The 99123-nt window shown below is 43.2% G+C and carries 85 protein-coding genes, 1 tRNA gene and 1 other RNA gene (1 of these 87 cut by a window edge); 58 read left to right on the top strand and 29 right to left on the bottom strand.

The genetic code is table 11. The features are described 5' to 3' along the window. The 3 genes from gshA to GQA99_RS09810 form a co-directional block, all read left to right on the top strand. Positions 1 to 1561, top strand: partial view of a glutamate--cysteine ligase gene (gene gshA / locus GQA99_RS09800; RefSeq protein ID WP_160053708.1) — the 3' portion only. The gene continues 65 nt to the left of window position 1, outside the view; the window shows 1561 of its 1626 coding nt (coding positions 66-1626); its start codon lies beyond the left edge, outside the window; it ends in the stop codon at positions 1559 to 1561. Positions 1562 to 1563: 2 nt separating this feature from the next. After that, complete coding sequence (locus GQA99_RS09805; RefSeq protein WP_170293526.1) at positions 1564 to 2010, top strand: hypothetical protein; 447 nt, start codon at positions 1564 to 1566, stop codon at positions 2008 to 2010. Positions 2011 to 2130: 120 nt separating this feature from the next. Continuing rightward, a complete protein-coding gene (locus tag GQA99_RS09810; protein WP_160053709.1) occupies positions 2131 to 2733 on the top strand; it encodes a transglycosylase SLT domain-containing protein in 603 nt (200 codons plus the stop codon). Between the two features lie 90 nt (positions 2734 to 2823). On the opposite strand, the gene purK is transcribed toward GQA99_RS09810, so the two are convergent. Beyond that, positions 2824 to 3906: a 5-(carboxyamino)imidazole ribonucleotide synthase gene (purK, locus tag GQA99_RS09815; RefSeq protein ID WP_160053710.1), complete on the bottom strand. Its 1083-nt coding sequence runs from the start codon at positions 3904 to 3906 to the stop codon at positions 2824 to 2826. Then, a complete protein-coding gene (gene purE / locus GQA99_RS09820) occupies positions 3906 to 4397 on the bottom strand; it encodes a 5-(carboxyamino)imidazole ribonucleotide mutase (RefSeq protein WP_160053711.1) in 492 nt (163 codons plus the stop codon). The genes purK and purE overlap by 1 nt, the downstream gene beginning before the upstream one ends. Positions 4398 to 4693: 296 nt before the next feature. Between purE and GQA99_RS09825 the strand changes: the two genes are divergently transcribed. From GQA99_RS09825 to GQA99_RS09840, 4 genes are all read left to right on the top strand, one after another. Next, positions 4694 to 6520, top strand: coding sequence for a vWA domain-containing protein (locus GQA99_RS09825; protein WP_160053712.1), 1827 nt, complete (start codon positions 4694 to 4696; stop codon positions 6518 to 6520). Positions 6521 to 6611: 91 nt separating this feature from the next. Continuing rightward, positions 6612 to 7157: a sigma-70 family RNA polymerase sigma factor gene (locus GQA99_RS09830; RefSeq protein ID WP_229785855.1), complete on the top strand. Its 546-nt coding sequence runs from the start codon at positions 6612 to 6614 to the stop codon at positions 7155 to 7157. Further along, on the top strand, positions 7157 to 8008 hold the full coding sequence (locus tag GQA99_RS09835; RefSeq protein ID WP_160053714.1) for a hypothetical protein: 852 nt from the start codon (positions 7157 to 7159) through the stop codon (positions 8006 to 8008). The genes GQA99_RS09830 and GQA99_RS09835 overlap by 1 nt, the downstream gene beginning before the upstream one ends. A gap of 159 nt (positions 8009 to 8167) precedes the next feature. Next, positions 8168 to 11452, top strand: coding sequence for a S41 family peptidase (locus tag GQA99_RS09840; protein WP_160053715.1), 3285 nt, complete (start codon positions 8168 to 8170; stop codon positions 11450 to 11452). A 171-nt stretch (positions 11453 to 11623) separates the two neighbouring features. Here GQA99_RS09840 and GQA99_RS09845 read toward each other — a convergent pair whose 3' ends face one another. Continuing rightward, positions 11624 to 12064: an OsmC family protein gene (locus GQA99_RS09845; protein WP_160053716.1), complete on the bottom strand. Its 441-nt coding sequence runs from the start codon at positions 12062 to 12064 to the stop codon at positions 11624 to 11626. Positions 12065 to 12785: 721 nt separating this feature from the next. On the opposite strand from GQA99_RS09845, the gene GQA99_RS09850 reads away from it, so the two are divergent. Next, the gene (locus tag GQA99_RS09850; RefSeq protein WP_160053717.1) at positions 12786 to 15740 is read left to right on the top strand and encodes a TonB-dependent receptor; all 2955 of its coding nucleotides are present in this window, start codon (positions 12786 to 12788) and stop codon (positions 15738 to 15740) included. Positions 15741 to 15824: 84 nt separating this feature from the next. After that, on the top strand, positions 15825 to 20162 hold the full coding sequence (gene pulA, locus GQA99_RS09855) for a pullulanase-type alpha-1,6-glucosidase (RefSeq protein WP_160053718.1): 4338 nt from the start codon (positions 15825 to 15827) through the stop codon (positions 20160 to 20162). 112 nt (positions 20163 to 20274) lie between these two features. On the opposite strand, the gene GQA99_RS09860 is transcribed toward pulA, so the two are convergent. Then, entirely contained in the window at positions 20275 to 20925 is a 651-nt protein-coding gene (locus GQA99_RS09860) for a DsbA family oxidoreductase (RefSeq protein ID WP_160053719.1), read from the bottom strand. Positions 20926 to 21342: 417 nt separating this feature from the next. Here GQA99_RS09860 and hpf point away from each other — a divergent pair, with 417 nt between their 5' ends. Continuing rightward, entirely contained in the window at positions 21343 to 21699 is a 357-nt protein-coding gene (gene hpf / locus GQA99_RS09865) for a ribosome hibernation-promoting factor, HPF/YfiA family (protein WP_160053720.1), read from the top strand. A gap of 64 nt (positions 21700 to 21763) precedes the next feature. Here the strand turns inward: hpf and GQA99_RS09870 are convergent, their stop codons facing one another. Continuing rightward, positions 21764 to 22489 carry a YebC/PmpR family DNA-binding transcriptional regulator gene (locus GQA99_RS09870; protein ID WP_160053721.1) on the bottom strand — a complete coding sequence of 242 codons (726 nt, stop codon included), beginning with the start codon at positions 22487 to 22489 and terminating at the stop codon, positions 21764 to 21766. Between the two features lie 688 nt (positions 22490 to 23177). On the opposite strand from GQA99_RS09870, the gene GQA99_RS09875 reads away from it, so the two are divergent. Continuing rightward, entirely contained in the window at positions 23178 to 23426 is a 249-nt protein-coding gene (locus GQA99_RS09875) for a TIGR02922 family protein (protein ID WP_160053722.1), read from the top strand. A 97-nt stretch (positions 23427 to 23523) separates the two neighbouring features. Here GQA99_RS09875 and GQA99_RS09880 read toward each other — a convergent pair whose 3' ends face one another. Continuing rightward, positions 23524 to 24108 (bottom strand): TetR/AcrR family transcriptional regulator, encoded by a 585-nt coding sequence (locus GQA99_RS09880; protein ID WP_160053723.1) that lies wholly within the window; start codon positions 24106 to 24108, stop codon positions 23524 to 23526. Between the two features lie 145 nt (positions 24109 to 24253). Here GQA99_RS09880 and GQA99_RS09885 point away from each other — a divergent pair, with 145 nt between their 5' ends. From GQA99_RS09885 to GQA99_RS09905, 5 genes are all read left to right on the top strand, one after another. Then, complete coding sequence (locus GQA99_RS09885) at positions 24254 to 25297, top strand: alkene reductase (protein ID WP_160053724.1); 1044 nt, start codon at positions 24254 to 24256, stop codon at positions 25295 to 25297. 230 nt (positions 25298 to 25527) lie between these two features. After that, on the top strand, positions 25528 to 26850 hold the full coding sequence (locus GQA99_RS09890; protein WP_160053725.1) for a protein kinase: 1323 nt from the start codon (positions 25528 to 25530) through the stop codon (positions 26848 to 26850). A 160-nt stretch (positions 26851 to 27010) separates the two neighbouring features. Continuing rightward, the gene (locus GQA99_RS09895) at positions 27011 to 27202 is read left to right on the top strand and encodes a ribbon-helix-helix protein (protein WP_011636565.1); all 192 of its coding nucleotides are present in this window, start codon (positions 27011 to 27013) and stop codon (positions 27200 to 27202) included. Between the two features lie 200 nt (positions 27203 to 27402). Then, a complete protein-coding gene (locus GQA99_RS09900) occupies positions 27403 to 27747 on the top strand; it encodes a zinc ribbon domain-containing protein YjdM (RefSeq protein WP_160053726.1) in 345 nt (114 codons plus the stop codon). Positions 27748 to 27971: 224 nt separating this feature from the next. Further along, the gene (locus GQA99_RS09905) at positions 27972 to 28478 is read left to right on the top strand and encodes a hypothetical protein (protein WP_160053727.1); all 507 of its coding nucleotides are present in this window, start codon (positions 27972 to 27974) and stop codon (positions 28476 to 28478) included. Positions 28479 to 29405: 927 nt separating this feature from the next. Here GQA99_RS09905 and ssrA read toward each other — a convergent pair. After that, positions 29406 to 29761, bottom strand: a transfer-messenger RNA (tmRNA) gene (ssrA, locus tag GQA99_RS09910). A 145-nt stretch (positions 29762 to 29906) separates the two neighbouring features. Then, a complete protein-coding gene (smpB, locus tag GQA99_RS09915; protein WP_160053728.1) occupies positions 29907 to 30395 on the bottom strand; it encodes an SsrA-binding protein SmpB in 489 nt (162 codons plus the stop codon). A 267-nt stretch (positions 30396 to 30662) separates the two neighbouring features. Between smpB and GQA99_RS09920 the strand changes: the two genes are divergently transcribed. Then, entirely contained in the window at positions 30663 to 31100 is a 438-nt protein-coding gene (locus tag GQA99_RS09920; protein ID WP_160053729.1) for an SRPBCC family protein, read from the top strand. Beyond that, positions 31090 to 31425, top strand: coding sequence for an RnfH family protein (locus GQA99_RS09925; protein ID WP_160053730.1), 336 nt, complete (start codon positions 31090 to 31092; stop codon positions 31423 to 31425). The genes GQA99_RS09920 and GQA99_RS09925 overlap by 11 nt, the downstream gene beginning before the upstream one ends. Positions 31426 to 31776: 351 nt before the next feature. Here the strand turns inward: GQA99_RS09925 and GQA99_RS09930 are convergent, their stop codons facing one another. After that, entirely contained in the window at positions 31777 to 32280 is a 504-nt protein-coding gene (locus tag GQA99_RS09930) for an outer membrane protein assembly factor BamE (RefSeq protein WP_160053731.1), read from the bottom strand. A gap of 563 nt (positions 32281 to 32843) precedes the next feature. On the opposite strand from GQA99_RS09930, the gene GQA99_RS09935 reads away from it, so the two are divergent. The 5 genes from GQA99_RS09935 (at position 32844) to GQA99_RS09955 (ending at position 40428) form a co-directional block, all read left to right on the top strand. Beyond that, complete coding sequence (locus GQA99_RS09935; protein ID WP_160053732.1) at positions 32844 to 33677, top strand: SAM-dependent methyltransferase; 834 nt, start codon at positions 32844 to 32846, stop codon at positions 33675 to 33677. A gap of 31 nt (positions 33678 to 33708) precedes the next feature. Further along, positions 33709 to 33915 (top strand): hypothetical protein, encoded by a 207-nt coding sequence (locus GQA99_RS09940; protein WP_160053733.1) that lies wholly within the window; start codon positions 33709 to 33711, stop codon positions 33913 to 33915. 47 nt (positions 33916 to 33962) lie between these two features. After that, positions 33963 to 35672 (top strand): GGDEF domain-containing protein, encoded by a 1710-nt coding sequence (locus GQA99_RS09945; RefSeq protein WP_160053734.1) that lies wholly within the window; start codon positions 33963 to 33965, stop codon positions 35670 to 35672. A gap of 1101 nt (positions 35673 to 36773) precedes the next feature. Continuing rightward, positions 36774 to 38423: a malate synthase A gene (gene aceB / locus GQA99_RS09950; RefSeq protein WP_160053735.1), complete on the top strand. Its 1650-nt coding sequence runs from the start codon at positions 36774 to 36776 to the stop codon at positions 38421 to 38423. A gap of 541 nt (positions 38424 to 38964) precedes the next feature. Next, positions 38965 to 40428, top strand: a complete 1464-nt coding sequence (locus GQA99_RS09955; RefSeq protein WP_373291418.1) for an HDOD domain-containing protein — start codon at positions 38965 to 38967, stop codon at positions 40426 to 40428. 71 nt (positions 40429 to 40499) lie between these two features. Here the strand turns inward: GQA99_RS09955 and GQA99_RS09960 are convergent, their stop codons facing one another. The 4 genes from GQA99_RS09960 to GQA99_RS09975 form a co-directional block, all read right to left on the bottom strand. Beyond that, entirely contained in the window at positions 40500 to 41105 is a 606-nt protein-coding gene (locus tag GQA99_RS09960) for a nuclear transport factor 2 family protein (RefSeq protein WP_160053736.1), read from the bottom strand. A 54-nt stretch (positions 41106 to 41159) separates the two neighbouring features. Next, the gene (locus GQA99_RS09965) at positions 41160 to 41984 is read right to left on the bottom strand and encodes a M90 family metallopeptidase (protein WP_160053737.1); all 825 of its coding nucleotides are present in this window, start codon (positions 41982 to 41984) and stop codon (positions 41160 to 41162) included. 268 nt (positions 41985 to 42252) lie between these two features. Then, positions 42253 to 42666, bottom strand: a complete 414-nt coding sequence (locus GQA99_RS09970) for a hypothetical protein (protein ID WP_160053738.1) — start codon at positions 42664 to 42666, stop codon at positions 42253 to 42255. Continuing rightward, positions 42626 to 43372 carry an AAA family ATPase gene (locus GQA99_RS09975; RefSeq protein ID WP_160053739.1) on the bottom strand — a complete coding sequence of 249 codons (747 nt, stop codon included), beginning with the start codon at positions 43370 to 43372 and terminating at the stop codon, positions 42626 to 42628. Before GQA99_RS09975 ends, GQA99_RS09970 begins: the two co-directional genes overlap by 41 nt. 449 nt (positions 43373 to 43821) lie before the next feature. On the opposite strand from GQA99_RS09975, the gene GQA99_RS09980 reads away from it, so the two are divergent. Next, positions 43822 to 44034: a DUF3820 family protein gene (locus tag GQA99_RS09980; RefSeq protein WP_041413444.1), complete on the top strand. Its 213-nt coding sequence runs from the start codon at positions 43822 to 43824 to the stop codon at positions 44032 to 44034. Between the two features lie 97 nt (positions 44035 to 44131). Here GQA99_RS09980 and GQA99_RS09985 read toward each other — a convergent pair whose 3' ends face one another. The 4 genes from GQA99_RS09985 to GQA99_RS10000 form a co-directional block, all read right to left on the bottom strand. After that, positions 44132 to 44638 (bottom strand): GNAT family N-acetyltransferase, encoded by a 507-nt coding sequence (locus GQA99_RS09985; protein WP_160053740.1) that lies wholly within the window; start codon positions 44636 to 44638, stop codon positions 44132 to 44134. 57 nt (positions 44639 to 44695) lie between these two features. Beyond that, the gene (locus GQA99_RS09990) at positions 44696 to 44998 is read right to left on the bottom strand and encodes an NrfJ (protein ID WP_160053741.1); all 303 of its coding nucleotides are present in this window, start codon (positions 44996 to 44998) and stop codon (positions 44696 to 44698) included. 169 nt (positions 44999 to 45167) lie between these two features. Beyond that, on the bottom strand, positions 45168 to 46904 hold the full coding sequence (locus GQA99_RS09995) for a bifunctional metallophosphatase/5'-nucleotidase (RefSeq protein WP_160053742.1): 1737 nt from the start codon (positions 46902 to 46904) through the stop codon (positions 45168 to 45170). A gap of 129 nt (positions 46905 to 47033) precedes the next feature. Continuing rightward, positions 47034 to 48092: a CNNM domain-containing protein gene (locus GQA99_RS10000; RefSeq protein WP_160053743.1), complete on the bottom strand. Its 1059-nt coding sequence runs from the start codon at positions 48090 to 48092 to the stop codon at positions 47034 to 47036. Between the two features lie 438 nt (positions 48093 to 48530). Here GQA99_RS10000 and rlmN point away from each other — a divergent pair, with 438 nt between their 5' ends. From rlmN to GQA99_RS10045, 9 genes are all read left to right on the top strand, one after another. Further along, positions 48531 to 49652: a dual-specificity RNA methyltransferase RlmN gene (gene rlmN / locus GQA99_RS10005; RefSeq protein WP_160053744.1), complete on the top strand. Its 1122-nt coding sequence runs from the start codon at positions 48531 to 48533 to the stop codon at positions 49650 to 49652. Positions 49653 to 49683: 31 nt separating this feature from the next. Beyond that, positions 49684 to 50469 carry a type IV pilus biogenesis/stability protein PilW gene (pilW, locus tag GQA99_RS10010; RefSeq protein WP_160053745.1) on the top strand — a complete coding sequence of 262 codons (786 nt, stop codon included), beginning with the start codon at positions 49684 to 49686 and terminating at the stop codon, positions 50467 to 50469. Continuing rightward, on the top strand, positions 50469 to 51509 hold the full coding sequence (locus GQA99_RS10015) for a RodZ domain-containing protein (protein WP_160053746.1): 1041 nt from the start codon (positions 50469 to 50471) through the stop codon (positions 51507 to 51509). Before pilW ends, GQA99_RS10015 begins: the two co-directional genes overlap by 1 nt. 34 nt (positions 51510 to 51543) lie before the next feature. Further along, positions 51544 to 52659 (top strand): flavodoxin-dependent (E)-4-hydroxy-3-methylbut-2-enyl-diphosphate synthase, encoded by a 1116-nt coding sequence (ispG, locus tag GQA99_RS10020; protein ID WP_160053747.1) that lies wholly within the window; start codon positions 51544 to 51546, stop codon positions 52657 to 52659. An 89-nt stretch (positions 52660 to 52748) separates the two neighbouring features. After that, positions 52749 to 54023, top strand: a complete 1275-nt coding sequence (gene hisS / locus GQA99_RS10025) for a histidine--tRNA ligase (protein WP_160053748.1) — start codon at positions 52749 to 52751, stop codon at positions 54021 to 54023. 14 nt (positions 54024 to 54037) lie between these two features. Continuing rightward, positions 54038 to 54658, top strand: a complete 621-nt coding sequence (locus GQA99_RS10030) for a tetratricopeptide repeat protein (protein WP_160053749.1) — start codon at positions 54038 to 54040, stop codon at positions 54656 to 54658. Positions 54659 to 54670: 12 nt separating this feature from the next. Then, positions 54671 to 55903 (top strand): outer membrane protein assembly factor BamB, encoded by a 1233-nt coding sequence (gene bamB, locus GQA99_RS10035; RefSeq protein WP_160053750.1) that lies wholly within the window; start codon positions 54671 to 54673, stop codon positions 55901 to 55903. A 103-nt stretch (positions 55904 to 56006) separates the two neighbouring features. Then, entirely contained in the window at positions 56007 to 57473 is a 1467-nt protein-coding gene (der, locus tag GQA99_RS10040; RefSeq protein WP_160053751.1) for a ribosome biogenesis GTPase Der, read from the top strand. Positions 57474 to 57545: 72 nt separating this feature from the next. Then, positions 57546 to 57752, top strand: a complete 207-nt coding sequence (locus GQA99_RS10045) for a DUF3565 domain-containing protein (RefSeq protein ID WP_160053752.1) — start codon at positions 57546 to 57548, stop codon at positions 57750 to 57752. Here the strand turns inward: GQA99_RS10045 and GQA99_RS10050 are convergent. Then, positions 57745 to 58149 (bottom strand): hypothetical protein, encoded by a 405-nt coding sequence (locus GQA99_RS10050; RefSeq protein ID WP_160053753.1) that lies wholly within the window; start codon positions 58147 to 58149, stop codon positions 57745 to 57747. The genes GQA99_RS10045 and GQA99_RS10050 overlap by 8 nt on opposite strands. A gap of 477 nt (positions 58150 to 58626) precedes the next feature. Here GQA99_RS10050 and GQA99_RS10055 point away from each other — a divergent pair, with 477 nt between their 5' ends. The 7 genes from GQA99_RS10055 (at position 58627) to GQA99_RS10085 (ending at position 64651) form a co-directional block, all read left to right on the top strand. After that, a complete protein-coding gene (locus tag GQA99_RS10055; RefSeq protein ID WP_160053754.1) occupies positions 58627 to 59193 on the top strand; it encodes a cytochrome b/b6 domain-containing protein in 567 nt (188 codons plus the stop codon). A 248-nt stretch (positions 59194 to 59441) separates the two neighbouring features. Further along, positions 59442 to 59945: a TlpA family protein disulfide reductase gene (locus GQA99_RS10060; RefSeq protein ID WP_160053755.1), complete on the top strand. Its 504-nt coding sequence runs from the start codon at positions 59442 to 59444 to the stop codon at positions 59943 to 59945. Positions 59946 to 59949: 4 nt separating this feature from the next. After that, entirely contained in the window at positions 59950 to 60186 is a 237-nt protein-coding gene (locus tag GQA99_RS10065) for a DUF4266 domain-containing protein (protein ID WP_160053756.1), read from the top strand. Further along, a complete protein-coding gene (locus GQA99_RS10070) occupies positions 60177 to 61472 on the top strand; it encodes a DUF3570 domain-containing protein (RefSeq protein WP_160053757.1) in 1296 nt (431 codons plus the stop codon). Before GQA99_RS10065 ends, GQA99_RS10070 begins: the two co-directional genes overlap by 10 nt. 78 nt (positions 61473 to 61550) lie before the next feature. Further along, positions 61551 to 62465 (top strand): FAD:protein FMN transferase, encoded by a 915-nt coding sequence (locus tag GQA99_RS10075; protein ID WP_373291417.1) that lies wholly within the window; start codon positions 61551 to 61553, stop codon positions 62463 to 62465. 5 nt (positions 62466 to 62470) lie between these two features. After that, positions 62471 to 63130: a response regulator gene (locus GQA99_RS10080; RefSeq protein ID WP_160053758.1), complete on the top strand. Its 660-nt coding sequence runs from the start codon at positions 62471 to 62473 to the stop codon at positions 63128 to 63130. Positions 63131 to 63262: 132 nt separating this feature from the next. Then, positions 63263 to 64651 carry an ATP-binding protein gene (locus tag GQA99_RS10085; RefSeq protein ID WP_160053759.1) on the top strand — a complete coding sequence of 463 codons (1389 nt, stop codon included), beginning with the start codon at positions 63263 to 63265 and terminating at the stop codon, positions 64649 to 64651. A gap of 78 nt (positions 64652 to 64729) precedes the next feature. On the opposite strand, the gene GQA99_RS10090 is transcribed toward GQA99_RS10085, so the two are convergent. The 4 genes from GQA99_RS10090 to GQA99_RS10105 all read right to left on the bottom strand — a co-directional run bounded on the left by GQA99_RS10090 (position 64730) and on the right by GQA99_RS10105 (position 68658). Beyond that, positions 64730 to 66184, bottom strand: coding sequence for a DUF3300 domain-containing protein (locus tag GQA99_RS10090; RefSeq protein ID WP_160053760.1), 1455 nt, complete (start codon positions 66182 to 66184; stop codon positions 64730 to 64732). A gap of 124 nt (positions 66185 to 66308) precedes the next feature. Then, entirely contained in the window at positions 66309 to 67637 is a 1329-nt protein-coding gene (locus GQA99_RS10095; RefSeq protein ID WP_160053761.1) for an ATP-binding protein, read from the bottom strand. After that, positions 67630 to 68313 (bottom strand): response regulator transcription factor, encoded by a 684-nt coding sequence (locus GQA99_RS10100; RefSeq protein WP_160053762.1) that lies wholly within the window; start codon positions 68311 to 68313, stop codon positions 67630 to 67632. The genes GQA99_RS10095 and GQA99_RS10100 overlap by 8 nt, the downstream gene beginning before the upstream one ends. 3 nt (positions 68314 to 68316) lie before the next feature. Then, positions 68317 to 68658: a PepSY domain-containing protein gene (locus tag GQA99_RS10105; protein ID WP_229785853.1), complete on the bottom strand. Its 342-nt coding sequence runs from the start codon at positions 68656 to 68658 to the stop codon at positions 68317 to 68319. A gap of 545 nt (positions 68659 to 69203) precedes the next feature. Here GQA99_RS10105 and GQA99_RS20655 point away from each other — a divergent pair. Together GQA99_RS20655 and GQA99_RS10115 are read left to right on the top strand one after the other, a co-directional pair. After that, complete coding sequence (locus GQA99_RS20655) at positions 69204 to 70079, top strand: choice-of-anchor H family protein (RefSeq protein ID WP_189386214.1); 876 nt, start codon at positions 69204 to 69206, stop codon at positions 70077 to 70079. Between the two features lie 93 nt (positions 70080 to 70172). Beyond that, positions 70173 to 70850 (top strand): YiaD family glycine zipper/OmpA-like lipoprotein, encoded by a 678-nt coding sequence (locus tag GQA99_RS10115; RefSeq protein ID WP_160053763.1) that lies wholly within the window; start codon positions 70173 to 70175, stop codon positions 70848 to 70850. A gap of 92 nt (positions 70851 to 70942) precedes the next feature. Here GQA99_RS10115 and xseA read toward each other — a convergent pair whose 3' ends face one another. Then, positions 70943 to 72283, bottom strand: a complete 1341-nt coding sequence (gene xseA / locus GQA99_RS10120) for an exodeoxyribonuclease VII large subunit (protein ID WP_160053764.1) — start codon at positions 72281 to 72283, stop codon at positions 70943 to 70945. A gap of 118 nt (positions 72284 to 72401) precedes the next feature. Between xseA and guaB the strand changes: the two genes are divergently transcribed. The 3 genes from guaB to tadA all read left to right on the top strand — a co-directional run bounded on the left by guaB (position 72402) and on the right by tadA (position 76269). After that, positions 72402 to 73868: an IMP dehydrogenase gene (gene guaB, locus GQA99_RS10125; RefSeq protein WP_160053765.1), complete on the top strand. Its 1467-nt coding sequence runs from the start codon at positions 72402 to 72404 to the stop codon at positions 73866 to 73868. A 92-nt stretch (positions 73869 to 73960) separates the two neighbouring features. Continuing rightward, on the top strand, positions 73961 to 75538 hold the full coding sequence (guaA, locus tag GQA99_RS10130; protein ID WP_160053766.1) for a glutamine-hydrolyzing GMP synthase: 1578 nt from the start codon (positions 73961 to 73963) through the stop codon (positions 75536 to 75538). Between the two features lie 203 nt (positions 75539 to 75741). Next, the gene (gene tadA, locus GQA99_RS10135; protein WP_373291422.1) at positions 75742 to 76269 is read left to right on the top strand and encodes a tRNA adenosine(34) deaminase TadA; all 528 of its coding nucleotides are present in this window, start codon (positions 75742 to 75744) and stop codon (positions 76267 to 76269) included. A 244-nt stretch (positions 76270 to 76513) separates the two neighbouring features. On the opposite strand, the gene mltF is transcribed toward tadA, so the two are convergent. Then, a complete protein-coding gene (gene mltF, locus GQA99_RS10140; RefSeq protein WP_160053767.1) occupies positions 76514 to 77947 on the bottom strand; it encodes a membrane-bound lytic murein transglycosylase MltF in 1434 nt (477 codons plus the stop codon). Between the two features lie 350 nt (positions 77948 to 78297). Between mltF and purL the strand changes: the two genes are divergently transcribed. From purL to cydX, 4 genes are all read left to right on the top strand, one after another. Then, positions 78298 to 82179: a phosphoribosylformylglycinamidine synthase gene (purL, locus tag GQA99_RS10145; RefSeq protein WP_160053788.1), complete on the top strand. Its 3882-nt coding sequence runs from the start codon at positions 78298 to 78300 to the stop codon at positions 82177 to 82179. A gap of 1222 nt (positions 82180 to 83401) precedes the next feature. Next, positions 83402 to 84958 carry a cytochrome ubiquinol oxidase subunit I gene (locus tag GQA99_RS10150; RefSeq protein ID WP_160053768.1) on the top strand — a complete coding sequence of 519 codons (1557 nt, stop codon included), beginning with the start codon at positions 83402 to 83404 and terminating at the stop codon, positions 84956 to 84958. A gap of 15 nt (positions 84959 to 84973) precedes the next feature. Beyond that, a complete protein-coding gene (cydB, locus tag GQA99_RS10155) occupies positions 84974 to 86113 on the top strand; it encodes a cytochrome d ubiquinol oxidase subunit II (RefSeq protein ID WP_160053769.1) in 1140 nt (379 codons plus the stop codon). 17 nt (positions 86114 to 86130) lie between these two features. Continuing rightward, positions 86131 to 86241 carry a cytochrome bd-I oxidase subunit CydX gene (cydX, locus tag GQA99_RS10160; protein WP_059747876.1) on the top strand — a complete coding sequence of 37 codons (111 nt, stop codon included), beginning with the start codon at positions 86131 to 86133 and terminating at the stop codon, positions 86239 to 86241. A 76-nt stretch (positions 86242 to 86317) separates the two neighbouring features. Here cydX and GQA99_RS10165 read toward each other — a convergent pair whose 3' ends face one another. Together GQA99_RS10165 and GQA99_RS10170 are read right to left on the bottom strand one after the other, a co-directional pair. After that, entirely contained in the window at positions 86318 to 89389 is a 3072-nt protein-coding gene (locus tag GQA99_RS10165) for an efflux RND transporter permease subunit (protein ID WP_160053770.1), read from the bottom strand. Continuing rightward, positions 89386 to 90507: an efflux RND transporter periplasmic adaptor subunit gene (locus GQA99_RS10170; RefSeq protein WP_160053771.1), complete on the bottom strand. Its 1122-nt coding sequence runs from the start codon at positions 90505 to 90507 to the stop codon at positions 89386 to 89388. Before GQA99_RS10170 ends, GQA99_RS10165 begins: the two co-directional genes overlap by 4 nt. Before the next feature lie 225 nt (positions 90508 to 90732). On the opposite strand from GQA99_RS10170, the gene GQA99_RS10175 reads away from it, so the two are divergent. Beyond that, positions 90733 to 91383 carry a TetR/AcrR family transcriptional regulator gene (locus GQA99_RS10175; RefSeq protein ID WP_160053772.1) on the top strand — a complete coding sequence of 217 codons (651 nt, stop codon included), beginning with the start codon at positions 90733 to 90735 and terminating at the stop codon, positions 91381 to 91383. A 78-nt stretch (positions 91384 to 91461) separates the two neighbouring features. Beyond that, positions 91462 to 92379 (top strand): TonB-dependent receptor, encoded by a 918-nt coding sequence (locus GQA99_RS10180; protein ID WP_160053773.1) that lies wholly within the window; start codon positions 91462 to 91464, stop codon positions 92377 to 92379. An 84-nt stretch (positions 92380 to 92463) separates the two neighbouring features. Here GQA99_RS10180 and GQA99_RS10185 read toward each other — a convergent pair whose 3' ends face one another. Further along, the gene (locus GQA99_RS10185) at positions 92464 to 92913 is read right to left on the bottom strand and encodes an LPP20 family lipoprotein (protein WP_160053774.1); all 450 of its coding nucleotides are present in this window, start codon (positions 92911 to 92913) and stop codon (positions 92464 to 92466) included. Continuing rightward, positions 92910 to 93620: a FlgO family outer membrane protein gene (locus tag GQA99_RS10190; protein WP_160053775.1), complete on the bottom strand. Its 711-nt coding sequence runs from the start codon at positions 93618 to 93620 to the stop codon at positions 92910 to 92912. The genes GQA99_RS10185 and GQA99_RS10190 overlap by 4 nt, the downstream gene beginning before the upstream one ends. Before the next feature lie 304 nt (positions 93621 to 93924). On the opposite strand from GQA99_RS10190, the gene GQA99_RS10195 reads away from it, so the two are divergent. The 7 genes from GQA99_RS10195 to GQA99_RS10225 all read left to right on the top strand — a co-directional run bounded on the left by GQA99_RS10195 (position 93925) and on the right by GQA99_RS10225 (position 98662). Then, complete coding sequence (locus tag GQA99_RS10195) at positions 93925 to 95130, top strand: flagellar assembly protein FlgT (RefSeq protein WP_160053776.1); 1206 nt, start codon at positions 93925 to 93927, stop codon at positions 95128 to 95130. A gap of 134 nt (positions 95131 to 95264) precedes the next feature. Continuing rightward, a tRNA-Arg gene (locus tag GQA99_RS10200) sits at positions 95265 to 95340 on the top strand. Between the two features lie 210 nt (positions 95341 to 95550). Further along, entirely contained in the window at positions 95551 to 96435 is an 885-nt protein-coding gene (locus GQA99_RS10205; RefSeq protein WP_160053777.1) for a hypothetical protein, read from the top strand. Between the two features lie 231 nt (positions 96436 to 96666). Continuing rightward, positions 96667 to 97827 (top strand): hypothetical protein, encoded by a 1161-nt coding sequence (locus GQA99_RS10210; RefSeq protein ID WP_160053778.1) that lies wholly within the window; start codon positions 96667 to 96669, stop codon positions 97825 to 97827. A 115-nt stretch (positions 97828 to 97942) separates the two neighbouring features. After that, a complete protein-coding gene (locus GQA99_RS10215; protein WP_160053779.1) occupies positions 97943 to 98128 on the top strand; it encodes a helix-turn-helix domain-containing protein in 186 nt (61 codons plus the stop codon). 37 nt (positions 98129 to 98165) lie between these two features. After that, the gene (locus GQA99_RS10220; protein ID WP_160053780.1) at positions 98166 to 98384 is read left to right on the top strand and encodes a hypothetical protein; all 219 of its coding nucleotides are present in this window, start codon (positions 98166 to 98168) and stop codon (positions 98382 to 98384) included. Beyond that, positions 98384 to 98662, top strand: coding sequence for a hypothetical protein (locus GQA99_RS10225; RefSeq protein ID WP_160053781.1), 279 nt, complete (start codon positions 98384 to 98386; stop codon positions 98660 to 98662). The genes GQA99_RS10220 and GQA99_RS10225 overlap by 1 nt, the downstream gene beginning before the upstream one ends. 344 nt (positions 98663 to 99006) lie before the next feature. On the opposite strand, the gene GQA99_RS10230 is transcribed toward GQA99_RS10225, so the two are convergent. Then, the coding region (locus GQA99_RS10230) for an IS3 family transposase (protein ID WP_133306622.1) at positions 99007 to 99123 on the bottom strand (117 nt) is incomplete at its 5' end.

The raw sequence follows: 99123 nt of genomic DNA on the forward strand, positions 1-99123 counted from the left end.
CATGTTGCGTGGTATTGAACGTGAAGCATTGCGTATTGATGAAAAAGGTCATTTAGCTCAAGACGAGCATCCAAAAGCGCTTGGTTCAGCATTGACCAACTCGCGGATCACCACAGATTACAGCGAAGCATTACTCGAATTTATTACTCCTGTAAGTAAAAGTATCGATGATTTACTGGAAGGGTTAACCCAAACTCACGCCTACAGCGTCCGTAATCTTAATGGTCAAAAATTGTGGCCAGTGAGCATGCCGTGTTATGTCGGAGACGTTGCTAATATTCCTGTTGCGCGTTATGGCACTTCCAATACTGGTAAGATGAAAACCTTATACCGCAAAGGCTTAACTCATCGATATGGCGCATTAATGCAAATTATTGCAGGTGTGCACTTTAACTTTTCGGTATCCAATGACTTATGGCAACGTTTGTATGATGACAAAATTGCTAACGGCAATGGCAGCGCGTGTTGCAGTAAAAGTATCACTTTTGATGATTTTGTTTCAGAGTCCTATTTTGGTCTTATCCGTAACTACCGCCGGTTAGTGTGGGTATTACCGTATTTATTTGGTTCATCGCCAGCGTTATGTAGCTCGTTTATTAAAGATCAAGATGTCGACTTTGAATTTGAAAAAACCGGAAAGGGCACCTTATATTTACCTTATGCAACCTCATTGCGCATGAGTGATTTAGGTTACACCAACAAAGAACAAGACACCTTAAATATTAGCTACAACTCATTGCCAGAATATCTCGAAGGTGTGGGCGCCGCGATTAAAATGCCATCGAAAAAGTTTGCCCAAATTGGGGTTAATGTTGATGGTGAATTCCGTCAACTGAACAGCAATATTTTGCAAATTGAAAACGAGTTTTATGCGCCAATTCGTGCCAAACGTGTCACCAAAAAAGGCGAAAAACCGTCGCAAGCTTTGGCGCGTGCGGGGGTTGAATACATCGAAGTGCGTGCATTAGATGTTAACCCGTTTAGCCCCGTTGGTATTGATGCCACACAAGTGCGCTTCCTCGACTTATTTTTATTACATTGTTTATTATCACCTTCACAAGACACTGATAGTGTTGGCGAAACTGAAATCGCGGCTAACTTAAAAGCGGTCGTGCTAGAAGGGCGCAAGCCAGGATTAATGTTGCAACGTAATGGCCAGGCAATGGGCTTAAATCCATGGATGCACGAGTTATTTGCTGAGCTATCAACCCTTGCTGTATTACTAGACGGCGATGATAGCCATGCTTATCAAACGGCGTTGAGCACATGGTCAGAAGCGATTGACGATCCAGATAAAACCTTATCGGGCCGTGTGATCAATGAAGTGGTCGTAAAAGGCACAGATCACAGTGTATGGGTGAAGCAACTTGCCGAAAACTATCATGAATTTTTAACCCATTATCCGTTAAGTGAAGCGACAGAAAAGGGCTATGTAGACGAAGCCAAAGCATCGTTAATTGAGCTGCAACATATTGAAGAACAACCACAAGATACCTTTAGTGAGTTTTTAAAACAGTATTTTAAAGATGTCGTGCCCACAGGCACGTTTGAGGCGAAGTAAACATGCACTGTCAGTCATCTTGGCGCCGCTTTGCATCACCTATTGCAATGTGTTTATCGATAGCCATATTGCAAGGGTGTGCATCCTCGCCAGATGACATCGCCGCATGTGGCACTGTGTCGAGCTACTTAGCGCCCGATAACAGCGCTCAGTTATACCGCGTTGTGGTGACACATCTTGATGGTGTGCCAGTCATTTCCAGACCAAACTATTCACTTTCTGTCGGTAAACACGAGTTTACCGTCGCTGAGTTGATTAACGCACCAGAGTTAAAAGTGTCTTTAGCGGCGCGTAAAGTGAAAGTATTGACTGTCGATGTGAGTGCCGATCAACGCTACCATATTGCCGCTCAATTTAATACCGACCGTATTTATATTGGTTCAAACCAGGGTTATTGGCAGCCAATTGTGTGGCAAACAGAATCACATGAGTGTGAAATTAAGCGCTAACCTGAATTGCATTAAGGGTTTATTGATGTAAAACTCACCAGCATCATCATAGGCTCAGGTTTTAACTTGAGTGTTATTTTTGCTAGCGTGAGCTGTTCATTCAGTGCAAATAGAGGTGTTATGAAGCGTTTTTTAGCTATTATTAGCTCAGTCGTATTACTGCAACTCTCAGGTTGTGCCACCTCACCTCCACAAGAACCAGACAACATTTGTTCCATCTTTAAAGAACACAGCTCCTGGTACGATGCTGCAGTTGATACCCGAGAAAAGTGGGGTGTGCCAGTGCATGTTCCATTAGCGATGATGTATCAAGAAAGTGGCTTTAGACATAATGCCGCGCCGCCAATGGAATACTTTTTAGGGTTCATTCCAACCGGTCGAGCGAGTGATGCCTATGGTTATGCTCAGGCTAAAAATATGACCTGGGACGACTACGTAAGAGAAACCGGTAACAGTTGGTCAAGTCGCAGTGATTTTGACGATGCCATGGATTTTATGGGCTGGTATATCTATAAAACCAATAAAGTGAATGGCGTGTCTAAATGGGATGCTAAGAATCAATATTTAAATTATCACGAAGGTTGGGGCGGTTATAAACGCGGCTCTTACAAAGCGAAAAAATGGTTGATCCCAGTGGCCAATAAAGTCGACCAACGCGCCAGACGTTACGCGGCTCAATACGGTCAATGCAAAGATGATTTAGACTCATCCTGGTGGTGGTAAATCACCCTAAACTTATTGAAATTAGCAGTCATAAAAAAGGAGCCTAGGCTCCTTTTTTCGTAAATTAGATTTCGTTGCTAATCAGATATATTAAGCAAACTCTGCCAAAATCCAATCTAAAGGAGCCTGATATTGCTGCGGCATCCAGCTTTTAAGTTGTTTAATGCTGTCATCTAACATGGCTTTATTGTGCACAGACAAGTTTAAGTGACCCACCTTGCGGCCGACTCGCACTTCTTTGTTGTACCAAAACAGTTCAGCATTTGGCAGGCTTAACCAACGATCGTCTTTATCGACACCGATTAAGTTCACCATCACACATTGAAAATTCACCTGCGGCTGATGCATTGGCAAATTACACAGTGCGCGTAAATGCAGTTCAAACTGATTGATATGGCAGCCTGCCTGGGTCCAATGGCCTGAGTTATGCACTCTAGGTGCAAGCTCATTAACCATTAAGTGCTCACCGACTCTAAAACACTCCATCGCCATCACACCCACATAATCAAGGCCATTCATAACCTTGCTTAACATGGTTTCCGCTTCCGCTTGTAGCGGTGCTAAACGGCTTAGTGGCGCAATTGATGCCATTAAAATGCCGTCTTGATGCAGGTTGAGTGTTAATGGGTAAAACAAACAACGACCATCCTGGGTGCGCACGCCGACTAACGACACTTCTTCGTCAAAGTTAATCGCTTGCTCGGCAATGGCTTCATTGCGCCAATCATCAGGGATCGTGGTTGCTTCAGCCTGTTTTAACCAATGCTGACCTTTACCGTCATAACCACCAGTGCGGCGCTTTAACAATACTCGGTCACCATAAGCATTGTGTAGAGTGTCAGTACTGGTATTGTCATCGACTAATTGCCACGGTGAAGTGGCTACCGACAATTCATCTAACAGACTTTTTTGCGTAAATCGGTCTGCTAAACGGCCAAATACGGGGCCATTAATAAAATGCGGATGCTGGCTTAATTGCAGACTCAGTTGCGATTCTGGCCATTGTTCACGTTCAGCGGTAATGATGTCGTCTGCTAGTAGCGGCAATTGCGCATCAGATGGGGTCATAATATCAACGGGACGGACATTAATGCCCAGCGGTTGGCCTGCATGGCTGAGCATGGCACCTAATTGACCATCGCCTAATACCCAAAGATTTTTTGGCAATGTCATTAGTCTTCTCTCGGATCGGGATTATCTAGAATAGAGCGAGTTTGCTCATCGCGAAACGCCTCTAAGCGCGCAGCTAAATCGGCGTCAGTAATGGCTAAAATCTGGCTGGCAAGTAGGCCTGCGTTAAATGCGCCGGCAGTACCAATGGCTAAAGTGCCAACAGCAATCCCTTTTGGCATTTGAACAATAGACAATAAGCTGTCCATGCCTGATAACGCCTTACTTTGCACTGGCACACCTAATACAGGTAAACGAGTTTTAGAGGCGATCATACCTGGTAAATGGGCTGCTCCGCCTGCGCCACCAATAATGACTTTATAGCCTTTATCTGCAGCAGAACTTGCAAATTCCATTAGCTTGTCTGGTGTTCGGTGAGCTGAAACAACTTCAACATGATAAGGCACTTTAAGCTTATCCATTATTTCTGCGGCGGCTTCCATTGTCGGCCAATCACTTTTCGAACCCATCACAACAGCAACTAGGGCTTGCATGTTAACTCCTTAACGTACTTATTCTATTGGTATATTTTGTTAATTCACTGGGTAAATAACCTAAGTGATTAACCTCAATATTAAGGCGATAAAAAAGGGGCTAGATAATAGCATAAGCCGTGCGCGATTGGCTGCACTTCAGTGTTTCTTGAGGCTAACACTCAGTTTCTAAATACGAAAACTGTTTTGTGATGTTTAAGCCGCAATAAAAATGGCCTTCAAATAACCCTTTTTAAATTTGAACTCGTTAATAGTCAGTAACGACACAACGGACGAATAATGAAAAGGGCACCTTTATGATTGATTATCAGCACATATTTAACCGAAGTATGTTGGCACTATTAATCAGCGGCATTGTTATGGGCGGCTGCGCAAAAGAGTCAAACGATTCCGCTCAGCACCAGCAAACTCCGAGTCACCCCACTACGAGTACCCCTGAACCCATAGCCGCTAAAAAAGACCTAACAGTGAACGATTATCAGCTAAAACCACAGCAAGCTGAAATGATGATTTCTGCACAGGAACAAGCTCATCGACTTGTTAAACAGCGCCAGCAATTGAGTGAAGCGAAAGTGATGGCCAACGTCATGCCAATGCACAGCGATAATCGTCACTTAAGCTCTGCGCCTATCAATAATGATAAATTTGCTGCAATGGTGCAAAACGGCAATATAGTGGCGGCTGAAACGCCAGTTTCAACGTTTTCAATCGATGTCGATACTGGAAGTTACAGCACTACTCGCAGACTAATTAATCAAGGCCTATTACCCGCTAAAGACAGCGTACGAGTCGAGGAGCTGATTAACTACTTTAGCTACGATTATCCCGCGCCAACCGACGCCGACGTGCCCTTTAATGTCACTACAGAGTTGGCGCCATCGCCTTACAATCAAGACACGCAATTATTACGCATTGGTATTAAAGGCTATGATATTGCCGCTGACCAACTCGGTGCCAGTAACCTGGTGTTGTTGCTAGATGTATCTGGATCAATGTCATCAAACGATAAACTGCCATTATTAAAACAAGCACTATTAATGCTTAGCCAGCAATTGTCGGCACAAGATAAAGTCTCGATTGTGGTTTACGCCGGTGCCAGTGGTGTGGTGTTAGATGGCGTTGCCGGTAATGACTTTACGGCAATCAGCCATGCGCTGAATCAGTTAACTGCTCAAGGTGGCACCAATGGCAGCCAAGGGATACAACTCGCGTATCAATTAGCCCAGAAGCATTTTATTGAAAACGGCACTAATCGCGTTATTTTAGCCACCGATGGCGACTTTAACCTCGGCATGACCGACCATCAGCAGCTGGTGGATTATGTGGCAAAACACAGTAAAAACGGGATTGGGTTATCGACATTAGGTTTTGGTTTAGGGTCTGGTAATGGTGGTTATAACGACCATTTATTGGAGCAATTGTCGAATAAAGCCAATGGTCAATATGCCTACATTGATACCTTAAATGAAGCGCGTAAAGTGTTGGTTGATCAGCTCAGTGCCACCTTGTTAACCATTGCACATGACGTCAAAGTGCAAATAGAGTTTAACCCTGCTGTGGTATCAGAATACCGCTTAATTGGCTACGAAAACCGCTTATTAAACCGCAGCGATTTTAACAACGATGCTGTTGATGCAGGTGAGATTGGCGCAGGTCATAGCGTCACTGCGCTATACGAATTACGTTATAACGACAGCCAAAACAACTTGGTCGATCCACTACGTTATCGTGCATCAACAACGACCGATGACAAGGCAAGGGCGGTAAGTGATGAAGTGGCTTTTTTAAAATTGCGTTACAAAGCCATTGGCGGCCAAGCCAGTCAATTATTAACTTACCCCATTACCCAACAGCAGCAATTGAGACATTTACACCAAGCCAGTGATGATCTTCGTTTTGCTGCTGCAGTGGCCGGTTTTGGTCAATTACTTAACCATAATAATTATGTCCACGATACTGATTATGCTAAGTTAATTGCACTTGCCGAATCGGCAATGGGCCAGGACAGTTTTGGTTATCGTCATGAATTTGTACAGCTATTAAAAACGGCCAAGGTATTGTCTATGCAGTCAGCAGAGGCGATGCCGCTAAGTCAGGTTGCTAAGCGGGTTAACCCACATTAAGGATAAAATGGTGCCAACACTCATACAGTCAAAAGATGCGCTGCCTAAGGATGACATTTTAGTGCCTCAAGTCGGTAGTGACGAGCAGCTCATGCTCGACTACCAGGCTGGAAACATCAGTGCATTTGACGCGCTATATCGTAAACACAAAGGCCCTTTATACCGTTATTTTGTTCGTCAATTACGTGACCAACAATTGGCTGAGGATTTGTATCAAGACACCTGGGGCAAAGTCATTCATGCCTCGTCGCAATATCAAGTCAGCGCTAAATTTACGACCTGGCTGTATAAAATTGCCCACAATTTACTGATTGACCATGTGCGGGCGGTTAAGCCCCTCGATAAGGTCACCCCACTTGGCGAAGACAAAACCATGGACAGCCTGCAAGCTGATGATCAAACTTCGCCCGAGCCACAAGTTGAGCAACAGCAACAGGCCAACATGATAAAAGGGTGCATAGCCAAGTTACCCGCTGTGCAAAAAGAAGCATTTTTACTCAATATCGAAATGGGCATGACGGCCGCGATGATCAGCGACATCGCTAACGTTACCCTAGAAGCCACTAAAAGCCGTATTCGTTATGCTTATCAAAGTATTAAGCAATGTATTGCGAATCAATTGCAGGAGACAATCTGATGAGTCAGCAACAAGATGATGCAGCGTTCACTGCATTACAAACCGAAATTAAAGATGCTTATCATCAACAGCCATTAGAGCAACCCTCAGCAGAACTAGATGAAGCCATATTAGCCAAAGCGCGTTCAGGTGCTAATGTAACTAAAGCTACCAGTTCAGTTAAAAAATCAATCTGGCAACGCAATGCATGGGTGTTTTCAAGCGCAGCCTCGGTATTGTTGTTGGCGGGGTTATTTATCTTAAATCCAAGTTTACAAAAGCAGTTTGGCACAGACTTAGATCAACATTTACCTGAACCGTCGGCATCATTTAAGCCGCTTAAATCGAAAGCAGATGCTCCTCAAGTCTCTGAGTCACTGATTGAAGATAACACCGCAGCAGAATCGATTGCCGTACAGGAATTATCGATGAGTTCTGAACCAATGGATACCCAAAGTGTTAATCGTCAATCGGTCAATGAAGAAAGCAGTAATGAGAGCACTGAAGCCGCTAATATTACCGGATCTGTAGCATCTCAAATGGCAGACAAATCGTCTGCGGAAATTAGTGCTGCGCCAGCTAACGTCAATCCACAAGCACAAAAGAAAGCCCTGCAACTGCAATCTAGTCGCCATGCCAAAGAGGTACAACAAGTGAAACAATCATTTAATGGTTCACTAAAAGGGGACATTGAGTTAGATACTGCCGATGTTGCCTTGGAACGTTTAACCGTATTAATGGCCGACAATAAACTTATCGAGGCAGAGCGTTATATGATCACCATAGATCAACGCTTCCCTGAGCTATCAGACCCATCGCATCCACTTTATGAGCAATACCATAAAATCGTACTGCAATTGACTTCGCAATAAGCAAAATATCAGAATCTGAAGGTTAGAAAATACCCACGGCTAAGCAATGATTGCTTAGCCGTTTTTAGTTACATTTTTGTACTGCAAAAAATGACATAACTCTGATAACGTGAAAACATCGTTAAAAGGCCTTAGACCGAGTAAAGGAAATACCTCACCATGAAACTTCGCCGCTCTGTAACACATTGCATGTTGGCTTTAGGCACATTAGCCTGCTCATCAATGATCTTCGCCAATGCCTCTAATCAAGGCTATTACCGCGCCCCCGCTCTGCATGATCAAACGCTAGTTTTTACCGCAGAAGGCGACTTGTGGACCACGCAGCTTAATCAAACCAAAGCCAGCCGCTTAACTAGCCTCACCGCTGAAGAGCTTGATGCCACGATTTCTAAAGACGGTAAATGGGTGGCTTATACCGCCAATTACGAAGGCGCAACCGAAGTGTATGTAATGCCAATTGCAGGTGGCGTGGCTAAACGCGTGAGCTTTGAAAACAGCCGAGTGCGTCTGCAAGGGTGGACCGCCGCTGGTGAGGTGTTGTATTCCACCGACAACGCTTTTGGCCCGGCTAACTTTTGGGTACTTAAAACCGTTAATCCACAAACCCTAACGTTAACCGATTTGCCATTAGCCGATGCTGTAGAAGGTGCCATCGATGATAAAGGTGAGTATGTCTACTTTACTCAGTTTGGTTTACAGGTGAGTGGCGACAATGCCAAAGTATATCGCGGCGGCGCCAAAGGTGACATTTGGCGTTATAAAATTGGCAGCAAACAAGAAGCCCAAAAGTTAACCGCAGCTCATGAAGGCTCTGTCAAACAGCCGATGGTATGGCAACAACGAGTGTATTTTGTCAGCGACCAATCGGGTAACGACAATATTTGGTCAATGAGTGTGGATGGTAAAGACATTAAACAACATACCCAATATACCCAATGGCAAGTGCGAGATGCCCAACTCGATAATGGCCGGATTGTATTTCAGCAAGGCGCAGATATTAAGCTGCTCAATTTAGCAGACATGGCCGAAACCACGCTTGATATCGAACTCACCAGTGACTTTGCCCACCGCCGTGAACAATGGGTTAATGACCCAATGGATTACGCCACCTCGACCGTGTTTGCACATCAAGGCGACAATGTGGTGATTACCGCGCGCAGCCATGTCGCCATTGCCAGTAACGACGGGCGCCGCTTGGTGCAAATAGACTCACCGGCAAACAGTCGCGTGCGCGATGCATTATTAAGTGATGACGGTAAATGGGTATATGGCATTAGCGATGCCTCTGGCGAACAAGAAATTTGGCAATACCCAGCAGACGGCTCCGCTGGGGCAAAACAACTGACTACAAATGGCAACACCCTGCGCACCAGCTTATCGTTATCACCTAATGGCCGCTATTTAGTGCACGACGATTACATGGGCAATGTGTGGTTACTGGATTTAACTCGCAACAACAATCAAAAAATTATCGAAAATGGTGAAGGCTTAGGCCCTTATCAAGACATAAAATGGTCTGGCGACAGCCAATTTATTGCGTTAACTAAATCAGAAATCGGCAAACAGCGGCCGCAAATTGTGTTGTATTCCATTAACGAATCAAAATCACAAACCTTAACCACAGACAAATACGAGTCGTTTTCGCCTAGTTTTAGCCATGACGGCAAATGGCTTTATTTCTTGTCTAACCGCGAGTTTAAAGCCAATCCTGGCTCGCCCTGGGGCGACCGTAATATGGGGCCTATTTTTGACAAACGCACTCAAATATTTGCCTTAGCGTTAGATGCTAAAGCGGCGTTTCCGTTTGCCAAACCCACTGAGCTAACCGTTAACAACGGTGCGAAAAAAGCTGATAAAACCGATCAAGACAGTCCAGCGAAAACCAAAGTTGACTGGGACGGATTAAATCAGCGTTTATGGCAAGTGCCAGTCGATGCCGGTAACTACAATAGTTTAACCGCCACTAAAGATAAGCTGTATTTATTGGACGGTAGCCAGGATAAAAGCGAGTTAAAGCTGGTAAAGTTTGATGCACAACAGCCAAAAGTTGACACCTTTAGTGACGATGTGGGCCAATATGCGTTGGCAAAAGATGGCAGTAAACTCATGCTGCGCAAAAAATCAGATCCTAAAAGCATCATGATTGTCGATGCGGGCGATAAGTTACCGACTGACGTGTCAAACGCTAAAGTCAGCACCGATCAATGGCAGTTAAGCATTTCGCCACAACAAGAGTGGCAACAGATTTTTGAAGATGCCTGGCTTATGCATCGCGACTCGTTTTTTGACTCTAAAATGCGCGGCGTAGACTGGCAAGCTGCTAAAGCCAAGTACCAGCCATTAGTAGACAGACTGACCGACCGTAACGAGCTTAATGACATCTTTATGCAAATGATGGGTGAATTGAACTCACTGCACTCACAAGTGCGTGGTGGTGACATTGCGCAAGACAAAGATGCAGCCAAAGCCGCAGCATTAGGTGCAAGGTTAACGCAAACCGATAACGGCGTGGTGATTAGCCATATTTATCAAACCGACAGTGAATTGCCTTTGTCTGGTTCACCACTTGCACGTATTGAAGTTGATGCCCAAGAGGGCGACGTGATCCGCGCGATTAATGGTAAAAATGTCGACACCGTTGCCGATGTCACCCAGCTGCTGCGTAATCAAGGCAATAAACAGGTTTTATTAGGGCTACAACGTGGTAAAAACTCGATTAATACCGTGGTCACCCCACATGATAGCGCGGCAGATGCCAAGTTGCGTTATCTAGATTGGGTAGAGCACAACGGCGCCAAAGTGGCCAAAGCCTCTAAAGGCAATATTGGTTACTTACATCTGTATGCCATGGGCTCGGGTGATGTTGAAAGCTTTGCCCGCGAGTTTTATACCAACTACGACAAGGATGGGTTAATTATCGATGTGCGCCGTAATCGTGGCGGTAACATCGACAGCTGGATTATTGAAAAACTGCTTCGCCGTGCATGGGCATTTTGGCAACCAACCCATGGCAGTACCCATGCCAACATGCAGCAAACGTTCAGGGGGCATTTAGTGGTATTGGCCGATCAGATGACTTACTCAGACGGCGAAACCTTCTCAGCCGGTATTCGTGCGCTTAATATTGCGCCCATTATTGGTAAGCAAACTGCCGGTGCAGGAGTGTGGCTATCGGGACGAAACTCTGTCACCGACAATGGCATGGCACGTGTTGCTGAATACCCACAGTATGCAATCGATGGTCGCTGGATTGTTGAAGGCCACGGCGTTGAGCCAGACATTGAAGTTGATAACCTCCCTTACGCGACATTTAGTGGTAACGATGCGCAGCTTGAGGCGGCAATAAGTTACTTAAAAGATGAGTTGGTACAACAACCTATTGCGCCGTTACAAGGGTTACCTATGCCAAAAGCAGGAAAAGCTGACGATATAAAAACCAAATAGGTTTAGTGTTAGCCATGCTTACAAGCAAAGGCTGTAAACACGTTTGTAAGCACAGTTTGTAAGTAACCTTATCCCTCGTTCAGGTTAAGTAAAAAATGCCCCTGCCAAATTCAATTTGGTAGGGGCATTTTTATTAATGATGATTAAACCTAACGCGGGTTAATGCGTTGCTTAGTTGGTTTTAATCTCTACTTCACAGGCAACTGAGTTAGCAATAAAGCAGTTTGCATGGGCTTTTTCATGTATTTTATCTAAGGTTTCCTGGTCCACTTCAATGCCTTCAGCAAAGGTCACTGTTGGTTCAAGGGTCATTTTTACGACCGCCACTTTACCCGCTTCATTTTTGCCTAAATCGGCAGTCGCATGGTCTACATAGCTCAACACGGGCAGTCGCTTTAAATGGGCAATCGCTAAAAACGTCAGCATGTGGCACGACGACAACGCCGCTAACAAGCTTTCCTCTGGGTTCACTTTTTCTGCATTGCCTTTGTATTCTGGCGCTGATGACGCTTGGATAGTTTGTCCGGTGCCAAACTTAACCTCATGATCGCGATTAAACTCACCTTCTTCGCTGGGTGAAGATTGCCAATTAACCGTTGTTTTAAAGCCCATTCTGTACTCCTTAAGCCACTTTATATATACCCAAACAACCTGAAGATGCTCGATTTCAGCAAGAATTTACACGCGTTTAGGCAAGGCATTGATTGCGGGTAATGGTTGTTCCCTTTCCAAAATCAGCTAAATTAACAAAAGCAGCAGCATAAACGCGTGTAAAACTTGCCCTTTGGGAGTTTCACCGTGTTATCACTACGTTGTTGCGCTAATTTATAAGGTACCTACATTACCGCATTAACGCGCCTAGTATTGAAAACACGGTGAAGCTCTGAAACACGTCTCTTCAAGTTGTTTGGGTATAGTGGTATTTATCACGACTCAATGTACCGTTTACTGTCAGAGCGAAGGTGAGTAAAGCGATAACTTATTCAACACCAAGCAAGACGAAATGTCCATGCGTTAGCTGTAAAAAATATTGTTCAAATAAACATGATCTGTGTCGAAATAACAACAGTTAACATCGGGGAGTAAACCGTCAATACTGTCGGGTTAGTAAGTCACGAAAACGGGGTGATGTCGCTCTGTCTGCATCATTTTTTATTTGTCGTTTAACCTCTATATGTTATCAAAATGTAATGAATACGTATGCATTGTGTTGTTTGTTATTCAGGCTAATGTCTAGTATATCGGGATAATAAATGTCCGATATTACGGTTAGTTGACGCGGTATAACTGAGTATTGGATCACTAATAAGTCGATATGGTGAGGGAAAAACCAATGCTCAAAAGTAAACCCAGTGTATTAGCGTTAGCATTAGCTGCTGCAGGCATGAGCGTAATGTTCATTGCCACTGCCGCTTCTGCAAATGATGCTGAACAGGCAATTAAAGCCAATCCAACCCAGGAGTCAATCGAGGTCAATGCCGCTGAAAAGCCAGAAGCACAGACAGGTATTTCAGTAGATGATAATCAAGAAATTGAGCGTATTTCGGTAAAAGGTTATAGCCGAAGCTTAATTGACTCGCTCAATTCAAAACGCTTTAGCGATACTGTATCTGAGCAACTCTCTGCCGACGATTTAGGTGCATTACCTGATGTGTCGATGGCTGATGCGCTGACGAGATTACCCGGTATTTCTGCTGTGCGAACCGGTGGTCAAGCGGCAGAAATTAATATTCGCGGTATGTCTGGTGGCTTTGTCTTTTCAACGTTAAACGGCCGCGAACAGGTATCGACCAGTGGATCACGTAGTATTGAGTTTGACCAATATCCCTCTGAGCTAATCAGTTCCGCCGCTGTGTATAAATCGCCTAAAGCCTCGTTAATTGAGGGTGGAGTTGCAGGTACCGTTGAGCTACAAACCGTAAGTCCGTTGAGTATTGAGAAAGATCACAGCTTTATTGTTAATGCTCGTGGCATGCACAACGACCGCGCCAGTGAAGTATTTGGCGCCGAAGAATACGGCAGTCGTTTGAGTTTTTCTTATCAGGGTAAATTTTTAGAAGATACCCTGGGCGTGGCGGTGGGTTACGCTCGTTTAGATCAACCCAGTGTCGCAACTCAATTTATTGGGCTTGCGTATAACGACGCTAAAGAGTTAGATGGGGTTGCCAATGACACCAATGGTCCTGTCGATAATCCTGATTTTGAATACATCAGCGAAGGGTTTGAAATGCAACATCTGGGTGGTGTTGAAACTCGAAATGGTTACATGGGCGCGATTGAATGGGCGCCGGTTGATAACTTTGTGCTTAAAGCTGATGCATTTATGTCGCGCTTTGACAGCGAATCGTTTGCACGTGGTTATCGAGTTAAATTAGGCGGGCGCAATGCCAGTGTCGCTAATCCAGTATTTGATGGCAACAGTGTCATTGGCGGCACGTTTAACCGTACCTCAAAAAGTTATACCCGCGTTGAAATCGTTAACGACGACAACCAGGACTTTGATGAAGTCAACAGCTTTGGTATTAATGCCGATTGGCAGGTCACCGATCGCTTAAACGTAAATGTGGATGTGTCATTATCGTCTGCAAAAAGTGATTTTCGTAATGGTTTGCTCTGGTCAAATGTGGCGGTTGACGCCAATGCTGATACACCCATATTTGACGAAAACGTGTCAATTAGTTACCAATTGAATGGCTTAGACTTACCCGATATAGGCTTTAATCAGGCGGAGGCTTTTTCAGACATTAATCGCGTCATGGTAAGTAAATACGGTATTTATCCTTTTGTAAATGAAGATGAAGTTAAAGCCTACCTCCTTGATTTTAAATACGATCTGGACACAGATTATATTTCGAGTGTTGAGTTTGGTGCTCGTTTTTCTGATCGTACCTACTCAAACGACCGCTCGGTATTTGAATACGGCAACGATGGCGCATTTTCTAAGTCAGAACCGCCACTGCAATTAACCGAAGACATGACGACAGTGGTTGATTGGCAAGGGGACTTTAGTTATTTCCCATCGTATTTGGCCATTGATTTAGATGCCGCATTAAATGCCTGGTTCCCAGAGGGCATTCCGCAACCGGTGCAAACCTGGGGCAATGCTGACGGTGTTGTCGATCCTCAAGGGTACACCACGAATTACTCGTGGACTGTTTTACAAAGCGGTGAAGTGTACGAAGAAGTGTTGGCCGCTTATGTGATGGCCAATATCAATAGCGAAATTGCAGGCATACCGGTAACCGGTAATGTGGGCGTGCGCATGGTGGATACCGATCAATCTGCGACGATGTTGCAAAATGTTGAAGGAGACATCAATCTAGGGGCGCAAAATATTGCTGACAGCATCGGCATTATTAACCAAAATTATGTGCCAACCGTTCAAGGAGTGAGTTACACCGACTACTTACCCTCAATTAACCTCAACTTCAAAGTGACTGACGACTCTCAAATCCGCGTTGCGGCAGCTAAAGTTATGTCGCGTCCACCCATTAACCGTTTAGCCGGTGATATTAGTGCATCAGTATCAGACGATGGTGAAATTAACGGTTCGAGTACCAACAACCCTTTTTTAATGCCGTTTTACGCTGATCAATATGACTTATCTTATGAGTATTATTTTGATGAAGGCGCCTTCGTTGCCGCAGTGTTCTACAAAAATATTGACTCCTTTATCGATACCATCGCCATTGAGAATTTTGACTTTGAAGGCAATGGTTTTAACGTGCCGGACTTTATTGTCGACGAAGACAGTGGCGAGCAAATTGAGACCACAAATGGCACTTATACCACCGCAGTGAACAACGCCAAAGGCGGTTATATTCGTGGCCTTGAGCTTGCTTATACCCAAGTATTTGCCTCGTTACCCGATGCATGGTCTGGCTTAGGTTTTAACGCCAGTTATTCGTACACCGAATCGGAAGTGCAATCGATTACCAGTCTCGGTGGTGACACAACGACTCAAGATTTACCCGGTTTATCAAATAACGTGGTCAGCGCAACGCTATTTTATGCTTATGAAGGGTTCGAAACCCGTGTGAGTGCACGCTACCGCGATGAGTTTGTTTCTGAGCAAGTGGCGATTAACGAGCAAGTGGTTAATTTTGATGCCGAGACCGTTATCGACTATCAGGCTTCTTATCAAGTTAACGACGCGATAGGGGTGTTGTTCCAGGTGAATAACCTTACCGACGAACCGACCAAAAGCTACTTTGGCACGCAAAGCAAAACAGGCACATTGCAATACTTTGGCCGCGAATTCTATTTGGGGTTCACTTATGCCATGTAATCAATATGCGGATTTACAACTCATAACAACAATTAAAAATCATTCGCTTGCCAACAGGCAAGATGCAAGAGGGAGAAGTCAGTCATGATGACCAAATCAACAATGTCTACGCTGAGTGTATTGGCACTGAGTATGACCGCACTAATGGGCTGTGGTGGTGATTCGTCTGCCCCAGGTGAAGTGTTACTGACCTGTAATGTGCCTAATGTACCTAATGCAGCAGGGACAGAATGCGTCGCACCGCCGCCATTGAGTTGCCCGGCACCAAAGTTTCCAGACGTTAAAAACGAAAGCTGTATTGTGGGGTATAACCCAGACTTGCCGGTGCCAGTGGTATTGGCTGGGCCAAATCAAGCTGTATTGTATTACAACCGTATTAAAGACAAAGACAACAGCAGCGCTAACCCAAATTATCCAGGTTACAAGTTACATACCTGGAACAACGATACCTGCGATGCTTATGCCCCTCCTTATGATTCAAGCGATTGGGCGAATGGCCATCCATTTGATGGTATCGATCCTAACTACGGCGCTTATTGGTTAATCAACCTAAAAGAAGGTTACAGCGACTGCGGTAACTTTATTATTCATGTGGGCACCGAAGGCTCAGGCAAAGCATTAGGCGACAGTGACCTCGTCATGAATCTTAAGCCATTTGCCGATGATAGCGCCCCAGAAGCGCAGTTTAATCGAGCAAACTTTACGATTCATGGCGAAAGTGATGTGTACGATTACCCTATTTTAGAGGTGGGCTTTTCAATCGACGGTGCCAGTGCGCATTGGTTAGATAAGCAAACTCTGGTATGGAATGAACCCACAGACGGCATCGCCAAGTTTGTATTGCATCATTCTGCCACAGCAGGCATTGAGGCTGATAACGATGGCAACATCAATGGTGCGCAAATTGAATTAACCGAAACCGAGCTCAACGACAATCTAAAAGCCCTGGTGCCACATCTTGCCAGCTGGCCTGCTTACCAGATTGATTTAAGTACCGAGCAAGCCAAAACAATGGCTAAAGAGCAGTTAGTGCTGGTGGCCTATGACAGTGACAATAAACCGGTTGCTGCAACCTATGTGCAAGCGGCAAAAGTGTTAGATGACTTATACACAACAGCCGACAATGACGCCGATGAAGCAGATTTAGGTGTGATTTTCGATGGCAGTAACATCAATGTCAATGTGTGGGCGCCAACGGCTTTGTCGGTTAATCTAAAAGTGTTTGATGCCACTAAAAAACTCATTAATACCCACGCGATGACCGAAAATACCACGACAGGGATTTGGTTCTACCAAGGCGCCATGAGCTTAGACCGTCAATATTATCGTTATGAGGTGAAGGTGTATCACCCATTATCGAAAAAAATCGAAACCCTAGAAACCACCGACCCATACTCGCTAAATGTGTCAACTAATGGCCGTTACAGCCAGTTTATCAACCTAAGCGATGACGACCTTAAACCAAGTGGTTGGGATGGTCATGATATTCCGACCGTCGACACTCCAGAAGATATTGTGATTTACGAAGGTCATGTGCGAGATTTCAGTGCTAGAGACCAAAGTACTTCAGCGGCCAACCGGGGTAAATACCTGGCTTTTACTGAGCTAGACAGCGCACCCGTTAACCATTTACGCCAACTGGCTGAAACTGGTGTGACCCATTTCCATGTGTTACCGACAACCGACATCGCAACGATTGACGAAGATGTCAGTAAGCGTATTGAGATAACCGATACCTTAGGCAAGCTATGCAGCAAAATTAGCGATGCAGCCAACGCCTGTAAAACCCAAGACAAAGCCGCCACGATTGAGTCGGTGTTAAGTGACTTTTTGCCAGGTTCTGCCGACGCACAAGATCTTGTTGGTGCATTGCGCAGTTATGATGGTTTTAACTGGGGCTACGATCCACATCACTTTATTGCGCCAGAGGGCAGTTATGCCTCAAGCCCTGAAGGTGTGGCAAGGGTGAAAGAGTTACGTGCCATGAACCAGGCCTTGCACGAAATTGGCCTACGAGTGGTATTAGATGTGGTTTATAACCACACCAGTGCCTCAGGGTTATGGGACAATGCTGTATTTGACAAAGTAGTACCAGGTTATTACCACAGATATAACGAAATCAGCGGTAAAATCGAAACCTCAACGTGCTGCGACAATACGGCCACAGAACATAAAATGATGAACAAGTTTGTTACCGATTCGATGGTGATTTTAGCCAAAGAGTATGGTTATGACGGGTTCCGTTTTGATGTGATGGGACACATGCCTAAAAGCAGTATTTTAGAGGCCCGTGCAGCCGTGCAAGCGGTTGACCCTGACAACTACTTTTACGGCGAAGGTTGGAACTTTGGTGAAGTGGCCGACAATCGGTTATTTGAGCAAGCTGTACAGGCCAATATGGCCGGTAGCGAAGTGGGTACCTTTAACGACCGTATTCGAGAAGCCGTCCGAGGCGGGGCATTATTTGCCACCGACATCAAAGATGACTACCTGCGCGATCAAGACACCTTACGGTTGTCGATGGCGGGTAACTTACAACAATACGTTTTAAAAGACTTTAACGGTAACTCAGCCAAAGGCAGCAGCTTTAGCTGGAACAGCCAACCAACCGCATATGCGTTAGACCCAGCAGACAGCATTAATTATGTGTCTAAGCACGATAACGAAACGTTATGGGATATTTTACAATATAAACATGATGTTGGTTTGTCACTTGAACATCGTGTGCGTGTGCAAAATATTGCTGCGACCATTCCATTAATGAGCCAGGGCATTGTGTTTTTACAAATGGGTGGCGATTTACTGCGCTCAAAATCAATGGATCGTAATACCTATGATGCTGGCGATTGGTTTAACTGGGTAGATTTTACTAAAACCAGCAATAACTGGAACGTTGGCCTGCCGCTAGCACAAGATAATGAAAGTAAATGGACGGTCATCAGTGGTATATCGGCTAACCCTAATGCTGCGGCGTCAATGTCAGAGATAGAATTTGCGTCAGCAGTATTTAACGAGTTTTTGGCCATTCGCCATGCCAGTAAGCTATTTCGGTTAACCACAGCTCAAGACATTATCGATCGTGTTGGTTTTCACAATATTGGTAAAAACCAGCAGCAAGGCGTGATCGTCATGAGTATCGACGATGGCCAAGGCGTAACGGATATAGACCCAAGCGTTGATGCCATGGTGGTGATGGTGAACGGCAGTAATGAAGCCAAATCGCACACTATTGCAACCGCTGCAGGTTTTAGTTTACATGCAATACAACAAGGATCGGTAGACAATGCTGTGCAAAATGCCAGTTTTAGTCAAGGCGATGGCGAGGGCACCTTTACTGTACCGCCTTATACCACGGCGGTATTTGTTAAAATACAAGGTGATGAACAAGGCGAAGGTTTACAAGCCAATGCCACGGCTGGCGCACCAGATGTAGTGCCATTTGGCAGCACAGAAGTGTTTGTGCGCGGCGATATGAACGGCTGGGGCGAAGTGGATAAATTGACCTATGTCGGTAATGGTGAATACCGTCTTGCTATTTCGCTCACCGCCAATAGCTATAACTTTAAAATTGCCTCAGCCGATTGGAGTACCGTTGACTTTGGCGCGTTATCGAGTGATGTTGCCGTTGTTGAAGAAAACATTGCAGAATTGCTGCTAGCAAAAGGGGCGAATATGACCTTTACCGCCAGCCGTGATGCAACGTATGTGTTCTCGCTCAATGTTGCTGATAAAGCAAACCCGGTATTGTCTGTGTATAACGAAGAGCCGTTTGTCGATACACCGGTATTTTTGCGCGGTGACATGAATGGCTGGTCTACCGACAACGAAATGGTTTATCTCGGTGGTAGCTTGTATCGTGCTGAAATCATGGTTACCGCAGGCACTAAAGGCTTTAAAGTCGCCTCAAGTGACTGGGACACCGTGGATTACGGCAGTGCAGATGCCAATGGGGCTATTCAACTTGGCATTGAGAAAGTGCTTGCGGTAAAAGGTGGCAACTTAAGTGTCACAATAGACACTGATGCAATGTACAGTTTTACCTTCGACATGAGTAATCGCAGCGAGCCGGTGTTAACCATCAACAAAACAGAGATGTTTGCCGGCAATACCGTGTTTATCCGTGGCGGCATGAATGGCTGGGGAGAAGTGGATACCTTAGCTTATCAAGGGTCATCTGTTTATCACGTTGATATTGCATTAGCTGCAGGAGACAATGAGTTTAAAATTGCAACGGCAGATTGGTCTACCATCGACTTTGGCGCCATAGCCGGTGATGAGGTCGTAGTACAAGGCATGTTAAAAACCTTAACAAAAAAAGGCGCTAACATGCATTTTGATGCGCCAAGTGCCGGTACCTATCGCTTTAGGGTAACGGGTCCGAATGCGGAGTCACCAACGTTAATGGTCACTAAGCTAAACTAGGTGTTGACTACGTAACGCTTAAGCACGTGCTATTTTAGTGCTCAAATACACAAAACCCAGCTCATGCTGGGTTTTGTTTTATTCATTTTTGCGCAGCGCGCAATGGTATAAGTTATGCCGCGTCTGTGGTGAGCTTAGTGATTAACTCTGCGATGGTAGCGGGTTCTTGCGCGCCAGAGACTAAATATTGCTGATTAAATACGATGGCGGGTACGGCCTGAATACCACGACTTATCCATAATTGCTCTTCTTCTTTTACTGCTTTTTCATAACGTTTGTCGGTTAATACCGCGCGTGCTTCAACTGCATCTAACCCCACGCTGGTGGCAGCTTCAACTAACACGTCAATATCATCTGGGTTTTTCTGCTCGGTAAAGTAGCTGGTGAACAACGCCAGTTTCAGCTCAGTTTGTTTACCAGACTCAGCAGCCCAATACAGTAGCTGGTGTGCGAGAAGGGTGTTATAGATACGCGATGAGTCTGAAAAATTAAATTTAAAACCTAAATCGGCACCCATTTGAGTGAGCTGTTGTCTGTTTTGTGCACTTTGCTCTGGCGTTGAACCGTATTTTTCGGCAATGTGTTCGCCTAAATGTTGACCCTCTGGCCCCATTGCAGGATTAAGTTCAAATGGGTGCCATTGTAGTGAGACATCGAGGTCATCAAATTGGCTTAGTGCTTGTTCAAGACGGCGATAACCGACAATGCACCATGGGCACATTACGTCTGAAACGATATCAATTTGGAGTGGTTTTGTTGCCATGGTCGTTCCTATTAATGATTAATTCGGCTTAATTTTGCTAAACCTAAAAAATAAAAATTGCTATATTTGCTTATAAATTAACTGCTTTTAGCGGTTAATTGATGGGTTTATCACCATTTGTATAAACAACACAAAAGTTGCACCCAATGGCGCTAAAAATGTGTCTATACTTAAACAGTAATCTGATGTTTAATCAATGTAGGGGTTAGGTCTATTTGATATAGCCCATGCAAGTTGGTTTTAACAATATTGGTCTTGATGCACACATCACATGATCAAATTAACCACTTGTGATATTGCCCACATGCCCCATGTCTAATTATGTAAGCATGCATTTGTACAACGATGTTATTTATGTCAGCATGCATTTGTACCACGCGATATATTTGGCAAGTAAAATTCTGTTAAGGACAATCTATGAAAATAAATCTTTCTGGTCACCATGTTGATGTTACTGATACTGTCAAACAACACGTAGAAGAAAAATTCGCTAAAATAGCTAGCCATTTCCCAACGCTTATTTCGCTAGATATCATCATCGCCAAAGAACACGGTGAATTTGATGTTGAAATTCGAACCAACTATGAAGGAACTCGAATTGCTGCCAAAGGTAACAACGCAGTAATGTATCCAGCCATTACCAGCGCTGCTAAAAAATTAGATGCTGCTCTGAAACACCGTAAAGGCCAACTTAAAGCAGATTTACATGAAAAGCCGGATGTCACGGCGCCTGAAATCGCTTATGAAAAAGTACAAGAGATGGATCTTCGTTAATCCATTGGTTCACTAACAAAAAACGCAGCTCAAGGGCTGCGTTTTTTATTTCAGTGATTAATATTTATTCTTCGTCGCTAAACTCTGCATTGTGGTACACGTTTTGTACATCATCACAATCATCAAGAGCAGCTAAAAACTTTTCAAAGTTTTCCACATCTTCGCCTGTTAGCTCTGTCATCGTTTGTGGCACAAATGCTAAGTTTTCAACCTTAAAGTCAATCTCTGGGAAAGCTTCTGTTAAGGCGGTACGCGCATTGTTAAACTCAGATACCGGGGCAAAAACACTGATGATGCCATCTTCTAGCTCAACGTCAGTTACATCAACATCAGCCATCATAAGTAACTCAAGAATGGCTTCATCGTCTTCGCCTTCGAACACAAATACAGCCTGATGTTCGAACATATGGCCAACTGTACCAGGGCTACCCAATTTGGCATCATTTTTAACAAAAGCCTGACGAACCTGAGTAAAAGTACGATTACCGTTGTCGGTTAGACAGTCAACAATGACCATACAGCCACCAGGACCAAAACCTTCATAACGAGCAGTATCATAATCTTCACCGCCACCACCACGCGCTTTTTCAATAGCACGTTCAATAACGTGGGCGGGTACTTGGTCTTTTTTCGCACGGGCAATTAAGCTTCGCAGTGCTAGGTTACCGTCGGGGTCAACACCACCTTTGGCGCAAATATAAATCTCTTTGCCGTAACGTGAGTAAATTCGTGTCTTTTGGCCAGCGGTTTTCGCCATGGACTCTTTTTTATTTTGATATGCTCTGCCCATCTTAATCTCGTTTTATAAATGTTTAAGGCTAAAAATTGTCATCGATTCTAGCAGGAATAATGGGTGCTGTTTAGGTGCAGGTTCTAAATTTTGTATAATATACCCAAACAACCCGAAGATGCTCGACTTCAGCAAGAATTTACACGCGTTTAGGCAAGGCATTGATTGCGGGTAATGGTCGTTCCCTTTCCAAAATCAGCTAAATTAACAACATCCGCAGCATAAACGCGTGTAAAACTTGCCCTTTGGGAGTTTCACCGTGTTCCCAGTACGTTGTTGCGTCAATTTATAAGGTGCCTACATTACCGCATTAACGCGCCTAGTATTGAAAACACGGTGAAGCTCTGAAACACGTATCTTCAAGTTGATTGGGTATATAGGCTTGATAACACGATAATTATCATTATTAGGGCCATCGCTCTGAATGTGAGTTTGTTCGAAATACCGATATTTACACATCAGATGTGTTAATATTATGTATCAAATGAGGCCAATCGATAATACAATTTAACTATGTGGTATCGATTACCTACTAAAATATAATGATAAGAGAAAGGACTTCTCTGTGGCAATGTTCATGGATTTATACCAGAGATTGTTGCCATATATTCTGAGTTGATGTTGGTATTTTACAAGTATCAATATTATTTCTACACTGATTAAGTATGCTAGAAATGAGAGTCCTAATATGAAATCTGAATCTGCAGCTGCAGGTCAAGTATCAAGCGCAACTGTTACCGTGCTGTTTTACGAAGCACCCGCTGGCCTTGAAATGTATAACGCCGTGTTAACTGACCTTGAAGTGAGCAAAACGGGCCGAGTGATGATCCCCGAGTCATTTAGACGTGGTAAGTCGATTATTGCGGTACTTGAAGGTGAATGCACAATATTGAACGCACTAGGCGAGCGCGTGTATTCGCAGCGTACCGTCGGCTAATCTTACTCAGTCACTTGCAAACATAAAAAGACACTCACGTGTCTTTTTTATTGTCTCAACAAATCAATGTTATTCACTTTTTACCCAATATATCACTCTAGCCACTGATTAAATCACGCAATAACTTGTCAGCGAGAGGCTGTAATACTTCAATGCAGGGTTGTGTTGTGGCGACTGTCCGTAAACCATAAATTCCCATCACCAAATATTGTGCTAAAAATTGGCTGTCGCTTTGCTGCGGGATCAATTGTTGTTGTTTCGCACGTTCAAATATTTGCGATAAGGCTTGATGCCATGATTGTAAAAACTCACAGGTTATTTGTTTGATTTGGTCATCTTGCTCACCCATTTCACTTAACGATTTGGTCAATAAGCACGATTGAGTTGCATCGCAACTTAAACCTTCTTGCACGATTAACCCTAAGTAATCCCTTAGGTTATCTAAAGCCGAGCGCTCGTTAGTAAATAACTGTTGCATCTGCTGAGTTCGGTCGAGTTGATATTGTTCAATTGCCGCAATAAAGAGGCCTTTTTTATTATCAAACGCGCAATAAATTGACCCAGGATGTAATCCGGTTGCTTTGGTGAGATCCTGCATGCTGGTTTTAGCGTATCCATTCACCATAAAGGTACACATCGCAGCGCGTAACACTTTTTGTTTATCAAATTCAGCATGTCTCATATTCGGCCACTTTTGGTCAATAACAAAGCGTGATAACTCATATGTCTTGAGTCTAACTAAATTTGATCGACTATTCAAAAAATACTTGAATGTGTGCTCAATTAAGAATATTCTTGAATACATATTCAAGAAAGGAGATCGTCACATGACGGCCAGTTTATTTACACCTTACAAACTCAATGACACCCTAACATTATCAAACAAGATTTTAATGGCACCATTAACGCGTTGTATGGCGGATGATGACTTAGTGCCGACACAGCAAATTGCCGACTATTATGCGCGTCGTGCTGAAGCGGGCTTAATTATCAGTGAAGCGACCATTATTCGCGCCGATGGTCAGGGTTACCCAAACACTCCAGGTTTATTTACCCCTGCACAAATTGATGGCTGGCGTGTCGTAACAGACGCTGTGCACAAAAATGGCGGTAAAATCTTTGCCCAGTTATGGCACACCGGCCGTGTGGCTCACCCACACTTTTTTGGCGGTGGTGACGTATTATCATCTTCTGCCCAAGCGGTTGAAGGCACAGTGCCAAGAATGCGCGAACTGGTTTACCAAACGCCAAAAGCCGCCACAATTGAAGACATTAAACAATTAGTGATTGATTATGCTCAAGCGGCTGCAAACGCGATTGATGCAGGTTTTGACGGCGTTGAAATTCACGGCGCGAATGGCTATTTAATTGACCAGTTTTTACATCACGACAATAACCGTCGTGAAGATGAATACGGCCAAACCCCTGAAAACATGTCACGCTTTGCGTTAGAAGTGGTCGATGCTGTTATTGCGCGTATCGGCGCAGATCGCACTGCATTACGTGTGTCTCCAGGTGCTTATTTCAATATGGCTGGTGACTCACGTGACCGCGCAGTATTTGATTATTTATTACCTGAGGTGGCTAAGCGCAATTTAGCGTTTTTACACGGCGGTATTTTTGACGACTCAATGGAGTTTGATTACCTGGGTGGCAGCATCTCGGCTTACCTTCGAAGCGTATACACGGGCACATTAGTGGGCGTGGGCAGTTACACCGCAGAAACAGGCAGTGCTGCAATTGAGGCGAATAAGTTTGATTTATTAGCTATTGGTCGCCCGTTTATTGCTAACCCAGATTATGTGGCAAAGGTGCGTGACGGTGAAGAGTTAGTCGCTTACGCCGACACAATGTTAACTGAATTGATTTAAGTTTTTGTTGTTTGCGTGGCTAATCCTTACGGATTATATAAGCGTATTTTTGTAGGAATCCACTTATTGCCATGCTAATGCCAATGAGTGGCGCTAAATGATCAACCCCAATTTGTGTTTTTAGCATCCGTCTTGACCACAGCTTTTGCTGTGGTCTTTTTTTGCCATAAATTTGTCTCCCTGAGAGCAGTCTATTACTATGTCGACATTTTTCGGTACAGAGAAGCGTTATGCATACATTACAACAACTCAATGATGGTTTATTACAAGGTGCTCAACGGGTCAAAATCGCCCAGGGGCTGCATGAGTTCCCAACTAAACTATTTGAGTTAGCTGATACGCTTGAAGTGCTCGATTTAACTGATAATCAATTGTCGTCTCTACCTGACAACTTTGCCGATTTACATCAATTAAAAATCCTGTTTTTGTCGAATAACCTGTTCGAACATTTACCTGATGTACTGGGCCAATGCCCCAATTTAGAAATGATTGGTTTTAAAGCCAACCAAATTCGAACGGTATCAGACGCATCAATCCCAAAACAAACCCGCTGGTTAATTTTAACCGACAATCAGATAGAACAATTGCCTGACAGTTTGGGCCAGTGTTATCGCCTTGAAAAACTGGCATTAGCGGGTAATCGTTTAACTTCATTGCCGGCCAGTATGGCAAATTGTCATCGATTGGCTTTACTCAGGTTGTCTGCCAATCAACTTGATGCGTTACCACAATGGTTATTTGAACTGCCAAAATTGGCCTGGTTGGCTTTTTCAGGTAATCGTTTTAGTCATGTTGAGCACTGTGATAACACGCGAGTCCCGACAGTACCGTTACAGCAATTTCAGTTAGGTCAATTGCTCGGGCAGGGCGCTTCTGGATTAATTTATCAAGCATCACATATGGCTTTGCAGCACGGAACGGCTGAATTTAGTTATAATGATGAGGTCGCGGTAAAACTGTTCAAAGGCATGATCACCAGCGACGGTTACCCTGCAGACGAGCTTGATTGCTGCTTAACCGCAGGAGAGCATCCTAATTTGATCAATGTATTGGCGCAAATTAACCAGGCCGATCAATTAGGCCTAGTGATGCAGCTTATTCCGCCAAGTTACGCCAATTTAGGCTTACCGCCATCATTGCAAACCTGTAGCCGCGATACTTTTGAGCCAAACACCCGCTTTAGTGAGTCTCGTATTATTAACATAGCGACCCAAATGGCCGATATTTTGGCCCATTTACATCAAAATGGAATTAGCCATGGTGATATTTATGCCCACAACACCATGATTAACCCGCAAGGCAATGTGTTATTTGGCGACTTTGGCGCCGCATCTAACTTAAACCAGTTCAGCCCCGAGCGTCGTGTGTTAATGCAAGCCATTGAGGTGAGGGCGTTTGGGTACATGATTGAAGACATGCTAAATCTGATTGAGCACCCTCACAGCCCCAAGGCGCAAGCGCTACACCAATTAGTGCAAGATTGCTTGCAGCCTAACTTAAGCGCCAGACCGAGTTTTAATGACCTTAAACAACAGTTAGCCAGCATGACATAAGCTGCCACTATGATTATGCTTAGCAATGTAATTCGTATTGCTATGCTGCATTGCAGAGCGCCATTGCTGACTCCCCTTGAATATCCGCTGTGAAATATGGCCTTTAACTTAACACTGCATTATAATCAAATTATCATGTTGTAATTAAAGGTCATCACCAGTGGAAAACAAAACTGCCCGTTTTACTGTACTAATGGACCCGCTAAAAAAGCAGGCATTTGAGCAATTGTGTGCGGCACAAGATCTCACTCCATCACAAGTTACCCGTCAGCTTATTCGTGAATATCTTGAAAAACACGATGTCAGTTTTGGTGACAATCAAAGCCGACCGAACCCGCAAGTTAAAAGCTAATCTAGCGTTTTTACGGTGGAGTGTGAACTGAGCCTAACGGCTTAGGCTAGTCAATTTGTGATAATAACATTATAATGCGATTACAATTTAAGGTGAGGTGGTTTTAGTGGCTATCTCATGCCAGTCGATAACGCTTTTTGAACAATGCCTTAGTGCCTTTATCTTGTTCGATATAAGCTAAAAAAACAGAGAGTGAATTTATGAGTGATGTCATCCCGCCATGCCCAAAGTGTGAATCTGCTTATGCTTATTCAGACGGTACATTATTAATTTGCCCAGAATGCGCCAATGAGTGGAACCCAAATGAAGAAGTGGTTGATCCAGACGCCATCATTTTAAAAGATGCCGTGGGTAACCTATTGGCAGAAGGCGACAAAGTCACCTTAATCAAAGATCTTAAAGTTAAAGGTTCATCACTTGTGCTTAAAGTCGGCACCAAAGCCGTGATCAACCGCTTTTCAACAGGCGATCACGACATCGATTGTAAAGTCGACGGTAACGGCCAAATGATGCTGAAATCGCAGTTTGTAAAAAAACAAAACTAATAGCGATTGAACGAGTCGTTTAAGTGATCATAAATCAGCTTTAGTCTGGTTAATAAAAAATCCCCGCTGATAGCAATATCAACGGGGATTTTTTATTGTTAGCTGCTTATTTTCTCAGTTGGACATATACTTTTAAAGCTGCTGTGAGTAAATAAGTGGATGATTGTAATTACCTGTAGATACAGATATCTTGGTTTAACCTTGAATTTACAAAAGATTTCGTTATGCCTATTTGGTTAACTGCTGAAATTATAATTGCCATATCATCCATATTAATCGCGCTATGTGCTTTAGTTACAACTATCTGGCAAGGAATGATAACAAGGAAACATAACAAGCTGTCGGTGAGACCTATTATATCAGTTTATGTTATTGTTTCTGGAGATAATACGCTCGGTCTTAAAATAGTAAATCAAGGACTTGGTCCAGCAATAATAACTAGCGCCTTCATTAAAAAAAATGGGTTTCAGTTTAGGTTGGATGATAGAAAATATTTAAGTTTATTCCCTGAATTAACGGACAATCATTTTCAGTTCGGTTTAGGTGGAATGCAAGGCTCCTTGGTTCCACTTCAGCCGCATTGGCTAATTTCTACAGAAGTCCATAATGATTTAAATATTAAAAAATCTCTGGTATCGGCTCTTAATAAGATTGAGTTAGAATTTGAGTATGAGTCAATTTATAGAGATAAATTCCCTCCTTTTAAACAAACCATTGATTTTGGTGACTGAAGATGTTGTTAATTTTAAGCTCTTTAAGTTTAAGTTACATGAGGAATTAAAGTAATTGATTTCCTTATATTAATAGCAACAAACACCGCTAAATCGAAGAGAGTAAAATTACAGGTGCAAGCGCGGCTGTGACCTTCGAAAACATGGATGTTTTCGCAGAGCGCCCATGGATGGGGTTACAGCGTGTCACAGAAGCGATTGCACTAAGGTCACTCTTTCAAATCCATGTGATTGTGACATTTGCATTTCCTACTTGCTTGTAATTGGTTGATTCAACTCTGGACTTGAGGCCGTTGAAGAAAATGACGTGAGCTGGCCATGGACGGCCAGCTAGCTTTGGAGGGGAAGGGACGCCCCATCTGAAGCGTTAGCATTTTCGAATAAGGCCGAGGCTGGCTACAAACGAGGTGAAAAGCTCGATAATTTTCCGTCGCAACTTTTTCGCTGCCGTTGTTTGGTTAAAAGCGAAAATGTTGCCGGAACGGCAGGGGTGATCCAAGAGGGGATTGCTGTTGATCCCCTTTTGGCCCGTGCAGGGTGGAACCTTGCGATCTTAATCTGGTGTGGGCGAAGCGCCACGACGTTAGTGGCCGTAGGCCATGAGTACAAAAGTACAAAAGTACAAAGCAAACACCTGGATCCCGGCTCAAAGCATTACCGGGATAAGATGATTAAATTAACCTGCATAAATTGACAAATTACTACCATTAATCTGATGCAGGCGAAGCACCACGACGTTAGTGGCTGAAGGCCATTTTTGAAATACATTTAGGGACATTGATGTATTAGCTAAAAATTTATTTAAATTCAAACCCAACAAACCATGGAAAACGGCAACATGTGGACAAACTTTTAGTGCTGCGTGGGCAATTTGTGGACACTGCAAACAAAAAGGGCTTAGCATTGCTGCTAAGCCCTTCTATAAATTGGTGGAGGCGGCGGGACTTGAACCCGCGTCCAGAAAGCCTACATCCTCGGCACTACATGTTTAGTCTCTCTTTTATTTAACCAAGCAGTCTCCGAAAGACAGGATGCTACTTGGTGAGTCCGGTACTGTTTCGCGGTTCACCCCCGGACGGAGTTCCCTCGCTAGCACACTGTAATATGACCATCAGAATCCACTGTCCACGTGCGAAACGTGTGGTTGATGGCTAGCTAGCCTAAGCTGCTAGAGAGTAGTTAGAGTCGTTTGCAACTATAACGGTGCGGCTTTTTACGAGGCCAACCGCCCCTCGACATGCTCCTTGGGTTTCGTGAATCCTGTCGAATCCAGAATCGCCCCCAATTGAGTTAATCATAACGTGTTGTTGGACGAATACCTAGTGTCCATTAACAAAATATAATCGTTTGTTCACTATCTGTTCGTTATAGGCCTATGTTCAATAACAACTTATCTGTTTTAATCGTTTATGCGGCCCACTGACGAGATTAAGCGTTTTCTTTATCTTTTTTCATTACGCGTGCTTTTTCAATTTTCCACTCGCGCTCTTTCGTGTCTTCACGTTTGTCGTGATCTTTTTTACCTTTACCTAGGCCAATTTCCACTTTTACCCAGGCACCTTTGCGCCAGTACATTGATAATGGCACTAAGGTGTAGCCTTGGCGTTCAATTAAGCCGGCAAGTTTGTCAATTTCACTGCGCTTTAGTAGCAGCTTTTTGGTTCTGATTGGGTCACATATTACATGGGTCGATGCCGTATTTAATGGTTGAATTGTACAACCATGCATAAAGGCTTCGCCTTCTTTAATGTATACATAACAGTCTGATAAGTTAACTTTACCCATGCGGATAGACTTAACTTCCCAGCCCATCAGCTGCAATCCTGCTTCGATTTTGTCTTCGATGCGGTATTCAAAAGTCGCGCGCTTGTTGCGTGCGATGCTCGCTGAGGCATTTGCTGTTTTTTTCTTTACCATTGTATTTACCGTAGTGAATGTCGCTTTAACTCTTTAAGAGAACGAGCTGACAGTCAGCAGTTAGCCCATTTAATAAGTGCTATTATATTAAGGTTTTAAATTAACACCATTGATATAAAAGATATGGGGGAGATTTTGTCTATTTCAACGATTATACCTAGTTTATTGCCTATTGTGCTATTAACCACGAGATTTAGCGTCATGGCGGATGCCTTTTTTGTTTAACGTGATAAAATCCGCCCATTGTTTTTACTATAGTGATGTCAGATGCCCAAGATTGCCAAAAGTATGCTGGTTAGATTTAGTGCCAAAGAGATGTATGATTTAGTCAATGATGTTGAGTCGTATCATGTTTTTCTACCCGGATGTGTTGGGGGAAAGGTGCTAGCGTTTGACGGTAAAACCATGGTGGCATCTGTTGATGTAAGTAAAGCTGGGATCAGCAAAACCTTTACGACGCGCAATCAAGTTGTTGAGGCAAAAACGATTTCCCTAGAGCTTGAAAATGGTCCTTTTAAGTATATGCATGGATTATGGCAATTTACTGAATTAACTGACGAAGCCTGTAAAGTGGAGTTTGATTTAGACTTTGAATTTTCAAACAGGTTAGTTGATATGGCATTTGGTAAAATTTTTAAAGAGTTAATGTCGTCGATGGTGATGGCATTTACCGAAAGAGCAAAGGTAATTTATCGTGACAAGTAAAACAGAACAATTTGCCGTTGATGTCATTTATGCCTTACCAAAGCAGCAAAAAATCATCACGGTGATGGTGACTCCTGGCACCACGTTTATTGAAGCTGTGGTTCAAAGTAATATGGTGAATTTTTTCCCTGAGATAAACCTCGATGACGTTAAGCTCGGCACCTTTAGCAGATCGGCTAAACAAGATGAAGTGCTTGTGCCTGGGCAACGTGTTGAAATATACCGTCCTTTGATTGCAGACCCTAAAGACGTGCGTCGTAAACGTGCAGAGAAAGCCAAAGATGAAGGGCGGATTAATAAGATTACCGGTGCGAAGGTCAGTTAATCGAAGTACGTGCACTTTCGATTTTATTGTAGATATAATACCAATTCCATTAATTATGTGACCAATCAGAGTCACTCAGATTGTTCAGTTTGAGGCGCATTGTTGTAATAATGGTTATTCCCTTCTAAGACGATGCAACAAAGAAATGAACGGTCTGAGTGCCTCCTGCAAGGCGGGTTTCTGTGCCTTCTATGCTGCTTAATAGCATTTTGACGTAGAGCAACTATGCCTACAATTCTATTACTTGCCTAGAAGACACAGAACTCCCGCTGAATGACCAGATAATTAATGGAATTGGTATAAAAAAGCAGAATCAACCGATTCTGCTTTTTTATAGGCGCTGATAATGAATCAATCAGGCTCGTTGGTTTTTTCTGGTTGATTGGTTAACGTTGGACGTGTTTCCTCTACCAGTGGTTTTGCATCTGGGCGTACTTCAGGTAATAACGGCTGTAAGTCAGCGTCGCTTACCGATGGTAACGTGCTCAATTCAAGTGGTGTATTGAACTCGTTACTTAAATCGTAATCGCCAGTTACGCTAGAGATTTTATCACCAGTAAAATGAACGATGAGTTCTTTATGAGTGATTTTTGCATTACGGCCACTTTTGAAGTGATACACATAGTACCACGTGTCGTCAGCAAAACTGTCACGTAACACTGGACGGCCTAAAATGTATTCAGTTTGTTCTTTACTCATGTCAATGCGGAGTTTTTCAACTTGCTGCGTTTCCATGTAGTTACCTTGCGGAATATCAGGCTTATAAATTAGCCAATCAAAAACGCTACATCCGCTCATAGATAGTGAAAGCGCTACTGCGCTTACAAGGGTAAGACTTTGTTTTTTGTTTATCATTGTCTGCGCTACTTCCTAAATTCTGTCGGTCATCATACCCAAGCTGTCCCTATGCTGACAAGGGCCGATTAGAAGATGTTGTGGCTTTGAGTGAATATCTGGGCGTAAGTTCCTTTTTTTGTAAATAAAATGACCAGAAAAGCTCATTTAAAACAATATTGCGATTAACACTCGCCTCAAAGGAATGCCTCAGCCGCTTTCGCTCTGTGTTCTCGCTATTTGATAGGGAACAATCATCACATCATAGCGACGCCTTAATCAAAAAACGCTGGAGGCATTATGAGTGGTCACTTACTTAATGCTAAATGGTATTAGCCCAGCACCAGTTGCGTTTCAATCTTAATTTTTAAATGGCGCTATTTCAATCTTGTCGAGGAATACTTGACCATTACAGAAATATGGCGCGCGCGACATATCACACCGCCTCTAACTGGGTGTTGTCATAATACTGACGATATTTTCAGTGCCGTGTTGTGGTAATGTTGGTAAATAGTCATTAAAGTGTTTAATTTAAACAGTGACGCTAATTTATACCTTACTTATAAATAAAATAAGATGGCACAATGACAACAGAGCCACAGCAATTCATCAACAAGCCAATAAAACACGGTCAATTAATTTGTGTCGGCACTGGGATACAACTTGCAGGGCAAATAGGCCAACTCAGCATCAGTTATATTGAGCTGGCTGATGTGGTGTTTTCGTTGGTGCCAGACGGCTTTACCGACAGGTGGTTGTCGACTTTTAATGATGATGTGCGCTCCCTACAACCTTATTATGCTCAAGCAGGCGAGATTAAAAATAGACGTGACAGTTATCAGCAAATGGTGGATGTCATGTTAGCTGAAGTGCGCGCCAATAAAATAGTGGTATGCGCTTTGTATGGCCATCCTGGGGTGTTTTCGTGTGTTTCTCATATGGCAATTGAGCAAGCTACATTGTTAGGGTTTAGCGCTAAAATGCTTGCCGGTGTTTCAGCTGAGGCTTGTTTATGGGCCGATTTGGGAATAGACCCTGGTGGCAGTGGTCATCAAAGTTATGAAGCCACTCAGTTTATGCTGTATCAACATGTACCTAACAGATGCGCGCATCTGGTGTTGTGGCAAATCGCGCTGGCTGGCGAGCATACATTAACTCAGTTTGGTACAACGAAAGCGAGAATACAGATATTGGTTGAGCACTTATCGCAGTGGTATTCGCTTGAGCATGAGGTTGTCATTTATGAAGCCGCAAATTTAGCTGTTCAATCGCCAAGAGTGGAGCGTATCGCTTTAGCGGATTTACCTGACGCTCGGTTAACGACCATCAGTACATTATTGATCCCGCCTCAGCAAGCATTAGCATTAAATCCTGCCATGCTTGCAAAATTAGGCATTAGTGAAATGGATCTTGGTTAGATAATACTTTTTACAACCCGTAAGGCACAATATGTCGAACTTAAGCCAATTTTTTACTCAATTAGGTACAGATGCTGCATTGTTAGAAGCTTATCAGCAAGACCCTCGTGGTGTGATGAAAGCTAATGGCATTACCGATGTCGAAATCGCTGCGGTAATGTCAGGCGATAAAGCCCTTATTCGTCAGCTAGCCGGAGATGATGAGATGCAGATGTTCCAAATAATTACCACACCATAGCGATGGGCACATTGCTAATTCGCTTTTGCATTAAATGGTTGGTTACCGTGTTACTGTTAAGTAACGCGGTGATAGCTAATGCAAATGAAGTCGATGCAGAGCTTGATACTGCAGAAAACTTTATGCACACCGACACCCAAAGTGCCATTGCGACATTAGACTCTCTGTTAAGCCAGGAGTCAGAGCTGTCGAATAATCAAAAAAGCCGCTTATATATGCTCATAAGCGTTAAACATCTCTACCTCGCTGAGTATAACAAAGCCGATATTGCATTAGAGCGTGCGTTATCTTTTAACCCGCCAGATGATATTTTAACGCGGATTTATTTATACAAAGTCACGGTCAGTATTGGGCTTAAAGACTACAAACAGGCTTTTACCCAACTAGAGACTAATTTAGCCCGCATACATAATTACCAAGACAATAGCATTAAAATTGCCACCTATAATCGGCTATTAAACGTCTATTTAGAGTTAGAGGCTTACGACGAAATGTTGCGTATTTCGCAGTTGGCTCTTGAGCTCAATCAAGGAAAAAATCCTAAAAACCAGTGTTATTCGATGTTGTATTATTCGGTTGCCAATTTGCGTTTAAAGCAGCTTGAACAAGCATCGAGTCTTTTTAGCGACACAGAACAGTATTGTGCCGAACAAGGTTTTCCACTTATTGCTGTAATGTCGGTCAAAGGCCGAGCTATTGTTGCCTATGAAGAAGCAGACTATAAGCGGGCAGAAACGTTGTTTTTAACAGCACTAGAAGATTATCAAAAGTTTAAATTTGAAGTCGAGATTAACGAAATCCACTCATACCTGGGCATGACCTATTTTTATTTAGGTCGTTTTCAACAAGCCAAATTTTTTGCCGATAAAGTCAACCAGCTGCCTATAGCGCCTAATAATTTATTAGTGAAAAAGCGTGTTAATGAAGCCTTGTCTTTAGTGGCGGGTAAGCAAGGGCAATATGATAAAGCATATCAATATCAAGTGGTGGCCAATGCATTAAGCTTGCAGATTTTAAACGAACAAAAAGTGAAGGAAAACGCCTATCAAATGGCGCGTTTTGACAGTGTTGAAAAAAATCGCGAAAACAATAGTTTAATGCAAGACCACGAATTATTGATGCAACAAAAAGATCTTTTTATGAAAGATAAAAGTTCATCAATTATGTTTTCTACCTTGTTAGTTGGTGTTTCTGTCGGGTTATTATTGCTGCTGATCTCTGCATGGCTGCAACGTAATCAATTTATGAAACAAGCGCAGCGTGATGGGCTAACCGGGATTTACAACCGCCGTACAGGCCAGGAATTGGCAGAAGTCGAATTTATTGAGGCGCAAACGGTGAGTGAACCATTTTCGGTATTACTGATGGATTTGGATTTATTTAAAAACATTAATGATCAATTTGGCCATGCTACGGGGGATTGGACGCTTAAAAAAGTCACCTCAGTCATTGAGGGGATGATCCGAGCAAATGATATTTTTACCCGTATGGGGGGGGAGGAATTTGCTATTTTTATGCCCAAGCAAGATCAAGCTGCCGCCGCCGCGTTTGCAGAGCTTGTGCGGATTGAAATCTGTGGCATTAATACCCGTTACTCAGGGCACGATTTTACCATTACGGTAAGCTGTGGCGTAAGCACTGCAAGTAAAGATGACTTGAGCCTAGATCCACTCATCCAACGCGCGGATTTAGCCTTATATAGTGCTAAAAATAACGGCCGTAATTGTGTTCTTTGCTATGACGACGCAATGGCATAACCCGCGCGCACATTTTCAATTTAGTTGCCTGTCTTTACCCTTTTTTACCTCATAGAGACCTCATTTGAGCTTGGCTTGCCTACAGCCATTTTTGCCTCACCCCCATTCGCCTTGTTTAAGCCCTTTTAAATTCTCGCTGAGAGATCACTTACTAACGCGCAATGGTATTATTCCGTACTGCGCGATTACCCGCGAGTGTTTGAGTGTCACTTTTTACTTGTACATGCTTGCTATGGTGCCAATTTGCAATTATTTAGGCATAGAATTCATTTTTACTTGCACCATGTCGAATTCAGTTAACATTTCAAATGCACTATTTATAACTTCAAATGCACCATTTATCATTTCACTTGCACCATATACGACATTTTTATCAATTTTTTAAAAAAAATGCATTTGTTTTTGCAAAAAAACCAATCAATGAGTTCTTGTTGATCGGGTGACGTAACTCACTCTTTCACTTGTTATTAACCCCCTTATTATTACCTTTACGTAAACGTAATGTTTAAACGGTCGTTTAAATTTAGTTTATTTTCTTGCTTTGCTAAATAGCTGTTTTTAAATTTAAATTTCGCTTTACCATAAGGTAAGCTCAAAACGTACCCAGGTTGTTCGACTTTTGTCTGTAGATTAAAAAGTTGTATAAAAATATTTACGGTAAGTATTTTTATTACATTAATTTTTACCAAAAGAATTTGTTGGTCAATTGGTAAGATGAATTTTACCATTACTGTTTAGGGTAATGATTCTAAATTTTATTCTGTCATTTATCAGTAGTTTAGGGTTTTTATTTGTTGTTGGTAAGACCAATTTACGAGCTTGGTTTTATCGTCAAAATATGGTTTCGGTCAATTTTAAACTGTTGCAATTACAAACGTTTCTGGTTAGTTTTTAGTACGAAACAGACATTTGAAGGTTTTAGTTTGTCACGATAAATGATTAGGTAACAGTCACAACATCATGCAGTTAATCATGAATAAGCGCAGCATGTTGCGTTAACCCCAAATGGGTAACAGACCAAGGGGGCGCTTAAGTTGAAACACAAATGGCGTTACTGGTGAGTCATAGCAAACAAAACAATGCAGCACTTAGGGAGCCTATATGACGGCAGAGCAATTGGTAGCTCAATACAGTAAGACCACATCAACAGATGACTTAGCCGCCACCGACATTACAATTGTTGGCCCTGTAATAGACGGTCAGCAAGATGTTTTTAACTCAGGTGCTGTGGCTTTTTTAAACTCGTTGTGTGCAAAGTTTGCTGCTGAAGTGCCAGAGCTATTAATGAAGCGTAAGCAAAAACAAGTGCGCATTGATAATGGTGAGTTACCAGACTTTCTCCCTGAGACCCGTGCTATTCGTTATGGTGATTGGACCATCCGCGGCATTCCAGACGATTTAACTGACCGTAGAGTTGAAATCACTGGCCCTGTTGACCGCAAGATGATCATTAATGCACTAAACGCTAATGTAAAAGTGTTTATGGCAGATTTTGAAGACTCACTAGCACCTAGCTGGCAAAAAGTGGTTGAAGGTCAAATTAACCTTCGCGATGCGGTTAATGGCGATATCTCATTTACCGCACCAGAAACGGGTAAGCAGTATTCACTTAACCCCGATCCGGCGGTGTTAATTGCTCGTGTACGTGGTTTGCATTTAATTGAAAAACATGTGCTTTATAAAGGTGTTCCTGTGCCTGGTGGTCTGGTTGATTTTGCGATGTATTTTTATCACAACTATCGCCAGCTATTAGCCAAAAACTCTGGCCCTTACTTTTATATACCTAAGTTAGAAAGCCATATTGAAGCGCGTTGGTGGGCAAAGGTTTTTGCCTTTGTTGAAGAGCGTTTCTGCTTAAAGCCTGGCACGATTAAATGTACCTGCTTAATTGAAACGTTACCTGCAGTGTTTGAGATGGAAGAGATTTTATATGAGCTTCGCTCAAACATCGTTGCACTTAACTGTGGTCGTTGGGACTATATCTTTAGCTATATCAAAACATTAAAAAATTATCCAGATCGAGTATTACCCGATCGTCAAGCTGTGACCATGGACACTAAATTTTTAAGTGCCTATTCACGCTTACTCATCAAAACCTGCCATAAGCGTGGCGCATTAGCCATGGGAGGCATGGCGGCTTTTATTCCTGCAAAGGATGAAGACACTAATGCCAAAGTGTTGCAAAAAGTACGCGGTGATAAAGAGTTAGAAGCGCGTAATGGCCATGACGGCACCTGGGTTGCGCATCCTGGTTTAGCTGACACTGCAATGAAGGTTTTTAATGATTATATCGGCGGCGATAGAACCAATCAGTTACACATCACTCGCGATGTAGACGCACCTATTTTAGCCAGCGAGTTATTAGAACCCTGCGCTGGTGAGCGCACTGAAGAGGGTATGCGTTTAAACATTCGTATAGCGCTGCAGTATATCGAAGCGTGGATCCAAGGCAACGGCTGTGTGCCAATTTATGGCCTGATGGAAGATGCCGCGACAGCTGAGATTTCAAGAACGTCTATATGGCAATGGATAAAGCACCAAAAAAGTTTATCAAACGGTAAGTTGGTGACCAAAGATTTATTTAAAGAGATGCTGAAACAAGAAACCGCCAATGTGAAAAAAGAGCTCGGCAGTGAACGATTTAATGCGGGGCAATTTACTCAAGCGGCTGCGTTATTTGAACAAATTACTACCTCAGATGAGTTAGTCGACTTTTTAACTTTACCTGGTTACGAACTGTTAACTGCGTAAAGACGGCTTATTTACTCAGGAAGGGGTCATACCATGACGACACAATTAACTCGTCAACAATAAATACATTTGTATCGCATCTGCAAGAAGTGATTGCAGGTTACTTTGACCAAGTTATTACCTGTATTCAGGTCGGCAAGTTTTCAGTAACGGCGTTAACAGGCTTAACTGAAGAAGAGCACTGTTAAGTTTTACCGTTTTACAGTTTAGCCACTTTGTGGCTGTTGTAACCCCGTGCGGCTCACCTACAGGTCGCACGGGATTTTTATCCAGTCGGTTGGATCATAAGCAAACGCTTAGTTGTAGATTCTAACTGTTTGGGTACTTCCTACCCGTAAGCTTTCCCAACCACAAATTTGTGATTGCGGCTCTGATGAGCCGTTTTTTTTGATTTATATTCTTAAAGAGTATATAAAATAAACTTTTAACGTGAAATGATGGCCATTTTTTAGAGATGAGTCCAATAAAGCTGAAACAGTACGCGTTTGTTGAGCAAAATTGAGTATACTCAATTTAAGTTTTGTTGCATTTAGGTTAAATATTGAAACCCACCATTCAACCCAAAGGGGCAGATTACTGGACTAAACGGATTAGTGATCAAGAAATGCCCGCATTATGCTCAACCGTTCGTGATTTAGAGAAACTGGCTAAAGACGATGTGTCTTCATTGGCGTTGCTCGGTCGCAGTGTTATGCATGATAACGCCTTAACCTCACGTATTTTACGGGTGGCTAACAGTGCGATTTATAATAAAGGCATTAACCAGGTATCTACAGTCAGCCGCGCTGCCGTTGTGCTGGGTTTTGATACTATCCGCAATATTTGTATAACCGCAAAACTTCTCACGAGTCTATTAGAAAACAAGCACTTATCTGAAGGTGTATATCAACGTTTGTTAAAGTTGATGGCGCAATCATTTCAAGCTGCGATGTTAGCGCGGATGATGATGAGTGACCGCGGTGAATCGTTACGCGAAGAAGTGTTTATTGCCTCGTTACTATATCGAATAGGGGAAAGTGCTTTTTGGAGTATGGGCGGTGATATTACCGACAACCTTGATCGTAAATTAGCGTTGATAGATAACAAGATTGATCAAAACTCAGCCATTCGAGCTGAGTTAGGTACCTCTTTTATTCAGCTGACTCAAGGTATTGCCAGAAGTTGGGGCTTAGGGGACGTGTTGTTAAAATCCCTGGCTCAGCCAGATGAGCGAATGCCAGAAATACGCTGTATATTTTTGGCTGATAAATTAGCTGAAATTTTGTCGAAAAATACTTCAGATCCCAAAGAATTACAAAAAAGATTAACTCAAGCGGCTGAAATGTTAGATGTGAGCATTGAGGAAATGACCAAAAAGGTCATTCATTGTAACGAAATGACTCATAAACTGGCGATTGAATATGGCGCTAACGCTATTGTGTCATATTTACCTGAGCCGAGCCGTGTGGCTGCGAGTATAGAAACACCTGTTGCCGTGGCCATTGTTAGGCAAGCCGATCAAGGATACCAACTCAGTAAGTTACGCCAGTTAACTCAGTATGCCGTGGTTAAAACTGATTTTAACCAAATTATGCAAACCGCGCTGGAAGGTATTCTTACTGGCGTCGGGGTTGATCGATGTGGCGTGTTATTGTTATCGCCTAGCCGCAAATTACTGCAACCTAGGGTAATGTTAGGGGACGATGCAGAAATGCTTAAACACGGGTTTGTGATTGAACTCAATGACTCTCAATCGGTGTTTAGCCAATGTATTGAACAAAAACGCAGTATTTGGGTTAATGCGCCTTCATCGCAAGACTGTATAGTGCAAGTTGATGATGCCCTTGTAGAGAAATTATCATCGTTTGGCTTTTTGATTGCCCCGTTAGCCATTGGTAATAAAGTGCTTGGGTTGTTTTATGCTGACAGACACGGTACGGCTCGCCATTTTGAGCCACAAGACAATGACAGCTTTACCCATTTTTGCCAGCTCGCTAACGTGTGTTTCGCCGTATCGATGAGTTAGCCCTAAAGCGTGGAAGCATAAAAAAAGAGATGGTCCATGGGCCATCTCTTTTTTTATTCACTCGATTACCATTACTGCATAATCAAGCTGGTGATACGTTTTGCTTTTTCATTAGGAATAGGAAAACTTAAATGGTATTGGGCGATTTTCCAACCTTGTTCGGTATGTACTAATGCGCCAGTGCCACGGCTTACGCCATAAGCTGGGCTAAACAGTTGCTCGTCAAATAAAATAGTGTCGTCTATTTGTAACAAGTGTCGAGATTGAAGTTCGTAGTGCCAGCCTTTTGTTGGCTTTGCATAACGTTCAAATTCGACCATATTCCAACGCTCTGAATCATCAGTACCAATAAATACCGCTTGTGGGTGATATAAACTGAAATAAGTACTCCAATCGGCTGCAGCGGCACTTTCATGCAGTTTGTTTAATAGCGCGCTAACCTCTTGACGGTCTTCTTCCGACAAGCCCTGGCTATCTTCAACATCTGCTACATTGTTGAGATCTTTAATTACGGCCTGGCTTTCAGAGCTTACCTGCTGACTCACCGAAGTCTTTTTCGGTTCTGTTTGCGTGTGATCTGGTGCTAATTCATTTGCTTCAGTTGCGTGTAAGTCAAAAGCTGCTGCGGTAGTGACTAACATGGCGATAAAGCCAAGTCGGTGAATAATTGATTGCATAGTGTCCCTTACGTAATTAATGACATTTTCGCTGTGATTTCATGTCGTTCTGCGTCAGTGCCAATGGATTGGGTCTAGGTGATAAAACTGACTCAACTCTTGGTATAGTTTTTGGTGTTGTTGGTAAAAATCCGCAGGACGTTCAAAAAAGGTTTCGCTTATAACCGCAAAAAATTCTGCCGGATTGGTTGCGCCATAATAATTAAATAATGACGGTTTATGGTGCGCTGCGCAATGCTGAAGTTGCTTAAATTCTTCGCCTAGCGTTTGTGACCAAGAACGGTAAGCGGTAATGTCAGTTAATGGCGGAGCCCCATTAGCTGTGCCGTCTTCCTGGTCAAGTTGATGGGCAAACTCATGGATCACAACATTGCTGCCATCAAAGGGATCGGCAGCACCTTCAAGAGTGCTATGCCACGATAATACGACTTTGCCATACTCCCAGGATTCTCCTAACAATACATTACGTTGGCTTGACTGAACCCCTGCAATGTCTGTGCGGTTTTGTTCAACAATAAATGCTGCTGGGTATACCAGAATCTGTTTTAATTTGGGGTAGTAATCTGTTTGGCGGTTGAGCAGCAGTAAGCAGGCTTGAGCGGCAATGGTGACTTTAACTTCGTCATTGATAATAAAACCACTGCAACCGACAAATTGCTTTTCAGCGATAAACACTTGAATGTGCTTTTTGAGTTGTAACTGTAAATCGGTTGGCATGGCTTTAAAGTATGGAAACCGTGCTTTAAGTATTGCGCGCCATGCAGTCGGGAACGGCTGAGCAGTAATGTGCTGACGTTGGCGTTGTTTACGCCAACGGCTACTGCCAATCCAGGCTATTGCCAATACTGCTATTAACACGACAAAGACAATCGCAACCATAAAGTTTACCTAAGAATATTTTTACATAGTCTATGTATGGGGGAGGTTAGCGTTAAATTCAAGTTTACCAATTAATTGCAGCTGTTTAGGCTGTTGTTTAAATCTTGATTTAGAACATTATTTATGTTTTTTGCGTACAGCTTTTATCAACGTTTGTGAGGCGTTGCGTGCTAACGGCAGTTCGATGATGAATATAAAAGAACTGGCAAACAACTATCGTCTTGATACTTGTTGCCAGCAAAAGGGTGGGGATAGATTTGAGTGCTAATTAACCTAAGTTAGCGTCAATACGTTTTTGTTGCTCGGGCGTGAGTGAAAAATAGTGATTGATTAATTGCCTGATCAACTTTGATTTAGCAATATTGCCTTGTTGGCTAAGTTGCGTGAGTTGATCGATTGCCGATTCGCTTAACGTGTATGTACAGCGCTTAAATGGTTTGCTGCCACTACTTGCTTTAACTAATGGTTGCGGTTGATTAGGGTATTTACGTTGTAAAAAATCAACCACATTTGTTGGTTCAAGTACTTCGTTATGTGTCTGGCCTTTGGCTGAACTAATTGACGGCGTTGATTTACCCGCTGCATATAAGTCTGCTGCAGCAATAAAGTCATCAATTGATACTGCAATAGGGCGCTCAGCTTTACATAACGAAGCGTTTTTCTTGAGATCGGCGAGTCCCATACTGTCCTCCCAATGTCGTTACGTTAGACACATTGTTGCGTTGTTCGATCAGTTGTTTTGCATCGGTTATGCCTAACAGCTCACAAGCGATGCTGCGCATTTCTTCAGTGGCTTTGCCTTTCGGTTCAAGTTCAAATACTGATAGTCCAGATTCTTCGCTGTCGTCATAAATATTTCTGCTGTAATTAACGGCGTCGAGTACATTGATATCGTATGTGCGGCAGACATCTTTAGCCTCGGTAATACGATTGGCTTGATTGGGTAAACTAGGGCATTGAGTAATCACAAACGATGCGTGCATTTTAGGGTTGATCATTAAACAAGTCGAAACGATGTCGTCCATGTGGCTGACGGTTTTTAAATCGCGGCGCTTTGGTCTTAATGGCATGAGCACATGTGATGCAACTGACATGGATGCGCGTAATGCGAGGTTGTCTTGACCGCCACAATCGACAATCACATAGTCGTAGTGTTGCTCTAAACTGAGTAAGTCATTACGAATTTTGCCATACAGTTGCACACAATTAATGGTTGCTAAGTCTGGGTTATTGTTTCGTGCCTGGATCCAGTCAGATGTGGTGCGCTGTGGATCGCAGTCCACCATAATGACACTGGCCTGAGCTTCTGTTGTTAGAAACACGGCAATGTTTTGTGCAAGACAGCTTTTACCGCTACCGCCTTTTTCTCCGCCGACTAAAATGATCATCGAAACCGTCCTCTTCATTGAGCCATACCCTAAATGAGTAAGAGTAAACTATGGCCAAATTTAATGCTTAGCATTACTTTATGGTCTGAAGATGGTTACGTCAATTAGCTGATTTTTGACGGTTTTTTATAAAAGTCATCGAGATGTTTTATTGACACAAATACCACAAATGGCAAAAAGTTGACGGTAATAAGTTGTATGCGTCAATGTTGCTAAAAAGTTAAATGGCATAAACACTTAAGGCGAGGTTGTGCATCTTGAGTCTTTAGTTGTCAGCTTTTGCAGGTGGTTAAATTTGCCTATCGTTAAGCGTTATATGCATTTTACGTTACTTAATGGCTTTATTTATTTCAAATTGATATAAGTGGGTGCGAGCTATAATTCCACTTATTTTAAAAAACGGCGTGATATAATTTGCGCAAATGTTAACTGTGTTTGGAACCCGAATTATGAACGAGCAACAATTACTCGAAGCGATAAATCAGACCATGCCTTTTGGTAAATACGCGGGAAGAAAGTTGCTACAATTGCCTGAGCCTTATTTAGTGTGGTTTCATTCCAAAGGTTTTCCTGAAGGCAAACTAGGCGAGCAATTAGCATTAATGTATGAAGTGAAACTCAATGGCCTAGAAGAGATGTTGCAACCCCTGTTAAAGCGCTGACAAGCGAATAAACGAAAAATCCTAGAGGCTATAATGCTACATGCTATAAAACCTTAGCAGCGCAGCGACCCTAGCAGGACGAAGTCCACCCGAGTATCTAGTCTATTAATCGTTTTTGCATGTAAAAGCCGGTAAACGTTTGGCCGCATTTTTGCTGATAACTGACTTGTTTAAGTACAAAGCCATTTGTTTCAAACAATGTTTTCGATAAATATGACGCGTCGACACTCAAATGAGAATACTGCTGTTGCTGTGCCCAGCGCACTAATGTTTTATACAATGCACGAGCGATGCCCTGGTGCTGGCTTGTCGGCGTAACATATAAGCAGTCGATGTAACCTCGTTGGCTAAAGTGAGTTTCAACACTAATAAATCCGAGGACCTCTTGCTGATCGTTAACGGCTAACCATGCGCGATTTCGCTTATACCTTAATTGCCAAAACTTTCTCGAACGCGGTGCAGATGACCAGGCATTTAATTTGGCTTGTGGGTAGCGAGGATGGTGAATATGTTGCACTGCTGTATGATATAACTGACTGATTTTATCCGCATGCTGTGCAGAAAAATCAATAATTTTATAGGGCAGTGTGTGTGTATTTTCCATAAAAAAGACCAATCCGAAAGATTGGCCAATTATGGTATTTTTTAGCGCGTAAAAGAACTATTTTTTGCTGATATTGCCAACAAACATGATTTTATCGAAGGTTCTGTTCAGGCTTGAACTGGCAAAATCGGTCATCCACATTTGTTCAGATACTTCAACGGTATCACCTTTGCTGACTTGGGTTTGTGGACCCGCTGCCCAGTAAGTTTTGTCTGCTTCTTTAATTTGAACATAGGTGTAACCACCACCATTCATGGTGTCGAGCACTTCTCCCTGATGTAATGCACCTTGTGCCCAAACAGATGAAATTCCTAATGCTAGGGTGGCAGCGGCAGCAAATGCGATCAATTTAGCTTTCATATTAATGTCCTGTCATACGATTTAGAAGAGGTCCGCAAGGGATTACTTCAGCATTTAAGCATTTAAGCTGATTGGGGTCTGTGATCTAACCCCAATTATCGCTGTCTGTTTTCAAGTAGGACATTTTTCAGTGTATTTATACCGCCTATGCCAGGGAGGCATGCCGCGGTTATTCGCGGTGGCTAATATAGTGAACATTGGCAAACAGCTTTCCTTCAATTAAATGTCCATGTTGACTGACAAAATCAATAAAGGCTTCTGGCAAGGTTTGATGCTCAATAGGTTGTTGCCAATGAGCATGCAACAGGGCGTCATAACCTTCTTTTCCTGCAGCGGTATAAGCACTAGACACGCCAATATACAGTTTGTTTGCCTCAAGTGGTTGCCAGGCATCTTGCTTATAAATTTCAACTTGGGTAATACGCTGGCCTTTAATTTGTTTGCCATCATAAAAATAACGCAGCCCATAAGGGTAGGGGAAGCTTCCGGCGCCGGTGCCCATGATGCCGTTATTGGTTGCGCTGTTAATTGATGATTCTAATGCTTCAATGACATATTTGCCCATGATTTGGTATAGGGTTAATGGCAACTCAAAAGGTAAGATTCGGCCAACCACATCAGCAAGCGACAATTGCCCCTTGTTTAACGATTGCCTTACGCCACCGGCATTATGTAATGCAAAATCAATATTGGGTTCAATCAATTTAGCCGCTTTGTACATACTACGACTGACCCATGGGGCTATTTCACTGCCGTGAGGTAAATGCTTGCTCGGTAAGCGAGTGTGGACAAAGTCGCGGGGAATGTGCGCCAATATCTGGTTTTCTAAGGCATCTAATGCTGGCCGATATTGAGTGTGGATAACTTGGTGTATTTGCTCGTCATGTTGCGCGTCTTTTATACTTGGATGAGCAAATAACTGCTCAATGAGTTGCTCGCTTAGGGCGCTGCTTGCTGCTTTGCCGTCAGCTTGTGTCACATTGATATTGTTATCGAGCATGAAATAATTGTTGCCAACAAGATTTGTGACTTGGCCATGTTGGTCAAATACGATATCGGCGAGTCCAAGCGTTTCTGCATACTTGCCCGCATGTAAAATGGGCGTGGCATTGATGGTTTCGGCATAAGGAATATCACTTAAGCCAATGTCACTCATGCTGCCTTGTAACGTATGAGAGTGGCCGCCAATGATAAGGCTTATACCGTCGACATGTTCAGCTAGCTCGCGGTCTTGATCTAAACCTAAATGGCTTAACACAATAATATGCTTAATACCTTGGCGTGTTAGGCGGGCAATGGTTGCACGCGTGGTATCAATGGCATTAACAAAATGAGTGTCGGGATCTGGTCTGGCAATTAAGCGCATTTGGTCTAACGTAATGCCGATAATGGCCATTTTAGTGTCATGAAAAGGCTTAATTAACACTTTGGCGGTTTCACTGCTGTCATCAAAATCATACAACATTGGATGACCGTATAGTCTGCCGACTTTGAGTCTGTCTTCATGGCTTAAATCCATGTTGCCAGCCAAAACTGGAAAGTCGATACGATTTAAGAATGCTTGTACTGGACTGTTACCGGCATCAATTTCATGGTTACCCAATACCATGGCATCGGGTTTGAGTAAGTTCAGAAGGTGAGCATTGGCCGCACCCTGGAATTCGCGAAAGTACAAGGTCCCTTGAAAACTATCGCCACCGTGTAAAAACAAAAATGGGCATTGCTCAGAGGCTGCCTGCTGCCTTGCTTGATCGATTTGAAATCCCAAGCGTGCATAACCACCAGAATGCCCTTTCAATTTATAGGATTGTTGATTGGCTATTAAGGTGAACTGGACTGGACTGGGTTCAAAGTTAGAATGCGTGTCGTTGATATGAGCGATGGATAAACGATAAGATTTTTGCATTAGTTCCCTCTGTGTAATGCCAATATCTTAACGTATTGGATGGAATAATGTCACCCGCAGAGTGCCTTTATGACAAAACCTCACCCATTTACTGTTCATAGGTGAGGTCAATATTTACGTTTAAGGTGATTAACTGGTTTCGGTTTCGCCGTAAATCACTAAACCTTTGCTCTTTATGCGTCGCTGCCACAATTTACGAGCCAGTGCTTGCATATCAGGGGCAATGTCTTTTGAGTCAACAATCTCTAAACCTATTAAGGTTTCGATAATATCTTCAATGGTCACAATCCCTTCGCTTGAACCATATTCATCTACCACCAAAGCCATTTTACTGTTGCGTTTAATCATGGTTTGAAACAACGGTAAAACACTTACCGACGATTGTAATACTAATAGGCTTTTAACATAGTCGCCGATGGCTGTTTGTGGCGATAAGCTGGCCTGCAAAATAATGTCGTTACGGTTGACGTAACCAATCACGTTGTCGCGGTCATCTTGATACACCGGAAAACGTGTAAAAGGACTACTTAAATGCTCGGCAATAAATTGCTCATTGGTCATGGTTGTCGGTAATTTAAAAATAACCGTACGCGGTGTCATAATATGCGTGACAGACATATCTTTCATAGACAGCATTTGCGTTAAAATTTGCGATTCTTGTTCGCTTAATTCGCCGCTGTCTTTTGCCAACTGGTTCATGGCGCTCAATTCCTGGCGCATGTAAAGATTGTTGTCACCTTTACCTAAAAAGCCGGTCACTTTTTGCGACAGCCATATTAACGGCAAGGTTAGCCTTTCCATCCAGTAAAGACATACCGACACCATTGGTGCTAGCTTACGCCAATGATTAGCGCCAATAATTTTAGGAATAATTTCAGACAAAAATAAAATTAAGAAGGTTAATACCGCAGAGAAAACACCTAGCATCTCACTGCCAAATACAATCGCAGCTTGTGCTCCGGCAACAGAAGCGCCCATAGTGTGAGAAATCGTATTAAGGGTCAAAATCGACACTAAAGGTGAGTCGATATTCTGCTTTTGTTTGTGCAGTCTAGCGGCAGCGTGCGGATTATGCTCTTTGAGGTTAGCAATATAGCTTGGCGTAACCGACAACAGCACGGATTCAAATACACTACATAAAAACGAAATGGATATAGCAAAAATAACGATAAACAGAAGGGTTATCATACAGGGAAAGTAAATACTTCCTCATGGCAGGCCACATGGCCGAACGAGAGGATATCACAAGCTAGGTTAATATAATCTGAATATATTAAGGGTATTTTATGTTGCGACATTAACGCGGTTAACACGGCGACAGCCGGCTTGACGATGTTAAGGTGCAATATCATCGCTTAAACCCGTAAAAGTTAATTTTACCCACTCAACCCGAAACTCCCAAAGGGCAAATTTTACACGGGTTTAAGCTGCGGTTTTTGTTAATTTAGCTGATTTGGAAAGGGAATAACCATTCACCGCAATCAATGCCTTGCCTAAACGCGTGTAAACTCTTACTGAAATCGAGCATCTTCAGGTTGTTTGGGTATAGATATACTGGCTAAAAGGCCATGCTACCTGTATAATTTGCCGCCCTGTTACAGGTTTTGGTGTTTTGAGGTTAGGCAGATGAGTGTAAAAAAAATCAATTTATTAGATCTTGATCGTAAAGGACTGCGAGCGTTGTTCAGCGAAATGGGTGAAAAACCATTCCGTGCCGATCAATTAATGAAGTGGATTTATCACTTTGGTGTCAGCGACTTTGAAGAAATGAACAACATTAACAAGGTGTTGCGAGGTAAACTTGCCGCCAAGTGTGAAATTGTTGCACCAGAAATTTCAAGTTTTCAAAAATCGAATGATGGCACCATTAAATTTGCCATTAACGTTGGCCAGGGCCAAGAAGTTGAAACTGTCTATATTCCTGAAGAAGACCGCGCCACCTTGTGCGTGTCATCTCAAGTGGGTTGCGCATTAGAATGTACTTTCTGCTCAACGGCTCAACAAGGCTTTAACCGTAACCTCACCGTGTCTGAAATTGTCGGTCAAGTTTGGCGTGTTTCGCAGTTTTTAGGTTTCCATAAAGACACCGGTGACCGTCCAATCTCTAACGTTGTGATGATGGGCATGGGCGAGCCTTTGCTTAACCTTGCTAACGTTATTCCTGCAATGGATATCATGTTAGATGACTTTGGTTTTAGCTTATCAAAACGTCGTGTAACCTTATCGACGTCTGGTGTTGTGCCTGCGCTTGATAAACTTGGTGATGCGATTGATGTGGCATTAGCTGTGAGTATTCATGCGCCAAATGATGAGCTGCGTGATGTACTTGTGCCTGTAAACAAAAAATATCCTTTACAAGAATTCTTAGCCGGTATTCGCCGCTACTTAGCAAAATCGAATGCAAACCGTGGCCGTGTAACCGTTGAGTATGTGATGCTAGACCATATCAACGACAGCACTGACCAAGCACATGAACTGGCTAAGTTAATGAAAGACACGCCATGTAAAATTAATTTAATCCCGTTTAATCCTTACCCAGGTTCACCTTACGGGCGTTCATCGAATTCGCGTATCGATCGCTTCTCTAAAGTGTTGATGGAATACGGTTTAACGGTCATTGTACGTAAAACACGTGGTGATGATATTGACGCTGCATGTGGTCAATTAGCCGGTGATATTCGTGATAGAACAAAGCGTTTAGCAAAAAAACAAATGCAACAAAACCAGATTTCAGTCACAATGGATTAACTCTTTGTTTGCATAGATAATAGGCTTATAAATGAAGCATGGAATGCAAAAGGTTTTTGCGATAACGTTAGTGGCTATGTCGGTTGGCGGTTGTGTCACCGAACGCACCTATAGCGGTACAGATACCCCAGTTGCCGAGCGTAAGTTTGACAAGGTAGGCGCTGCGCGTGAGCGTATGCAATTGGGGCTAACCTATTTAAATCGCGGTAACAGTGAGCAAGCAAAGTACAATTTAAATAAAGCGGTAGAATACGCGCCACAGATGAGTGAAGTGCACGTGGCAATGGCGTATTACTATCAAACTGTGGGAGATTTAGCCCGCACTGAAGAATCATACCAACGCGCCATAGTGCTTAGCGATGCGACAGGAGATGCACGTAATAATTTTGGGGTATTTTTATGCCAACAAAGTAAGTTCGCTGAGTCAGAAAAAATGTTTTTAGCCGCAATAAATACACCTAAATATACTCGTACAGCCTCAAGCTACGAAAACTTAGGGGTATGCAGCCGAAAAGCGGGAAATAAAGAAAAAGCGCGACAGTATTTTAATATGGCGTTAAAGTATGATCAAAGAAGAAAAGTAACCTTATTAGAGTTAACCGAGTTAGCCATGGAAGATGCTGACTACGGCGATGCGCGCGAACAACTCGCAAGATACCATCGAGTTGTAAGTGAATCAGCAGAAAGTTTAGCCTTAGGGATCAAGATTGAGCAGGCGGCAAATAACACAGAAGCCGTAAAACGATTTGGCATTTTATTAATTGCGAAGTTTCCTGCATCTCCACAAGCCAAAAATTATAGAGCTAACTTGAATTAATGACTAAAGAATTCGAAGTAGAACAAGACGCTGAAAAAGCGGCATTGTTAAAAAATGTTGTTACCGCAGGGGCTATTTTAAAAGCAGCTCGTGAAGCAAAAGGGTTGTCAATCGAAGCCGTTGCAACACAATTGCATTTACGTCCACGAATTATCAGTGATATTGAACAAGACATTTTTGAAAATATCGCCTCTACAACTTATGTTAGAGGCTATATAAAGAATTATGCTCGTTTTGTTAATGCTGACATCAACGAGATACAACAATGCTTAAAGCATCAGTTGCCTGAAATTGTCCCTCCGGCAATGCAAAGCTTTTCGCGCAAAACCACTCATCAAGCCCGCAATAGCCGTCTCAACTTAGTGACTTACTTTATCATTACCGTTTTGATTGCAATGCTGGTGATTTGGTGGGTGCAAAAGTCGTCTTTATTGACCGACGTTGATGTGTCATTGCCAACGGTTGAAGAAATTGCTGCCGACTCAGCTATGCCCGAGCCACAACAAATTATTCGTACCCAAGAGCAAAATCAAAACGCTAATGTGTTAACACAAGCAGCTGCTGACAGCGGTGCTGAGCTTGCAACATTACCTGCAAATGACGGTTCAGTGACGGTTCCGGCTAGCGCAGCTGTTATTGATGCAAACAGTACTGTTGAGCAAGCAACAACAAATGCAGTACAGCCAACGACATTGCCTGCCAGTACCTTAAATCCTGCATCAACCAGTACTCTTAATCAGGCAAGTGCTGAGTCTACCATTGACACCAGCACTAGCGTGGCAACTAATTCAAGTGTTGAAGGATTGTTGACTATCGAACTCAGTGGTGATTGCTGGATTAACGTAACCGATGCTAACGGTAAAGTGTTGGTAGATGGTGTTAAAACGGCTGCAAAATCAGTTGAAGTGCGTGGTCTTAAACCTTTCAAAGTTATATTGGGTGCTCCACAGGTCGCCAGTATTAGCCTTGACGGAAGTAAAGTCAGTCTTGCTGAATTTGCTAACGGTCGAGTCGCAAGATTAACCCTGCCAAAAGCATAACGAGCTTTAAGCAACAGTAGTAGAGCGTATTTGCATGTATAACGAATCCCCAATTATTCGCCGACCTTCCACTCGTATATATGTGGGCAATGTGCCTATTGGTGATGGCGCACCGATTGCTGTGCAATCGATGACCAATACAAAAACCACGGATGTTGCCGCAACGGTTGCGCAAATCAAAGCATTAGAAAAAGTCGGGGCCGATATTGTACGTGTGTCTGTGCCGACAATGGATGCAGCTGAAGCGTTCAAAATTATCAAACAATCGGTCAATATCCCCCTAGTTGCTGACATTCACTTTGACTACCGCATTGCCTTAAAAGTGGCAGAATATGGTGTTGATTGTTTGCGAATTAATCCAGGTAACATTGGCAATGAAGAACGTATCCGCAGTGTGGTTGAATGTGCTCGCGATAAAAACATTCCTATCCGTATCGGTGTTAATGGCGGTTCGCTTGAAAAAGATTTAATGGACAAATATCGCGAGCCAACACCTGAGGCATTACTTGAATCGGCTATGCGTCATGTGGACATATTAGATCGTCTTAACTTTGACCAATTTAAAGTCAGTGTCAAAGCCTCTGATGTTTTTTTAGCAGTTGAGTCTTATCGTTTACTAGCCAAGCAAATTCGCCAACCTTTACATTTAGGCATTACAGAAGCTGGCGGATTACGCTCTGGTTCTGTTAAATCTGCTGTAGGGTTAGGCATGCTGTTAGCAGAAGGGATTGGCGACACAATCCGTATTTCACTAGCCGCCGATCCCGTTGAAGAAATCAAAGTCGGTTTTGATATTTTAAAATCACTGCGTATCCGAAGCCGCGGAATTAACTTTATTGCTTGTCCATCTTGCTCACGCCAAGAATTTGATGTGATCAGTACCGTTAACGAACTTGAGCGTCGTTTAGAAGATGTCACGACTGCAATGGATGTGTCGATTATTGGTTGCGTTGTAAACGGACCTGGTGAAGCTTTGGTATCGCACATTGGCTTAACCGGTGGTCATGCTAAAAGCGGCTATTACGATGATGGTGTGCGCCAAAAAGAGCGCTTTGATAACCACAGTATTGTTGATGGTTTAGAAGCCAAAATCCGCGCTAAAGCGGCGATGATGGCTAATCGTATTGAGATTGCCGACAAAACAGAATAATTCTCCAACTTGTTAATGGTAATAACGACCTTAACGAGTCATTTTACATTTTATTAGTGCAAGCTAATTTCGAAATTGGACAAGTAACAGTGGCAAAGCAAATCCAAGCAATTCGCGGAATGAACGATATTCTGCCTACTCAAAGCCCAATTTGGCAAAAAGTCGAAGCGGTGCTTCGCTCATCAGTAAGCGCATTTGGTTACAGCGAAATCCGCACGCCTATCGTTGAAAGTACCGATCTTTTCAAGCGTTCTATTGGTGAAGTGACCGATATTGTTGAAAAAGAAATGTACACTTTTGAAGACCGTAACGGCGACAGTTTAACACTGCGCCCAGAAGGCACGGCTTCAACAGTGCGCGCTGGCAACGAACACGGTTTACTGTACAACCAAGAACAGCGCCTATGGTACATGGGCCCAATGTTCCGCCATGAGCGCCCTCAAAAAGGCCGTTACCGTCAATTCCACCAATTTGGTGTTGAAGTGTACGGTATTGGCAGTGCTGACATTGATGCTGAAGTATTAATGTTATCTGCCCGTTTATGGGAGCAGCTTGGCATTAAAGATCATGTCGCGCTTGAATTAAACACGCTAGGTGATCCAGCCGAACGAGCTGCTTATCGTGATGCCTTGATTGCTTTTTTAGAGCAGCATAAAGATAAGTTAGACGAAGACAGTCAACGCCGTATGTATTCAAATCCATTACGAGTACTCGACAGTAAAGATGCACAAGTGCAGGCTATTTTAGCTGATGCACCCGCGTTAATGGACTACCTGGGCGAAGACACAAAAACACATTTTTCAACTTTATGTGAACTCTTAGACGCCGTTGGCATCCAATACACCATCAATCCGCGCTTAGTGCGTGGTTTAGATTACTACAACCGCACGGTATTTGAGTGGGTAACCACGAGCTTAGGTTCACAAGGTACTGTGTTGGCGGGTGGTCGTTATGACGGTTTAGTCGGACAGCTGGGCGGAAAAGATACGCCTGCAGTGGGTTTTGCGATGGGATTAGAGCGCATTGTATTGTTGCTTGAAACCTTAGAACTAACCAACGACATTGCCGCTGAAGTTGATGTATATGTCACAGCGATGGGCGATAATTGCTTAGTTGAAGCCATTAAAGTTGCGGCAGAGTTGCGTCAACAGCTACCAACGCTTAAAGTCATGAGTCATTGCGGTGGTGGCAACTTTAAAAAGCAGATGAAGCGCGCAGATAAAAGCGGCGCTCAATATGCGTTAATTATTGGCGAAAACGAAATTGCTAATAATCAAGTTGCTATTAAACCATTACGAAACAACAACGAACAACAATTAGTCGCCCGTACTGAACTGGTGACAAAAATTGCAGAACTGATTTAAAAGGGGAAGTGCACGTGGAAATTTATAGCACAGAAGAACAACAAGTAGATGCTATCAAGCAGTTCTGGAAAGATTACGGTACCTCAATTGCAGTAGGTGCAGTGGTTGGTCTTGGTGGTCTATACGGTTGGAATACTTATTCAGAGATGAAAGTAGAGTCTGCCGAGCAAGCTTCTGAGACATTTCAAGCTATCGCTGAGCAATCAACTAATCCAGCGGCGTTTTTAACCCAAGCAGAAGCCTTTACCGCGGATCATGACCAAGCAGGTTATCAAGCTCTACTTGAGTTAATGGTAGCAAAAGCGGCAATTGATGCGGGCGATTTAGCGAAAGCGGAAACCGCATTAACTAAAGTGATTGCGGCGCAACCTGGCTCAGGCTTAGGCATGGTAGCAACCATCCGTTTAGCACGTGTACAAGCTGAACAAGATAACTTAGGTGTGGCATTAGCGACACTGGAGCAAGTCACTGACGAAGCGTTTGCTTCGCAGCGTGAAGAATTAAAAGGCGACTTTTTAGTGCGTCAAGGTGATTTGGATAAAGCCAAGTTAGCTTATCAAGCAGCGGTTGATAATGGCGGTGCGTTAGCCAGCCCAGCGCTGACAATGAAACTAGACAACCTAAACAAGGCATAAGGAATTTAGCCAATGAAGTCGTGGTGTAGAAATCTACTTGCCGTTGGGCTAAGTGTTGCTTTTTTATCAGCGTGTTCTTCAAGTGATGTTGAAGAAGAACCTGTCAGTGAATTAGTTGATATTCAAGCAACTGTGTTTCCAGAAATCAGTTGGGACACTAGTGTAGGCGAAGGCGTAGGTGATTATTACTCGCAGCTTCGTCCTACCGTGCGTTATGGCAAATTATTTGTCGCTGATCGCAGTGGTATTGTTGTTGCTTTTGATGAAGTCACTGGTGAAGAGTTATGGTCGCAAAACTTTAACGAAGAATTTGAGCAGAAACTTAAAACTAAAACCAATGGTATTCGTTTAGCTGCGGGTGTTACTGCCGCACGTAAAAAAGTGTTTGTAGGTGGCGAGACCGGTTTGTTAGTTGCATTAGATGAAGCAACGGGCGAAGTATTATGGTCTGCTCAAGCAAACGGCGAATTACTGTCAGCACCAACGGTGGCTGAAGACGTTGTGGCAGTCAATACTGCTAAAGGCGCGTTTGAAGGTTTTAATGTTGATTCTGGCGAGAAGCTTTGGACATACGAAAGCCAACTGCCAAACTTAACATTACGTGGTACCTCTTCAGCAGCTTATGAAGCAGGTGGATTCTTTGTTGGTACCGCTGACGGTAAAGTGGCTGTTGTGGTAAAAAATAACGGTCAAGCCGCCTGGGAACAAGCCGTTTTCAGTCCAAGTGGTGGTAACGAGTTTACTCGTATGGCTGATGTGGACATGACTCCGTTAATTCTTGGCGAAAACTTATATGTTGCTAGTTACAATGGCAACCTAGTGTCAATGGAATTACGTAGCGGCCGTATTATTTGGTCGCGCAAATATTCAAGTTTCAATGAACTAGCCGAAGCGGGTTTGAGCTTATACCTTGTTGACGATCATAGCCGTATTTACTCAGTCGACCGCCGTAATGGTTTAGAGCTTTGGAGTAATTCAACCCTTAAAAATCGCGAATTAACGGCAGCTGCGGTTGTTGAAGGTTATTTAGTGGTTGGCGACTTAGAAGGCTATTTACATTTCATCGACCGCAGTAGTGGCGATGTTGTAGGTCGTATTCAAGTTGACAGTGACGGTTTATATGCTCAACCACTCGTGGTTGACGACAAAATCTATGTTCAGGGTCGCAGTGGTAAAGTTGCCATTGTTACCTTGAGCAAAGAAGAAATGAAAGTTGAAGAAGATACCGACGCGAGTGCAGAATAAGTCCTAGGACCATTTCTGTATTAATTAAGGTATAATGTCTTCACTAGAGCCCCTGGAAGTGTTCCGGGGGCTTTTTATTGAAAAGTTTTTTAGAGGCAAAATCATGATCCCTGTAGTGGCCCTTGTGGGGCGACCAAACGTCGGTAAATCGACATTATTTAATCGTCTTACACGTACTCGTGATGCGTTAGTAGCGGATTTTCCTGGCTTAACACGTGACCGTAAATATGGCCGTGCTTTTTTAGCGGGTTACGAGTTTATCGTTGTTGATACCGGCGGTATTGATGGCACCGAAGAAGGGATCGAAACAAAAATGGCTGAACAGTCATTAGCGGCGATCGAAGAAGCGGATGTCGTGTTATTTATGACCGACGCCCGCGCCGGTTTAACCGCTGCCGATTTAGCCATTGCCCAGCATTTACGTAGCCGTGACAAAGTGACTTTTGTGGTTGCTAACAAAGTTGACGGTATCGATGCCGATTCAGCCTGTGGTGAGTTTTGGTCATTAGGTTTAGGTGAAGTTTACCAAATGGCTGCCGCACAAGGCCGTGGCGTAACAAACATGATCGACTACGCGCTAACTCCTTACGCTGAGGCCATGGGCATTGTCCGTGAACTTGACGAAGAAGGTGAGCAGGTTGAGCGTGAATACACCGAAGAAGAAGCAGAAGCCGAACAAACTCGTTTACAGAACCTGCCAATTAAGCTGGCCATCATTGGTAAGCCAAACGTAGGCAAGTCAACGCTGATTAACCGTATTTTAGGTGAAGAACGTGTTGTGGTATATGACGAGCCAGGCACGACTCGCGACAGTATTTATATTCCGATGTCGCGCGAAGGTCGTGAATACGTTCTGATTGACACTGCAGGTGTTCGCCGTCGCAGTAAAGTACATCAAGTTATCGAGAAATTCTCGGTAATTAAAACCTTAAAAGCGGTTGAAGACGCTAACGTTGTGTTGTTAGTGATTGACGCGCGTGAAGGGATTGCGGAGCAAGATTTAGGGTTACTGGGTTTTGCTTTAAACGCTGGCCGTGCACTCGTGATTGCCGTCAATAAGTGGGACGGTATTGATCAGTCTGTTAAAGACCGTGTTAAAAGTGAATTAGATCGCCGTTTAGGTTTTATCGATTTTGCGCGTATTCATTTTATTTCTGCGTTACACGGTACCGGTGTTGGCCATTTGTATGAGTCAATTGAAGAAGCTTACGACAGTGCTACGCGCCGTGTGAGCACTTCGATGTTGACGCGTATTATGCAAATGTCGCAAGAAGATCACCAACCACCATTGGTTAACGGTCGTCGTGTGAAGCTTAAATATGCTCATGCCGGTGGTTATAACCCACCAATTGTTGTGGTTCACGGTAACCAGGTCAGCAAGCTGCCCGATTCATACAAGCGTTATATGATGAACTACTTCCGTCGTTCATTAAAAGTGGTTGGTACGCCAATCCAATTGCGTTTCCATGAAGGTGCTAACCCGTTTGAAGGCAGAACTGAAAAGTTAACCTTAGGACAAGAGCGTCGTCGTAAGCGTGCAATGACACATATTCGTGACCGTAAAAAATAACGGTAATAGATAACAAAAGCCTGACTTGTTCAGGCTTTTTTTTTTGTTGCTGGCATATTAATAGGGAAATACATGCAACAAGCTATAATGGCTTACCACCAAGATGAAGAGTGTCATTGGGTTGCGCAGTTAATATGTGGTCATTTTCAGCACGTTCGTCATAATCCACCCTGGACTGTCCGCGAATGGGTTACTACCGATCTTGGGCGTCAGCAACATTTAGGTATGCTGCTTAGCTGTAAAAAATGTGACCGTGAAGAAGCTGTAGATGCTATTTGAGAGTATTCGTTTTCGATTGTCTAGCGCTCAATAGATAGCCGGCAATATACAGGCAGATAACACTGTCCATTACCATGGATAACCAAAAGCCATTAGTAAAAGGTTGGCTTGAATAGCCTATAACTAAACTGACAAAAAATAATTTTTCAATTAATGCCACCCAAAACACTGGGATAATCCAGTCATTACGTAATATCGCAATTAAAAAGCTGCACCCCATCATCAACACTAAGAAGCCCCAATGCTGGATAAATATCGTGTCGCTGACAATATAGGGTAATTGGTTTAACTGCCCCAAAGCCCATTGAGGCGCAATAGTGTAAAGCCCACCTAGCGATGTACCCAAGCCGGCAATGAATAATGCAAGCGTTTGGGTTCGTTTAAAAAACTCAGTCATGAGAAAGTCCTATTTATAAATCGTTTTTATGCAGCGCCGACATCAGCTTGTAGCTCATTAGATCTTATTGCACTTAATAGAATTGGTATAATACCAATTCCATTAATTATGTGACCAATCAGAGTCACTCAGGTTGTTCAGTTTGAGGCGCATTGTTGAAATAATGGTTATTCCCTTCTAAGGCAATGCAACAAAGAAATGAACGGTCTGAGTGCCTCCTGCAAGGCGGGTTTCTGTGCCTTCTATGCTGCTTAATAGCATTTTGACGTACGACTGCATGGATGCAGGAGGTAGAGCAACGCAGGAGCAGTTGCCGAGAGCAACTATGCCTACAATTCTATTATTTGCCTAGAAGGCACAGAACTCCCGCTGAATGACCAGATAATTAATAGAATTGGTATAAAACCATAAACCGTAAGTGATTGTTAAGGTTATAACGTAATAATGGCGTTGTTATCTTAATCTATCGAGGTTTATATGCGTACTCAAGTTCATTTTCCGTTACTCCATCGTCTGTTGCATTGGGGATTAGCCTTGACCATGATGGTGATGTTACTCACTGTGTTGTTACGCTTAGGGTGGATGGAAAAAAATCATATGGCGGCGGTGATTACACAGGGCTTAGCCAAAATTGATGTGCTGATCACCGACAAGCAAGCCGTTAGCATTGCAAAAGGGATCCGTGGTGTGATGTTTAAATGGCATATTTACTTTGGCTATGCGGTAAGCGTATTTGTTGTTGCTCGTTTTGCATACATGGTTAAATTTGGCCTGCATTATCCATCGGCATTCAGTGCTCAGGCTACCACGAAGCAAAAATTTCAAGCATGGGTGTATTGGTTATTCTATGCCGGCGTCGCCATGTCAGTGAGCACTGGGTTATTACTTGAATTTGGCCCTGAGGCCATAGAGCAACAAGTCGAAACCATTCACAAACTCGCATTGTGGTATTTTATCCCGTTTATCAGTTTGCATTTGGCGGGTATTTTGCTGGCAGAAGCCGGTCATGATAAAGGTGTAGTCTCTAAAATGATTGGTGGTTAATCAATCTGATGTGATGGTCTGCTCCCATTGCTTCTCCCATTGCTGCATCGATGTGCCTGATTGAAGTGGTGACAAACAATCAAAATGGCAGAAGACCAACATGATGATTTCAACAATAGGGTTAGAGAGGTTAAATAGCTCAAGACATAACCTCTTGAGCTATTTCTGTGAGTGCAGTTTATTGCTTAAGTAAACCTTAAGATTGGTCATCTAGTGTGTTATTCATCTAGTCATTAGGCGAAAATATAATGCCAAAGAAGTTATTTTCACTCTCCTCAAACATCACCGCGACTTTACTGAGCCTTGCACTTGGTATCAGTACCGCGGTAATTGCAGCTCCTTCATTAGATCACACTGTGTTAGATGCTAAAGCTCAACCCGTTAGCCTACAGCAATATGCTGGTAAAGTGGTATACGTCGATTTTTGGGCGTCATGGTGTGGGCCGTGTCGTAAGTCATTTCCCTGGATGAATGCCATGCAGGCTAAATATCAGCAACAGGGATTAGAGGTTGTGGCCATTAACCTTGATGTTGACACTGCATTAGCTCATGAGTTTTTATCTAAAATACCTGCCACATTTAATCTGACGTTTAATCCTGAAGGTGATGTTGCCAAAGCATTTGATTTACAAGGAATGCCCAGCAGCTTTTTGTTTAATCGCCAAGGCGAATTAGTGCAAACGCATATGGGCTTTTTTGAAGAGAACATTTCTGCCTACGAGCAAGAAATCCAAACATTATTACAGGAGTAAACTCATGACTAACGTGTTTAAACCCTTTTGCAAAACGGTCGTGGCGTTAGCCATTGCCAGCAGTCTTGTGGGATGCTCAAGCTTAGGTGTTCAGCCTTGGGAAAAAGATCAATTTGCCCGTAAAGACATGGCATTAAACAGCGAGAAACTCGATTTATCTTTAGATGATCATATTTATTTCAGTAAAGAAGGTACCAGCGGTGGTCGTTCATTGGCGGGCGGAGGTTGTGGATGCAACTAACATCAAAACAGAGCATTGCCAGTGCCTTAGCCATTGCTAGTTGTAGCTTAATTGGCCAAGCCAATGCCGTCGAAACTGTACCAGCTAATGATGACTGGAAAGTGGACGCTGCCATTATGTATTACGGCGAGCAAGAGCGTGTACAAGCTGTAGAGGCCATTGGTAATGTGCAAAAAGCGTTTGGAGACACCTCGTTACTAGACATGAAAGTGGTAGTCGACAGTTTAACGGGCTCATCTGCATCGGGCGCTGTGGCTCAAGGTGAAAGCCAAACGTTTACACGTCCATCTGGTAAAGGCGAGTACACCGTTGGCGCAGGTGATACTCCACTTGATGATACTTTCCACGATACGCGAGTGCAGTTAAGTGCTAACTGGCAAGAAGTGTTTAATCAAGATTGGACAGGTAACGTCGGCGTATATGGCTCAAATGAGTTTGACTACTTATCGATGGGATTAAACGCTGGCCTTGAACGTAGCTTTAATAAAAACAATACCACCCTGGCGTTATCGGGTGCTTTTACACAAGATGTGGTCGATCCTGTAGGAGGCCGCCCTGTTGCCTTTAGTGAGATGGTTTATCGGGCTAACTACAACAGTGACGCAGAGTACCAAGCGGCGTTTGATCAAACTCGTTTAAGTGGCGATGATACCAAGCAAACATCGGATGTCATGTTGGGTGTCACTCAAATTCTTAATCGCAATTGGTTAATGCAAGCAAACTATGGTCTGTCTAGTGTGTCTGGCTATATGAACGACCCGTATAAAATTTTGAGTGAAGTTGATAGCAATGGGATTACTCAAGGGTATCGCTACGAGAATAGACCGGATTCACGTTTAAAGCACAGCGTGTATGTGATGACAAAAGGTGCATTAGATTCTGGCGTGGTTGATTTTTCTTATCGCTATAGTACCGATGATTGGGACATTACCTCGCACACTTTGGAAACGCATTATCGCTATTACTTTAGTCCGAGTTTTTATGGGCAGTTACACTTGCGTTATTACCAACAACAAGCGGCTGAGTTCTATCAACCTTTCTTAATGGCCGGCGATACCCTACCAGACTATGCCAGCGCCGATTATCGCATTGGCGATATGACAGCTTATACCATCGGGCTTAAGTTTGGGCAGCGTTTATCTGGCGGGCATGAGATGACTTATCGTCTTGAGTATTATCAGCAAAATCCTGAAAACAACGGCACTGACATTCCGGGGCAGTTACAAAACTATGATTTGTTCCCATCAGTAAAAGCGATTGTTGCTCAAGTGAGTTATTCGTTTTAATGTGGGTCTAATGTAATCAGAGTCATAGGCCATTATTGCATGAGCAATAATGGCCTAATGTTATAAACCGAGAGTCTTATGGTCGCTAGTTTGTCAAATTCACATGTAAGTAATATCAGCTTACAGCCGCGTAAATGGGGTTTTTTAGGCTCATTTAAGGCAATGGCAAGTCCTTGTGAAGTGCTGATGGCCGTTAATGATGAGCACGTAGCCATGCAAATGCTACAGATGGCTTACCAGGAGGCTAAACGGATTGAGCAAAAGTTCAGCCGTTTTATTGAAGACAATCTCATTTGGCAGATAAATCATGCTCACGGTACTGCGATACCTGTTGATGCTGAGACCTTGCATTTATTGCATTTTGCCCAGCAATGTTATCAATTGAGTGACGGTGCATTTGATATCAGTGCGTGCCCACTTATGGTGTTGTGGCGTTTTGATGGCCAGCAACAAATCCCTCATCAACATGATATTAAGCAAACCTTACAACATGTCGGCTTAAACAATATCACTATCACGCAAACCCATATTCATATGCCAGTCGGGATGAGTATCGATTTTGGTGGTATCGGTAAAGAGTATGCGGTAGACAAAGCGGCTCAAATGATTGCTCAGCGCTGGCCTCATCATTCAGTGCTGGTTAATTTTGGCGGTGATATTGCCTGTCCGATCACCAAAAGCGATGGCTGGCAGGTGGGAATTGAAAACCCGCAAAAATTAGATAATGCCGCAGCACTCTTAACCATTCGTCAAGGTGCGCTAGCCACCAGCGGTACAACTCGCCGTTATATTGAGGTGGATGGAAAACGTTATGGCCACATTATTAATCCCACAACGGGTTATCCTATTGAGCAGGCGCCTTTGTCTGTCACCGTGCTTGCACCTAATTGTGTGATGGCGGGAATGTTAGCCACCATGGCGATGTTAAAAGGATCAGAGGCTGAAGCCTTTTTACAGCAACAAGGTGTCGACTTTAAGGTATTTCGAGGGTAAAAAATATGCGTGTATTACTGATTGAAGATAATAAATTACTCGCCCAAGGCGTGGTAATGAGTTTGGCTAAGGAAGGCATTCAAGTTGATCATTTATCATCGTTTAAGCAGGCGCAAGTGGCACTCAACAACGAAGATTTTAGCGCGATTATTCTAGATTTAGGCTTACCCGATGGCGATGGTGCCGAGTTGTTAAAACAATGGCGCCGAAGTGGTGTATCTTTACCTATTATCGTGCTCACAGCGAATACTGACTTTGATACTCGCTTGGCTTGTTTAGATATAGGTGCAGATGATTACCTCAGTAAACCTTTTGATGTTAGAGAATTAATCGCGCGGCTGCGAGCCATTATTCGACGCCAGCATGGTTTAGACAATAACCAATTTAGCTACGGCGCACTCGACATAGATTTTACTCGTTGTGAAGTGCATTTTCGGGATGAATTAGTGTCATTGTCACGCCGTGAGTATCAGTTAATACTGGAGTTTGCTCAATCAGCAGGACGGGTATTAACCCGCAGTCAACTCGAACAATTAACTTATGGTTGGGACGAGGTCGGCAGTAATTCGATTGAGGTGCACATACATCATTTACGAAAAAAAATGGCCACTGAATTAATTAAAACGGTACGGGGCATCGGCTATATCTTGACTGAGACGCTGTAGGGTGGTGCTATCGACTATCGACTATCGACTATCGACTATCGACTATCGACTATCGACTATCGACTATCGACTATCGACAACGGAAGTACATAAGTGATTAGTCAACCTTCGTGACGATTTTTAAAGGATGTTATGTTCTCATTACGATTATTATTCAGCGTGTTAATGCTACTTGGCATTGTACTTACAGTCTCGTTTTCGAGTGTATTAAGTTCTCGCGATGCCATGCATGAAGTTGAAGAGCTATTTGATGCGCAAATGGTGCAAACGGCAAAAATGCTTGAGCAGTTTTATGTTAATCAACTCACGGAAAAACAGCTTACCCAGTTGGTGACACGACCTATATTATTTCATGTTGATGATTCCAATATCGAAACCTTTGCCGAAAAAGCCAACCCGATATCTCTATCTTATGAACACAAACTGTCTTTTCAACTCTTGTCGACTACCGGGCAATTACTCGCCTATTCAGACAGTTCTGGTGAGCAAACGTTAACGCAGTTCACTCAAGGTTATGATACGCGCAACATCAATGGCAATTTATGGCATGTGTACAGTTATTTTTCAGCGGCTCATCAAGTGTGGATTGTTACGGCACAACGGCATGATGTGCGCCAGGAATTAGTGTCGTTAATTGTGAGTAATACCTGGCGAACGCCATTGATTATTACTCCCATCATGATGTTTTTTATGTTGTTATTAACCTACTTTCTGTTTAAACCGCTTAAGTTATTAGAGCGTCATTTAGATAAGCGACCCGCTCAAGATCTCACGCCAATGAACTTCACATTGCCAACGGAGTTAGCGTCAATGCAAAAAGCGCTTAACAGTTATTTGTTGCGCATTGCCGATACCATAGTGCGTGAACGTCGATTTAGTGCTGATGCCGCTCACGAGCTTAAAACCCCATTAGCGATTATTAAGTTACACAGCGATGGCTTAAATGATGTGTTGTCAGCTCAGCATCAAGATGTTCAGCAAATGACATTGCCTTACATTGATGCCATAGGCGAAGGGGTGAATAGGATAAATCATACGGTTGAGCAGTTGCTGCTGTTATCGCGAGTTGATGCCATTGAAGCGCTTAATCGTTCTGACTGTAACCTACAAAATAGTATTGATAATGTGGTCAATCAGCTCTTACATGTGATAGTCGATTACGAATGGCATATTGATATTCCCGCTGGAATGACCATTAACGCAGACCCATTTTATCTTGAATTAGTATTAAAAAATATTATTGAGAACGCTTGTAAATACAGCCCTGTAGAGTCGCTCATTACGATTCGAGCGACTGCCCGTGGTGCGCAAACGTTGATAGAGGTAATCGATCAAGGACGTGGCATGTCTAAAGATGAAATCAGCTTAGCGAAAAACCGCTTTTATCGTGTGGATGAAAATACCTCGCAAGGAGCAGGGCTAGGCTTATCCATTTGCCAGCATATTATTAGTTTACATCACGGCGAGTTACATTTTACTCAAGTTGAGCCACACGGTCTCAAGGTCAGTATTATCGTGTAGCCTACATTTTGAATGTCATTGAAACATTGAATACAAAAAAAGATGAGCTGCATATAGCAACTCATCTTTTTCGTTTTATTACTGTCTTTCTCGTGATGGTTTAATGTCTCGTGAATGACTCGATTGGCGTGCTGAGTTGTCACGTTGTTGACTCATTGCTCGCGACGCTTGTTGTGGCTCACTTCGGCGCTGCGTCTTAACCTCTTGTTGTTGGCTGCGCATCGGTTTAGCTTGTGGTTCACGAACCTTTTCTACTCGGGTATTACGCTGTGCTTGTTGTACTTGCTGAGCCCGTGGTTGGTTAATAGAATTAGCCACAGATTTAACGTCATTTCTCGCCTTGGTATTGACTACGTCACGTTGGCGGCTCACCGGTTCTCTGTCGCGGCCGTAAGTTGATTTCATTGGCTCACTGTTACGTTCAAACGACTTAGGTTGACGTTGCTGGCTAAGTTCACGTTTTAGCTGCGCGCTTCTATGTTCAACAGGTTCACTGCGTTTGTCTTGTTTCACATTTTGGTTAATGTGCTTACGTTGCTCGCTCACCTTAATTGAATCATTTCGCGACGTAACACGGCGCGGCTCATTAGCGAGTTGACGCTTTGGCTCGTGCGAGTAACTCACTGGCTTATTTCGTTTTTCATAGTGACCGTTGTAGCGTTTGCTGATCACCTGGCTGCGATAAGCCACACCTTTACGGTGCTTAGGTTTGTGCTGCCAATGTTGTGCACCATGGCTGTAGCTTATTCTGCGTGGTGTGTAGTAGCGGTAGTTTTTATGTACAGGTACGGCTATTACACGGCGGTCATGCCAATGGAAACCACTGAAGAAAAAGTTAAAGCTAATGCGTACACCGCTGTCCCAAAAAATGGCATGATGGTTAGGGCGATAGTTGACATAGGCTGGCGCATGCCAATATACCGGTGGGTAACGGTTCCAGCGCCAATTGCCATACACAATACGGCTGTCGTAATACGGTACATAGACAATTTCTGGACGCACAGACTCAATAATAATGCGGCGTTCAACACGCGAAACCTTTACCTGTTCAAGATCTGCCAGGTTATTGGCTTCGTCAGCTTGTTGTCTCAATGCCTGAATGGTGTCGAGCATTCGGCCTTCGTCTTGCAAAAAGGCATCGCCAAGGTTTTGCGTCCAAACCAAATCATTATTTAAACGCTCGAGCACATTAGGAAAAGCCACTAACGCTTTAACGCTTGGGTCCCAATCTTGAGACTCGACTTCTGCCATAATTTGATTGGTGTCGCGATTACCTTGATTGGCTAACCAGCGCTTAGCTTGCACAATCTCAAGCGGGTAGGTTGAGGCAATCAAAATATGGGTTAATAAACTGTCTGGATATAGCGCAATAGGCGCGAGCATTTGCGCAAGTTCAGCGTCACTCACCACATCATCAGCTGCATTGTATGAATATGATTCAGTTGGCTGCGCGGCTTGCACACTTGCTAATGGCATACAAACCAAGGCTAACGCCAGTAGCGCTTTAGCGGGTGTTTGAATGGCTTTTTTCATGTTATCTCCAGTGTCATTGATGACTGTTATGTTCATCATAGCGAGCTGAAGATGAACATAAGCTGAAAGTTAACTAAAGGGTATAAAAGAGGGCGATGATTTTTATCTAGGCTGCAGCACTTTATTAATGAGTAAATTCAAACTCAAATTTGGCACCGCCTAAAGACGCCGACTCTGTAACGGTTAATGTGCCGTGATAGCTGTCAACCAAGTCGCGCACAATAGCGAGGCCGATGCCGTGACCTTGTTCGTAAGTGTCGGCGCGCATACCACGTTCAAATATTTGCTGTTGCTTGTCTTTAGGCACTCCAGCACCATCATCTTCAATACTGATCAGTAAGCTATTGGCTAATTGCTTAACGCTCAATAACACATGGCTATTGGCTGCTTTGCAGGCATTGTCTAATACGTTACCGAGCATTTCAGTTAAGTCAGACTCATCACCTTTAAAGCGGGCGTCAGCATCACCATGATAATCAATGCTCAAGGCTTGATGTTGGTATATTTTCCCCAAGGTGCGCACCAAACGAGTGGCAATATCATCAACACTCACACCAAGATGCCACCCCGTTCCTGCAGCGCTTTGCGCCCGCTTTAACTGATACGCCACAATTTGATTAATGCGATTAATCTGTTCAAGCGAGGTGTCATTTAAATTGGCCTGGGTTTGCATTACGGCGAGTGGTGTTTTTAAACTATGAGCTAAATCGGCCAGGGCGTTACGGTAACGTTTACGCTGATTTTGTTCTGTTTGCAGTAAGGTATTGAGCTGCTTTGCTACCTTTTGCAGTTCAATGGGATATTGGGTGCTGAGTTGCATCGACTTACCTTGCTCTACAGCACTGAGTTCCTGGCTGAATTTGCCTAAGGGTTTGAGGGTCCATAATAACCAACTTAATTGCACGCTAAATAACAGCGCCATTAATATCAATAACCAGGTCCACAATGTTTTTGAAAACTGGCTAATTTGTTGTTGGTATTCTTGCTGGTTTTTAATGATGTGCAGCGTCATGGTAAAAGGCTGTTCGCTGGTGGCAAAGCTGACACTGAAACTGTAAATCAATTGCGGTTTATCGTTAATGAGAATGCTGGCGTAACTGTTTCGACCCGTTGCAGGTTTTGGTAAGTTAATCGGTGTGTTTAAGCCTAAAAACGAATTTGAGGTCCACAGTAATTGATTGTCTTTGGTGGTGATCAGAGCATAGAGACCAGAGCCAATGACATTGAATTGGTTTTCGAGCAGGTGCTCAGGCATAAGTAATTCATCATTTTCCACTTCGGCCATGGCTAATACGGAATAAACATAGGCTTTTAACTGATTTTTTGCCGCCACGTTAATTTGGGTTTCAAAGGCGTTGTTCACGGTAATGCCAATAATGGGCAGCAATACTAAAATAAGCAGTAATGCACTGACCACAATGCGGACTTTAAGCGAGCCCAATAACTTATTCATGCTGCCCTAATTGGCGTAAACGATAACCCTGGCCGCGCAGTGTTTCAATGAGCTGATATTGATTGTCAGGGTCGAGCTTTTTACGCAAGCGACGAATAAACACTTCGATAACGTTGGAGTCTAAATCAAAATCTTGATCGTAAATATGTTCAATCAAACTGCTTTTAGAATGCACCGAACCGGGATGCAGCATAAGGTATTCAAATAACTTGTATTCCGAACCACTTAAATTAACCACCTGCTGATGCATTTTAATTTCAAGGCTACGAGTATTAATACTAAAAGGCCCATTTTGAATGACTGGGCTGGCTTTACCTGCAGAGCGGCGGATTAAAGCATTAATTCTTGCGACTAACTCTTCAAGCTGAAACGGCTTACTTAAATAGTCATCTGCACCGGCATCAAGGCCGATCACTTTGTCTTGCCAGCTATCACGGGCGGTTAAAATGATAATGGGGTAACTGATATTTTGCTCGCGCAATTGGCTAATGAGCGACAGTCCATCGAGTTTGGGTAACCCGACATCAATAATCGCCACATCGTACTGGTATTCCTGGGCCTGAAATAACCCTTCTTCGCCATCTGAGGCGACATCGACCGTGTATTGAGCTTCAATAAGGTATTGCTTAATATTTGCTTGCAGGGCTAAGTCATCTTCGACCAGTAATAATCTCATGAGTTAGTTCCTTGATACTGAACCATTAGTGGCGTCGACAGACACATAAAATATGACGCCATCGTTGGTGAGGAGTTTCACGCGATAACCAGGATGACCATTTACACTGCTAGATTGTACTTTTAACACTTTGCCTGAATAGCTACGCTTGGCAATTTGTATGGCTTGCTGGGCACTGGTGACCACAAGGTTATTGCCTTGACGGTTATCTTTAGGGCCAGGTACAAGTGCAAAGGGGGCGGCAGAATTTAATGATAAAACAAGCGAAGCGCCAGCAAAGCTGGGTGATGAAATCACTAACATTAAGCCTAAAAGAGTGGCTTTGAGCTTGAACATACGCTGCATAGTGTTAATCCTATTTACCTCATTGTTCTTAGGGGCTGTTGATCTTTCAAGGTTGTTTTTGCAGCGAATTGTTGGCCATTATTCACATTTACAACTGCGCGGCAGAGACTTAGAGGTGTAGTTATTCTACATAAAAAGTCGATAACGCAGTAAAAATGGCCAACAAACGCTGCCCGAAGGGTTCGGCTAAAAACGTTTTACTCTTTGTTGAATGCATCTTTGCGAATAAATGGTTGCTTAGATGACTAGGCATCAATCCATTCGCCTCGATTAAAACGTTTTTAACTCGAACAAAATTCAACCAACAAAGATCAACAGACCCTAGTGTAAAAGATCCTTTTCTATATAGAAACATCTACTTAAAAAATTGCGCTAGCAGTTGATGTTAATACGTGTTGTTGGGCAAGTATACCGATATGCAGATGAACACTAACTGAATGACAGATTGATAATCTTGGTTTGATTAACCGTTTGGTAATGTTCAGCTTGTGTTCATTTTGAGTGGGTTTTAATGACCGCAACATTTAAGGTTGTGAGGAATCACCATGAACCAGCATTCAAATAACATAATCAACACTACTTCATCGTTTAATACCGTCAAATTAGGATTAAGCTTATGTGTTGCATGTGCCTTAGGGTTAAGTTCTGCCACTGTATACAGTGCTGAAAAAAGTATCAGTCAAGTGAGCGGTGCAATAAGTCAAGCAAGGCAATTAGAGACGCCGGCCACTTCTGACAATAATGCCGAAACACGAGTGGCGCAGTTGCATCAACAAGCAAGCTTATTAACGGGCAGTGCGCAAACCAGCCCCAAAGTCACACGTGAACAACGTATGGCGGTACATCAAAAAGCCGCAGCGACCCAAGCCAGCCAGCAGCAACGTGCCTTGGCTCAGCAAAACCAGGTGATTTATTATGATTTTTCTTTCTATGACGCCCAGTCGAGATTATTTGAAGATTACGATTACGACGGGTTTTATCAGACCTTTAGCGTGACCTTTGATGCCGATATCAACAGCAGTGGTGGTGATGTGCAAGCTGATGTATTTGCAGAATTATATTTAAGTCAAAATGGTGGCCCTTGGATCCATTACTACTCGACTGACGTATTCACCCTTAATGCCGATTCAAGCTTTGATGATTATGAAGTGCTAACGACGTTGGCTAATGGTTATCAAACCGATCATTATGACGTGTTAATCGATCTTTATGAGCTCGGTTATGCCGACCCTGTTGCCACAATTAGCAGTGATGATGTGGATGCATTGTATGCCCTGCCACTTGAAAGTAGCGACAGAGATGCTGTGTATGTTGAAGAAGTCTATATCGAAGAGGTTCACGCAGGCGCATTGTCCTGGTTAAGTTTTAGCTTGCTTGGTGCGTTTGCCTGGTTCCGTCGCAGTTTTATGAACAAAAAATAACGTAAACATCAGATTTACCTAGGGTAGAATTACGTTTTTTTGAAGTCCTCAGTTTTTACTTATTATATTAAAAATAAGTATTTAGGAGAGAGTATGTTAGTTAAGTTAAACACATCGTTGTTATGCAGTTCTTTAGTGGGTACAGCATTGTTGCTGTCAGGTTGTCAATTACCTAACCCTTACACCGGCGAGTCTGAAAATGCTAAAGCAACGAATGGCGCAATTATTGGTGCCATTGGCGGCGCGGCCATTGGTGTGGCTTCTGCAAGTAAAAAAGATCGCGGTAAAGGCGCATTAATTGGTGCTGCATCGGGTGCTGCGGTAGGCGGTGGTATTGGTTATTACATGGACGTACAAGAAGCGAAATTGCGTAAGCAGTTGCAATCTACTGGCGTCAGCGTGACTCGTAGTGGTGATAACATCATCCTTAACATGCCAAACGAAGTGACATTTGCCGTTGATCAAACTGTGTTAAGTGAACGGGCTAAGTCAGTTTTAAACAGCGTAGTGCTAGTGGCAAAAGAATATGACGACACGCGCTTAAACGTGATTGGTTATACCGACAGCTCAGGCTCAGATTCTTACAACTTACGCTTATCGCAAGTGCGAGCCAGTGAAGTGGCTCAATACATCACGAGCCAAAACGTAAATGGTTCACGCGTGTCATCAACCGGTATGGGCGAAGCCAGTCCGATTGCGAGCAATAATACTGCCGATGGCCGTGCGCAAAATCGTCGTGTTGAAATTGTATTAACACCGATTGGTAAGTAATCGTCTTAATTGTATTTCGACAAATAAGTAAATTGTTTACTGCTTAAACAAAAGCCATCGCAAGATGGTTTTTTTGTATCTAAAGATTTGTTTTAGTTACTCGATATTTTAGTTACGGTAGAGGTGATTTCTCCGTGTTTTAAGCGAGTATGAATTTCATCTCCTAACGCTAATTTTTCAGCATTTTCGACAACCTTTTTATTCGCGCTAGTGATTGAATAGCCTCGGCTCAATGTGGCCAGTGGGCTAACAGTATCAAGCTTATGGGCTGCTTGGGCGACACGTAATGACGCCTGCTTGAAGTAATCGGTGCTGGCGTCGTTAAAGCGCTCGGTTAGGTACTGTAGGCGCTGTTTTTCTAATGTTAAAGTGCTGGCCGGTGAACGTTGTTGTAAGCGGTTATATAATTGCTGGTGGCGCAACGTTAAACGGCTGAGTTTGTGTTGTAAGGCATGCTCTAATCGCAGCTGCATTTCATCAAAACGCTGTTCAAATTGCTGCAGTTTTCGCTGTGGCTCATGGCGTTGAAGCTGGTGGGTTAATTGGGTTAAGCGACCACTTTGTTGTAACTGATAATGCTTCATACTTTGTTGTAAGCGAGCGAGCAGCAATATCAACTTTTCAGCTTTGTTACCTTTGTCTTTGGACAATAGCTCAGCGCCAGCAGAAGGTGTTGGTGCGCGCACATCGGCAACATAATCGCTGATGGTGGTGTCTATTTCATGGCCGACAGCACTAATTACCGGTAGGGCGCTGTTGTAAATGGCATGAGCTAGGTGCTCACTGTTAAAACACCATAAATCTTCTAATGAACCGCCGCCACGAGTCAGAAGTAATACATCGACTTCAAGGCGCTGGTTTGCTGTCGTTATGGCCTGACAAATTAACTGGCTCGCACCAGCCCCTTGCACCTGGGTTGGGTAAACTATCACTTCGATAGATGGGTCGCGCCTGGCTAATACGTGCAATATGTCTCGAAGCGCTGCGCCAGTAGCCGAGGTAATCACGCCAATGCGTTGAATATTATTTGGAATAGGACGCTTTGTTTCTGTGGCAAATAAACCTTCTGCAGCTAATTTAAGCTTTAAAGCCTCAAATTCCTGTGCTAACAAGCCGTCGCCAGCAGGCAACATTGACTCAAGTAGCAATTGATAGTCGCCACGAGGCTCGTAAACACTGATAGCGCCTTTCACTAACACTTGTTGACCATTGACAGGTTTAAAGCGTACCGATTGATTACGGCCTTTAAACATCGCACAGCGAATTTGTGATTGGCTATCTTTTAAAGTGAGATACCAATGGCCAGAACTTGGCGAGGAAAAGTTTGAAATTTCACCATTTAACCAGATTTTACCTATTTGACCTTCAAGAATATGCCTTACTTCGCCGTTTAATTGTGAAACGGTGTAAACATTGTTTTTTGTGGCACTCATGAATGTTCTCATTCTAACGGTAATAAAAATCTATTTTCCATTTACCAACTGCAATATGCAAGGTATAATCTCGCCGCAATATTTCACCTCAAATCCTACTTACTAGGGAGATGTTGCCATGCTACGTTTACTGAAAGATGCACTAACCTTTGATGATGTGTTGTTGGTTCCTGCCCACTCGACCGTACTCCCTAATACCGCTGTTCTCAAAACCCGTTTAACGACTAAAATCGAACTGAATATTCCACTGGTGTCTGCCGCTATGGACACAGTCACCGAGTCTCGTCTTGCCATTGCAATGGCGCAAGAAGGCGGCTTAGGTTTTATTCATAAAAACATGAGTATTGAGCAACAAGCCGAAGAAGTCCGCAAAGTTAAAAGCTATGAAGCAGGGATTGTTCAAGACCCTGTTACCGTGACTCCTGCAACAAGTTTAACCGACCTGCGTGAATTAACTGAGCGTAATGGTTTTGCTGGTTACCCTGTGGTGAATGATGCACACGAACTTGTGGGGATTATTACTGGCCGTGACGTACGTTTTGTTACCGACTGGAGCAAAACGGTTGCCGACATGATGACGCCAAAAGATCGCCTTGTGACAGTGACAGAGGGCACCAAGTTAGATGAAGTGCAAAAGTTAATGCATGCTCATCGTATTGAAAAAGTCCTCGTGGTTGACAATAACTTTAAACTTAAAGGCCTTGTCACAGTAAAAGATTTCGAAAAAGCTGAGCGTAAGCCTAACGCCTGTAAAGACGAGTTAGGTCGTTTACGTGTTGGCGCAGCAGTCGGTGCAGGTCCTGGTAACGAAGAGCGTGTTGATGCCCTTGTTAAAGCCGGTGTCGACGTACTGTTGATTGACTCATCACATGGTCACTCAGAAGGCGTATTACAACGCATTCGTGACACCCGTGCTAAATACCCTGAGTTACAAATTGTTGGCGGTAACGTTGCTACAGCTTCTGGCGCACTTGCGTTAGTTGAAGCTGGCGTAAACGCCGTTAAAGTGGGTATAGGCCCTGGTTCAATTTGTACTACGCGTATTGTGACTGGCGTAGGGGTTCCACAAATTACAGCTGTATCTGATGCGGCTGAAGCGGTACTCGCGTTAGGGATCCCAGTGATTGCCGATGGCGGTATTCGTTTTTCTGGTGACTTAGCTAAAGCATTAGCCGCGGGTGCATCATGCATTATGGCGGGTTCAATGTTTGCCGGTACTGAAGAAGCACCTGGTGAAACTGAGCTTTATCAGGGGCGCGCGTATAAGTCATACCGTGGTATGGGTTCTCTTGGCGCTATGGGTCAGTCTCAAGGTTCATCAGATCGTTATTTCCAAAGTGACAACGCCGCCGACAAATTAGTGCCAGAAGGCGTTGAAGGTCGCGTGCCTTATAAAGGTAAGTTAAAAGAAATTATTCACCAGCACATGGGTGGTTTACGCTCATGCATGGGCTTAACAGGTTGTGCCACCATTAAAGATTTAAATGAAAAAGCACAGTTTGTTAAGGTGACTTCTGCAGGGATGGGCGAGTCACACGTACATGATGTGACTATTACCAAAGAAGCACCAAACTATCGTTCATAATTTCGGCAAGGGCGACGTTTGTCGCCCTTTTGTTACTCGCATTATGGCCAGTGTATTGGCCATGGCATTTAATCAATTTGTAAAGGTTACCCATGATTAACATTCATGATCATAAGATTTTGATCCTCGATTTTGGTTCTCAGTACACACAACTTATTGCCCGTCGTATTCGTGAAATTGGCGTGTATTGTGAGTTATGGGCTTGGGATGTGAGCGAAGCTCAAATTCGTGAATTTGCACCTAACGGCATTATTTTAGCCGGCGGTCCTGAAAGCGTAACCGCTGATAATTCACCACGTGCACCTGAATACGTATTTAATGCTGGCGTACCCGTTTTAGGCATTTGTTACGGCATGCAAACCATGTCAGAGCAACTTGGCGGTAAAGTGATTCAAGGCGTAGGCGAGGGCGAATTTGGTTATGCTCAAATCGAACTGCAAACCACGTCAGCACTGTTTAAAAGCATTGAAGATGCCGTAAGTGCAGATGGCAAACCATTACTCGATGTATGGATGAGCCACGGTGATAAAGTATCGATGATCCCAGAAGGCTTCGTCACCGTTGCTAAAACGTCAACCTGTCCGTTTGCGGCAATGGCTAACGAAGAGAAGCGCTTTTACGGTGTGCAATTTCACCCAGAAGTGACCCACACTCGCCAGGGTCAGCGCATGCTTGAGCATTTTGCGTTAGACATTTGTGGCTGTGAAGCAAATTGGAAACCTTCATCAATTATCGAAGATGCCATTGAGCGCTTAAAGCAACAAATTGGCGATGATGAAGTGATTTTAGGTTTGTCAGGTGGTGTTGATTCATCGGTTGTGGCCATGCTATTGCACCGCGCCATTGGCGATAAACTCACGTGTGTATTTGTGGATAACGGCTTGCTGCGTTTGAACGAAGCAGAGCAAGTATTAGAGATGTTTGGCGATCACTTTGGACTCAATATTGTCCATGTAGATGCTGAAAATCGTTTCTTAGATGCGATGGCTGGCGAAGCTGAACCAGAAGCCAAGCGTAAAATCATTGGTCGCGTGTTTGTTGAAATTTTCGACGAAGAATCAAAAAAATGCGTCAATGCTAAATGGTTAGCTCAAGGCACTATTTACCCAGATGTGATTGAATCTGCGGGTAGCGCAACCGGTAAAGCTCATGTGATTAAATCGCACCACAATGTTGGCGGTTTACCTGCTGATATGAAAATGGGCCTGGTTGAGCCACTACGTGAATTATTTAAAGACGAAGTCCGTAAAATTGGTTTAGAACTTGGCTTACCTTACAACATGCTTTATCGCCATCCGTTCCCAGGGCCTGGTCTTGGTGTACGCGTTCTTGGTGAAGTAAAAAAAGAGTATTGTGACTTGTTACGTCGTGCTGATGCTATCTTCATTGAAGAATTGCACAAAGCTGACTTATATAACAAAGTCAGCCAGGCATTTACGGTATTTTTACCGGTACGCTCGGTTGGTGTGATGGGTGATGGCCGTAAATATGATTGGGTTGTGTCGCTTCGCGCGGTAGAAACTATCGACTTTATGACCGCACATTGGGCGCACTTACCGTACGACTTTTTGGGTCGTGTATCGAACCGTATTATTAATGAAATCGATGGTATTTCTCGTGTGGTTTACGATATTTCAGGTAAGCCACCTGCAACGATCGAATGGGAGTAATCCAATAGGATTAACCCGATATTGATGTGATATAAAAAAGACGCTGCGGCGTCTTTTTTATTTGTTAGAATAGCCACGTAAATCTTATGAAATAGGCTAATAGCGTGACAGATATTCCCAAGGCAGATTGTACAACTTTTGTTGACCCCAACCTTACTGCTAATCCAGCGCCCAGTGCAAATGTGAAGGCTAATTCAAGTACTATTGATACACCTGTGAGTGACGCGCAGCAAGTGATCGATAAGCAATGGATGCGTTTAGCGATGCAGTTAGCTGAGCAAGCCGAATTAAAAGGTGAAGTGCCTGTCGGTGCAGTGTTAGTGAAAGATGATGTCATGATTGCCAGTGGCTTTAATTTAAGCATTATCAATAACGACCCTACCGCTCACGCCGAAATGGAATGTATTCGCCAGGCCGGTAACGTGCTCAACAACTACCGAATGCTAGACACAACCTTGTATGTCACGCTCGAGCCTTGTGCTATGTGCGCGGGCGCAATGGTGCATGGGCGGATTAAGCGCGTGGTTTATGGTGCCGATGATTTAAAAACCGGTGCCGCGGGGAGCGTGATTGATTTATTGCAGCATCCTGCATTTAATCACCAGTTAGCCGTGAGTGCAGGGGTGTTAGCCGATGAGTGTGCTGAGCAGTTAAGTGCTTTTTTTAAGCGCAGACGTGCCGAAAAAAAAGCCCTCAAACTGTTAGGCAAGCAGCAACAGGTTGAAGACTAATTTATTCGTGGGGTTAAACGTTGATTAACTTTCGGTTTGAATCAGTAAAAAATGCGCGCGTTGACGATTTTGAATGCGGTTTTTTTGTACTTTAAGCATGACACGACGGCGTGACATGGTGTTGCTTATCGCTCTTCTTCTCATACCGATATCCTTCAAATTGCTGAATTAAATCGCTTAACAACGCCGCAAGTGAGCGTTGTTGATAAGCCATAGTATTTTTTCACACTTAACAATGCAATCATTATGGCTGCTGAGCCGACACATTATTAATCTGTACTTCTTCGGCAATCACTTCCACACTGTCACTTTCGTCGATGACTTCCATCTGTTTGGTTTGATTATCAACCCACACTAGGGTGTCGTAATAACGACGAATACTGTCAACATAATGGACGGCTTCACTGCCACGAGCATAGCCATAACGGGTTTGTTTGTAATATTTTGATTGCTGCAAGAGAGGTAAAACCTTTTTTACGTCACGCCAGGCGCTAGGGTTCATGCCCATTGACTCGGTTAAACGCCGTGCATCTTCAACATGGCCTAATCCTATGTTGTATGCTGCTAATGCAAACCAAATTCTTTGTGACTCAGGGATCGTATCTGGTAAACGTTCCATCATATCTTTTAAATAAAATGCGCCGCCACGGATGCTTTGTTCTGCATCTAAGCGGTTTTCAACGCCAACATAGGTTGCTGTTGGGCGGGTAAGCATCATCATCCCCCTAACCCCGGTTCGCGAGCGCGCGGTAGGATTCCAATGTGATTCCTGGTAGCTGGCCGCAGCCAGTTTACGCCAATCTAATTCGCCAGCGTGTTCTTCAAACATGCTGCGATACTCGGGCAAAATATTGTCAATGGCACGGATAAAGGCACGAGTATCAACATAATCAAAGCGTTTTACATGACCAAAATATTTTTCATTGAGGTGTTCTAAAGTGCCTGCGCGTTTTTCTTTGTGCCAAAAAGCCAATAGTTGGCTCATTAGGCGGTCACTGTCTTTGGGCGGCAATAACCAAACGACTTCAATTTTTTCTTCCAAAATCATCCCAGCGCGCAATTCGGGTAAAAAACGCTGGTTGATGAGCAAGCTATTTGAGTCTGAAATCGTGTAGTTCAATTCACCTTTAGCAACCAGTGCAAAAAGTTCTTCGTTGTCTTTGTCATTAACCTGGTTCCACATTAACTCTGGGTGGTCTTTTTGTAATTGGGTTAAGGTATTTACCGATGATGAATTTGCCATGACGGTGATTTCACCCGACAAGGTACCAATGTCTTTTGGCTCAGGCGTGCCTTCTTTGTAAACCAGCACCTGATTAACCTTGTATAAGGTTGGGCCAAGTTTAAATTGCTTGCTGCGATTAGGTGTTTTAGCAATGCCCGCAGCAATAATGTCGATATCGTTATCTTTTAAGGCTTTAAACAGTGCTTTACGATCGGTGTAGGGGATCATTTCTAACGGCACAGCAAGATAATCGGCAAAACGCTGGGCCATTTCAAAATCAAAACCGGTTTCACCTAATTCTGAATTGAGGTAAATCTGCGGACCATAAAGGGTACCGACCTTAAGGACAGTACGTTTCGGCGCTGGCGCAGCAATATCGACCTGTTGAATATCAACGGGTTGGCATGCGCTGAGTATCGCGCAGAGTAAAATGATAAATAAGGTTTTGATCATATTTATTAACTGGTTATCTTAAGTTGTTCGTTAACGTTCACGAGAGTAGTACGAGAAAACGAGTGTAAATAGCCTTTAAATATGTAGGGGGAATAACGTCTTTTTTCGCATACTTTATCAGGAGTTTTGCAAAACGCCTAGGCTTGTGCAAAAAAAGCACCAAATGGTGTCTATTTTGCATTCAGATGTAAAGTCGTCATGCTATTCACTTTAGCATTATTGTTGTGGGATATTTTCCCTATCAGGAAACACTGTTTTCACCCGTGCTTGAACGTGATTTGTATGGTGCAATTCCCTATAATAGCGCCAATTCTGACCCTCCTATATAAATTATAAGGTGAATAGACGTGATGGAAATCATTCGCGGAGCCCCTGCACTATCTGCATTTAGAGTTCAAAAACTCATGGAGGCTTGCGAAAACGCATCGCTTCCTGTGTCGCAAATTTATGCCGAGTATGTGCATTTAGCCAATTTGACTGAACCACTCGATGATAATGAACGTCTACAGCTAGAAACTATTCTTACCTACGGCCCTGCGATTGAGTCGCACGCTCCACAAGGGACATTGCTTTTTGTTACCCCACGTCCTGGTACTATTTCTCCTTGGTCATCTAAAGCAACCGACATCGCGCAAAATTGTGGTTTGAGCAAGGTAAAGCGTTTAGAACGCGGTATTGCTTATTATGTTGAGTCAGCCACCTTAACGGCCGAGCAACAAAAGCAACTGCAAGGCTTATTACACGACCGCATGGTTGAGGTAATGTTGCCAAGCTTTGATGACGCCCAGGTGCTGTTTGCCCGCACTGAACCAGCTAAATTTAACAGCGTCAATATTTTAGGCGAAGGTCGCCGCGCACTTGAAGTGGCCAACGTGAAGCTGGGCTTAGCGTTAGCCGATGATGAGATTGACTATTTAGTCGAAAACTTTGTTCGCTTAAAGCGTAATCCCAACGACATTGAATTAATGATGTTTGCTCAGGCTAACTCAGAACATTGCCGTCATAAAATTTTCAATGCCGATTGGACAATTGACGGCGAAGTACAGCCAAAATCATTGTTCAAAATGATCAAAAACACCTTCGAAGTGACACCAGATTTCGTATTATCAGCTTATAAAGATAATGCCGCAGTAATGACTGGTTCTGTTGCAGGGCGTTTCTTCCCCGATCCTGATGGTGTATACAACTATCACACCGAAGCAATGCACGTATTGATGAAGGTAGAAACCCACAATCACCCAACGGCAATCAGCCCATATCCAGGTGCAGCTACAGGTTCTGGTGGCGAAATTCGTGACGAAGGTGCAACAGGTCGAGGTTCTAAACCCAAAGCCGGTTTAAATGGCTTTACCGTGTCTAACCTTAAAATCCCGGGTTTTGTTCAACCCTGGGAAGGCAATTACGGCAAACCTGACCGTATCGTCACTCCGTTAGAAATCATGCTTGAAGGCCCATTAGGCGGCGCGGCATTTAATAACGAATTTGGTCGTCCGGCGTTAACCGGTTATTTCCGTACCTACGAGCAAGAAGTATCAAGCCATAACGGTGTTGAAGTGCGTGGTTACCATAAGCCGATTATGATTGCCGGTGGTTTAGGTAATATCCGTGAAGAACACGTGCAAAAAGGTGAAATTACCGTTGGCGCAAAGCTGATTGTGTTGGGCGGCCCTGCGATGAACATCGGTTTAGGCGGCGGCGCTGCCTCTTCGATGGCATCTGGCCAATCAAGTGAAGATTTAGACTTTGCATCTGTGCAACGTGAAAATCCTGAAATGGAACGTCGCTGCCAGGAAGTTATCGACCGTTGTTGGCAATTAGGTGACGCTAACCCCATTCAGTTTATTCATGACGTGGGTGCGGGTGGTTTATCGAATGCTTTCCCTGAATTGGTTAACGACGGTAATCGTGGTGGTGTGTTCAATTTACGCAACGTGCCCTCTGATGAGCCTGGCATGAGCCCACTTGAGATTTGGTGTAACGAATCTCAAGAACGTTATGTGTTATCGGTTGCCCCAGAAAATCTGCAACAGTTTGCTGATATTTGTGCTCGTGAGCGTGCGCCGTTTGCTGTAGTAGGTGAAGCCACAGAAGAGATGCATTTAACCCTTGCAGACAGTCACTTTAATAACAAGCCAATTGATTTACCACTTGAAGTATTATTAGGTAAAGCGCCTAAAATGAGCCGTGATGTGGTGTCTGCTAAGGCAGTGTCACCCGCGTTAGATCAAACTAAAATTGAGCTAACTGAGGCAGTTAAACGCATTTTGACTCTACCAACTGTGGCTGACAAAACCTTTTTAATCACCATTGGCGATCGTTCTGTAACCGGTTTAGTTAATCGCGACCAAATGGTCGGCCCCTGGCAGGTACCTGTTGCCGATTGTGCAGTCACGGCATCAAGTTATGACAGCTACACCGGCGAAGCGATGTCGATGGGCGAGCGCACTCCGCTAGCACTTCTCGATTTTGATGCATCGGCTCGTATGGCTGTTGCTGAGTCGATTATGAACATTGCCGGTACCGATATTGGTTCGTTCAAGCGTATTAAACTTTCTGCTAACTGGATGTCGCCTGCCGGTCACCCAGGTGAAGATGCCGGTCTTTACGAAGCGGTTAAAGCTATCGGTGAAGACTTATGTCCAGCGCTGGGTATTACCATTCCTGTAGGTAAAGACTCCATGTCGATGAAAACCGCATGGCAAGACAATGGCGTCAGTAAAACCGTCACATCGCCTATGTCGTTAGTCATTACAGCCTTTGGTATTGTGCAAGATATTCGTAAAACCGTTACACCAGAGCTTCGCTCAGACAAAGGTGACAGCGCATTATTGATGCTTGATTTGAGCAACGGCCAAAACCGTTTAGGCGGTTCATGTTTAGCACAGGTGTACAGCGAGCTTGGCGATATTGCGCCAACACTGGATAACACGGCTAACCTAGCTGGCTTCTTTGAAGTGATGCAAAAATTAGTATCAGACCAGGCTGTTATCGCTTATCACGATCGCAGCGACGGTGGGTTATTTACCACCCTAGTTGAAATGGCATTTGCCGGTAACACAGGGTTAAGTATCGATTTAGCAGGTTTAAACGGTACTGATTTAGAGCGTTTGTTTAACGAAGAATTAGGCGCTGTTATTCAAGTGAATGCAGAGCAAGCCACTGAGATTGCTGCGCAGTTTGAAGCTAAAGGCGTGAGCTGTCATCACATTGGTGGCCTACAAGCTGCCGATAAGATCAGTATTACTGATGGCGAGCGCGTTATCTTTGCCGACACCCGCACCGCATTACGCACTTTGTGGTCTGAAACCACCTACCGCATGCAAGCGCTGCGTGATAACCCTGAATGCGCTAAGCAAGAATTTGAGCTTAAACAACAAGCTGATGCACCTGGTTTAACCGTTAAATTAGGCTTTAATCCGAGCGAAGATGTTGCTGCACCTTATATTTTAAAAGGCGCAGCGCCTAAAATGGCTATTTTACGTGAGCAGGGTGTTAACTCGCATATCGAAATGGCTGCTGCATTTGACCGCGCAGGTTTTGAAAGCCGCGACGTGCATATGTCTGATATCTTATCAGGTCGTATTAGCTTAGAAGAGTTCCAGGGCCTAGTGGCTTGTGGAGGTTTCTCTTATGGTGACGTACTTGGCGCTGGCGAAGGTTGGGCTAAGTCGATTTTATTTAACAGCCGTGCCCGTGATGAATTTAGCCGCTTCTTTGAGCGTGATTCAAGCATTGCGCTAGGTGTGTGTAACGGTTGCCAGATGTTATCTAACTTAAAAGAAATCATCCCTGGCAGTGAGCATTGGCCACACTTTGTGCGCAACCGCTCTGAGCGTTTTGAAGCACGCTTTAGCCTGGTTGAAGTACAGCAATCACCATCGGTGTTCTTTGAAGGAATGGTCGGTTCACGTATGCCTATCGCGGTATCTCACGGTGAGGGTTTAGCCGAGTTTGCCAATGCTCAAGCACTTGCCGCTGCCCAAGCGTCAGGCACAATTGCACTGCGTTATGTTGATGGTCACGGACAGATCGCAACGCAATACCCAGAAAACCCTAATGGTTCACCAGACGGTTTAACGGGTATTTGTACCACTGACGGTCGTGTCACCATTATGATGCCGCACCCAGAGCGAGTATTTAGAACCGTTGCTAACTCTTGGCACCCAGATGGTTGGGGCGAAGACAGTCCATGGATGCGCATGTTCCGTAACGCGCGAGTTAAGATTGGCTAAGGTTGAAGGCCAGCCTATAAACCGGTTGGCTATCAGCTCAGTTTATAAAAGCCTTTAAAAAAATGGCGACTCAATTGAGTCGCCATTTTTATTGGTATAATTTTGTATTTAATCAATAAGAAATCAATAAGAAATCAATAAGAAATCAATAAGAAATCAATAAGAAATCAATAAGCCAAACAAAAAGCTCCAAGGCATAATGCTGTGGGGCTTTTTGTTACGATGGCATTAAAACCATGACGGGCCATTATCGAATTGCGCTAACAAAACAATCGCCCATTAAGTGCACAACGTGAGTTTACGTTATTTGTCTTCTTTGGTAGTGAACATCTCAGAAAAAGCACGTTTGTACAGGTTTACAATATTTTCAAATAATAGCGTCATAACAACATCTCGGAACATTAGGGGAGGGGATTAAGACTACGACGCAGAAAATGTGGTTATTCGTGTTCTTAATTGAGTACAAATTATACTGTGAGTGTAAATTTTGCTCAAATGAGAAAAAGTGATGTCAGAGATTAGTTTAATTAATGAGTTGATTTTTTGTTATTAATTCATTCTCAACTAGCTTAGTCTATCACTTTGTTAATAATGATTATTATTTTTAAGATGTTTCAGTTTGTTAAAGTTTTACTTATCCATCACAAAAAATAATAGTGTGTTCATGTGATTGTTCAACCCTTTTTGGTTAAGCGTCATTCCTTCATGTTTTGAGTCTTATATCATTACATTTTAAATTCTCGCTGAGAGATCACTTACTAACGCGCAATGGTATTAATTATGCCCTCCTAGCAATTGGGTTGTTATTGTCAATACCTCTAGCGAGAGAGGGCGAGCAAATTTAGTGGTCCTGGTGATTTTTAAGTCATAAGTCGATTTGCTTCTGGTCACAAAATGGATTTTTTTGTGCTGTGTGATACAAGTGTTAAATTTGTAAGCCGTTGAATTTAATCAGTAAATAAATATCTATGCAAAAAATCTAATGTTGGTCACAGAATTGAGTAAAAAATATGATCCCGCCAGTAAAAATACCGTAAGATATACAACGTTTAGGATTTGGCTTGAAAACCTAAGCTAATGGTTTGACTCGTCTATTTTCATTAAATAAACGCATTACTCTTATTAACTTTATATTACCGTTTTCAGGCATAACATCATCACTGTGGCAATGTGCCATTACCGTATCGCATTTGGTCGAACTGAATGAAGTAAGGAGTCGCCAATGATTATCGAAGAGGTTGTTGAGCTATCGCGTTTTCAATTTGCGTTGACAGCCATGTACCACTTTTTATTTGTTCCACTTACCCTTGGACTTGCCTTTATTCTGGCGATTATGGAGTCACTGTATGTGATGACAAATAATCAGATATATAAAGACATGACCAAATTCTGGGGTAAACTTTTCGGGATTAACTTTGCCTTAGGTGTTGCTACGGGTTTAGCTATGGAGTTCCAGTTTGGTACTAACTGGTCATACTATTCTCATTATGTAGGTGACATTTTCGGTGCGCCTCTGGCCATCGAAGCGTTAATGGCATTCTTCCTTGAATCGACCTTAGTGGGTATGTTCTTCTTCGGTTGGGATCGTTTCAGCAAACGTCAGCATCTTGCGGTAACCTGGTTAGTGGCCCTTGGCTCTAACATGTCCGCATTATGGATTTTGATTGCCAACGGTTGGATGCAAAACCCTGTGGGATCTGTGTTTAATTACGAAACCATGCGTATGGAAATGACTGACTTTGCGGCGCTAGTGTTTAACCCGGTTGCACAGGTCAAGTTTGTTCACACTGTAGCCTCTGGTTATGTTGCTGGTGCGATGTTTGTGCTTTCTATCAGTGCTTACTACATCCTAAAAGGCCGTGACTTACCTTTTGCACGTCGTTCATTTGCTATTGCTGCCAGTTTCGGTTTAGCGTCAATCCTTTCAGTTATCGTACTGGGTGATGAATCTGGCTATGAAGTTGGCGAAGTTCAGCGCGTTAAATTAGCAGCAATCGAAGCTGAGTGGCACACAGAGCCGGCTCCAGCTGCCTTTACTGCAGTGGGTTTTCCTAATCAAGAAACCATGCACACAGATTACGCCGTTAAAATACCGTATTTAATGGGGATTATTGCTACACGTTCTTTAGATGAAGAAGTGACTGGCCTTAAAGACCTGATTAAAGAGCATGAAGTGCGTATTCGTAACGGTATGGTGGCATATGGGCTGCTTGAAAAGTTACGTGCAGGTGATGAAACACCAGAGGTGAGAGCACAGTTTGAAGCAACCAAAGACGATTTAGGCTATGGCTTCTTACTTAAGCGTTATACCGACAAAGTGGTTGATGCAACTGAAGAGCAAATTATTGCTGCATCATATGACTCAATCCCGACTGTCGCGCCTATGTTCTGGACCTTCCGTATTATGGTGGGTGCCGGGGTGATTATGTTATTTGTGTTTGCTGCTGCATTTTGGCAAAGCACGCGTCATCAAATTGCTGAGAAAAAATGGGTTCTGCGCGCAGCGCTTTACAGCTTACCGCTTCCCTGGATCGCCATTGAATGTGGTTGGTTTGTATCAGAGTTTGGCCGTCAACCGTGGACTATCTCTGAAGTGTTACCGACCTTTATGTCAGCCTCAAGCTTAACGCCTGCTGATTTATGGTTCAGTATTATTTCGATTACGGTGTTCTATACCATTTTACTGGTGATAGAGGCTTTCTTAATGTTCAAGTTCGCTCGTCTTGGCCCTAGTAGCTTAAAGACTGGTCGTTATCACTTTGAAAACCTAGACGCCTAATCGGAGGACTTGATTATGTTTGATTACGAAGTATTAAGATTTATCTGGTGGGCATTAATCGGTGTGATATTAGTCGGTTTTGCTGTAGCTGATGGATTTGACATGGGTGTTGGTGCGTTGTTGCCTATTATTGGTAAAGACGACACTGAACGCCGTATTATGATCAATACCATCGCCCCACACTGGGACGGTAACCAGGTATGGCTAATTACTGCTGGCGGCGCGCTGTTTGCAGCCTGGCCAATGGTATATGCAGTATCGTTTTCTGGCTTTTATGTGGCGATGATGCTCGTGCTATTTGCATTGTACATGCGCCCAGTTGGCTTTGATTACCGCTCTAAAATTGAAAACCCAAAATGGCGTAAGTCATGGGATTGGGCGTTGTTTGTTGGCGGGTTTGTGCCTCCACTGATCATTGGTGTGGCATTTGGTAACTTACTGCAAGGCGTGCCTTTTAACTTTGATGAGTATTTACGTGCTACCTACCACGGCGGTTTCTTTGGTTTACTTAATCCGTTTGGCTTATTAGCCGGGCTTGTTAGTGTGACCATGTTTATGATGCAAGGCGCATCTTGGTTACAAATGAAAACCGAAGGTGAGCTACGTGTACGCAGTGTTAAAGCATCACAAATTTGCGCGAGCTTATTATTTGTACTATTTGGTGCTGCGGGTGTTTGGCTTATCAATGGCATAGATGGTTATGTGGTCACATCAACGCTTGACCTAGCCGGTGCGTCAAACCCAACCACTAAAACCGTTGCTGTTGAGGCGGGGGCCTGGTTAACCAATTATGACAAATACCCAGTGACAATGTTGTTCCCAATTTTGGGTTTAATATTGCCTGTACTGGTTGTTTTAGCCAGTCGCTTTAATCGCAGTGGTTTTGCCTTCTTGTTTAGCTCGCTTGCTGTGGCTTGTGTTATTTTCACTTGTGGTGCAGCAATGTTCCCATTTGTGATGCCATCGTCTTTAGAGCCTAATGTAAGCTTAACCATGTGGGATGCAACAGCCAGTAAAATGACCTTAACCGTCATGACGCTAGTTGCGGCTGTTTTTGTACCCATTATTTTGTCTTATACTGCTTGGACTTATTACAAGATGTTCGGCCGTTTAAATCGTGAATTTATTGAAAACAATAAAACCTCACTTTACTAAATTAAGGAGCAACATCTATGTGGTATTTTGCGTGGATTTTAGGTGTGTTACTGGCGTGTTCATTCGGTATTATTAACGCCTTATGGCTTGAGAATACCGAGAATATGGATCGTCAAAGCGAAGATTAATCTTCTGCCATTAACCCATAAAAAAACCGCTTTAGAAGTAAAGCGGTTTTTTATTGGCTGTTCAATCTACTACTCTCTAACTCGTAACTGCTTGCCCTTGTCGAATTGCTCTTCGCGGTTTCATCAACAGTAAATACATCACCGGTACCCATATGAGCGACAGCATAGTAGCCAGTAATGTGCCGCCGGCAATGGCGATGGCAAAAGGTGGCCAAAACCCGCCGCCAGCAATAATTAACGGTAAAAAGCCGCCGATAGTGGTAATGGTGGTTGAACCAATATGACGCCCACAACTACTCACTGTATCGATTATCAATGCCAAATTACCTTGTTTAGCGTCTGGCACATCCTCAAGCTCTGCCAAAATGACAATGGCGGCGTTAATCGCTAATCCCATTAATCCTAACAAACCGATAATCACGGTGAAACCAAACGGGTAGCCAAACACAAATACTGCGAGCAAGCCTAAACCTGCAGATTGAAAGGCACTGAGTAGAATAATGGCCGTTAATCTAAATGAATTAAACGACAACACCACAGTGGCCAGCAATAAGGTGAATACCAACACAATGTTAGACAGTAAGTTACCCACCGCTTCATTACGTTTAGCGCTTTCGCCGCCCACTTCGACATGATAACCGGCTGGAATATCAAGGTTTGCGATGGCATCTTTAACGTCATTTAACACCTGAGCCGGTAGAACGCCACTGGTGATATAGGCTTCAATCGTGTTAACACGCTCGCCGTTACGACGCGGAATAGCGCCGCGGCTCACATTAACCTCATTATAAGATAATGCCGACAAAGGAATGCCAGAGCCCGACGGTGACACCAAGTTTATTTCGGCTAAACGAGTTGTTTGCTCACGGCTGTTATCGCCTAAACGGACTCGTACAGGCAACGATTCTGTTTGCTCTAAAATACTGCCGCCAATAATCCCGGTGGTGGCCATTTGGATTTGGCTGGCAATGTCACTTAAACTTAAGCCGCTCATTAAACTTGCGTCTTCATTTACCTGCAGCCACACTTTTGGCGCACCTGAGCTCAAGGTTGCTCGGGTATGAATCACATCTGGCGTGGCATTTAAAATACCTCGCACTTGTTCGCCCAGTGTTTTTAGTGTGTCTAAATTAGGGCCATAAATTCGTAACTCTACAGGAGCATTAAACGGCGGGCCTTGTTCTAATTTTCGCACCAGTATTTGCGCTTGTGGGTATTCTCTATCAAGCTCTTTTTGCAACTGTAAAATTAACCTATTGGCAGCAACAAAATCGGTGACTTTTATCATCGCCTGGGCGTAATTAGTTGCCCCTTGTTGGCGCTGGGTTAAGTTGTAGTAAAACGACGGCGTGTTACCGCCTACTACCCAGGTTGCCGCAAGAATGTCATCTATCTTTTGTAGCTTGGCATCAATCAGTTTCACCTGGGCCAAGGTATGTTCAATGCTGACATGGGGCGCTAAGTGAACTTCTAGCTGAAACATATCCCTGTCTGATGGCGGGAAAAATTGCTCAGTCATTTTTCCCGCAGCAAAAAAGCCTGCCACAGGCAAAATACCAATAACCACAGCAGTCAGGATCGGGCGGTGCAATGCAAAGCGTAAACTTCCGGTAAAGGCCTGGCTAATTTTTGGAAATGCCATGCCTTGTTGATACCAAACGGTCGGTTTTTCACTGCGACTAAAGCGACCTGCAAGGCCAGCAATAATAGTGTGTGAAATAATATAAGACCCAAGCAGGGCAAACATCACCGAAATGGCAATCCCACCGACAAACTCACCCGCAGCGCCAGGCATTAACACAATTGGCGCAAATGCTAGCATGGTGGTAACGGTTGACCCCGCTAACGGCAACCATAAATGATGCAGGGTTTTTGATACCGCTTCGAGCTTACTCATACCTTGCTGACGCCGCTGAGCAATGGCATCAACAATGACAATGGCGTTATCGACCATAATACCCAGCGCAACCACTAAGCCTGTGACCGACATTTGATGAATGGGTAACCCAGTGTACTTCATGCAGGTGAGTGTGAATAAGGCCGTTAACGGCAATGATATCGCCACAATAACGGCATTACGTAGGCCTAACGTGAGCATTAACACCACAAGGATGATAATAAAACCCTGTAATAAGTTAATCACTAAATCGCCGAGCCGGTCTTGAGTGTACCCTTGTTGATCAAACAACCACTGCACTTCAATGTTAGCCGGTAAATTAACCGAAAATGCCTCAATGGTTTGGCTAACTTGTTGTTGCCATAAATCCACTCGATTATTGTTGAGCATGCGGGCAGAAACCAAAATGCCTTGCTGACTATCAATAAGGGCAATGCTACTCGCTGGCGTTTTAGCCTGGCGAGTAATGGTCGCCACATCACCTAAGCGGATAATCTGGCCATACTCATCAACTTTTAAAGGTACCTGACGAATACGGTTTTGTGAGTCGAGCTCACCCGAGACTTCAACTAAAGCTCTAAACTGGCTGTTATTAATTTCGCCGGCAGATATTTTACTGTCGGCATTAGACAAAATCGCCGCGATGCTAGCAGGGGTGAGATGCAGCTGACTGATTTTATTGCCGTCAAGCTCAACCAATATCTCTTCTTCTGGTGCGCCATACAGTTTTGCAAAGTCAGTGCCATTCAATAGACGTAAACGGCTTTGCAGTTCTTTGGCGTAGCGATTAAGAATATCCGCTCGAACAGGCGAGTCGTCGGTCCATACCAGACCTAAAATTGCGGTGCTGGCATAGCCTAATTGATCATCTAACACGCCATTTTGTGCCGCTTCAGGTAATAAAAACTGACTGTCGGAAATTAAGTCACGTGCCCGCGACCACACCGGGTCGGTTTCAATAACGGTATCTTTTAATTCCAGTTGAATAACCGAAATGCCCGGGCGCGATGTCGACTGCACCAACTTTAAGTCTTCCAGGCGGCGTAATTGGTTTTCAAGCACTTCAGTGACTAAGGCTTCGACACGCTCAGCAGACGCGCCAGGGTATTGAGTAATAACCGAGGCAAACCTGTTGGTAATGTGGGGATCTTCAGTGCGCGGCAAACTGGATATTGCGCCCAGTCCGGCAACAATTAACAACGCGATAAATAAGCTGGTTAAGCGGCCATTTTCAAGAAACGCTTTAATCATAGCGCCTCCAACGGTTGCGTTTTAGCTAAAGTCACTTGCTGGCCAACCACAATTTTATGCAGGCCATCTGTCACAATCAGCTCATTAGCTTGTATGGCTCCTTTGATATAAGCCTGTTGCTCATTTGTGTAAATAATCTCAACATCTCTGCGCTCAATTTGATAAAGCGGTTGTTCATCTTGTACCAACACATACACATTCCATAAACCACGGACGCCGTCGGTTAATGCCGACATTGGCACCCAATAGCCTGCGGTTAAACTGTCTTGTTGATACACAAGGTAAGCGATTTCGCCGTTAATCACTCTTGCTGAATCGGGTAATTGAATGCGCAGTTGCACCGTGCGGCTAATGGTGTTGACCTCAGCGCTGATTCCGGCAATTTTGGCGGTAAAAGTTTGCTTGCCAACACGCACGTCGACATTTTGCTGCGCAGTTAATTGCTGCGCGATGTCAACCGGCACACCAATATAGGCTACAGGCTGACTGTTACCGACTAAATTAAACACCGCACTGCCCAGGGCAATGACCTCACCAAGATTATGATAACGTTGGCTAATGACACCATCAAATGGCGCGAGTAAGGTTGATTTTTCAAGCTTTAATTTGGCGGCACTCAAGCTAGCTTCAATGCGTTTTTGATTGGCTTGCAGGCTAATCACCTGTTGTTGGGTTTCATCGAGTTGCTGCGCCGACACATAGTTTTGCGTTTTGAGCTTTTCAGTACGCACCAGGGTGCTTTTGGCTAAATCAATATCTGCTTGAGTTTGTAATAAGCTTGCTTCTAGTTGTTGTTTTTCTGCAACCAATAAGTCGGTGTCTAATTGGGCTAATATCTGGCCTTTTGTGACCACATCACCGCTGTCTACCACAATATTATTGAGTTTACCCGCCAGCTCAAATCCTATACCTGTGGTGTTTGCGGAGCGGATGGTACCGGTATAGGTTTGCATTTGTTGGTAACGATCATTAAGCACTAAGCTTTGCGCCAATACCGACTGATACTCAACAGTTTGCGAATGCTCTTTAACCTCAGAGCCACAACCACTTAATAGCATTATGCTCAACCCTAATGCACAGTAGCGAAGATGTTGGGTGAATGACCTTACAGCAAACATAATTATTCCTTTAAAGCGATATGTGGTTCGGCAATGACTCATCGCAACGCGATTGACGTATTCGTGGTCAGTACGGTGCTCGGTAAAATGTAGCTTAATTGTTAACTAGACTCGGTAGTCTAATTTTATAAAACTAGACTGTCCAGTCTATTTTTGGTTATGATGATTTAATCGTACTGATACAACCCCTCAATTTTTATGCTCGTTTAAGCCTATGGAAAACACATGACAAAAGAAACGTCAGCGACAAACAATGACGAACAAGTTAACTTGAGTCGCAGTGAACAAAAGCGTAATCAAGTGCTTGAGTCAGCAATGGAGTTGTTTTGCCATAAAGGTTTTCCGTTAACCAGTATGGACGAGGTTGCCAAACATGCGGGCGTATCAAAGCAAACGGTATACTCGCACTTTGGTTCGAAAGATGATTTGTTCGTCGCCGCAATAGACTCTAAGTGTGTCGTACATCAACTCACTGACGATGCCTTAATTGATGCCACAGATCCCCAGCGGGTGATATTGCTATTTGCCAAACAGTTTGGTGAATTGATAGTCAGTAAAGACACCATGACAGTATTTAAAACCTGCGTCGCACAAGCCGAGACTCACCCTGAAGTGTCCAAACTGTTTTACGATGCAGGGCCCAAACATATTTTGGGGTTAATTCGCGAATATTTAACCAAGGTTAACCAGCACGGCGAGTATTATTTCGCTAACCCCCACGACAGTGCGGTAAGGCTATGTTTAATGCTGTTTGGCGAGCTAAAATTACGTCTAGAATTGGCATTAGAGACAGACCACTTATTATTAACCAGACAACAATACTTACAAGATACTGCAGAGATGTTCTTGCGGGCCCACAAGGTTATGACAAAATAATGCATAGGTTTTGAACTGAAGTGATGTTAATTCAGTATTAAGTAAGATTAGCCATTTTTTGAAAGGATGCACATCGTTATGACATCTTATAAAGCTTTTATCGTTAAGCCCAATGCTCTGAGCTTAATGATTAAATCGTTATTGTTAGTTCCTGGTTTATTACTCAGCCAACAGGCCTTAGCCGCGCCAGACCGTTCACCATTTTCATTAACGGTTGCGCGTACGTCCGCAGCCACTGCCGATGTTGGGGCTAATGAGCTTCAGCGTGACGCCTGGAAAACCAGTTTTTCAGCCTCAATGCCATTAAATCGTCAATGGTCATTGGGGGCTAATGTCGGTTACGACAACCTCGATTACGATTGGCGCATTAATCAGGCCACGCCATTACGCTCTAACGAGCAAGACTGGTCAACGGTTCATCAATACAGCGCAGGGTTATCACTCACATATCGTCTAGATAATCACTGGATGTTTTTAGTGGCACCGCAATTAAAATATGCTTATGCCGATACAGCCTCATCATCTAATGCCCAAAGTTATGGGGTTGTTGCATCGAGTATGTACCGTTTTGAGTCAGGTAATATGTTGGGTTTTGGTGTGGCATATTTAAATGATATTTCCGAAGTGCGCACCGTGCCTTATTTAGCTGTACGTTGGCAAATCAACGACAAGTTAGTGCTAGCTAACCCGTTTCAAGCAGGTTTTAGTGGCCCAGCAGGCCTAGAGCTAAGCTATCAGTATCGCCCCGATATTGATTTTGGCATTGGTAGTTCAAAACGCACAGAGCGCTTTTTAGTCGCAGATGACGATCAAACCATCGAGATCGATGAATGGGTTGGTTTTGTCCGCGCAGGCTGGAAAGCCACCGACAATGTGAGTGTAAACGCCTATGCCGGTTACTACTTTGGCGGCGAAATGGAACTGAGCGAGCCAAAAGTAACCGAAGACATTGAAGATCAAGCCGCATTCGGCTTGGTGTTTAAGTTAACGTTTTAAGCTGATAGATTGATAGATAAATAGTTAGTTTTAAAGCAAAAAAATGCCGCTGATATCAGCGGCATTTTTCATGGGATCATTTGCTTAAAAGTAAGTGACTTCTTTAACTCGTTTGGGGCGATTCTGTTGTTCGTACAATTGCCATACTTGCTTAAAGTCTAACGCTAACTCGGTGACATAAAACTCACCAGAAGGGTAGGTCTTAACCACTTTAGCACCGCGAATAATGCCACTGACGCTGGATTTAATATTGTCGTCAGTTAATAACCACTCACTGACATCGCTGTTAGCTGAAATCTTTTGACCATAAACCTGTTCAGCGAGTTCACGGTAGGCGGCAATCTTCGACGCTTGCATTGCCATTAAAATACGGTGAGACGCTTCAGGGCTAGGTTGCGTCGCCAGTGGCGCATAACCTACCGCTGTTAACGTAGGGAACGAAGAGGGAGCTTCGGTTTCCCACTGCACATACTTATCTTTATTGACGCAGCCGCCGAGTAGTACCAACATCATAACCAACATCAGTGACTTCATAGCTTTTCTCCCAATACGGTATAACGGCTATCGCCTTTTTTCTCATGACGGTACAGTAAACCATTACGAGATTCGATTAATTCAGATTCTTGTAAATAACCAGACAAACTCGATGCGGCAACAAAAGATTGCACAGCCGATAAAACGCGGTTGTTGGTGACGTTTACAACGCGGCCATTAAACACAATGCCCTCAGGGGTCATGGTCATGGTTGACACTAACACGTGCGACACAGGTAAACCTGATGGTAATAATTGCCAATCACGGCTTAACATAAACTCGCCTTGCTCAGTTGCACGCAAGCTGGTGGCGACATTCATATCCACTAAATTAAATTCGTGCGCATGAAACGCGGCTAACAAACCTTGTTGTAATTGTAAGGCCAGCTCATTGGTGGCATTTAAATTATTAGCTAAAACAGGTGTCGTGATTAATAACGGCTGATCGGGGCGCAGCGCATCATTTTGCACAACCAATTCATTAACCAGCTTTTCGGCCCATACATTAATTTGGCCTTTTGGCGCAAAGCCGGCATCTTGAATGTCGTACGCTAATTGCTTGTGAGAAACGTTATACTCATCTTTAACTTTGACGTATTTGCCATCATTATTAAACGCTAAATTATTCGCCGGGTTAGGCGTTTGGCTACACGCTGCGACAGACAGCAACGCAAGTACAGCAACTGGGGTGATAAGCCTGTTAATCATGATGATTCCTTTAAAAATGTCGCCGACGCGATATGTTGCATTAATGGCACTCAATCAAAACATGCAAGATTGATGCTTAAGCCATTATTGACTGCGACATAGCCGTCAATGAACGCTAAATCTGTATCGGCAAATAGCGTAAAAGCTTTACTAGATTTAATCCTTAAAGGCTTCAATGCACATAAATATGTTAGTGGCGCGATTTTTGCTTAATTTATACTAATTAAACACTATCGCGTTAGTCGTAATATTTTATGTGCCTTAAATAGGCAAAACTGACGATTTTTTGACATTAGGACATCGTATGCCGACGCAAACAAGCCTTATTAAACAAGCAACCAATCATAAAGCATTCGCGCTTGCACTGATGTTATTGTTGAGCTTATTTCAGGTTAACGCGGCATTTGCAGAACAAGTCGAGGTCACTGGCAGAGCAAAAATCGTCAATGGCGATATCGATAAAGCCCGCGAAGATGCCATCAGTCAGGCATTAAATTATGCGAGCTTAAAGGCTGGGGTTAATTTTTCCAGTGAGCAATCAATCGATCAGGGGCGATTAACCCAGGATACGTTTCAAATTCAGCGTATGGGTTCGGCTAATAATGTTGAGTTGATGAGCGAAATGATCAGCCAAAATACCATTACAGTGGTTTTGCAATTAGAACTCACTGAACCAGAACCTAACGCACAATGCAAAAGCCAATCATTAAAAGCCGCGATTATGTTGCCGCAATCTTATCTTCAAGAACGCGCGCAGCTTAGATACGGGCAACTGGCCAATTTTGAACAACAGATAACCGAAAAACTCGGTAAGATGATCAATGCTCAGTCTCGCTATAGCTTTGCTCGTGTTCACGCCAATGAAAAAATTGATAACACTAACCAATTGGTTAATTTTAGAGGTTACCGCATTCCGACATGGCTAGGCGAAATCACCGAAAGTCAGTACATACTACAACCCGATATTATTGATATTTCAACCGAGCCTGCCGAACGTGGCTTTTTAGGTTTCAGTGAAGAATACCCACTAAGACAATTCATGATAAAACTCACTCTTTATCATGGTATTAGCGGCGAAGTGGTGTGGACAGAAACTTTTGCCACATCGGCACCCTGGGAATTTGAAAAACAAGAAGTGGTGTCACCGGCTAATCAACGTTTTTGGCGCTCATCCTACGGCCAGTCTATTATTGAAATCTTTCAACAAAGCATACTGACGTTAGATAACCAATTAAATTGCAGGCCACTATTAGGCCAAATTGTTGCCAGACAAGGTGATAGAGTTATCATCAATTTAGGCCGCAAAAATGGTGTAAAAATGGGTGATAAGTTTCAGATAGTATTGCAAAAAAATATCCCAGATCGCTTAAACACCATGCGCCCCATCGCCAGCAAAAGCCGAGCGAGTGTGGTAATCGAGCAAGTCAGCGAAGACAGTGCCACAGCCATATTTGACGGCATCGATGCAGCAGACAATATCCAAGTAAATGATATCGCGATTAAAAACTGATCATCATGACCGTCATGCATAAGAGTAAGGTTAAGAGTTAAAGTTAAGAAACTAGGCCAAGAAACCAGGTTAAGAAATAAGCAGTTAAATTTAAAGGGTTTAAATCAATTATAAACTCAGTATAATCACTGGGTCTCTCTATAGCTCAACAGGATAGAGCAGCCGCCTCCTAAGCGGCCGATCGGGGTTCGAGTCCCTGTGGGGAGACCATAACACCTCTTTTTATCTTAAAAATCAATAACTTAATAAAATCGTAAAAAGTTGTGCCGCCTATGTGCCGCCTCTGGAAACCACTTTTTTGGAATTTTTTTTTAAGCATTCTTCAAAACTCCGCTTTTTAATAGTTTGAACTCAATCATGGACATTTAAACGTATTTCCAATAGTTTTCTATTAAAGCTAAAACATGGAAGTATTGTGTAATGAACCTCAAGAAAGAGTCTAACCTACAAACTAAACCTCAAAAGTCAGAAGTCGGTAATCAGCTAGATGAACTTCTATCTGCAATGCCAGAAGCATTGAAAACGCAGTTGGTTAACATGTTGGATTCCCCTGAATATGCTAATCAAAATCAGAAAGCCGATTTTTTAGCCAGCTTGCAGTCATTCGACATGCTCACTCAAAAAGATTCAGCCGTTAGACCTTTGCTTCCAGAAGGCACTAATGAAGAGTCTTTAGCCAAAGCGCTTTCGAAAGTTGATGACAGTCAGTCAATACTTGAGACTGAACAGCTTGAAGGTGCAGAGATATTTACATCATTATTTGAGTCAATAGCCGCAGAGCCATGTGATGATATTAATGAGATCAGACGGTTTGCCAATGCTGCCAACTTACATGAAGCATTTGGTGAAGAAGAAGGTAGTGAAGCTCTCACATTTCTAAATGCGATCCCAGAAGACAGTGCTGAACTTATTCACGGTGCTATAGCTTGTCAGATAGCTGGTATGCCTAAGCAAGCCAATTTATTGTTTGAAATATTTGCTAAACGTCAATTTGTTGATGCTAATAAAGGGTATCAGTCGCTTCAAACGGAGGTCACTAAACATAAAGGGGCGATTGAAGTTGCTAGTCAAAACTCAAAGAAAGGACAGCAGACTAGGCATATGAAGAATAATTTGAGACGCGAGTTTGCGTTGAACTTGTATCGCACCAAACCTTATAAAAACCCCAAACAGGCTACTGAAAAGTACTTTCCAAAGATCAATCAGTATGCAAACGAGATTGGGCATCAATTTACTAGTGAATACCAAGGGTTTCAAACAGTTTATAGATGGTTTTTGAGTGAAAATCGTAAACAATCTGTATAGTGATTAATTGCTTTCATCAGTATTTTAACTTGCTTCAGATCGAACATTATTGTAACTTCTGTTCTAGGCGCCAGCCTCACTTACATGCGAGTGAAAAAAGGCACTAAAAACGAAAGTTTAAATACAATCTGCTTACACCTTTATACTTAAATTGACTTGGTTGAGAAGCCTCGCCTTAATCGCATGTGGTAATGCTTAAATGCAACTCGCACTCAACCGCGGAGTTAATTTATGAACATGCTTTCATCTTACGTTTTCAACGTATCTTCACAAATAAAAAATATACCTAACAGCACTGTATCAAGAGCTCAGATATTCGAGTTAATAGCTGCATTTCTAGGTGAAAAATCTCATGCGGCATTGAAGACTACCTCACTAAATAAATCGATAGAGCTTGCAAGACATGACATGCAAGCGGCATTTATTAGATGCCAAGAAAGAGCAATCTCTTTTAATCAGACTACAAAGGTTGCTCAACAACTAAGCAAATTGATAAGTGATCAACTAGCCCCTTTGTTAGAAAAATCTTCGGTATTAATTAACCAGCAGGCTCTCTATTATTTAACTCGTTCTGGTAGTGAATGGATTAATGTAGACGATGATTATGACGAGGATGACTTAGAAGAAGACATTTTACAGACGCTAGAGTCATTCCCTTATAAGGGTTTTGATGTTGATGTACAAACTTTATATATTTCATTGCAGCAAGCTTCTAAAGGTGGTGATAAAGAATCAAAATTGTTAGAGTTTTTATGGATTTTAGATGATTTGTATGGTGTTCCTTATGATGAAACAGGGAAAGATTGGTACGAAAATAGCCTGAATGGAAAAGCTTTGGATAATCAGCAGCAACAACTAGCTGATAAATATTGTAAAATGATAACAAAACATCAGGTATTAGAGTCCTTTGTCACTAACACTCAACTATCAGACTTAGCTACACCTAATATTAATCAAATCATTGAATCTAAAGATTTTAGTTTAATTGATTCTATTTGCTACCATATCCCAATTGATAGGATGCTAGATAAACTAGAACCATACTGGGATTTAAGACATGACTTTTCTAATCAATGGTTAAAGTTATCTGCACTTCAAGACCCTAATAGGGAATTAATATCTCATCTTATTGAAAGAAACGAAAACCTAATAGAACAACATTCTTGGGCTAGGTTTGCCAACATCAACGGGATAGATGTAACTCAGGATGACCACTACGCCATAGATACAAATACTGGTGAAATATGGGATGCTGACCATGACGCACCAATTGAGATATGTGGATTTGATGGTGTAAAACTTCAAGTATTACCTCATGAGCTAGAATCAACAGTTCAAACTAGAACCCAAATAATGCTTGAACTGAGTAAAAAAATTCAAAAACTTATCTAAATACAAAAGGTGTTTCTCACCCTGAGAAACACCTTTTTGACCCTCACAAGCGCATACTTCAAAAACTTCCGATCATATTCTTCACTTCGACATACACAATCTAATCGGAGTTAATATGAATACACTACTCACCCCTGCTGAAGTGGCGAGACATTTAGGCATTACAATAGGCACTCTTTCTGTGTGGCGTTGTACTGGCCGCTATCCCCTCAATTTTATCAAAGTTGGTCGTCGTGTGATGTACCGCCAAAGCGATGTTGAAAACTTCGTTAACGGGAGGGTATATGAACACACTGTATAGCTTTTTATCGGGAATCATTATTTGCTCGTTAATAAATATGACTAGCATTCTTAAAAGTACTGTTGATGAAATTAATGAACTTCGAGAACATAACGAAAACATTATTCTGTTACGGAAATATGAAGCCAATGAATCGAGTCTGTACCCGTTAACGGAATATGTACCTGTTAATGAGTCCATGGATGACAATTCTGACAGTATAGAAGTGAGCCTATTACACAACGTAACGGCTTCAGATAGTGAAGGGGGCAAATAATGGCCGCCTTTACTAATGAGCAAGTCACATTCATTGAGTGGTTATCGCAAGATAACCACATTGAAGTGTGTATTGAGATTTGTCCCGACCTAAGCAAAATGGTCGGTTATGACTCATATTCAGGTCATTTCCAAAAACGCACTTTGTTCAAATTGAAACTACAAGGCTTCTTAGCCGAGAGTACCCATTACATTGCAGGTGTAAAGTGGCAACGTTGCTCACTAAATCAACGTGGGCGTGATTGGTTAAAACAGCATGGAGGGCAGAGCCATGCCTAATATTCATCCACATGATGTTGACTGGGTTAACAAAAAATTACATGGATTACCGAGTATTCACAAAAATGTTATTCAGTACCGCTATAAGCAATTTGGTAATAGGCGTGATGCAAATTTACACCTATTACGAACAACTTCCGCCATCAGTAAAGTGTTAGGTCACAATAGTAGCCGAATGAGTTGTGTTAGCGTTGATGACCGTGATTTTAAGGCAATGTCTACAAATCACGCTCGTCAATGTATCAAAATTGCATCGCGGATGAATTCCCAAAGTTTATTCAAAACTTACTCAGCCATAGTGCGTTACGTTACCTGCAATCAGATAAAACCACACCCTGTACTGGTCAAGCCAAACTGGACACTTTTAGTTGAGAATTTTCAAACTCTACCGGTGACAGATCACCATTAGCTGAATGAAGTCGCTCCAAGTTGTAATATTTCATGTAAGCAGTCACATCTTG

Source organism: Shewanella litoralis (assembly GCF_009828585.1).
GTDB lineage: Bacteria > Pseudomonadota > Gammaproteobacteria > Enterobacterales > Shewanellaceae > Shewanella > Shewanella litoralis.

Coding starts and splice junctions, on each gene's coding strand:
- GQA99_RS09805 (WP_170293526.1), top strand. CDS start 1,564: ATGCACTGTCAGTCATCTTGGCGCCGCTTTGCATCACCTATTGCAATG.
- GQA99_RS09810 (WP_160053709.1), top strand. CDS start 2,131: ATGAAGCGTTTTTTAGCTATTATTAGCTCAGTCGTATTACTGCAACTC.
- purK (WP_160053710.1), bottom strand. CDS start 3,906: ATGACATTGCCAAAAAATCTTTGGGTATTAGGCGATGGTCAATTAGGT.
- purE (WP_160053711.1), bottom strand. CDS start 4,397: ATGCAAGCCCTAGTTGCTGTTGTGATGGGTTCGAAAAGTGATTGGCCG.
- GQA99_RS09825 (WP_160053712.1), top strand. CDS start 4,694: ATGATTGATTATCAGCACATATTTAACCGAAGTATGTTGGCACTATTA.
- GQA99_RS09830 (WP_229785855.1), top strand. CDS start 6,612: ATGCTCGACTACCAGGCTGGAAACATCAGTGCATTTGACGCGCTATAT.
- GQA99_RS09835 (WP_160053714.1), top strand. CDS start 7,157: ATGAGTCAGCAACAAGATGATGCAGCGTTCACTGCATTACAAACCGAA.
- GQA99_RS09840 (WP_160053715.1), top strand. CDS start 8,168: ATGAAACTTCGCCGCTCTGTAACACATTGCATGTTGGCTTTAGGCACA.
- GQA99_RS09845 (WP_160053716.1), bottom strand. CDS start 12,064: ATGGGCTTTAAAACAACGGTTAATTGGCAATCTTCACCCAGCGAAGAA.
- GQA99_RS09850 (WP_160053717.1), top strand. CDS start 12,786: ATGCTCAAAAGTAAACCCAGTGTATTAGCGTTAGCATTAGCTGCTGCA.
- pulA (WP_160053718.1), top strand. CDS start 15,825: ATGATGACCAAATCAACAATGTCTACGCTGAGTGTATTGGCACTGAGT.
- GQA99_RS09860 (WP_160053719.1), bottom strand. CDS start 20,925: ATGGCAACAAAACCACTCCAAATTGATATCGTTTCAGACGTAATGTGC.
- hpf (WP_160053720.1), top strand. CDS start 21,343: ATGAAAATAAATCTTTCTGGTCACCATGTTGATGTTACTGATACTGTC.
- GQA99_RS09870 (WP_160053721.1), bottom strand. CDS start 22,489: ATGGGCAGAGCATATCAAAATAAAAAAGAGTCCATGGCGAAAACCGCT.
- GQA99_RS09875 (WP_160053722.1), top strand. CDS start 23,178: ATGAAATCTGAATCTGCAGCTGCAGGTCAAGTATCAAGCGCAACTGTT.
- GQA99_RS09880 (WP_160053723.1), bottom strand. CDS start 24,108: ATGAGACATGCTGAATTTGATAAACAAAAAGTGTTACGCGCTGCGATG.
- GQA99_RS09885 (WP_160053724.1), top strand. CDS start 24,254: ATGACGGCCAGTTTATTTACACCTTACAAACTCAATGACACCCTAACA.
- GQA99_RS09890 (WP_160053725.1), top strand. CDS start 25,528: ATGCATACATTACAACAACTCAATGATGGTTTATTACAAGGTGCTCAA.
- GQA99_RS09900 (WP_160053726.1), top strand. CDS start 27,403: ATGAGTGATGTCATCCCGCCATGCCCAAAGTGTGAATCTGCTTATGCT.
- GQA99_RS09905 (WP_160053727.1), top strand. CDS start 27,972: ATGCCTATTTGGTTAACTGCTGAAATTATAATTGCCATATCATCCATA.
- smpB (WP_160053728.1), bottom strand. CDS start 30,395: ATGGTAAAGAAAAAAACAGCAAATGCCTCAGCGAGCATCGCACGCAAC.
- GQA99_RS09920 (WP_160053729.1), top strand. CDS start 30,663: ATGCCCAAGATTGCCAAAAGTATGCTGGTTAGATTTAGTGCCAAAGAG.
- GQA99_RS09930 (WP_160053731.1), bottom strand. CDS start 32,280: ATGATAAACAAAAAACAAAGTCTTACCCTTGTAAGCGCAGTAGCGCTT.
- GQA99_RS09935 (WP_160053732.1), top strand. CDS start 32,844: ATGACAACAGAGCCACAGCAATTCATCAACAAGCCAATAAAACACGGT.
- GQA99_RS09940 (WP_160053733.1), top strand. CDS start 33,709: ATGTCGAACTTAAGCCAATTTTTTACTCAATTAGGTACAGATGCTGCA.
- aceB (WP_160053735.1), top strand. CDS start 36,774: ATGACGGCAGAGCAATTGGTAGCTCAATACAGTAAGACCACATCAACA.
- GQA99_RS09960 (WP_160053736.1), bottom strand. CDS start 41,105: ATGCAATCAATTATTCACCGACTTGGCTTTATCGCCATGTTAGTCACT.
- GQA99_RS09965 (WP_160053737.1), bottom strand. CDS start 41,984: ATGGTTGCGATTGTCTTTGTCGTGTTAATAGCAGTATTGGCAATAGCC.
- GQA99_RS09970 (WP_160053738.1), bottom strand. CDS start 42,666: ATGGGACTCGCCGATCTCAAGAAAAACGCTTCGTTATGTAAAGCTGAG.
- GQA99_RS09975 (WP_160053739.1), bottom strand. CDS start 43,372: ATGATCATTTTAGTCGGCGGAGAAAAAGGCGGTAGCGGTAAAAGCTGT.
- GQA99_RS09980 (WP_041413444.1), top strand. CDS start 43,822: ATGAACGAGCAACAATTACTCGAAGCGATAAATCAGACCATGCCTTTT.
- GQA99_RS09985 (WP_160053740.1), bottom strand. CDS start 44,638: ATGGAAAATACACACACACTGCCCTATAAAATTATTGATTTTTCTGCA.
- GQA99_RS09990 (WP_160053741.1), bottom strand. CDS start 44,998: ATGAAAGCTAAATTGATCGCATTTGCTGCCGCTGCCACCCTAGCATTA.
- GQA99_RS09995 (WP_160053742.1), bottom strand. CDS start 46,904: ATGCAAAAATCTTATCGTTTATCCATCGCTCATATCAACGACACGCAT.
- GQA99_RS10000 (WP_160053743.1), bottom strand. CDS start 48,092: ATGATAACCCTTCTGTTTATCGTTATTTTTGCTATATCCATTTCGTTT.
- rlmN (WP_160053744.1), top strand. CDS start 48,531: ATGAGTGTAAAAAAAATCAATTTATTAGATCTTGATCGTAAAGGACTG.
- pilW (WP_160053745.1), top strand. CDS start 49,684: ATGAAGCATGGAATGCAAAAGGTTTTTGCGATAACGTTAGTGGCTATG.
- GQA99_RS10015 (WP_160053746.1), top strand. CDS start 50,469: ATGACTAAAGAATTCGAAGTAGAACAAGACGCTGAAAAAGCGGCATTG.
- ispG (WP_160053747.1), top strand. CDS start 51,544: ATGTATAACGAATCCCCAATTATTCGCCGACCTTCCACTCGTATATAT.
- bamB (WP_160053750.1), top strand. CDS start 54,671: ATGAAGTCGTGGTGTAGAAATCTACTTGCCGTTGGGCTAAGTGTTGCT.
- der (WP_160053751.1), top strand. CDS start 56,007: ATGATCCCTGTAGTGGCCCTTGTGGGGCGACCAAACGTCGGTAAATCG.
- GQA99_RS10045 (WP_160053752.1), top strand. CDS start 57,546: ATGCAACAAGCTATAATGGCTTACCACCAAGATGAAGAGTGTCATTGG.
- GQA99_RS10050 (WP_160053753.1), bottom strand. CDS start 58,149: ATGACTGAGTTTTTTAAACGAACCCAAACGCTTGCATTATTCATTGCC.
- GQA99_RS10055 (WP_160053754.1), top strand. CDS start 58,627: ATGCGTACTCAAGTTCATTTTCCGTTACTCCATCGTCTGTTGCATTGG.
- GQA99_RS10060 (WP_160053755.1), top strand. CDS start 59,442: ATGCCAAAGAAGTTATTTTCACTCTCCTCAAACATCACCGCGACTTTA.
- GQA99_RS10065 (WP_160053756.1), top strand. CDS start 59,950: ATGACTAACGTGTTTAAACCCTTTTGCAAAACGGTCGTGGCGTTAGCC.
- GQA99_RS10070 (WP_160053757.1), top strand. CDS start 60,177: ATGCAACTAACATCAAAACAGAGCATTGCCAGTGCCTTAGCCATTGCT.
- GQA99_RS10075 (WP_373291417.1), top strand. CDS start 61,551: ATGGTCGCTAGTTTGTCAAATTCACATGTAAGTAATATCAGCTTACAG.
- GQA99_RS10080 (WP_160053758.1), top strand. CDS start 62,471: ATGCGTGTATTACTGATTGAAGATAATAAATTACTCGCCCAAGGCGTG.
- GQA99_RS10085 (WP_160053759.1), top strand. CDS start 63,263: ATGTTCTCATTACGATTATTATTCAGCGTGTTAATGCTACTTGGCATT.
- GQA99_RS10090 (WP_160053760.1), bottom strand. CDS start 66,184: ATGAAAAAAGCCATTCAAACACCCGCTAAAGCGCTACTGGCGTTAGCC.
- GQA99_RS10095 (WP_160053761.1), bottom strand. CDS start 67,637: ATGAATAAGTTATTGGGCTCGCTTAAAGTCCGCATTGTGGTCAGTGCA.
- GQA99_RS10100 (WP_160053762.1), bottom strand. CDS start 68,313: ATGAGATTATTACTGGTCGAAGATGACTTAGCCCTGCAAGCAAATATT.
- GQA99_RS10105 (WP_229785853.1), bottom strand. CDS start 68,658: ATGCAGCGTATGTTCAAGCTCAAAGCCACTCTTTTAGGCTTAATGTTA.
- GQA99_RS20655 (WP_189386214.1), top strand. CDS start 69,204: ATGAACCAGCATTCAAATAACATAATCAACACTACTTCATCGTTTAAT.
- GQA99_RS10115 (WP_160053763.1), top strand. CDS start 70,173: ATGTTAGTTAAGTTAAACACATCGTTGTTATGCAGTTCTTTAGTGGGT.
- xseA (WP_160053764.1), bottom strand. CDS start 72,283: ATGAGTGCCACAAAAAACAATGTTTACACCGTTTCACAATTAAACGGC.
- guaB (WP_160053765.1), top strand. CDS start 72,402: ATGCTACGTTTACTGAAAGATGCACTAACCTTTGATGATGTGTTGTTG.
- guaA (WP_160053766.1), top strand. CDS start 73,961: ATGATTAACATTCATGATCATAAGATTTTGATCCTCGATTTTGGTTCT.
- mltF (WP_160053767.1), bottom strand. CDS start 77,947: ATGATCAAAACCTTATTTATCATTTTACTCTGCGCGATACTCAGCGCA.
- purL (WP_160053788.1), top strand. CDS start 78,298: ATGGAAATCATTCGCGGAGCCCCTGCACTATCTGCATTTAGAGTTCAA.
- GQA99_RS10150 (WP_160053768.1), top strand. CDS start 83,402: ATGATTATCGAAGAGGTTGTTGAGCTATCGCGTTTTCAATTTGCGTTG.
- cydB (WP_160053769.1), top strand. CDS start 84,974: ATGTTTGATTACGAAGTATTAAGATTTATCTGGTGGGCATTAATCGGT.
- cydX (WP_059747876.1), top strand. CDS start 86,131: ATGTGGTATTTTGCGTGGATTTTAGGTGTGTTACTGGCGTGTTCATTC.
- GQA99_RS10165 (WP_160053770.1), bottom strand. CDS start 89,389: ATGATTAAAGCGTTTCTTGAAAATGGCCGCTTAACCAGCTTATTTATC.
- GQA99_RS10170 (WP_160053771.1), bottom strand. CDS start 90,507: ATGTTTGCTGTAAGGTCATTCACCCAACATCTTCGCTACTGTGCATTA.
- GQA99_RS10175 (WP_160053772.1), top strand. CDS start 90,733: ATGACAAAAGAAACGTCAGCGACAAACAATGACGAACAAGTTAACTTG.
- GQA99_RS10180 (WP_160053773.1), top strand. CDS start 91,462: ATGACATCTTATAAAGCTTTTATCGTTAAGCCCAATGCTCTGAGCTTA.
- GQA99_RS10185 (WP_160053774.1), bottom strand. CDS start 92,913: ATGAAGTCACTGATGTTGGTTATGATGTTGGTACTACTCGGCGGCTGC.
- GQA99_RS10190 (WP_160053775.1), bottom strand. CDS start 93,620: ATGATTAACAGGCTTATCACCCCAGTTGCTGTACTTGCGTTGCTGTCT.
- GQA99_RS10195 (WP_160053776.1), top strand. CDS start 93,925: ATGCCGACGCAAACAAGCCTTATTAAACAAGCAACCAATCATAAAGCA.
- GQA99_RS10205 (WP_160053777.1), top strand. CDS start 95,551: ATGAACCTCAAGAAAGAGTCTAACCTACAAACTAAACCTCAAAAGTCA.
- GQA99_RS10210 (WP_160053778.1), top strand. CDS start 96,667: ATGAACATGCTTTCATCTTACGTTTTCAACGTATCTTCACAAATAAAA.
- GQA99_RS10215 (WP_160053779.1), top strand. CDS start 97,943: ATGAATACACTACTCACCCCTGCTGAAGTGGCGAGACATTTAGGCATT.
- GQA99_RS10220 (WP_160053780.1), top strand. CDS start 98,166: ATGACTAGCATTCTTAAAAGTACTGTTGATGAAATTAATGAACTTCGA.
- GQA99_RS10225 (WP_160053781.1), top strand. CDS start 98,384: ATGGCCGCCTTTACTAATGAGCAAGTCACATTCATTGAGTGGTTATCG.